Annotated in this window: 102 protein-coding genes and 1 pseudogene; 48 read left to right on the top strand and 55 right to left on the bottom strand. The window is 68.9% G+C overall.

Annotation, left to right across the window (positions count from 1 at the left end; translation table 11 throughout):
• The first annotated feature begins 67 nt into the window (after positions 1-67).
• From LQZ85_RS14960 to LQZ85_RS14930, 7 genes and pseudogenes are all read left to right on the top strand, one after another.
• Positions 68-3,010 carry a Na+/H+ antiporter subunit A gene (locus LQZ85_RS14960; RefSeq protein ID WP_053098310.1) on the top strand — a complete coding sequence of 981 codons (2,943 nt, stop codon included), beginning with the start codon at positions 68-70 and terminating at the stop codon, positions 3,008-3,010.
• Positions 3,010-3,510, top strand: a pseudogene (locus tag LQZ85_RS14955) (Na(+)/H(+) antiporter subunit C); the annotation flags it as partial. The gene LQZ85_RS14960 and the pseudogene LQZ85_RS14955, both read left to right, overlap by 1 nt.
• A gap of 263 nt (positions 3,511-3,773) precedes the next feature.
• The gene (locus LQZ85_RS14950; RefSeq protein ID WP_056275836.1) at positions 3,774-5,327 is read left to right on the top strand and encodes a Na+/H+ antiporter subunit D; all 1,554 of its coding nucleotides are present in this window, start codon (positions 3,774-3,776) and stop codon (positions 5,325-5,327) included.
• The gene (locus tag LQZ85_RS14945; RefSeq protein ID WP_056275839.1) at positions 5,324-5,911 is read left to right on the top strand and encodes a Na+/H+ antiporter subunit E; all 588 of its coding nucleotides are present in this window, start codon (positions 5,324-5,326) and stop codon (positions 5,909-5,911) included. The genes LQZ85_RS14950 and LQZ85_RS14945 overlap by 4 nt, the downstream gene beginning before the upstream one ends.
• Positions 5,908-6,177 carry a monovalent cation/H+ antiporter complex subunit F gene (locus LQZ85_RS14940; protein ID WP_053098313.1) on the top strand — a complete coding sequence of 90 codons (270 nt, stop codon included), beginning with the start codon at positions 5,908-5,910 and terminating at the stop codon, positions 6,175-6,177. The genes LQZ85_RS14945 and LQZ85_RS14940 overlap by 4 nt, the downstream gene beginning before the upstream one ends.
• Positions 6,174-6,563 carry a monovalent cation/H(+) antiporter subunit G gene (mnhG, locus tag LQZ85_RS14935; protein ID WP_053098314.1) on the top strand — a complete coding sequence of 130 codons (390 nt, stop codon included), beginning with the start codon at positions 6,174-6,176 and terminating at the stop codon, positions 6,561-6,563. The genes LQZ85_RS14940 and mnhG overlap by 4 nt, the downstream gene beginning before the upstream one ends.
• A gap of 591 nt (positions 6,564-7,154) precedes the next feature.
• Entirely contained in the window at positions 7,155-7,742 is a 588-nt protein-coding gene (locus tag LQZ85_RS14930; RefSeq protein ID WP_230101111.1) for a hypothetical protein, read from the top strand.
• A gap of 62 nt (positions 7,743-7,804) precedes the next feature.
• On the opposite strand, the gene LQZ85_RS14925 is transcribed toward LQZ85_RS14930, so the two are convergent.
• Complete coding sequence (locus LQZ85_RS14925) at positions 7,805-8,566, bottom strand: alpha/beta hydrolase (RefSeq protein WP_230101110.1); 762 nt, start codon at positions 8,564-8,566, stop codon at positions 7,805-7,807.
• Positions 8,567-8,670: 104 nt separating this feature from the next.
• Between LQZ85_RS14925 and LQZ85_RS14920 the strand changes: the two genes are divergently transcribed.
• A complete protein-coding gene (locus LQZ85_RS14920) occupies positions 8,671-10,032 on the top strand; it encodes an MFS transporter (RefSeq protein WP_230101109.1) in 1,362 nt (453 codons plus the stop codon).
• 20 nt (positions 10,033-10,052) lie between these two features.
• Here LQZ85_RS14920 and LQZ85_RS14915 read toward each other — a convergent pair whose 3' ends face one another.
• From LQZ85_RS14915 to LQZ85_RS14890, 6 genes are all read right to left on the bottom strand, one after another.
• Entirely contained in the window at positions 10,053-12,707 is a 2,655-nt protein-coding gene (locus tag LQZ85_RS14915) for a penicillin acylase family protein (RefSeq protein ID WP_230101108.1), read from the bottom strand.
• A gap of 133 nt (positions 12,708-12,840) precedes the next feature.
• On the bottom strand, positions 12,841-14,718 hold the full coding sequence (locus tag LQZ85_RS14910; RefSeq protein WP_056275845.1) for a YhgE/Pip domain-containing protein: 1,878 nt from the start codon (positions 14,716-14,718) through the stop codon (positions 12,841-12,843).
• Positions 14,715-15,635: a hypothetical protein gene (locus LQZ85_RS14905; RefSeq protein ID WP_230101107.1), complete on the bottom strand. Its 921-nt coding sequence runs from the start codon at positions 15,633-15,635 to the stop codon at positions 14,715-14,717. Before LQZ85_RS14905 ends, LQZ85_RS14910 begins: the two co-directional genes overlap by 4 nt.
• On the bottom strand, positions 15,632-16,255 hold the full coding sequence (locus LQZ85_RS14900; protein WP_053098320.1) for a TetR/AcrR family transcriptional regulator: 624 nt from the start codon (positions 16,253-16,255) through the stop codon (positions 15,632-15,634). The genes LQZ85_RS14905 and LQZ85_RS14900 overlap by 4 nt, the downstream gene beginning before the upstream one ends.
• 233 nt (positions 16,256-16,488) lie before the next feature.
• Positions 16,489-17,922: an argininosuccinate synthase gene (gene argG, locus LQZ85_RS14895; protein ID WP_056275848.1), complete on the bottom strand. Its 1,434-nt coding sequence runs from the start codon at positions 17,920-17,922 to the stop codon at positions 16,489-16,491.
• 50 nt (positions 17,923-17,972) lie between these two features.
• Positions 17,973-18,377, bottom strand: a complete 405-nt coding sequence (locus LQZ85_RS14890; protein WP_053098322.1) for a helix-turn-helix domain-containing protein — start codon at positions 18,375-18,377, stop codon at positions 17,973-17,975.
• A gap of 98 nt (positions 18,378-18,475) precedes the next feature.
• Here LQZ85_RS14890 and LQZ85_RS14885 point away from each other — a divergent pair, with 98 nt between their 5' ends.
• The 3 genes from LQZ85_RS14885 (at position 18,476) to LQZ85_RS14875 (ending at position 21,460) form a co-directional block, all read left to right on the top strand.
• A complete protein-coding gene (locus tag LQZ85_RS14885; protein WP_056275850.1) occupies positions 18,476-19,858 on the top strand; it encodes an MFS transporter in 1,383 nt (460 codons plus the stop codon).
• Positions 19,859-19,871: 13 nt separating this feature from the next.
• Positions 19,872-20,663, top strand: a complete 792-nt coding sequence (locus LQZ85_RS14880; protein WP_230101106.1) for an NAD(P)H-dependent oxidoreductase — start codon at positions 19,872-19,874, stop codon at positions 20,661-20,663.
• An 89-nt stretch (positions 20,664-20,752) separates the two neighbouring features.
• The gene (locus LQZ85_RS14875) at positions 20,753-21,460 is read left to right on the top strand and encodes a hypothetical protein (protein WP_056275856.1); all 708 of its coding nucleotides are present in this window, start codon (positions 20,753-20,755) and stop codon (positions 21,458-21,460) included.
• 28 nt (positions 21,461-21,488) lie between these two features.
• On the opposite strand, the gene LQZ85_RS14870 is transcribed toward LQZ85_RS14875, so the two are convergent.
• The 8 genes from LQZ85_RS14870 to LQZ85_RS14835 all read right to left on the bottom strand — a co-directional run bounded on the left by LQZ85_RS14870 (position 21,489) and on the right by LQZ85_RS14835 (position 28,594).
• Positions 21,489-22,127, bottom strand: coding sequence for a hypothetical protein (locus LQZ85_RS14870; RefSeq protein ID WP_056275859.1), 639 nt, complete (start codon positions 22,125-22,127; stop codon positions 21,489-21,491).
• Between the two features lie 52 nt (positions 22,128-22,179).
• The gene (locus LQZ85_RS14865) at positions 22,180-23,301 is read right to left on the bottom strand and encodes a hypothetical protein (protein WP_056275862.1); all 1,122 of its coding nucleotides are present in this window, start codon (positions 23,299-23,301) and stop codon (positions 22,180-22,182) included.
• Positions 23,295-23,735, bottom strand: a complete 441-nt coding sequence (locus tag LQZ85_RS14860) for a hypothetical protein (protein ID WP_230101105.1) — start codon at positions 23,733-23,735, stop codon at positions 23,295-23,297. Before LQZ85_RS14860 ends, LQZ85_RS14865 begins: the two co-directional genes overlap by 7 nt.
• A gap of 339 nt (positions 23,736-24,074) precedes the next feature.
• Positions 24,075-25,112 (bottom strand): VWA domain-containing protein, encoded by a 1,038-nt coding sequence (locus LQZ85_RS14855; protein ID WP_230101104.1) that lies wholly within the window; start codon positions 25,110-25,112, stop codon positions 24,075-24,077.
• Positions 25,094-26,080: a VWA domain-containing protein gene (locus LQZ85_RS14850; RefSeq protein ID WP_056275870.1), complete on the bottom strand. Its 987-nt coding sequence runs from the start codon at positions 26,078-26,080 to the stop codon at positions 25,094-25,096. Before LQZ85_RS14850 ends, LQZ85_RS14855 begins: the two co-directional genes overlap by 19 nt.
• Positions 26,071-26,562: a hypothetical protein gene (locus tag LQZ85_RS14845; protein WP_053098330.1), complete on the bottom strand. Its 492-nt coding sequence runs from the start codon at positions 26,560-26,562 to the stop codon at positions 26,071-26,073. Before LQZ85_RS14845 ends, LQZ85_RS14850 begins: the two co-directional genes overlap by 10 nt.
• Positions 26,549-27,436 (bottom strand): DUF58 domain-containing protein, encoded by an 888-nt coding sequence (locus LQZ85_RS14840; protein ID WP_053098331.1) that lies wholly within the window; start codon positions 27,434-27,436, stop codon positions 26,549-26,551. The genes LQZ85_RS14845 and LQZ85_RS14840 overlap by 14 nt, the downstream gene beginning before the upstream one ends.
• Positions 27,437-27,442: 6 nt before the next feature.
• Positions 27,443-28,594, bottom strand: a complete 1,152-nt coding sequence (locus LQZ85_RS14835; protein ID WP_230101103.1) for an AAA family ATPase — start codon at positions 28,592-28,594, stop codon at positions 27,443-27,445.
• Positions 28,595-28,688: 94 nt separating this feature from the next.
• Between LQZ85_RS14835 and LQZ85_RS14830 the strand changes: the two genes are divergently transcribed.
• A complete protein-coding gene (locus tag LQZ85_RS14830; protein WP_056275873.1) occupies positions 28,689-29,405 on the top strand; it encodes a hypothetical protein in 717 nt (238 codons plus the stop codon).
• 44 nt (positions 29,406-29,449) lie between these two features.
• On the opposite strand, the gene LQZ85_RS14825 is transcribed toward LQZ85_RS14830, so the two are convergent.
• From LQZ85_RS14825 to LQZ85_RS14815, 3 genes are all read right to left on the bottom strand, one after another.
• Positions 29,450-30,190 (bottom strand): Pr6Pr family membrane protein, encoded by a 741-nt coding sequence (locus LQZ85_RS14825; protein WP_056275876.1) that lies wholly within the window; start codon positions 30,188-30,190, stop codon positions 29,450-29,452.
• A gap of 64 nt (positions 30,191-30,254) precedes the next feature.
• Positions 30,255-31,013, bottom strand: a complete 759-nt coding sequence (locus LQZ85_RS14820; RefSeq protein ID WP_230101102.1) for a DMT family transporter — start codon at positions 31,011-31,013, stop codon at positions 30,255-30,257.
• The gene (locus tag LQZ85_RS14815) at positions 31,004-31,192 is read right to left on the bottom strand and encodes a hypothetical protein (protein WP_230101101.1); all 189 of its coding nucleotides are present in this window, start codon (positions 31,190-31,192) and stop codon (positions 31,004-31,006) included. Before LQZ85_RS14815 ends, LQZ85_RS14820 begins: the two co-directional genes overlap by 10 nt.
• A gap of 210 nt (positions 31,193-31,402) precedes the next feature.
• On the opposite strand from LQZ85_RS14815, the gene LQZ85_RS14810 reads away from it, so the two are divergent.
• The 8 genes from LQZ85_RS14810 to LQZ85_RS14775 all read left to right on the top strand — a co-directional run bounded on the left by LQZ85_RS14810 (position 31,403) and on the right by LQZ85_RS14775 (position 39,349).
• Entirely contained in the window at positions 31,403-32,689 is a 1,287-nt protein-coding gene (locus LQZ85_RS14810; protein ID WP_056275880.1) for an adenylosuccinate synthase, read from the top strand.
• 7 nt (positions 32,690-32,696) lie between these two features.
• Positions 32,697-33,806: a beta-propeller fold lactonase family protein gene (locus LQZ85_RS14805; protein WP_230101100.1), complete on the top strand. Its 1,110-nt coding sequence runs from the start codon at positions 32,697-32,699 to the stop codon at positions 33,804-33,806.
• A 243-nt stretch (positions 33,807-34,049) separates the two neighbouring features.
• Positions 34,050-35,483, top strand: a complete 1,434-nt coding sequence (locus LQZ85_RS14800; RefSeq protein ID WP_230101099.1) for an NAD(P)/FAD-dependent oxidoreductase — start codon at positions 34,050-34,052, stop codon at positions 35,481-35,483.
• 199 nt (positions 35,484-35,682) lie between these two features.
• On the top strand, positions 35,683-35,985 hold the full coding sequence (locus LQZ85_RS14795; protein ID WP_056275888.1) for a DUF427 domain-containing protein: 303 nt from the start codon (positions 35,683-35,685) through the stop codon (positions 35,983-35,985).
• Positions 35,986-36,053: 68 nt separating this feature from the next.
• Positions 36,054-36,941: an ATP-binding cassette domain-containing protein gene (locus tag LQZ85_RS14790; RefSeq protein WP_053098339.1), complete on the top strand. Its 888-nt coding sequence runs from the start codon at positions 36,054-36,056 to the stop codon at positions 36,939-36,941.
• A complete protein-coding gene (locus LQZ85_RS14785) occupies positions 36,938-37,618 on the top strand; it encodes an ABC transporter permease subunit (protein WP_230101098.1) in 681 nt (226 codons plus the stop codon). The genes LQZ85_RS14790 and LQZ85_RS14785 overlap by 4 nt, the downstream gene beginning before the upstream one ends.
• Entirely contained in the window at positions 37,615-38,343 is a 729-nt protein-coding gene (locus tag LQZ85_RS14780) for an ABC transporter permease (RefSeq protein WP_053099329.1), read from the top strand. The genes LQZ85_RS14785 and LQZ85_RS14780 overlap by 4 nt, the downstream gene beginning before the upstream one ends.
• 82 nt (positions 38,344-38,425) lie before the next feature.
• Positions 38,426-39,349, top strand: a complete 924-nt coding sequence (locus LQZ85_RS14775) for an ABC transporter substrate-binding protein (RefSeq protein WP_056275893.1) — start codon at positions 38,426-38,428, stop codon at positions 39,347-39,349.
• Positions 39,350-39,416: 67 nt separating this feature from the next.
• Here the strand turns inward: LQZ85_RS14775 and LQZ85_RS14770 are convergent, their stop codons facing one another.
• Positions 39,417-40,694, bottom strand: a complete 1,278-nt coding sequence (locus tag LQZ85_RS14770) for an AI-2E family transporter (protein ID WP_230101097.1) — start codon at positions 40,692-40,694, stop codon at positions 39,417-39,419.
• Positions 40,695-40,789: 95 nt separating this feature from the next.
• Between LQZ85_RS14770 and LQZ85_RS14765 the strand changes: the two genes are divergently transcribed.
• Together LQZ85_RS14765 and LQZ85_RS14760 are read left to right on the top strand one after the other, a co-directional pair.
• Entirely contained in the window at positions 40,790-41,089 is a 300-nt protein-coding gene (locus tag LQZ85_RS14765) for a chorismate mutase (RefSeq protein WP_053098343.1), read from the top strand.
• Between the two features lie 138 nt (positions 41,090-41,227).
• A complete protein-coding gene (locus tag LQZ85_RS14760) occupies positions 41,228-42,394 on the top strand; it encodes an ROK family protein (RefSeq protein ID WP_230101096.1) in 1,167 nt (388 codons plus the stop codon).
• A gap of 43 nt (positions 42,395-42,437) precedes the next feature.
• Here LQZ85_RS14760 and LQZ85_RS14755 read toward each other — a convergent pair whose 3' ends face one another.
• Positions 42,438-42,914: a hypothetical protein gene (locus tag LQZ85_RS14755; RefSeq protein WP_053098345.1), complete on the bottom strand. Its 477-nt coding sequence runs from the start codon at positions 42,912-42,914 to the stop codon at positions 42,438-42,440.
• 112 nt (positions 42,915-43,026) lie between these two features.
• Between LQZ85_RS14755 and LQZ85_RS14750 the strand changes: the two genes are divergently transcribed.
• A complete protein-coding gene (locus LQZ85_RS14750; RefSeq protein WP_053098346.1) occupies positions 43,027-43,761 on the top strand; it encodes an SDR family NAD(P)-dependent oxidoreductase in 735 nt (244 codons plus the stop codon).
• 96 nt (positions 43,762-43,857) lie between these two features.
• On the opposite strand, the gene LQZ85_RS14745 is transcribed toward LQZ85_RS14750, so the two are convergent.
• The 3 genes from LQZ85_RS14745 to LQZ85_RS14735 are packed head-to-tail and all read right to left on the bottom strand — an operon-like array spanning position 43,858 to position 47,030.
• On the bottom strand, positions 43,858-44,778 hold the full coding sequence (locus tag LQZ85_RS14745) for a carbohydrate ABC transporter permease (RefSeq protein ID WP_171821966.1): 921 nt from the start codon (positions 44,776-44,778) through the stop codon (positions 43,858-43,860).
• A gap of 2 nt (positions 44,779-44,780) precedes the next feature.
• Complete coding sequence (locus LQZ85_RS14740) at positions 44,781-45,755, bottom strand: sugar ABC transporter permease (RefSeq protein WP_053098347.1); 975 nt, start codon at positions 45,753-45,755, stop codon at positions 44,781-44,783.
• A gap of 30 nt (positions 45,756-45,785) precedes the next feature.
• The gene (locus LQZ85_RS14735; RefSeq protein ID WP_230101095.1) at positions 45,786-47,030 is read right to left on the bottom strand and encodes an extracellular solute-binding protein; all 1,245 of its coding nucleotides are present in this window, start codon (positions 47,028-47,030) and stop codon (positions 45,786-45,788) included.
• A gap of 288 nt (positions 47,031-47,318) precedes the next feature.
• On the opposite strand from LQZ85_RS14735, the gene LQZ85_RS14730 reads away from it, so the two are divergent.
• Genes LQZ85_RS14730 through LQZ85_RS14710 form a run of 5 tightly spaced genes read left to right on the top strand, consistent with a single transcriptional unit; the run spans position 47,319 to position 51,826 of the window.
• Positions 47,319-48,215 carry an SIS domain-containing protein gene (locus tag LQZ85_RS14730; protein WP_053098349.1) on the top strand — a complete coding sequence of 299 codons (897 nt, stop codon included), beginning with the start codon at positions 47,319-47,321 and terminating at the stop codon, positions 48,213-48,215.
• A gap of 24 nt (positions 48,216-48,239) precedes the next feature.
• A complete protein-coding gene (locus LQZ85_RS14725; RefSeq protein ID WP_230101094.1) occupies positions 48,240-49,232 on the top strand; it encodes an ROK family protein in 993 nt (330 codons plus the stop codon).
• Positions 49,229-50,170: a 1-phosphofructokinase family hexose kinase gene (locus LQZ85_RS14720; protein ID WP_230101093.1), complete on the top strand. Its 942-nt coding sequence runs from the start codon at positions 49,229-49,231 to the stop codon at positions 50,168-50,170. Before LQZ85_RS14725 ends, LQZ85_RS14720 begins: the two co-directional genes overlap by 4 nt.
• Positions 50,167-51,021, top strand: a complete 855-nt coding sequence (locus tag LQZ85_RS14715) for a class II fructose-bisphosphate aldolase (RefSeq protein ID WP_230101092.1) — start codon at positions 50,167-50,169, stop codon at positions 51,019-51,021. Before LQZ85_RS14720 ends, LQZ85_RS14715 begins: the two co-directional genes overlap by 4 nt.
• A gap of 28 nt (positions 51,022-51,049) precedes the next feature.
• On the top strand, positions 51,050-51,826 hold the full coding sequence (locus tag LQZ85_RS14710) for a DeoR/GlpR family DNA-binding transcription regulator (RefSeq protein WP_056275914.1): 777 nt from the start codon (positions 51,050-51,052) through the stop codon (positions 51,824-51,826).
• Between the two features lie 248 nt (positions 51,827-52,074).
• Here the strand turns inward: LQZ85_RS14710 and LQZ85_RS14705 are convergent, their stop codons facing one another.
• The 4 genes from LQZ85_RS14705 to LQZ85_RS14690 form a co-directional block, all read right to left on the bottom strand.
• Positions 52,075-54,504, bottom strand: a complete 2,430-nt coding sequence (locus LQZ85_RS14705; RefSeq protein WP_230101091.1) for a CHAT domain-containing protein — start codon at positions 54,502-54,504, stop codon at positions 52,075-52,077.
• A gap of 61 nt (positions 54,505-54,565) precedes the next feature.
• On the bottom strand, positions 54,566-56,140 hold the full coding sequence (locus LQZ85_RS14700; RefSeq protein ID WP_230101090.1) for a S8/S53 family peptidase: 1,575 nt from the start codon (positions 56,138-56,140) through the stop codon (positions 54,566-54,568).
• Positions 56,141-56,325: 185 nt separating this feature from the next.
• On the bottom strand, positions 56,326-56,808 hold the full coding sequence (locus tag LQZ85_RS14695; protein ID WP_056275923.1) for a hypothetical protein: 483 nt from the start codon (positions 56,806-56,808) through the stop codon (positions 56,326-56,328).
• The gene (locus tag LQZ85_RS14690) at positions 56,805-57,431 is read right to left on the bottom strand and encodes a sigma-70 family RNA polymerase sigma factor (protein WP_230101089.1); all 627 of its coding nucleotides are present in this window, start codon (positions 57,429-57,431) and stop codon (positions 56,805-56,807) included. The genes LQZ85_RS14695 and LQZ85_RS14690 overlap by 4 nt, the downstream gene beginning before the upstream one ends.
• A gap of 150 nt (positions 57,432-57,581) precedes the next feature.
• Between LQZ85_RS14690 and LQZ85_RS14685 the strand changes: the two genes are divergently transcribed.
• The gene (locus LQZ85_RS14685) at positions 57,582-57,803 is read left to right on the top strand and encodes an SCO4848 family membrane protein (RefSeq protein WP_053098357.1); all 222 of its coding nucleotides are present in this window, start codon (positions 57,582-57,584) and stop codon (positions 57,801-57,803) included.
• A gap of 3 nt (positions 57,804-57,806) precedes the next feature.
• On the opposite strand, the gene LQZ85_RS14680 is transcribed toward LQZ85_RS14685, so the two are convergent.
• The 8 genes from LQZ85_RS14680 to LQZ85_RS14645 all read right to left on the bottom strand — a co-directional run bounded on the left by LQZ85_RS14680 (position 57,807) and on the right by LQZ85_RS14645 (position 64,191).
• The gene (locus LQZ85_RS14680) at positions 57,807-58,265 is read right to left on the bottom strand and encodes a GyrI-like domain-containing protein (protein ID WP_072590461.1); all 459 of its coding nucleotides are present in this window, start codon (positions 58,263-58,265) and stop codon (positions 57,807-57,809) included.
• Positions 58,266-58,358: 93 nt separating this feature from the next.
• Complete coding sequence (locus tag LQZ85_RS14675) at positions 58,359-59,495, bottom strand: aromatic acid exporter family protein (protein ID WP_230101088.1); 1,137 nt, start codon at positions 59,493-59,495, stop codon at positions 58,359-58,361.
• A gap of 158 nt (positions 59,496-59,653) precedes the next feature.
• Positions 59,654-60,340, bottom strand: a complete 687-nt coding sequence (locus LQZ85_RS14670; protein ID WP_053098360.1) for a hypothetical protein — start codon at positions 60,338-60,340, stop codon at positions 59,654-59,656.
• The gene (locus LQZ85_RS14665; RefSeq protein ID WP_056275931.1) at positions 60,340-61,257 is read right to left on the bottom strand and encodes an ABC transporter ATP-binding protein; all 918 of its coding nucleotides are present in this window, start codon (positions 61,255-61,257) and stop codon (positions 60,340-60,342) included. The genes LQZ85_RS14670 and LQZ85_RS14665 overlap by 1 nt, the downstream gene beginning before the upstream one ends.
• A complete protein-coding gene (locus LQZ85_RS14660) occupies positions 61,254-61,652 on the bottom strand; it encodes a GntR family transcriptional regulator (protein ID WP_072590463.1) in 399 nt (132 codons plus the stop codon). The genes LQZ85_RS14665 and LQZ85_RS14660 overlap by 4 nt, the downstream gene beginning before the upstream one ends.
• A 105-nt stretch (positions 61,653-61,757) precedes the next feature.
• Complete coding sequence (locus tag LQZ85_RS14655; protein WP_230101087.1) at positions 61,758-62,558, bottom strand: ABC transporter permease subunit; 801 nt, start codon at positions 62,556-62,558, stop codon at positions 61,758-61,760.
• Positions 62,555-63,538, bottom strand: a complete 984-nt coding sequence (locus tag LQZ85_RS14650) for an ABC transporter ATP-binding protein (protein ID WP_230101086.1) — start codon at positions 63,536-63,538, stop codon at positions 62,555-62,557. Before LQZ85_RS14650 ends, LQZ85_RS14655 begins: the two co-directional genes overlap by 4 nt.
• Positions 63,535-64,191: a TetR/AcrR family transcriptional regulator gene (locus LQZ85_RS14645; RefSeq protein WP_230101085.1), complete on the bottom strand. Its 657-nt coding sequence runs from the start codon at positions 64,189-64,191 to the stop codon at positions 63,535-63,537. The genes LQZ85_RS14650 and LQZ85_RS14645 overlap by 4 nt, the downstream gene beginning before the upstream one ends.
• 61 nt (positions 64,192-64,252) lie before the next feature.
• Here LQZ85_RS14645 and LQZ85_RS14640 point away from each other — a divergent pair, with 61 nt between their 5' ends.
• From LQZ85_RS14640 to LQZ85_RS14615, 6 genes are all read left to right on the top strand, one after another.
• Positions 64,253-65,374 (top strand): methyltransferase, encoded by a 1,122-nt coding sequence (locus LQZ85_RS14640; protein WP_230101084.1) that lies wholly within the window; start codon positions 64,253-64,255, stop codon positions 65,372-65,374.
• Between the two features lie 433 nt (positions 65,375-65,807).
• On the top strand, positions 65,808-67,112 hold the full coding sequence (locus tag LQZ85_RS14635) for a glycine betaine/L-proline ABC transporter ATP-binding protein (RefSeq protein ID WP_056275952.1): 1,305 nt from the start codon (positions 65,808-65,810) through the stop codon (positions 67,110-67,112).
• Positions 67,112-68,140 carry a proline/glycine betaine ABC transporter permease gene (locus LQZ85_RS14630; protein WP_056277616.1) on the top strand — a complete coding sequence of 343 codons (1,029 nt, stop codon included), beginning with the start codon at positions 67,112-67,114 and terminating at the stop codon, positions 68,138-68,140. The genes LQZ85_RS14635 and LQZ85_RS14630 overlap by 1 nt, the downstream gene beginning before the upstream one ends.
• A gap of 76 nt (positions 68,141-68,216) precedes the next feature.
• Positions 68,217-69,134: a glycine betaine ABC transporter substrate-binding protein gene (locus LQZ85_RS14625; protein WP_230101083.1), complete on the top strand. Its 918-nt coding sequence runs from the start codon at positions 68,217-68,219 to the stop codon at positions 69,132-69,134.
• Positions 69,135-69,422: 288 nt separating this feature from the next.
• Positions 69,423-71,723: a GEVED domain-containing protein gene (locus LQZ85_RS14620; RefSeq protein ID WP_230101082.1), complete on the top strand. Its 2,301-nt coding sequence runs from the start codon at positions 69,423-69,425 to the stop codon at positions 71,721-71,723.
• Positions 71,724-71,913: 190 nt separating this feature from the next.
• Positions 71,914-73,386: a lipase maturation factor family protein gene (locus LQZ85_RS14615; protein ID WP_230101081.1), complete on the top strand. Its 1,473-nt coding sequence runs from the start codon at positions 71,914-71,916 to the stop codon at positions 73,384-73,386.
• Between the two features lie 195 nt (positions 73,387-73,581).
• Here the strand turns inward: LQZ85_RS14615 and LQZ85_RS14610 are convergent, their stop codons facing one another.
• The 6 genes from LQZ85_RS14610 to LQZ85_RS14585 all read right to left on the bottom strand — a co-directional run bounded on the left by LQZ85_RS14610 (position 73,582) and on the right by LQZ85_RS14585 (position 78,259).
• Positions 73,582-74,349, bottom strand: coding sequence for an ABC transporter permease (locus tag LQZ85_RS14610; RefSeq protein ID WP_053098370.1), 768 nt, complete (start codon positions 74,347-74,349; stop codon positions 73,582-73,584).
• Entirely contained in the window at positions 74,346-75,131 is a 786-nt protein-coding gene (locus LQZ85_RS14605) for an ATP-binding cassette domain-containing protein (protein WP_230101080.1), read from the bottom strand. Before LQZ85_RS14605 ends, LQZ85_RS14610 begins: the two co-directional genes overlap by 4 nt.
• Positions 75,128-75,499, bottom strand: a complete 372-nt coding sequence (locus LQZ85_RS14600) for a DUF1048 domain-containing protein (RefSeq protein ID WP_053098372.1) — start codon at positions 75,497-75,499, stop codon at positions 75,128-75,130. The genes LQZ85_RS14605 and LQZ85_RS14600 overlap by 4 nt, the downstream gene beginning before the upstream one ends.
• Before the next feature lies 1 nt (position 75,500).
• Positions 75,501-75,860 carry a PadR family transcriptional regulator gene (locus tag LQZ85_RS14595; protein WP_053098373.1) on the bottom strand — a complete coding sequence of 120 codons (360 nt, stop codon included), beginning with the start codon at positions 75,858-75,860 and terminating at the stop codon, positions 75,501-75,503.
• Between the two features lie 206 nt (positions 75,861-76,066).
• Positions 76,067-77,431: a threonine/serine exporter family protein gene (locus LQZ85_RS14590; RefSeq protein ID WP_230101079.1), complete on the bottom strand. Its 1,365-nt coding sequence runs from the start codon at positions 77,429-77,431 to the stop codon at positions 76,067-76,069.
• A 96-nt stretch (positions 77,432-77,527) separates the two neighbouring features.
• Positions 77,528-78,259 (bottom strand): SGNH/GDSL hydrolase family protein, encoded by a 732-nt coding sequence (locus LQZ85_RS14585; protein ID WP_230101078.1) that lies wholly within the window; start codon positions 78,257-78,259, stop codon positions 77,528-77,530.
• 41 nt (positions 78,260-78,300) lie between these two features.
• On the opposite strand from LQZ85_RS14585, the gene LQZ85_RS14580 reads away from it, so the two are divergent.
• Positions 78,301-78,834 carry a hypothetical protein gene (locus LQZ85_RS14580; protein ID WP_053098376.1) on the top strand — a complete coding sequence of 178 codons (534 nt, stop codon included), beginning with the start codon at positions 78,301-78,303 and terminating at the stop codon, positions 78,832-78,834.
• 12 nt (positions 78,835-78,846) lie between these two features.
• Here the strand turns inward: LQZ85_RS14580 and LQZ85_RS14575 are convergent, their stop codons facing one another.
• The 5 genes from LQZ85_RS14575 to LQZ85_RS14555 all read right to left on the bottom strand — a co-directional run bounded on the left by LQZ85_RS14575 (position 78,847) and on the right by LQZ85_RS14555 (position 83,062).
• Complete coding sequence (locus LQZ85_RS14575; protein ID WP_053098377.1) at positions 78,847-79,848, bottom strand: magnesium and cobalt transport protein CorA; 1,002 nt, start codon at positions 79,846-79,848, stop codon at positions 78,847-78,849.
• Between the two features lie 335 nt (positions 79,849-80,183).
• Positions 80,184-81,026: an SDR family NAD(P)-dependent oxidoreductase gene (locus LQZ85_RS14570; RefSeq protein ID WP_056275971.1), complete on the bottom strand. Its 843-nt coding sequence runs from the start codon at positions 81,024-81,026 to the stop codon at positions 80,184-80,186.
• On the bottom strand, positions 81,023-81,748 hold the full coding sequence (locus tag LQZ85_RS14565) for a hypothetical protein (protein WP_056275974.1): 726 nt from the start codon (positions 81,746-81,748) through the stop codon (positions 81,023-81,025). The genes LQZ85_RS14570 and LQZ85_RS14565 overlap by 4 nt, the downstream gene beginning before the upstream one ends.
• Complete coding sequence (locus LQZ85_RS14560) at positions 81,745-82,527, bottom strand: hypothetical protein (protein ID WP_056275977.1); 783 nt, start codon at positions 82,525-82,527, stop codon at positions 81,745-81,747. The genes LQZ85_RS14565 and LQZ85_RS14560 overlap by 4 nt, the downstream gene beginning before the upstream one ends.
• A 184-nt stretch (positions 82,528-82,711) precedes the next feature.
• Entirely contained in the window at positions 82,712-83,062 is a 351-nt protein-coding gene (locus LQZ85_RS14555) for a TraR/DksA C4-type zinc finger protein (protein WP_056275980.1), read from the bottom strand.
• A 74-nt stretch (positions 83,063-83,136) separates the two neighbouring features.
• On the opposite strand from LQZ85_RS14555, the gene LQZ85_RS14550 reads away from it, so the two are divergent.
• From LQZ85_RS14550 to LQZ85_RS14540, 3 genes are read left to right on the top strand one after another with little or no spacing between them, the layout of a single operon-like run.
• Complete coding sequence (locus LQZ85_RS14550; protein ID WP_056275983.1) at positions 83,137-83,412, top strand: ABC transporter permease subunit; 276 nt, start codon at positions 83,137-83,139, stop codon at positions 83,410-83,412.
• A complete protein-coding gene (locus LQZ85_RS14545; protein WP_056275985.1) occupies positions 83,409-84,176 on the top strand; it encodes a tyrosine-protein phosphatase in 768 nt (255 codons plus the stop codon). The genes LQZ85_RS14550 and LQZ85_RS14545 overlap by 4 nt, the downstream gene beginning before the upstream one ends.
• Complete coding sequence (locus LQZ85_RS14540; protein WP_230101077.1) at positions 84,173-84,922, top strand: TetR/AcrR family transcriptional regulator; 750 nt, start codon at positions 84,173-84,175, stop codon at positions 84,920-84,922. Before LQZ85_RS14545 ends, LQZ85_RS14540 begins: the two co-directional genes overlap by 4 nt.
• Positions 84,923-85,338: 416 nt before the next feature.
• Here the strand turns inward: LQZ85_RS14540 and LQZ85_RS14535 are convergent, their stop codons facing one another.
• The gene (locus tag LQZ85_RS14535) at positions 85,339-87,879 is read right to left on the bottom strand and encodes an MMPL family transporter (RefSeq protein WP_230101076.1); all 2,541 of its coding nucleotides are present in this window, start codon (positions 87,877-87,879) and stop codon (positions 85,339-85,341) included.
• 69 nt (positions 87,880-87,948) lie between these two features.
• On the opposite strand from LQZ85_RS14535, the gene LQZ85_RS14530 reads away from it, so the two are divergent.
• On the top strand, positions 87,949-88,521 hold the full coding sequence (locus LQZ85_RS14530; RefSeq protein WP_053098384.1) for a TetR/AcrR family transcriptional regulator: 573 nt from the start codon (positions 87,949-87,951) through the stop codon (positions 88,519-88,521).
• A 21-nt stretch (positions 88,522-88,542) separates the two neighbouring features.
• Here LQZ85_RS14530 and LQZ85_RS14525 read toward each other — a convergent pair whose 3' ends face one another.
• From LQZ85_RS14525 to LQZ85_RS14505, 5 genes are all read right to left on the bottom strand, one after another.
• Positions 88,543-89,253 carry a DUF2786 domain-containing protein gene (locus LQZ85_RS14525; protein ID WP_230101075.1) on the bottom strand — a complete coding sequence of 237 codons (711 nt, stop codon included), beginning with the start codon at positions 89,251-89,253 and terminating at the stop codon, positions 88,543-88,545.
• 243 nt (positions 89,254-89,496) lie between these two features.
• Positions 89,497-89,640: a hypothetical protein gene (locus LQZ85_RS14520; protein ID WP_171821968.1), complete on the bottom strand. Its 144-nt coding sequence runs from the start codon at positions 89,638-89,640 to the stop codon at positions 89,497-89,499.
• Positions 89,637-91,970, bottom strand: a complete 2,334-nt coding sequence (gene purL / locus LQZ85_RS14515; protein ID WP_230101074.1) for a phosphoribosylformylglycinamidine synthase subunit PurL — start codon at positions 91,968-91,970, stop codon at positions 89,637-89,639. The genes LQZ85_RS14520 and purL overlap by 4 nt, the downstream gene beginning before the upstream one ends.
• A gap of 84 nt (positions 91,971-92,054) precedes the next feature.
• Entirely contained in the window at positions 92,055-92,738 is a 684-nt protein-coding gene (locus LQZ85_RS14510) for a helix-turn-helix domain-containing protein (RefSeq protein ID WP_187249056.1), read from the bottom strand.
• Positions 92,735-94,246 carry an APC family permease gene (locus LQZ85_RS14505; protein WP_230101073.1) on the bottom strand — a complete coding sequence of 504 codons (1,512 nt, stop codon included), beginning with the start codon at positions 94,244-94,246 and terminating at the stop codon, positions 92,735-92,737. Before LQZ85_RS14505 ends, LQZ85_RS14510 begins: the two co-directional genes overlap by 4 nt.
• Positions 94,247-94,466: 220 nt before the next feature.
• On the opposite strand from LQZ85_RS14505, the gene LQZ85_RS14500 reads away from it, so the two are divergent.
• From LQZ85_RS14500 to LQZ85_RS14485, 4 genes are read left to right on the top strand one after another with little or no spacing between them, the layout of a single operon-like run.
• Positions 94,467-95,939, top strand: a complete 1,473-nt coding sequence (locus LQZ85_RS14500; protein ID WP_230101072.1) for an APC family permease — start codon at positions 94,467-94,469, stop codon at positions 95,937-95,939.
• Between the two features lie 59 nt (positions 95,940-95,998).
• Entirely contained in the window at positions 95,999-97,138 is a 1,140-nt protein-coding gene (locus tag LQZ85_RS14495; RefSeq protein ID WP_056276002.1) for a tyramine oxidase subunit B, read from the top strand.
• Positions 97,135-98,346, top strand: coding sequence for an N-methyl-L-tryptophan oxidase (solA, locus tag LQZ85_RS14490; protein ID WP_072590479.1), 1,212 nt, complete (start codon positions 97,135-97,137; stop codon positions 98,344-98,346). The genes LQZ85_RS14495 and solA overlap by 4 nt, the downstream gene beginning before the upstream one ends.
• A gap of 32 nt (positions 98,347-98,378) precedes the next feature.
• Complete coding sequence (locus LQZ85_RS14485; protein ID WP_230101071.1) at positions 98,379-98,774, top strand: RidA family protein; 396 nt, start codon at positions 98,379-98,381, stop codon at positions 98,772-98,774.
• 52 nt (positions 98,775-98,826) lie between these two features.
• Here the strand turns inward: LQZ85_RS14485 and LQZ85_RS14480 are convergent, their stop codons facing one another.
• A complete protein-coding gene (locus LQZ85_RS14480; RefSeq protein ID WP_230101070.1) occupies positions 98,827-99,780 on the bottom strand; it encodes a WYL domain-containing protein in 954 nt (317 codons plus the stop codon).
• Positions 99,781-99,879: 99 nt separating this feature from the next.
• Here LQZ85_RS14480 and LQZ85_RS14475 point away from each other — a divergent pair, with 99 nt between their 5' ends.
• Entirely contained in the window at positions 99,880-100,341 is a 462-nt protein-coding gene (locus LQZ85_RS14475) for a VOC family protein (protein ID WP_230101069.1), read from the top strand.
• A 106-nt stretch (positions 100,342-100,447) separates the two neighbouring features.
• Here the strand turns inward: LQZ85_RS14475 and LQZ85_RS17900 are convergent, their stop codons facing one another.
• Positions 100,448-101,962 (bottom strand): serine/threonine-protein kinase, encoded by a 1,515-nt coding sequence (locus LQZ85_RS17900; RefSeq protein WP_290368297.1) that lies wholly within the window; start codon positions 101,960-101,962, stop codon positions 100,448-100,450.
• Positions 101,963-102,179: 217 nt separating this feature from the next.
• Here LQZ85_RS17900 and LQZ85_RS14465 point away from each other — a divergent pair, with 217 nt between their 5' ends.
• The 3 genes from LQZ85_RS14465 to LQZ85_RS14455 all read left to right on the top strand — a co-directional run bounded on the left by LQZ85_RS14465 (position 102,180) and on the right by LQZ85_RS14455 (position 104,527).
• Positions 102,180-102,407 (top strand): DUF2188 domain-containing protein, encoded by a 228-nt coding sequence (locus LQZ85_RS14465; protein ID WP_053098394.1) that lies wholly within the window; start codon positions 102,180-102,182, stop codon positions 102,405-102,407.
• Between the two features lie 6 nt (positions 102,408-102,413).
• Entirely contained in the window at positions 102,414-103,160 is a 747-nt protein-coding gene (locus tag LQZ85_RS14460) for a 3-keto-5-aminohexanoate cleavage protein (RefSeq protein WP_230101068.1), read from the top strand.
• Positions 103,161-103,342: 182 nt separating this feature from the next.
• On the top strand, positions 103,343-104,527 hold the full coding sequence (locus LQZ85_RS14455) for an aminotransferase class I/II-fold pyridoxal phosphate-dependent enzyme (protein WP_230101067.1): 1,185 nt from the start codon (positions 103,343-103,345) through the stop codon (positions 104,525-104,527).
• Between the two features lie 145 nt (positions 104,528-104,672).
• Here LQZ85_RS14455 and LQZ85_RS14450 read toward each other — a convergent pair whose 3' ends face one another.
• Positions 104,673-105,839, bottom strand: a complete 1,167-nt coding sequence (locus LQZ85_RS14450) for an aminotransferase class I/II-fold pyridoxal phosphate-dependent enzyme (protein WP_230101066.1) — start codon at positions 105,837-105,839, stop codon at positions 104,673-104,675.
• Between the last annotated feature and the right edge of the window lie 257 nt (positions 105,840-106,096).

Raw genomic sequence — 106,096 nt, 5'->3', positions numbered from 1 at the left:
CGTGGTCGAGATGCGCCGATGCCCGCCTGCGCCGCCCCCGGCCGACGAGCTTTGAGGAGCCGCGTATATGCTGACGCTCCTCGCCGTGTTCCTCCTCGGGTCGATCCTGATGCCCGTTCTGGTGCGCTGGCTGGGATCCCAGGCATTCGCCATCGCGGCTCTCATTCCCGCCGCGGCATTCATCCACGCCCTCGTCCTCACCCCTCAGGTGCTCGACGGACCGACGCCCTTCGTCTCGGTCGCGTGGATCCCGCAGCTCGGACTGAATCTGTCCATGAACATGGACGTGCTCGGCTGGGTGCTGACGCTCATCGTCACCGGCGTCGGTGCTCTCGTGCTGCTGTACTGCCGCTGGTACTTCCATGACGACTCCGCCGGCATCGGCCAGTTCGCGGGTGTCCTGCTCGGATTCGCGGGTGCGATGTACGGCCTCGTCCTGACCGACGACCTCGTCATGCTCGTGATGTTCTGGGAGGTGACGAGCATCCTCTCGTACCTCCTCATCGGGCACTACCGACGCCGCGCCGCCAGCCGACGAGCAGCACTGCAGGCGCTCCTGGTCACCACTCTCGGCGGGCTCGTGATGTTCGTCGGAGTCGTGCTGCTCGTGGTCGACGCGGGTACCTCGAGCATCCGCGAGATCCTCGAGATCGCACCCACAGGCGCCATCGTCGACGCCGCCGTCGTGATGCTCCTCGTCGGCGCGATCAGCAAGTCCGCGATCTTCCCCTTCCACTTCTGGCTGCCCGGTGCGATGGCGGCGCCCACTCCCGTGAGCGCGTACCTGCACGCCGCGGCGATGGTCAAGGCGGGTATCTACCTGATCGCGCGCTTCGCCCCGATCTTCGCCTTCACCGGTCCGTGGCGGCCGATCATCATCTCGCTGGGCATCCTGACGATGCTGATCGGCGGCATCCAGGCGCTGCGCGAGACCGACCTCAAGCGCATCCTCGCGTTCGGCACCGTCAGCCAGCTGGGCTTCTTCTCGGTCGTGATCGGCTACGGCACCCAGGCGAGCGCGCTGGCCGGTCTCGCACTCGTGATCGCGCACGCGCTGTTCAAGTCGGCGCTGTTCCTGATCGTCGGAGTGATCGACCGTCAGCTGTCGACGCGAGACATCACCGAGCTGAGTGGCGTCGGGCGTCAGGCTCCCGTCATGGCGACAGCGGCATTCATCTCCATCGCATCAATGGCCGGCATCGCACCGACCCTCGGATTCGTGGCGAAGGAGTCGACCCTCACGGCGCTCCTGGACGACGCACTGCACGGCTCGCCCTGGGGCCTCGTCGCGATCATCGGCGTCAGCCTGGGATCCATGCTCACGGCGGCATATGGCATCCGCTTCCTCTGGGGTGCCTTCTGGACCAAGCGCGATGCGGCGGGCGATCGCCTCCCCGACACCGCCTGGCCCGACCCGCCCGTCGGATTCCTCTCGGCGCCGATCATCCTCGCCGGGCTCACGCTCGCCGCCGGGATCGGAGCACCGGCTCTCGACGTCGCGCTCCAGGGATACGCGCTCACAGCCACCCCGGGCCTCGATGCCGAGGGGGTCGCCGCGGAAGGACCCGGGCACCTCGCGCTCTGGCACGGTCTCGAGCCGGCGCTCGGCATCTCGATCCTGTCGATCCTGCTCGGCGCCGCGGTCTTCCTCCTCACGCTGCGCACCGGATGGGACCGCAAGGCGCGACTGATCCGCTTCACTGCCGCAGACGTCTACTACCTGGTCATGCGCGGTATCGACCGACTCTCGGTGCTGAGCACGACGCTCACCCAGCGCGGCTCTCTGCCGGTCTACGTCGGCACCATCTTCGTGGTGTTCGTCGCCGCCGAGATCACGGCGCTCGTCGCCAGTGACATCGATCGCTTCCAGCTCTCGGCCTGGCACACGCCCACGCAGCTCGTGGTCGCGCCGATGATGGCCGCCGCGGGCGTCATGGCCGTGCGCGCGCAGAAGAGATACACGGGCGTCGTCCTCGTGTCGATCACCGGCCTCGGGATGGTCGTGCTGTTCGCGACCAGCGGCGCCCCCGACCTCGCGCTCACGCAGATCCTCGTCGAGACCGTGACGATGGTCACCTTCGCACTGGTGCTGCGTCGCCTGCCCGCGCGGATGGGCGAGCACAACGCCTCTGTCGGGCGCATTCCCCGCGCGCTGCTGGGTGTCGGAGTCGGGCTCACGATGGCGCTGGTCGCGATCGTGGCGACCCAGTCCCGCGTCGCGGATCCGATCTCCGCCGCGTTCCCGAAGCTCGCGTACGAGATCGGTCACGGCAAGAACGTCGTGAACGTCGCCCTGGTCGACCTGCGCGGCTGGGACACGATGGGCGAGCTCTCGGTGCTCGTGCTCGCCGCCACGGGTGTCGCGTCTCTCGTGTTCGTCACGCACCGCGCCGACATGCTCTCCGCGACGAAGACGCTGCCCAAGGCGCGCCGCCGTCGCACGCTCAGCCGCCCGCTCGTCGAGACGACCGAGGGCGTGCGCTTCCAGACCGACGAGAACGAGAGCAGCCCCCGCGCCTGGCTCGTCGGCGGCCCGAAGATGAAGCCCGAGAACAGGTCGATCCTGCTCGAGGTGATCGTCCGCATCCTCTTCCACACGATCATCGTCGTGTCGATCTTCCTGCTCTTCTCCGGCCACAACCTCCCAGGCGGAGGCTTCGCCGGAGGCCTCGTCGCGGGCATGGCCCTCGTCATGCGCTACGTCGCCGGCGGACGCTGGGAGCTGGGCGCTGCCGCACCCACGGATGCCGGGCGACTGCTCGGTGCCGGTCTGATCCTCGCCGTCGGCACGGCGGTCGTGCCGCTGTTCTTCGGCTTGGCGCCGCTCACCAGCAACTTCTGGGAGTGGGAGGTCCCCGGCATCGGCCACATGGAGTTCGTCACCTCGACCATCTTCGATGTCGGTGTGTACCTGGTCGTGATCGGCCTCGTGCTCGACGTGCTGCGCAGCCTCGGTGCCGAGGTCGACCGTCAGGCGCAGGAGTTCCGCGAGCGAGGGGTGACCCTCTGATGGATGTCTCCCTCACCCTGATCGTGATCATGGCCGTGCTCTTCGCCTGCGGCGTCTACGCGATGCTCGAGCGCAGTCTCACCCGCGTGCTGATCGGCTTCCTGCTGCTCGGCAACGCGACGAACCTGCTGCTCCTCATCGTCATGGGAGTGCCCGGCAACGCGCCCTTCTTCGGAACCGAGGGCGAGCTCAGCGACCCGCTGCCCCAGGCGCTCACCCTGACCGCCATCGTCATCACGTTCGCCGTCTCGGCATTCCTCCTCGCCCTCATCTACCGCTCGTGGCAGCTGGGTCAGGCCGACACCGTCGAGGACGACGAGGCCGACATCGCTCTCCGTGAGCGCACCGATGCCGACGAAGACCTCATGGACGACGAGGCCGACGCGGCGGACGACGAGGCGACCACGGACTTCGTCGGCGTGCAGACGTCGCCGATCACCGTGCTGCACATGCGCGACCACGCCGCGATCAACGACGACGCTCCGACCGACCGGCCCACCCCGCCTCGAGCCGTGTCCGCGGCGTCCGATCAGGATCCCGATGCGGATGCCGGTCCAGGCGCGGCCGTCCTCGACGGGGAGTCGGCACCGCCCGACGACGACCCCGAAGACTCGACGCACTCGTCGGCTTTCCGGACGGATGCCGACACGCACGCGTCGGACGCCCACGAGACCGATGCGGCGGACGCCGCTCGAGATACGGCGGCTGACACGGCATCCGATGACAGCGCACCCGAGCACACCGACGATGGGGAGGACCGCCGATGAGCGCCCTCGTCCCCCTGCTCGTCGCCCTGCCGCTGCTCGGCGCCGCCGTGACCCTGATCTTCGGCCGCAATCCGCGCCTCCAGGCCTTCGTCACGGTGGCCACGCTCGCGATCGTCTCGGTCATCGCGGCCGTGCTGCTGGTCGTCGTCGATGCGGGCGAGCCGCTCGCGGTCTCGGTCGGCGGGTGGCCGGTGCCGTTCGGCATCGTGCTCTACGTCGACAGGCTCGCGGCGCTCCTCGTGCTCATCTCGAGCATCGTGCTGCTCGCGGTCCTGCTCTTCTCGATCGGTCAGGGTGCCGCGGACGGCACCGACGAGACCCCGATCTCGATCTTCAACCCGTCGTACCTGATCCTCGCGGCCGGCATCTTCAACGCCTTCATCGCGGGCGACCTCTTCAACCTGTACGTCGGATTCGAGATCCTGCTCGTGGCGTCGTACGTGCTGATAACGCTCGGGAGCACCGAGTCCCGCATCCGCACGGGTGCCGTCTACATCGTCGTCTCGTTGGTCTCGTCGATCCTGTTCCTCGCTTCGATCGCGATGATCTACGGTGCCCTCGGCACCGTGAACATGGCCCAGATCGCCGAGCGCATGACCGAGCTCCCGCAGGAGACGCAGCTCGTGCTGCACCTCATGCTGGTGATCGCCTTCGGCATCAAGGCCGCGATCTTCCCGGTGTCGTTCTGGCTGCCCGACTCGTACCCGACGGCACCGGCGCCCGTCACTGCGGTGTTCGCGGGATTGCTGACCAAGGTCGGCGTCTACGCGCTGATCCGCACCGAGACGCAGCTGTTCGCCGAGAACAGCATCGACACGGTGCTGCTGATCATCGCGTTGGCGACCATGATCGTGGGCGTGCTCGGCGCTGTCGCACAGGCCGAGCTCAAACGAATCCTGTCGTTCACGCTGGTGAGCCACGTCGGCTACATGATCTTCGGCCTCGCGATAGCGACCCCCGCGGCGATCGGCGCGACGGTCTACTACATCGTCCACCACATCATCGTGCAGACGACGCTGTTCCTCGCGGTCGGTCTCATCGAGCGCAGGGCGGGGAGCACGTCCATCCTGCGCGTGAAGGGACTGCTCAAGGTCGCGCCCGTGATCGCGGTGCTCTACTTCATCCCCGCGATCAACCTCGGCGGACTGCCGCCGTTCTCCGGCTTCATCGGCAAGTTCGCGCTGTTCGAAGCGGCAGCATCCGTGGGGACGCCGCTGATGCTCGTGCTGATCTTCGGCGGCATCGTCACCTCGCTGCTCACGCTCTACGCGCTGATGCGAGCATGGAACCTCGCGTTCTGGCGCGAGGAGGACGACTCGACCGAGACCGAGGGGCGCATCTCGTACCTCGGCAACGCCCCGGCCGCGGATGAGCAGCAGGAGCGCCGCCGCATCCCCCGGATCATGACCATCGCGACCGCCGGGATGGTCGGGGTGACGATCGCGCTCACCGTGTTCGCGGGCCCGCTGTATGCCCTGTGCGACCGCATCGGTGCGGCGCTGCTCGACCCCGTCACCCTCGTGCAGCTGGAAGACGAGGTGGAAGGATGAGCCCCACCGAGACCGGCCGCCACTTCTGGCGGGACATCCGCGTGCAGCTGCCGTTCCTGGCATGGCTCGTCGTGCTCTGGATGCTGCTGTGGGGGCAGTTCACGGTGCTGGCGTTCGTCTCGGGCCTGGTCATCGCGGTGTTCGTCACCCGTGTCTTCCGGCTGCCCACCGTCGAGCTCTCCGGACGCATCAACATCTGGTTCGCCGCGTTGCTCATCGTGCAGTTCCTCTTCGCCGTGCTCCGCGGCGCCGTCGCGGTCACCGTGCAGGTGTTCGACTTCCGGCATCAGCCCGGCGCCGCGATCATCGCCGTTCCTCTGCGCTACGCCGACGACCTGATGATGACGCACGTGTCCGTGGTGTCGTCGCTGGTTCCCGGGTCGCTCGTCGTCGAGGCCGATCGCGACCGGCAGGTGCTGTATCTGCACGTGATCGGGGTGCGCAGCATGGCCGATGTCGAGAAGCAGCGCGAAGGCGTGCTGCGCTGGGAGCGACGGGTCGTGCGTGCGCTCGGAGCCCCGGCGCAGTACCGTGCCCTCAAGGCCGACGAACGTGCGGCGCGCGCCGGCGGAGGTGCCCGATGAATGTGCTGATGCTCGCGATCATGGTCGTCTTCGGCGTCGCCGCCATCCTGACGATCATCCGCATCGTGCGGGGGCCCTCGATCCTCGACCGGGCGGTGGCCTCCGACGTGCTGCTCACCGAGGTCATGTGCGTGCTCGGCGCCGAGATGGCCATCAACGGCCACACCCGCAACATCCCGGTGATGCTGATCATCGCCGCGGTCGGCGTCTTCGGCTCGATCTCGGTCGCCCGGTTCGTGGCCAGAAGGGACAACACGACACCATGAACGTGTTCGGTCTCGCCATTCCCGACGTGGTCATCGACGTCGCCGTGCTCGTGCTGATCCTGCTCGGCGCGATCCTCTGCCTGTCGGCGGCGGTCGGGCTGCTGCGATTCCGCGACGTGCCGTCGCGGCTGCACGCCGCGACCAAACCGCAGGTGCTCGGCCTCATCCTCATCTGCCTCGCGATCGCACTGTCTCAGCGCACGGTAGGGGGAATCCTGTTCGGGCTCGCGCTCGTCGCCCCGGTCGTGCTCATGCAGTTCGCCACCGCGCCGCTGTCCGCGCACATCGTCGGGCGGCAGGCATATCGCAACGGCACCACCGACGAGCGCAGCCTGGTCGTCGACGAGCTCGCCGAGTCGAAGCAGACCCCGCCGGCCGCCGGCTGATCGCACGCCCGCAGCTGCGCTGAGACGGACGCCACGCACGTCTTACGCCGGTGCGGGGCCGCTTGCGGGTCACAATTCAGCATGAGCCTGTGCCGGTGGGGCCAAAGGGGCTTCAGGGCTGCTCGATACGAGATCCATGCTGAGTAGTGAACGACACCGGTCATTGCTTCTTCTCCTACACGGAACCCTGTTCCGTGCAAGTCATCCACTGTTGCTTGGACGACGCACATCGACACCGTCCCTTGTCTGCACACTTCTGCGATGGGGAATAAGCAGAAGACGGTCGTTCAGCGCGCGAGAGACACCTATTCGCGCTCGGTCTTCAGTCGATCGGATCTGGTGCACCGAGGGCTCACGGGGCGTCTCATCGCCGAGTCAGTGGCCCGAGGAGAACTCCAGCACGTGCGCCGCGATCGATATGCGCTGCCGTCGACGCACCGGGACATCGTCGAGGCTGTCCGCATCGGCGGGCGGGTCTCATGCTTGTCTCTCCTCGCCCTTCTTGGTGTCTTCGTGTTCCGTTGCCGAGAGCTCCATGTGCTCGTGACTCGGGGTTCGTCTCGTCTACGTGTGGCGAGGGACGGAAAGGTCGTGCTCCATTGGAAGGCGCTGACCAGCGTTCGCGAGAGCCTTCATGCGGCTCCGTTGATCGATGCCGTCGCGCACTCCGTGCTCTGCCAGGCTCCGCGCGAGGCGCTTGCCACCTTGGACAGTGTGCTTCATCACGGACTCCTGACCCGCGACGATCTGGTCACGATGTTCGCTGCTCTACCCGCCCGATTCCGCCCGCTGCTCGCACTGGTCGACCCGTCGGCGGGCTCGGGCTCAGAGACATTCATGCGGTTGCTGCTCCGGACGATGGGGGTCGCCTATGAGACCCAGGTGTACCTCGAAGGCGTCGGGTACGTCGACTTCGTGGTGGACGGTTGGTTGATCATCGAGTGCGACAGCAAGGAGTTCCACGAGGGGTGGGAGAAGCAGATGCAGGATCGCGAGCGCGATATCGCCGCGGCCCGACTCGGCTTCGTGACCGTCCGGCCCCTTGCGAAAGACATTTTCGGTGACCAGGCGTCTGTGAGGCAGGCTCTCGAGCAGGTCATCGCTGCACTCGGACCGAGGTTCGTAGACGCACGTCGTTCACAATTCAGCAGGAATCGCCGCGGAGCGGCGGTCAAGTAGCGGAATCACGGGGCTCACATGCGTTCATGCTGAGTTGTGAACGGAAAAGTGCGGAGCACGGGTCAGAGGCCGTCGGCGAAGCTCTGGATCAGGCGCGCGGCCGGCTCGGAGTCGCTGATCAACGTGCCGTGGCCGTGATCCGGGATGACCTGCAGATCGGCACCCGGGATCTCGTCGATGATCTCCTGGCACCAGGTCATCGGAGCGAGCGGGTCGTCTTCCCCGCGCAGCACCAGCACAGGCTGATCGATGCGCGCGAACGCCTTCTCCGGCTCGTGCACGATGGTCGCCCGGATCTTGCGGATGAGGTGGGGGCCGCCGCGCAGATATTCGCGGGCACCGCGCCAGATCACGAGCGGGCGCTCGCCGACCAGGTCCGTGAGGAGATAGCTCGCCTGCGCTGCGACATTCCGTGCGGCCTTGTTGACGGTCGGACCGGCGAGCACGACGCCCTCGACGAGGGAGGGATGCCGGGCGGCGAGCTCCGCGGCGATCTGACTGCCCATCGAGTGCCCGATGACGACGACGGGGCCCTCGTCGGCATGACGGAGGTACGCGGCGACGAGGTCGGCGTGACGCTGCATGGTGAAGGTGCGAGCGGGCTCGGGTGCTTCGCCGAAACCGGGCAGGTCGACTGCGATCACCCGGCCTTTCAGTCGCTGCACGACGTCGAGGTAGACGCTGCGTCCCATGCCGATGCCGTGCAGCAGGAGGAAGGTGTGCGGTCCGTCGCCGAAGGTCTCCGCGATCAGCGTCGCGCCCGCGTGCTCGAACTCGAGCAGCGTGACGGGGGTGCCCTTCGGGGCGAGATAGCTGGAGACCACACCTCAACGCTAACCGAGTGGGACCCCTGCGACGAACCGGGATCCACGCATGCCGTATGCCGGTGTGCGACGAGGGGCGAGCCTGCGTCGTGCGAGGATGAAGGGTGTCTTCGCCGAACCCCGATCCCGATCAGATCGAGTCGGAGGGCGAGACATCAGGCTCGCCCAAGGGTGTCATCGCGCGCATCGCCGGCGGGCTGAGCGATCCGGTGCTGCGCGCGCTCGTCGCCGCGACGGCCGTCTCACGCATCGGCCGCGGCGTCTTCCTCGCGGTCACCGTGCTGTTCTTCACGCAGATCATCGGCCTCTCGCCCGCGCACGCCGCGGTGGTGCTCGCCGTGTCGAGCGGATGCGGGGTGGTCGGGTCGCTCCTCGGCGGCTGGCTCGCCGATCGGTGGAGCGCCCGACGCCTCGCCTTCGGCTTCGAGATGGCAGGTGGCGTACTGCTCGCCGCATACGCGTTCGTCGGAGACTTCGTGTCGGCGATCGTCCTCGCCAGCCTCTCGGGCTTCTTCGACTCGCTGGGGTATTCCGCTCGTTCCGCGATCATCGCCCGGGGCTTCGCGCCGGACCGGCGGGTGCACGCGCGTGCGGTGCTGCGCACGGTCACGAACCTCGCGATCGCGGCAGGCTCCGCATTCGGCGCGATCGCTCTGGCTCTCGGCACACCCGAGGCCTACCGCGTCGTCATCGCGTGCGCGGGCGCCGTCTGCGCGCTCGGCTCGCTCTCCCTCCTGCGGCTGACATCGGCCGTCGACGCGCCGCCGCGCAACCGAGCCGCGGCTCAGCTGACGGAAACGGGATCCATCGACACGCACGCCACGGCCGCGGCATCCGCCGAGCGCAGGGACTGGAACCGCCGCTCACCGTGGCGGGACCCGAGGTACCTGCTGCTGAGCGCGCTCTCGGCGATCTTCGGCATGCAGTTCGGAGTCGCGGAACTCGGGGTGCCGCTGTGGATCAGCGAGTACACGAACGCCCCGGATGCCACGTTCGCAGTGCTCCTGATCGTCAACACCGCGCTGGTCGTGCTGTTCCAGGTGCGTGCCTCCCGTGGCACGCACGACCTGCGGATCGCCGGCAGGGTGACGATGATCGCCGGCTGGCTGATGGTCTCCGCCTGCCTGATCTACGCGCTCGCCGCGGGGCTTCCGGCATGGGCGGCGATCGTCATCCTCATCGTCGGCATGATCGCGCACACGTTCGCCGAGATCCTGTCGCAGGCCGGAGCCTGGGGTCTCAGCTTCGAGCTCGCCGATCCTGTCCGAGCCGGCGCCTATCAGGGCGTGTTCGGCATGGGATTCTCGCTCGGAGCCCTGGCGTCGCCGATCGTCGTGAACGCCACCGCGATCACCTTCGGCTTCGTGGGCTGGGTGATCCTCGCCGCGATCTTCCTCGCCGCAGCGATCGGCATCTGGCTCATCGCACGCCGCGCCGCAGCATCCGCCACGCCTGCTTCCGACTGAGCCCGCAGAGCCGCCCCGGGCTAACCGGCCGGCGCCAGCACCAGAGTGTGACGCGTCGCCGCATCGACCGCCCCGTCGGTGAACGCCCACGGCCGCTGAATCCCCGCCGCCCAGTCGGACGTCTGATCGACGTAGTGCTCGTCGAACGCGTGTCCGGATGCGCCGGTGAGGTGGATCCAGGTCGAGGCGTCGAGATCGGAGAGGTCGACGACCATCCGCATCGACGGCACGGTGGTCGTGGCGTACGACGTGCCGAGCTCCCAGCCGGTGGCGTTGACCACGGACGCGCCGCCGCTGACGGCGTAGGGGCCGCGGTTGAAGAGGGCTTCGATCGGGGCGATGCCGGAGGACCCGAGGGTGTCGCTCGTGAGGGTGATCGCGTGCAGGTCGCCCCACCTCCATGCGGTGACGACGTCGCCCTGAACCGCCGAGAGCTCGTCGTACGCCTCCTCGGCCGACAGGGCGAGCATCTCGTCCATGCCCGCGACATCGATGCTCGGGTTGGTCCAGAGCGGGTCGGATGGGTCGTCGAGAAGGTCCGCGACGACGGTGAAGAGTCGACCCTGGCCGTCGATCGGCAGGGGCTGGTCGCGTTCGGCGAACAGGTTCTGCACGAGGTTCGACCAGAGGACGTTCGCGTAGGCGGCCGCGGCCGAACCCGCGTCGTTCTGTGCGTCCCACGAGCGCAGCAGCGCCACGGCATCTGCAGTCCCCGCACCCGTCACCTCCACATCCTCGATCTCCGTTGCCAGTCGCTTGCCGATCCACATCTCGCTGTCCATCTGGATCTCCCGCATGTCCTGGGCGGTGAGCGGTGCGGCGGCGGCGCGTCGCTCGATCAGGTGCGCGATGCGATCGGCCCGATAGCCGTAGTCCCAGTCCCGTGAGAGGAAGTAGGGGTAGTCGTCGGTGACGATCGCGTTGTTCGCGGTCACGATGTACCCGGATGCCGGGTTGTATGACACCGGCAGTTCGTCGAACGGGATGAATCCGGTCCAGTCGTAGCTGCTGTCCCAGCCGGGCTGCGGCATCCATCCGTCGCCGGCCCCGCGCACGGGGAGGCGTCCGGGGGTCTGATAGCCGATGTTGCCTTCGACGTCCGCATAGATGAGGTTCTGTGCCGGCACATCGAACAGCGCGGCCGCCGCGCGGAACTCCTCGAAGTCCTGGGCGGTCGACAGAGCGAAGATCGCGGTCGCGGCCGTGCCGGGGTCGAGCGCCGTCCAGCGCAGGCTGACCGCGTACTCGGCTCCCTCCGGCGCGGTGCCGGTGGGCGCCGGACCTGTCGCGCCGCCGGCAGCGAGGCCCGGCTCAGGGTCGTCGGCGATCGCGGTGAAGTCGTCGGTGAGACCCGAGATGATCGGTCCGTGCACGGTCGACCGGATCGTGAGCTCGATGTCGTCGCCCCCGGCCACCGCGATCGTCTCGGTGGTCTCGTCGATCGGCACCAGCGCGCCGTCGCGCCAGTACTGGTCGCCCTCGATCCGCTCGACGTAGAGGTCGGTGACGTCGGTGGTCAGGTTGGTGAAGCCCCAGGCGACCTGCTGGTTGTGGCCGATCACGATGCCGGGGAGACCCGAGAACGAGAAACCGCCCATGTCGAACGGGCAGTCGTCGGTGACCTCGCTGCACCGGAGCTGCACCTGATACCAGACCGAGGGGAGTGATGCGCCCAGGTGCGGGTCGTTGGCGAGCAGCGGCATGCCGGTGTCGGTGAGGTCCCCGGACACGACCCACGAGTTCGATCCGATCCCCTCGCCGACATCGCCGACGAGCAGGCTTGCCGCCTCGATCACGTCCGACGCCTCCTGCCACTGGATCGTCGTCGCCGCCTGCTGCATCTCGCCGTCGTTCCCATCGGTCGTGAGCGCGGCGGGCTCGGCACCGGCCTCGGTGATCGGGGCGGTCGAGATCTCGGGGACGATGACGGGGTGATCCTCGAACGGATACGGCGGGTACAGCTCGTCGAGCGTCGTGGTGATCCCGGCGGCGTCGGAGGTCTCCGCCAGCTGGGCGGCCAGGAGCGAGCGCTCGACCTCGTCTTCGACGTTGCCGCGGAGATCCCAGGCCATCGCCTTGAGCCACGCCACCGAATCGGCGGCTTCCCAGGGCTCCGGCGCGTACTCCGGGTTCTGTATTCCGAGAACGGCATATTCGAGCGAGAGCTCGGCGCCCGAGCGGGAGGAGAGGTAGGCGTTGACGCCGTCGGCGTAGGCCTCGTAGTAGTCGCGGGTGACGTCGTCCATCGCCTCGACCTCGGCCTCGGCGACCTTGCGCCAGCCGAGCGTGCGGAGGAAGGCATCGGTCCCGGCCTGCGATTCGCCGAACATCTCGGCCACGCGTCCCGCCGTGACGTGCCGGCGGAAGTCCATCTCGAAGAAACGGTCCTGCGCGTGCACGAAGCCCTGGGCGTAGAAGAGATCGTGCGATGAGTCGGCGGTGATGGTCGGGATGCCGCTGGCGTCGCGCTGCACCGTGACCTCGGCCTGCAGCCCGTCGAGCGACAGGGTGCCGTCGGTCTGCGGGAACGAGCGCTGGATGGTCCAGGTCACGAAGAAGGCACCGGCGACGGCGACCACCACGATCGCAGCGACGACGAGGAACACGATGCGGCCGATGCGAGCACCCAGGGAAGGGCGCGACGGGTCGACGATCTCGGTCGAATGGGTTGTCATCTTCGAGAACTCTTTCGGGTGGCATGGCGGAACTCAGTCCCAGAGAGTCCCAGAGCGCGTCTCAACAGACGCTTCCGGAATACTACCCATAAAGCATTCGCGGGCGGGGGTGTTCTCGCCCCCGCCCGCGGCGTCAGCCGATCAGGCTCGGCTGCAGGTCGCGCAGCGTGCGCCGGTGCGTCATGCGCGTCACTCCGATGGCGGCGAGCAGCAGCGCGCCGACCAGCCAGATGCCCAGCACCACCAGATCCCAGCCCGCCCGGCCGAGGTTGCCGCCGTACATCAGTTGCCGCATGGCGTCGACGACGTAGCCGAGCGGCAGCACGTGGTGGAGTGCGGCCAGCGGGGCGGGGAGGGTCTGCCAGGGGAACGTGCCGCCCGCGGTGACGAGCTGCAGAACCATGAGCACGAGTCCCAGGAACTGCCCCACGGAACCGAGCCAGACGTTGAGGGCGAGGATGATCGCCGCGAAGGTCGCCGACGCGAAGATCATCACGCCCAAGGTGCCGACGGGGTTGTTGAACGTGAAGCCCAGGGTGATCGCCAGGATGCCCATGAGCCCCAGCATCTGCACCGCGCCGAGCATCGCCGGGGTGAGCCACCCGGCGAGCGTCACTCGGATCGGAGAGTGCAGCGCCGTGACCGCGCGGCGGGAGATCGGCTTCACGATGAGGAACAGGGCGTAGATGCCGATCCAGGCCGACAGTGCGGCGAAGAACGGTGCGAGACCGGCGCCGTAGTCCTCGGCGGAGGCGACCTTGTCGCTCGAGACCTTGACCGGGTCGGCGATCGTGTCGGCCTGCAGCGTGCGGAGCTCCGGCGTCGAGACGGGGATCTGCTGCACACCGTCCGAGAGCCCGTCGCGCAACTCGGCCGTGCCTGACGCGAGGGTGCCGAGCCCATCGCGCAGTTGGGCCGCGCCGTCGTTCGCGGCCGCCGCGCCGGTGGCGACGGTCTGCGCGCCGCTGGCCAGGGTCTGCGCGCCGCCGGCGAGCTGCGAGGCGCCGGATGCCACCGAGTCCGCTCCTGCGGCGAGCTGGTCGACCTTGTCGACCGCGTTCTGCACGGTCGAGTTGCCCTCCTGGAGTCGTGTCGCGAGGGGATCGAGTGTCGTGAGGACCCGATCGATCTGCTCCGGCGTCAGGCCCTGATCCGTGAGCACGGTGGCGATGTCCTCGCGCGCCTGGGGCAGAGCATCCGTCGCCTGCTGCACAGCCGATCCGGCCCGGTCCGCGACGTCGGCCAGCTGCCGGTTGCCGTCACTGACCTGCTGAGCCCCCGACGCCAGCGTCGCCGCACCACCGGCGAGCTCGGACGCGCCGCCCGCGAGCTGCGACGTGCCCGCGGCGAGCTGAGAGGTTCCGTCTGCGAGCGTCGCACTGCCGGTGGCGGCGGTGTCGGCGCCGTCGGCGAGCTGGGTCGCTCCGTCGACCGCGGTCACGAGGTTGTCGCGCACCTCGCTGAGGCCGGTGAGCAGGCGCTCTGCGGCCTCGCTGCCCACCATCTCGGCGACCGAGCTGCGGATCTTCTCCACCGCCTGCGTGCCCATCGACGACGCGAGGTAGTTGTTCGCGTCGTTGGTCTCGAGCTCGATGCGCGCCTGGTGGGGGTCGTCACCCGCGGCCGAGGTCAAGGCCGACGAGAAGTCGGCGGGGATCGTGACGGTGAAGTCGACCGTTCCCTCCCGCAATGCGTCGGCGGCCTCGTCGGCCGACATCCGCTGCCAGTCGAAGGCGTTGCCGTCGATGAGGTTGTCGGCGACGTCCTCGCCGTAGTTCACGGTCTCGCCGGTGGCGGCATCCGTTCCCGTGGTGGGCTCGGGGGCTCCACTGTCATCGACGACCAGCGCGACCGGGACCTCCGGGAACTTCGCGTACGGGTCCTGGTTGGCCCAGAGGTACAGGCCGCCGTAGAGGATGGGCACGCAGACCAGTGCGATCAGGGCGATCACGCCCATCCTGCTCGCGGTGAGGCGCCGCAGCTCGGCGGCGATCATGGCGGGAACCTTCATCGCTCGCCTCCGTTCTCTGTCGTGTTCGGCTCGGGTTCTGCGGCTGGGTCTTCGTCGTCGGCCGGGGGAGAGCCGAGAGCATCCGCGTGCTCGGCGTCGGCATGCGGTGTCGCGGGGCGCTCGTCCGGGTCTTCCGCCTCGGGCTCTGGCTCAGGATCCGGTTCGGGCGCCGGCTCTGGCTCAGGGTCGGGCTCGGGATCCGGTTCGGGCGCTGGCTCGGGCTCGGGCTCGGCCTCGGAGTCTGGCTCGGGCTCGGGATCAGAGCCGCCGGGCAGGTCGAGGACGAGCGGCTCGACCGGTCCGGACGCGTTGATCGCCTCGAGTTCGTGCATGCGCTCGAGGGCGACCGCAGCGGATCCGCCGATGACGACGAGCATCGCGTACCCGCGGTCGGCGAACTCCGACGCGATCCGCCACCAGCCGTCCGGGCTGCCGCCGTGACGGTCGGGCGAGACGAGCACGATTCCTTCGGTGCCCGTGCGGAGGATCGCGAGTTCGCAGAGGATGCGCACCCGTGCGGCGGGATCGACGTTGCCGATCGCCACGCCGGCGAGCTCTCCGAAGCCGAGTTGATTCAGCCAGCGCCGTGCGTGCAGAGGGGTGGCGCCGACGCCGGCGAACATGAGCTCTTCGCCGACGACGCCCGCGAGGGGGATGTCGGCGTGGGGATCGCTCACGTCGGGGGCGTCGACGAGCGCGATCGTGCGGCGCAGCGCGCGGTTGTCCGCGTCGCCGTCGATCGTCACGCGCCCGGTGTCCGGCCGCATCCGACCGCTGGCGATGAGGCCCAGCACCGTCGGGCGCTGCTCGGTCTCGGCGAGTGCGAAGCGCACCGCTCCGCTGTGGAACTCGAGGCTCGTCGTCGGCAGCGCCTGACCACCGCGTCCCTTGCTCACGTCGTGCAGGGTGACCCTCATGCGCTGACCTCCTGTGATTCGACGATGTCCGGGTGCGCGCTCAACAGTTCGTCGGCCTCGCGCCACGAGAGTCCGGCGATGCTGAGCAGAGTGCGAACAGCGAGATCGGCTGCCCCGGTGCTCGATGCGTCGGTGCGCGAGACGACCGTGCGGGCGACCTCTTCGATGAGGCGGGCGAGGGTCGGGGCAGAGAGGTCTGTGCGGAAGCTGCCGTCTTCCTGCCCGCGACGCGCGAGGGCGGCGACGGTGCGGCGCAGCGGGGCCAGGGCGTCTGCGGTGTGCTGCACGTGGGCTTCGTCGAGGGCGAGCGCGGCTGCGACCTGAACGTGCGCGGCCTCCTGCCAGAGTCGTGCGGCGAGGCGGGCCAGCGCGATGCGTGAGTCGGCGTCGGTGACGGATTCGGCGATCGCGTTGAAGCGCTGCGCTCCGACCGAGATCAGCTCGCGGATCAGAGCCTCTCGGTCGTCGAAGTGGCCGTAGAGGGTGCGGCGCGACAGGCCGGCGCTGCGGGCGATGACGTCGATGGACGCCCGCGGGTCGGTGGCGAGGGTCGCGCGGGCCGCATCGAGGATTCCGGCGCGGTTCTCGACGGAGTCGCGGCGGGGAGCACGGGTTGTCATGCCCCTATTCTACGTATTGTGCACAGCCGTGTGCAAGATAACTCGGGGGACTCACAGGGTCTGAACGGTGGGCCGTTCACAACTCAGCACGGATGGGCGCTTAAAGCCGCAATCAGCACCATGCGGACCCGAATCCCGGCGCTCATGCTGAATCGTGAACGGCGAGCGGCGGGCACAGACAGAAAAGGGGGCGGATGCCGCAGCATCCGCCCCCTTCTGCAGAACCCTTGACGTCAGTCGGTGCCGGAGTCGAAGGCAGCGCCCTCGGATGCGGTGTCGACCGCGTCGGCGAAGTTCTCGTCGACCTCTTCGACGGAACCCGTGATCTCGCCGGACTCGCCGGCGGTGACGCGACCGACGAGCTCGCCCGTCGCGCCGCCCACGAGGCCGAGGCCTGCGTACTGCTCGAGGCGTGCGCGCGAGTCGGCGATGTCGAGGTTGCGCATCGTGAGCTGGCCGATGCGGTCGACCGGGCCGAAGGCGGCGTCGCCGACGCGCTCCATCGAGAGCTTCTCGGGGCCGTACGACAGGTTCGGCGAGGTGGTGTCGAGGATCGTCCAGTCGTCACCGCGGCGCAGGCGGATCGTCACGGTGCCCGAGATCGTGAGGCCGACCCAGCGCTGGATGGACTCGCGCAGCATGAGCGACTGCGGCTCGAGCCAGCGGCCCTCGTACATCAGTCGACCGAGGCGGCGACCCTGCTCGTGGTAGGTCGCGAGGGTGTCCTCGTTCAGGATGCCGTTGACGAGGCGCTCGTAGGCGATGAAGAGCAGCGCCATGGCCGGGGCCTCGTAGATGCCGCGCGACTTCGCCTCGATGATGCGGTTCTCGATCTGGTCGCTCATGCCGAGGCCGTGGCGTCCGCCGATCGTGTTGGCCTCCTGCACCAGGGCCACCGGGTCGGTGTACTCGACGCCGTTGAGTGCGACGGGGCGGCCGGCCTCGAACGTGACGGAGACGTCCTCGGTCTCGATCGCGACCGAGGGGTCCCAGAACTTCACGCCCATGATGGGGTCGACGGTCTCGAGCGAGACGTCGAGATGCTCGAGCGTCTTCGCCTCATGCGTGGCGCCCCAGATGTTGGCGTCGGTCGAGTACGCCTTCTCGACCGAGTCGCGGTAGGGGAAGTCGTGGGCGACGAGCCACTCGCTCATCTCCTTGCGGCCGCCGAGCTCGGTGACGAAGTCGGCATCCAGCCACGGCTTGTACACGCGCAGACGCGGGTTGGCGAGCAGGCCGTAGCGGTAGAACCGCTCGATGTCGTTGCCCTTGTAGGTCGAGCCGTCGCCCCAGATGTCGACGCCGTCCTCCTTCATGGCGCGCACCAGCAGCGTGCCGGTGACGGCGCGGCCGAGGGGAGTGGTGTTGAAGTAGGTGCGGCCGCCGGAGCGGATGTGGAAGGCGCCGCAGGCGAGCGCCACCAGGCCCTCTTCGACCAGCGCGGTCTTGCAGTCGACCAGGCGCGAGGCCTCGGCGCCGTACTCGAGGGCACGGCCGGGGATCGACTCGATGTCGTCTTCGTCGTACTGACCGAGATCACCGGTGTACGTGTAGGGGACGGCGCCCTTGTCGCGCATCCACGCGACGGCGACGGAGGTGTCGAGTCCTCCGGAGAAGGCGATGCCGACGCGCTCGCCGACGGGAAGTGACTGGAGGACCTTGGACATGCTTCCCAGTCTATCGGCGGCGTGTCGGCTGTTTCGGACGGCGTCGGCCGTCAGCGGGCGACGACGGCGTCGAGCGCCTCGGGCTCGGAGTCGAGCCGCGCAAGCTCGCGTCGCTGATGCGCGGCGTAGCCGGCACCCCAGCTCGTGAGCGCCTCGACGAGCGGCATCGATCCGCGCCCGAGGTCGCTGAGGCGGTATTCGACTTTGGGAGGCACCTGCCGGTAGACCGTGCGGAGGATCAGGCCGTCATCCTCCAGCTCGCGCAGCTGACGGGTGAGCACGCGGGCTGTGGGCTCGTCGAGAAGCCGGCTGAGTTCGCCGAAACGCAGCACCTCATGCTCATCGAGGAGGCTGAGGATGCTGGGCTTCCAGGCCCCGCCGAGGACGGCGATCGAGATCTCCGCGTCGCACGCGTCGCCCCACTCCCGGACGATCCGCTCGGTCTTCTCCCTCATCGGCTCCGCCTCCTGGTCGTCATGGTATCCATTCGGTCACTATCTACCCGGAATGACAGTACTTGTCTGAAGTGTACTCAGACCGGGAGACTGATGCGGTGACCTTCCCGATTCCCACGGCATCCGCTCGACCGCGCACGACCCTGCATCCGTGGCTCGCCATGATCCCGCTGCTTCTCGGCATCCTGATCGGGGCTCTCGCGATCAGCAGCATGTCGACCGCGCTGCCCGCGATCCGCGGCGATCTCGTCCTGTCCGACAGTGGAGCGCTGTGGCTCGTCGACGTGTACGCGCTGTCGCTGGCGGCGACCCTGATCATCGCGGCCAGGATCGGAGACGCGTTCGGTCGCAAGCGGATCGTGCTCGCGGGTCTCGCCGGCTTCGCGGTGCTCAACCTCGTCGGCGGATTCGCTCAGGACGGGATGCTGCTCATCGTCGTCCGGGCGCTCCTCGGCGTCGCCGAGGCGTTCGTCGTGGCGGGCGTCGTCGCGACGATCGGGGCGCACTATCACGCACGGCAGCGCGTGCTCGCCTACGGGCTGTGGACCGCGACGTTCGGTGCCGGCAGCGCGCTCGGACCCGTGCTCGGCGGGCTGGTGACCGAGGGGCCGGGGTGGCGCTGGCTGCTGCTCGGAAGCGTGCCGCTCGCCGTCGTCGCCGGGGTGCTCGCGATCTGGCTCGTGCCGGATTCGCGCAGCTCCCGTCGCCCGTCGTGGGACATCCTCAGCATCGTGTCGTCGATCGTCGCGCTCGGGTCTCTCGTCTTCGCCCTGCACGAGGTGCTCGCCGCTCCCCTCGCCGCCGGCATCGCGGGTGTCATCGCCGTCGTGACGCTCGTCTTCTTCATCCGCCGCCAGCGTGCCCTCGCCCAGCCTCTCATCGACATGCGGCTGTTCGGCGTGCCCGGCTTCAGCCCTGCGATCGTGCGCATCGTGGCGAGCAGCGGGGTGTCGACGGCATCCGTGCTCCTGGTGAGCCTCCACCTGCAGGATGCGCGGGGCTTCAGCGCGGCCGAAGCCGGTATCGCGATCCTCCCGCAGGCGGTGGCGATCGCCCTCGGCGGGGTGCTCGCACCCCTGTTCCTGCGGTGGTTGACCTCGCCGACGCTCACCGTGCTCGCCCTGGTGGTGCAGGGGGCGGGACTCGCGTGGCTGTCGACGGGCGTCGAGCTGGTCGTGATCCCTCTGGTGCTCGTCGGCGCGGGGTTCGGAGTCGCGGCGACGCTCGCCGCCACCACGCTCTTCGACGTCACGACGGAGGACGACGCCGGTCAGGTGGGGGCGATCCAGGAGGTCGGGTTCGCCCTCGGCGGCGGTCTCGGCATCGCGGTGCTCGGCACGATCGCGTCGATCGTCGGCTCTCGCGGCTTCCTCGTCGCCCTGCTGGTCGCGACCGTCGGGGTCGTCGCCGCCGCGCTCCTGCCGCTGTGGAGACGCTCGCCGGTGAGCGCTGCCGAGAACCCGGCCATCGATGCCCGCTGAAGGAAGGACACCCGTGTCAGCATCGCGCCCGACCGTCCACTGGATCTATGCCCACCCCCGATCGAGCTCGTTCAACGCGCGACTGTTCCGAGATGGGGTCGACGCCCTCGCGCGCGACCACGATGTCGAGATCACCGACCTGTACTCTCAGGGCTTCGATCCGGTTCTCGCAGCGCCGGATCTGGGCGAGCCCCGAGGGCGTGAGGGCAGCGTCGTCGACCTGATGGGCGAGGCGTACGCCACGGGCCAGCTGCCGCCGGACGTCACCGAGGAGCAGCGCAAGCTCGCGGCCGCCGACCTCGTCGTGCTCCAGTTCCCGCTGTGGTGGTACGGACCGCCGGCGATCCTCAAAGGCTGGCTCGACCGGGTGCTCACCAACGGCTTCGCCTACGGCCCCGCGGATGCCGAGACCGGTCTGCCGCTGCGATACGGAGAGGGCCCGCTCGCCGGGCGCCGAGCTCTCGTGATCGTGACGGCAGGGGAGGACGAGCGCTCGATCGGAGAACGGGGCATCAGCGGGGATCTGGACTCGCTGCTGTTCCCGCTGACCCACGGCACCCTCTGGTACACGGGCATCGAGCCGCTCGACCTGCACGTCGTCCACGACGCTGACGGGTTGGACGCGGAGCGCGTCGATCTCGAGAGCGCACGGCTGATCGAGAGGCTCTCCGGAGTGGCGTTCGAATCTCCGAGCCGCCCGTACCGTCGGCTGCGCGATGGCGACTACCACGGCACCCGGGCGCTGCGATCGGACCTGCTTCCCGGGCGCACCGACCTCGGCATCCATCGCGTCGCGGTCGACTGAGGCGACGCGGCCCGACGCGCGCGGGCGTAGCTCTCCGCTTCTGCACGATCGGCCCCGACGGTGGCAGAGTGTCCGTGAAGGAGGACGGCATGGGTGGAGCGATCCTGTGGGGCGTCGTCGCGGCGTCGCCCCTCATCATCGGCGCTGTTCTCGCTCTCCTGCGCACCTGGCCGCCGCGCTGGCTGGGCATCGTGCTCGGCTTCGGAGCCGGTGCCCTGATGGCCTCCATCGCCTTCGAGCTGTGGGAGGAGGGGCTGGACCTCGCAGGCCCCATCCCTCTCATCGTCGGCGTGGTCGCTGGCGCGCTCGCGTACTTCATCGCCGACCGGATCCTCGATGCGCGAGCCGCGAAGTCCCAGGAACGGGGAGCGGGCGTCCCGCTCGCGCTCGGAGCACTGCTCGACGGCATCCCCGAGCAGCTCGTGCTGGGAATCGGACTGGCCTCCGGAGAACCGGTGAGCATCGCGCTCGTCGTGGCGATCGTGGTCTCGAACCTGCCCGAGTCGATCGGCTCGGCCGCCGACCTGCTGAAGGGCGGCATGGCGAAGTCGCGCGTGCTGCTGCTGTGGGCCGGCATCTCGGTCATCTGCGCGCTGGCGACCGTCGCCGGATTCGCGGTGGCGAGCAGCACCGGCGACGACTTCCGGGCCGGCGCGAGCGGCTTCGCGGCAGGCGCGCTGCTCGTGATGCTCGTCGACTCGATGGTGCCCGACGCGCAGCAGAAGGCCAAGCAGGTGACCGGGCTCGCGACCGTGCTGGGCTTCGCGCTCGCCGCGGGGCTCTCGCTCGCGAGCTAGCATCACCGCGATGAGCCCGCCCGATAGGTCAGCCCTCGCGGACGACCCGGATGCTCACCCAACGGAACGCGGCGAGATCCGTGTCGCTGAGGTCCGTCGGGTCGCCGAGCTCGGAGCGAAACGTCACCGTCGTCCCGGTCCCGGTCCCCGCGCCGGCGCCGGGTGAGACTTCTGCCGGATCGGCCAGGATGCGCAGGTCCGTCGACGGGACTCCGTGGTGGTATTCCTGCACCCACCGCCCGTCAGCCCGCCGGTTCTCGTGGGCGAGGACAGAGCTGAGTGCCGAGACTGTCGACATTCCGCGGCGCGGCAGACCATCCGGCAGAAGCGGTGCCGAGGCAGATTCGAAGAAGCGGACATCCCGGGTGGCCATGACGGGCTTCCGCACGATGTCACCCCCGCCGTCGGTCCGCGTGTCGGTGCCGCGGCCATCGTCGGCGACCGACACCGAGCCGTCGCGAGAGATGCTCACGACGACATGGCCGATTCGCCCGAGCCCAGCGGCCTCGTCGTCCGCGTACGCGAGGACTTCGAGGATCTGATGGCGGCGTCCGCCGGGTTCGTACATGGCTCGTTCGTCGCGGATGCCGTGCAGGTGATCGACGTCGACATCTCGCGCCCAGTCATGCGTCGTGATGGTCCACGTGGCGCGATCCTCCGACTTCATCACCGCACTCTACCGATCCGCGGCCGGTCGGGGATGGCAGACTCGCCAGGGCTCAGAACCCGGGGTACTCCTGCAGCTTCTGCTCGAACTCGGCTCGGTCTGCATCGCTGAGCACGGCGCTCGCGATGACCACCATCTGCAGCCCCTCGAGGGGTTCGCCGGTGCGGGCGTTCTGCGCCTCGCGCGTCGTCAGGAAGTCGCCCGACGGGTCGTTCGAGAGATCGAAGATGTTCGCGTAGAACCTCATCGGATCGGGGTAGTTCTCGGTGTAGTACTCCCACGTGTGCTGCTCGCGCGGGTCTTCGCTGCCGTAGAGCTTCGCGATCATCGACGGGTCGATCCCCGAGTACTCCCCGTTGAACGAGTACAGCGAGGGCAGACCGTGCTCGGCGACGACCGAGTCGATCGTCGACATGACCTCGAGCTTGAGGCTGTAGTCCTGGATCGGCTCGGTGGTGGCCCAGCCGGCGGAGGTGTACTCGATGAGCATCGATTCGCCGCCGTAGCCGTTGCGCTCCGGACGCAGATCCTCGTCGCCGACCTGCACCCAGTCGTATCCGTACTCGGCGGTGATGCGCTCGCGGATGTCGGCGAACAGGCTGTCCGCCTCGGCCTTCACCTCTTCGAGCGACTGCTGGGTGAGAGCGTCCTGCGGGTCGGTGCCCTTGATGCCCGGGTAGGCCTCTTCGTGCTTCTGCTCGTCGGTCTTCATGCCGTCGTAGCTGCCCGAGGCCGACGTCTGCAGTGCACCGATGCCGCCCACGGTGGCGACGTTGAAGATCAGCGTGACAGCGAGGGCTACGGCGGCCAGCGTGCGTCCTCGGGCGGTGAACAGCGCGCCGATCACGACGGCGACGACGACGAGCTGCAGCGTCAGCATCGTCACGCCGTAGACCGCGTCGGTCGCTCCGATCGCGAGCATGATGAGGAGGATCAGGGCGAACAGGATGCCGGCGATCAGTGCGATCCAGCCGAGTGCGTTCGCCGGCTTCTTCTCCGCGGAGGCGACGTCGGCTGCGGTCGCCGTGCCCGACATCGCCGGAGCGCCGGGATGCTGCACGACCGGCCCGGCCTGGCGGCGGGCGTTGCGATAGCCACCGGGCGGCGGCACGGGCGGCGCACCCTCCGTGCCGGCGACGTAGCGGGCCCGCTGCTTCTCGTGATCCATCACCATGGCTTGTCCGTTCCCGAGCCTCCGCCATCGTCGCCCTGCTGCTGATCGCGCTCCTGCGTGCCCTGCTCGAGCTTGTCCTCGAGCTCTTCGAGCTTCTCGTCGGAGGGCTGCGGCTCCTGCTCCTGCTCCTCCTCCGGCGGCGGCTGCTCGTTTTGCTGCTTCTGCTTGAGGCGGTCCTCGAGGTCTTCCCTGCTCTGCTGCATGTCTCGGTCGGGGTCGGACGACTGCTCCTGCGCCTCGTCGCTGTTGCACTCCTCGGGCATCTCGGTCGTGATGGTGAGCGCCTCGCCGTAGAACTCCGCGGCCCCCGCCGTCGCCCTCGGCGCGGGCGGCGTCGCCCATGCGCTCGAGGACGAGAGCGAGGTTGATGCGCACCGTGCACACCTCGAGGCCGGTCGCGAGGTCGAGTGATTCCTCGAGCTTCGCCCGAGCATCCGGCAGCTTCTCGGCGCCCGCCAGCGCGGTGCCGACGTTGAACGGCGCCTTGAAGGGCTCGAACCAGTTGAGGAACTCCTGCCCGCGGGCCGACGCCTCTGATCCGGCATAGTCATCGGCCACGTACGCGGTGATCGACTGGTGCGCGAATGCGTACATGCTGAGGATCTTGCCGACGAACAGCAGTGCGGCCAGCGTCAGCGGAAGCGTGCCGATCGCGATCCACCGGCGGATGCGGCGACGGCGACGATTCGATGCCAGCAGCGCGGCGGCGGCCGACGCCCTCAGGTCCTCAGGGCTGTCGGACGGCGTCCCGCCGGCGCGTGCAGACAGATCCGTCATGCGGCACCTCCGTCGGTCGTCCGGCGTCGCGGCGATGTCGACGGCGCTCGCAGCAGACGCAGTCGGGCCACGAGCATGCTCGCCCTCGTGAGCTCCACGCCGAGCAGCGCCACGATCACGAGGGCGGCGACCCAGTAGAGCTCGGTCACGTTGCCCACGGTGCCGGACTCCGCGTAGGTGGTGGTGGTCGAGGGCGCCTCGGGCAGGGTGAGTGCGGCATCCGCGGTGCGGTGCTGGTACTCGACTCCGAGATCCGAGGCGATCGCCTCGAGGTTCCCCTCGTCGATCACCGACAGCGCGTTCGCACCCTCGTACTCGATGTATTCGCTCGACGAACCGTCCACGCCGCCCGTGGTGAGCTTCATCGGTCCGCCCTCCGCGGTGCCGTACCCGAGCACGGCGCCGGCGTCGGTGAGCTCGGCGCTCCCGTCGAACGGCTCGGGGGCCGACGAGACCGTCTGCTCGCCGTCTCCGAAGTAGAACACCATGCGCGAGCGATCGGGCGACGACTCGGCCGCGTTCGACAGGGTGTCCGAGAGCAGCTGGTTCGCGATGCCGATGGAGCTGCCGCGCGACTGGCTCGTCACCTCGGGGCGCAGCACCTCGAGCGACGAGACGAGCGCGGTGGTGTCGGTGGTGAGCGGCATGCGGAGATCGGCCGTGGCGTCGAACGTGATCAGCGCGAACCGCGCACCGGGGTACTCGTCGACGATCGCCTGCACGTCGGCGCGGACGCCGTCGAGGCGAGGCTTGTCGCCGTCCCAGTCCTCGGCGACGATGCTCGCGGTGGTGTCGACGACGAGCACGATGTCGGTGTCGGTCGCGAGGGTCTCGGTGGCACCGCCGGGGATCCCCGGGCGCAGGAGCATGACGAAGCAGGCGAGCAGCATGACGAGCCGCATGGCCCAGAGCGCCCGTCCGCGGCCGGTCGCCCTGATCAGCGCCATCACGGCGAGGGCGGCCACCGGCGCGCAGAGCAGAGCGAGGAGGAAGACGTTCAGCACGGGCTGGAAGATCACAGTCTCACCCTCCACAGCACGACGATGAACGAGAGCATCGAGATCATCAGCACGACGATCCAGAGGTTCGGCGCGTCTGTCCAGACGACCTGCGCCTGACCCTTCAGCGCGGACGCCTCCTGCTCCTGCACCTGCGTGACGATGTCGCTCACGGTGGTGGTGTCCCGCAGGCCGTACGCCTGTCCGCCCGTGGCCTCGGCGGCCTTCGTGAGCTCGGCGCTGACGTCGGCGTCCTTGCCCTGCACCGGGTTGAGTGCGAAGACGCGCACGCCGTTCGATGCGGCATACGCGGCGGCCTCGTCGAGCGTCACGATCGAGGCGCCGTTGACCTCGTTGTCGGTCGCGAAGATGATCGAGCGCGACCGCTCGTCGTCGGGGTGGTCGAACGCCATCGCGCATGCCGCGAGGCCGTCGCCGATCAGCGAGGCACCGTTGCCGTTGAGCGTGCCCACCCAGTGCTCGGGGACCGATTCGGTGAACTCGAAGCTCTCGCGGATGCTCTGTAGGTGGCTGCGGATGAACTCGTAGTCATCGGTCAGGGGGAAGATCTGCACGGGCGAGCTGTTGAAGATCGTGAGGCCGATGCGTTCGCCCTCGAAGTCCTCGAGCAGCTCCTCGAAGACCGTGAGCACCTCGACGTCGACCTCGCTCATCGACCCCGAGACGTCGAGGCAGAGCATGATGTCGCGGCTCGTATTGACGGGCTGGATGGTCTGCGACGCCATCGGCCGGGCCGAGACGACCCCGGCCGCGAGGGTCGCGATCACGCCGATGAGCAGGATGCTCGACAGTGCGAGCACGCGGCGGTTCAACGCCTGGCGGAAAGTCGGCAGCGCGCGCAGGCGCTCGGCTCGGGCGACGCGGGCGCGCTCGTGGGCCTCGGTCTTCACACCGCTGCGCAGCCCGATGACGATTCCGAGCGCTATCGCGATGACCACGACGGCCACGGCGACGAGGATGAGCCACCCGTTCGCTAGTGCCATGTGCGCACCACCGTTCGGGCCGCCTCGGCGCCGGCGATCGGGTCGATCGCGGGACCGGGCCGGAAGATGCTGGGGTAGTAGTGGCGACCCATGGCGTCGACGAGCGCGGGATGGACCCCTCGAGAGACGAGGTCGTCGAGCGCGAGCACCGGTGCCTCGAGTCCGCTGTACTCGTTCACGAAGGTGCGCACGACGCGGCTGAGCTCGAGGTTCGCGTTGCGGGCGGACAGGGTGCGGGCGCGGTAGTCGTCTTCGATGCGCTGGATCCGGTCGAAGTACTCGACCCGCAGCTGCGACAGCACGTCGGTGGTGAGCAGGGTCGGTCCCTGGGCGTCGCGCGACAGCGTGAGGTCACGTCGCGGCCTGGTGAGCGCCACGACCACCCATGCTGCCGCGATCAGCAGCAGGAGGATGCCGAATGCGACCAGGATCCAGCCCCAGCCGTATTGGAAAGGCGGGTACAGCTCATCAGAGTCGGGCATTCGACCTCCGATTCAGCAGCTGGAGCAGCTGCGAGACGGCGTCGTCCTGACCCGCCAGCACGCTGTGGCTGATCTCCATGCGCTTGAGCAGCTCAGCAAGACGCGCCGCGTCGGCCTCGGTCTGCGCGGCGAGCTCGCGGATGATGTCGGGGTCGCCCTGCACGAAGTCCGGCACCTCCCACATGCTGTCGACATCGCTGCGGATGGTGGCCGTCGCGTGGTCGAGCACCGGATCGGCGTCGCTCACGGTCAGCCACAGGACGTCGTGCTGCACGCGCAGTCGGCGCAGCATCCGTTCGGTCTCCGTCGTGACCGGAGCCTCGTCGGTGATGACGACGACGATCATGCGGCGAGAGATCGTGCGCGTGACGTACGACAGCAGCGCGTCGCGGTCGCTCGCTGCCCTGCTCGTGTCGATCGACCGGTCGATCGTGCGCAGCGCGTGTTCCAGTGCGCCCTCGCTGCGGCCCGGCGCGCGGCGGCGGATGCGGTCGGAGTCGCCGTAGACCAGTGAGAAGTCGTCGCCGTGCCGCAGCGCCAGCACGCCGAGCACGCCGGTGGCGAGGATCGCGAGGTCCTTCTTCGACTTCTCGTCGTGCGCGAGCGCGCCCATCGAGCGGCCGGTGTCGACCACGAAGAGGACCGTGTGCATCCGCATCGCACGGTGCCGCTTGACCAGAGGAGTGCCCAGTCGAGCCGTCGCGCGCCAGTCGATGTCGCGCACCTGATCGCCGTACTCGTACTTGCGCAGGTCCTCGAAGTCGAGGCTGCGGCCGTGCAGCAGCGACGCGTAGGCGCCGTCGAGCGCGTGCAGCGACTTGCGCGACGAGTGGATGAAGAGCTTGCTCTTCACCTGGGCGATCAGGCTGGCCATGGCGGGTCAGGGCGTGGGGACGGACGCGAAGATCTGGTCGATGATCTCCTCGCTGCGGATGCCCTCGGCGTCGGCCTCGAACGTCAGCAGCACGCGGTGACGCAGCACGAGGTGGCGCAGCGAGCGGATGTCCTCGGGGATCACGTGGCTGCGGCCGTTGAGCAGCGCCAGCGCCCGCGACGCCTGGAGGAACGCGATGCTCGCACGCGGGCTCGCGCCGTACTTGATGAAGCGCGCGCGCTCCTCGCCGATGTACGGGGCGGGGTTCCGCGTGACGTAGGCGATCGAGACGATGTAGTTGCGGATCGCGGGGTCGACGTAGATGCGGCTCGCGACGTCCTGCAGCATGTGCACGTCGTCGAGGCTGATGGCGCTCGAGACGTGACGGTCGGGATCGAGCACTCCCGAGTCGATGCGGCCGAGGATCTCGAACTCCTCGGCGGGACTCGGGTACTCGACGATCTCCTTGAGCAGGAAGCGGTCCATCTGCGCCTCGGGCAGCTCGTAGGTGCCCTCCTGCTCGATCGGGTTCTGCGTCGCGATCACCAGGAACGGCTTGGGCAGGTGGTGGACCTCGCCGCCGATCGTGGTCTGGTGCTCTTGCATGGCCTCGAGCATGGCGCTCTGGGTCTTGGCGCTCGAGCGGTTGATCTCGTCGAGCAGCACGAAGTTCGCGTGCACCGGTCCGAGCACGGTGCGGAACGACCCGGTCGCCGCGTCGTAGATCTGGTTGCCCGTGATGTCGCTGGGCAGCAGGTCGGGGGTGCACTGGATGCGCTTGAACTGCGCCCTCACGGTGTCGGCGAGGGTGCTGGCCGCGGTGGTCTTCGCCAGACCCGGAACGCTCTCGAGCAGGATGTGCCCGCCCGCGATCAGCGAGATCAGCAGGCTCATGCGCAGACGCTCCTGGCCGACCATCTTGGCCGAGTATGCGTCGGACACGGTCTTCAGCACGGCGCTCGCGCGCTGGAGCTCGGCGTCCGTCGGCGCTTCGGACTTCCTGCTCGCCGACGGGGAGGCCGCGGGGGCCGCGGGGGCCGACGATTCGGCGCGGGTCGCGGGAGCGGGAGGAGCCGGCGCGGCGGCCTGGGCGGAGGGCGCAGGCGGAGGCGGCGGCGTCGAACCTGCGGAGGGGCCGGGCGCGTAGGGCTCGTTCATCGGTGTGTCTCCTCGTTCCCACGGGGGACGCGTCGACGACCCCCCGTCGACCAGCGTAACCGCATCGGCCGGCGCGGCTCCGGCCCCGGCGCGGATGGCGCGGCGGCGGGGCACGCAGGGGGACGGCATCCTTGACTCGACATCATGGGATCTGATCCGGCTCGACGCGTATATCGGCGGAGCGACGGACGCGTGCTTAGCTGAGAACTCGATCGGGGGGATCCTCCTCCCCGGATCGAAGCTCGTGCCCGCGATGACGCTGGTCGCGGCGCTCGCCGCGGCGTCGACCTTCGCGGTCGTGGCGGCGACCGTCAGCGGTGTGTGGCGCATCGTCTGGGCACTGTTCGCGGTGCTGCTGCTCGGTCCTGTCGTCAGTCACCTGATCTCACTGCGGCAGCCTCGGCGACTGTTCCTGCATCCCCGCGGACTCGGATCCGCGACCTTCCACCTGGATGCCGAAGTGCACTGGGACGACATCCAGAGCATCGACCTCGGCGTCGGCATGAACAACTCGATGGTTCTGAAGGTGGGTGTTCGTCCTGACGCCCAGAGCTATCGGGAACGGTGGCGTCATCCTTTCTCACGCAGGCGCGGTGCGATCGACATCGACCCGGCAGCGCTGGGGCTGGATGGGACACTGCTCTGGCTCGCCCTTCGTCTCTATGTACTCGAACCATCGACGCGGGAGGAGCTTCGCGGTGACCGTGTTCCGACTCGCCTCCTCGATCCGCGCGAGGCCCTGGCCACGACTCCTCAGCACGTGAGCGATCCGGTGCTCGCGACGTTCAGGCCCGAGGGCGGAACCCGATAGCCGCAGCGTGAGCCGCTCCGCCTCGGGGTAGGCTTCTCGCCGCATCATCCTCGGGCGCGCGGGGACTCCTCGACGTGCGTCGTGTCGGCGACGTCCTGAGGGGCGCCGCGCTTGCGGCCCACCCAGATGACCACGCAGGCCACGCCGATGATGGCGATGGCGATGCCGACGATGTAGCCGGCGACCCCGAGATAGCCGCCCGGCACGATGTGGGGGTTGAGGAACGGGTACGGATACCACCAGGCCTCGCCGGTGGCGGGGGCGACGATGAGATTCGCCCGGATCATCGTGTAGACGACCCACACGATGGGGAAGATCGTCGCTATCGCCACGGTACGCCAGCGCAGCGCGCGCCGCCGCGGAGCGAACAGCAGGTCGACCAGCAGGAACAACGGGAAGACGACGTGCAGCACCTCGTTCGACCAGGGGACCGTGACGCCCTGGGGCAATTCGACGCCGCGGAGCAGGGTGTTGTAGACGATGCCCGTGACGATCATGTACGTGCTGACGCAGACGAGGAGGACAGCGAGCCAGCCGGGCTCCCGCTCCTCGTCGTGACGGTGGCGCAGCGCCCAGACCGCGGCGACGATCAGCACGATGGCCGCGAGCAGGTTCGACAGGATCGTGAAGAAGCTGAGGAAGTTCGCCGCGACCGTCGGCAGGTGCTGGCCCCACTCGGTGGTGGCCGCGAGAGCGTTCTCGACGCTGCGTGCGAGCTGGGCGATGATCGCCGCGAGTCCGAGCGCTGCTGCTGCCAGTCGGGCGTAGGGCCACCAGGTCGTCATTTCGCCTCCGCGCACACTTTATCGGTCAGTATGCCGGTTGACGCTAGACCTCGATGCCGTCACGTCACGCGGCGCGACGCCCCCACTTCATCCGTGTCACGAGCACCCCGAGCAGGCACAGTGCACCGCCGACGAACATGAGCGGGGTCGGCACCTCACCGAGGATCGTCCACGACATGAGGATCGCGATCGCGGGCACGACATAGGTCGTCGCCGACGTCTGGCCGGCCGTGCTGCGCTGCAGGACGTACGCCCAGGTGGTGAACGCGACCGCCGTCGGGAAGATGCCGAGATACACCACCCACAGCGTCGAGCCGAGCGGGGCCGTCTGCAGTGCTCCGACCAGGCTGCCTGCCCACGGGAGCAGCGCGACCGTGCCGGCCACCGCGCCGAGGAACGTCAGCGTGGTCGCGTCGGACCCCGCGCTGAGCAGATGCTTCTGCAGCAGAGTGCATCCCGCGTACATCACGGCCGCGAGCAGCGCGAGCAGCAGCCCGGTGATGTCGGGACCCTCGCTCGTCGACGAGTTCATGCCGATCAGGACGACACCGAGGAAGGCGATCGGCGCGCCGATGATCAGCGGCTTCGGAAAGCCCTCACGCAGGAAGAGCCCGCTGAAGACCACCACCATGAGCGGCGCGAGGTTGACCACCATCGCGGCCGTGCCGGCATCGAGCGTGCGCTCGGCGGCATTGAGGGCCAGGTTGTAGACGCAGAACCACCCGACGCCCCAGACCGCGACGAGCCACCAGTGCCTCCGGTCGGGAAGACGGATGCCGTGGCGCACCGCGACGATCGCGAGCACGGCGCTTCCTACAGCCATGCGCAGCAGCGCCAGCGCGCCCGGGTCGAAGTGCGGACCGGCGCCCCGCGGATGCCGATGAACGCCGAGGCCCACAGCACCACCGTCACCAGTGCGGCGACAAGCACGAGCGGACCCTGTGTGCGGGGCTTCGCGGGGTTCAGGCTGTCGTCGCGACGCACGCGACCGGTCTTCGGCATCCTTCGATCCTGGCACCGGCCACCGACATCGGCGATGCGCCCGAGCGACAGCATCCGCTCGTTTTCCGCCACGGGTTGCTGCAGTCCGTTCGAGAGCGTCCGCCGCCCACAGCCCTGAGGGTCGGCGAACGACCTTCGATAGGATGGAGCCGCCCGAAGAGGGCCAGCTCATCAGCCGGTGCAAACCCGGCGAAAGCAAGGGGGATACCCATGCCAGGAATCGTTATCGTCGGCGTCCAGTGGGGCGATGAGGGCAAGGGCAAGGCCACCGACCTGCTCGGCGAGCGCACCGACTGGGTCGTCAAGTTCAACGGCGGCAACAACGCGGGCCACACCGTCGTGGTCGGCAATGAGAAGTACGCACTGCACCTGCTGCCGTCCGGCATCCTGTCGCCGGGCGTCACGCCGGTGATCGGCAACGGCGTCGTGATCGACCTCGAGGTGCTCTTCAGCGAGCTCGAGGCGCTCGGCGGCCGCGGCATCGACGTCTCCCGTCTGAAGGTGAGCGCCAACGCGCACATCATCACCCAGTACCACCGCACTCTCGACAAGGTCACCGAGCGCTTCCTCGGCAAGCGCATGATCGGCACGACCGGCCGTGGCATCGGCCCCGCCTACGCCGACAAGATCAACCGCGTCGGCATCCGCGTGCAGGACCTCTTCGACGAGAACATCCTGCGCCAGAAGGTCGAAGGCGCTCTCGATCAGAAGAACCACCTGCTGGTGAAGATCTTCAACCGTCGCGCGATCACCGCCGACGAGGTCGTCGAAGACCTGCTCTCGTACGCCGAGCGCCTGCGGCCGATGGTCGCCGACACGGGATACCTGCTCGACGAGGCCCTGCGCCGCGATGAGGTGGTCGTGTTCGAGGGCGGTCAGGCCACCATGCTCGACGTCGACCACGGCACCTACCCGTTCGTCACGTCGTCGTCGGCCACGGCGGGCGGCGCGTCCACCGGATCGGGCGTCGGCCCCGGAGCGCTCGACCGCATCGTCGGCATCGTGAAGGCCTACACGACCCGTGTCGGCTCCGGTCCGTTCCCCACCGAGCTGTTCGACGAGCAGGGCGAGTGGCTGCGGTCGCGCGGCTTCGAGTTCGGCACCACCACGGGCCGTCCGCGCCGGGTCGGCTGGTACGACGCCCCGATCACCCGCTACGCGACGCGTGTGAACGGCATCACCGATCTCGTCCTCACCAAGCTCGACATCCTCACCGGACTCGAGCAGATCCCCGTCTGCGTCGCATACGACGTCGACGGTCGGCGCTTCGACGAGGTGCCGGTCAACCAGACCGACTTCCACCACGCGACGCCGATCCTCGAGTACTTCCCGGGGTGGAGCGAGGACATCTCGACGGCACGCACGTTCGACGACCTGCCGAAGAACGCGCAGGACTACGTCATCGCGCTCGAGGGCATGAGCAACACGCGCATCTCCGTCATCGGCGTCGGCCCCGAGCGCGACCAGGTCATCGTGCGTCACGACCTGCTCGACTGAGGCTGACATGACCCGGTTCTGGCTCGGCGGGTACGGACCCGCGATGGACGGCTCGGCCGACGGCATCGGCCTTCTCGCGGGCGACGAGAGCGCGCCCACCGCACTCGAGTATCGGGGAGCGGTCACGCAGACCCCCTCCCCGTCGTGGTTGGCGCAGCATCCGTCGCTCGACGTCGTCTACGCGGCGCTCGAAGGGGATGCCGGAGTGCAGGCGTTCGCGCGCAGCGGCGACTCGACGCTGAAGCCGCTCGGTGAGCCGGTCGCCGCGGGCGACGGCGTCTGCCACGTGGCGGTCTCGTCGAGCGGATCGTTCCTCGTCGCGAGCTCCTACGGCGACGGCCGGGTCGTCCGCATCGGCATCGACGCGCAGGGCCGCCTGGTGCCGGATGCCGTGAACAAGGCAGCCGAGCTGCGTGCCGCTCTCCTCGGCGAGCCGCTCGAGGCGGCGCCTCCGGCGGGCGTCGCGGCCGCGGCATCCGATCCGTATCCCGGCGAGCTCACCGCGTCGGGCGAGGAGCGCGCATCGCACGCGCACTCGGCAGCCTTCCTCGCCGACGGTCGCATCGCGACCACCGATCTCGGCTTCGACCTGGTGCGGATCTGGCGACCCACCGGGGGTGGCCTGGTGCTCGATCACGAGGTCGTGCTGCCCGTCGGCACCGGCCCCCGGCATATGGTCGTGCACCCCAGCGGCCACCTGCACGTGGTGACCGAGTACTCGTGCGAGGTGTTCACTCTCGGTGCCGGGCGCGACGGCACGTGGGCTGTCGTGTCGTCGGTGCTCGCGAGCCCGATCGCCGAGATCGGCGTGGACTTCCCCGCCGAACTCGCCCGCAGCCGTGACGCGCAGTTCCTCTACACGGCCCTGCGCGGCAGCAACACGATCGCCGCGCTCCGCGTGCGCGGGGGAGGCGAGGCTCTCGAGTCGATCGCCCTCGCCGACTCGGGCGTGGACTGGCCCCGTCATCACGTCGTGCACGAGGGCAAGCTGCTGGTCGCGGGGCAGCGCTCCGACACCGTCGCGCTGATCGACCTCGACGAGCGCACGGGCGCGCCGCTCGGCATCCGCCACCTCGCGCAGGCCCCGGCGCCGACGCACATCCTGCCGGTTCGCTGACGCGCGGGTCGCGCCTCGGGGAGCTTGACCTGGCGTTCGCACTCAGGCTGTGAACCGGGGCGGCGCCATAACTCCGGACGAACGGCCCGATGCGGGGCTGCACGGCCGGTGCGCGTCGCTGTTCGCCGGCCTTCCGGAGTTGTGGAGCAGGCCGGCAACGCGCCCGACGGCGCGTCGCGGAACAACCACCCCGTGACTCGACGTTGGACTTGAGCAAGACTGGGCGACGGAGAGGTGCACCCCATGACTGCTGAGAAGACCGACGACTACGACCTGATCGTGCTGGGCGGCGGGCCGGTGGGCGAGAACGTCGCCGACCGCGCCGTGCAGAACGGACTGACCGCGATCATCGTCGAGAGCGAGCTGGTCGGCGGTGAGTGCTCGTACTGGGCATGCATGCCGTCGAAGGCGCTGCTGCGTCCGGCCCAAGCGTTGCGAGCCGCGCAGAAGGTCAAGGGCTCGGCCGAGGCGGTGACGGGGTCGCTCGACGTGCGCGCGGTGTTCGACCGCCGCGACTCGTTCACGAGCAACTGGTCGGATGACGGGCAGGCGAAGTGGCTCGACTCCGCCGGCATCGACCTCGCCCGCGGGCACGGTCGTCTGACGGGTGAGCGCGAGGTGACGGTGACGGATGCCGACGGCGGCACCCGCGTGCTCCGGGCCCGCCACGCCGTCGCGATCAGCACCGGATCGGATGCCGTGATCCCGCCCATCGAGGGCCTGCGCGACTCGTCCCCCTGGACCAGCCGCGAGGCGACCAGCGCAGAGGAGCTGCCCGAGTCGCTGGCCGTGATCGGCGGCGGGGTCGTGGCGGTCGAGATGGCCACGGCTTATGCGGCCCTCGGTTCGACGGTGACGATCATCGCCCGCAGCGGTCTGCTGGGTTCGATGGAGCCGTTCGCCGGCGAGCGCGTCGCGGCCGGGCTGAAGGAGCTCGGTGTCGACGTCCGCACCGACACCGGCACGACCAGCGTGACGCGAGGCGACGAGGGAGTCGAGATCCTGCTCGACGACGGGTCGACGGTCACGGCTGCCGAAGTCCTCGTGGCGACCGGCCGGTCTCCTCGCAGCGGCGACATCGGCCTCGACGTCGCGGGTCTCGAGCCCGGTCGCTGGATCACGGTCGACGACACGCTGCGTGTTCCCGGATCCGACTGGCTCTATGCGGTCGGCGATGTGAACGGTCGTGTGCTGCTCACGCACCAGGGCAAGTATCAGGCGCGAGCAGCGGGCGACGTGATCGCGGCGCGCGCCAAGGGCGAGGACGTCGACGATGCGGCCTGGGGTCGTCACGTCGCCACCGCGGACAGCGCGGGCGCCCCTCAGGTGACCTTCTCGTTCCCCGAGGTCGCCTCGGTCGGGCACACCGAGGCCGACGCCCGCAAGTCCGGAACCGACGTGGCCGTCGTGGATTACGACCTGGGTTCTGTCGCCGGCGCGAGTCTCTACGAGGACGGCTTCGAGGGGCAGGCCCGCCTCGTGATCGACAAGGAGCGCGACGTGATCATCGGAGCGACCTTCGTCGGCCCCGAGGTCGCCGAGCTCGTGCAGACAGCCACGGTCGCGATCGTCGGCGAGGTGCCGATCGCCCGCCTGTGGCACGCCGTTCCGGCGTACCCGACGATCAGCGAGATCTGGCTGCGGCTGCTCGAGTCCTATGGGAGGGACTCGGCCTGAGCGCATCGGACGGATGCCGACGACGGACGCCGCGCGGCCCATCCGTTTCGGCATCCGCTCCGAACAACCGACGAGAGACTGGCGCGATCGGCGCGCCCGGAGCAGGATTGTTTCCCACATTGACGACCTCCGGCACAACCCCCGGCCGAATGTCGCACACCTCTTATACGCTCGAACACACATCCGAGGAGGCAGGACCATGAAGGCTGTACTCGCAGGAACCGTCATCGCCGAAGCCGACGAGAGCGATCTCGCGCGCATCGAGGGAAACTGGTATTTCCCGCCGGCATCCATCACGGAGGGCGTGCTCGTCGAGAGCCCCACTCCGTACACCTGCCCGTGGAAGGGCGCCGCCCAGTACTTCTCCGTCCAGGCCGGTGGCGAGCTGCACACCGACTACGCCTGGTCGTATCCGACGCCGTATCCGAGCGCCTTCGACCGTGTGGGCAAGGACTTCTCGGGCTTCGTCGCCTTCGACCCGCGGGTCGAGGTCTCTGCATGACCTCTGTATGCCGCAGTCGAGGTGCTGATGCGCGCCTCGTCGATCGATCGACCGGAGAGTAGTAAATCGTGATCGAGTTCCGCAACGTCACCAAGCAGTTCCCCGATGGCACGACCGCCGTGAAGGACTTCAGCCTGGTGCTGCCGTCCCGCAAGACGACGGTGTTCGTCGGATCCTCAGGATGCGGCAAGACGACTCTGCTGCGCATGATCAATCGCATGGTCGAGCCGACCTCGGGCGAGGTCGAGATCGACGGCGAGAGCGTGCTCGGCGGCGACCCCGTCGCCCTGCGCCGCCGCATCGGCTACGTCATGCAGAACTCCGGCCTGATGCCGCACTTCACGGTGATCGACAACGTCGCCACCGTGCTGCGTCTGACCGGCGTGAAGAAGGGGCCGGCGCACGAGCGCGCGCGTGAGCTGCTCAAGACGGTCGGACTCGACCAGTCACTCGCCGACCGGTATCCCAGTCAGCTCTCGGGCGGTCAGCAGCAGCGCGTGGGCGTGGCCCGTGGTCTTGCGGCGGATCCGAACATCCTGCTGATGGACGAGCCCTTCGGCGCCGTCGACCCGATCGTGCGCGCCGACCTGCAGCAGGAGACGCTGCGGTTGCAGCACGAACTCGACAAGACCGTCGTGTTCGTCACCCACGACATCGACGAAGCCTTCCTGCTCGGCGATCAGGTCGTGATCCTCGACAAGGGCGCGCGCATCGTGCAGGTGGGCAGCCCGAGCGAGATCATCGAGAACCCGGCAGACGACTTCGTCGCCTCGTTCATCGGAGCCGACCGTGGGCGTCGGGCCCTGCACCTCAAAGAGACCCCGCACGGCACCGTCGTGGTCGACTCCGAGGGGCGCACGCAGGGCGCGATCGTCGCGGCGGCCGAGACGTCCGACGGTCCCCTGGCGGGGCCGGATGCCGCCGCTCTCGGCGCTGTGCAGGGCGAGGGCGCGTGAACTGGGTCACCGACAACCTCGGGTTGATCCTCGATCTGACTCTGGTGCATCTGCGTCAGAGCATCATCCCGATCGTGCTCGGTTTCGTGCTGTCGCTCCCGCTCGGCTGGGTCGCGTGGCGTTTCCGCCTGGTGCGCGGCCCGATCATCGTGCTCACCGGTCTGCTCTACACGATCCCGTCGCTCGCGCTGCTCATCCTGCTGCCCTCGGTCGCCGGGTATTCGGCCCGGAGCGAGTCGAATCTCGTCATCGCGCTCACGATCTATGCGATCGCGATCCTGGTGCGCGCGGTCTCCGACGGTCTCGATTCGGTCGATGACGATGTGCGCCAGGCGGCGACGGCGACGGGCTTCGCCGCCTTCCGCAGATTCTGGGCGGTGGAGTTCCCGCTCGCCGGTCCGGTGATCCTCGCCGGACTCCGCGTGACGGCCGTCAGCACCATCTCGCTCGCCACGGTCGGCATCCTGATCGGCGTGACCAACCTCGGCTACCTGTTCACGAACGGCCTCGACCGGCGCATCATCGCCGAGGTGTTCGCGGGCGTCGTCGCCGTGGTCATCATCGCCCTCGTGATCGATCTGATCCTGCTGCTGATCGGTCGCGCGCTGATGCCGTGGACGCGCGCCGCCTCGAAGAAGGTCGCGCCTCGGCCGATCGCGCTGGGAGCCCCGGCATGAATCTCTTCGCCGAGGCCTTCGCCTGGATGCTCGCTCCCGAGCAGTGGACGGGAAACTACGCGCTGCCCAAGCTGCTGGCCGAGCATCTCGCCCTGACGGTGATCTCGGTGCTGATCGCCGCGGTGATCGCGGTGCCGATCGGCTGGCTGATCGGCCACACGGGCAAGGGGCGCGAGGTCGCGGTCGCGATCTCCGGCGCGGCGCGAGCGATTCCCGCGTTCGGCCTGATGATCCTGCTCGTCCTCCTGCTCGGCGTGCTGCGTGTGCCGCAGGCGGCCATCATCACCTTCGTTCTGCTCGCGATCCCCTCGCTGCTCGCCGGCGCGTATACGGGGCTCGAGGCGATCGATCGCCGCGTGATCGATTCGGCCAAGGCGATGGGCATGACCGGCTGGCAGATCTTCTGGAAGGTCGAGGTGCCGCTCGGACTGCCTCTGCTCGTCGGCGGCCTCCGCTCAGCCCTCCTTCAGGTCATCGCGACCGTCACGATCGCCGCCTACGTGAATCTCGGCGGCCTCGGCTGGCCGATCATCCAGGGCATTCCCCTGCAGAAGTTCGATCAGGTCCTGGCCGGGGCGATCCTCGTGGCCACGCTGGCGCTGCTCGTCGACCTGATCCTCGCCGCAGCCCAGCACGCCGCGGTGCCGGCGGGGCTCCGTGCCGGCCGTCCCACCCGTCGCCGGTCGCGCGACCTCGCTCCCGCCGCGGCTCCGGCCACGGCCTGATCGCGCACCGGCTCCTCCGTCCCTACCGCGCAGTTCCACACAGCAGCAGTCCCCCACAGCAGTTCCAGAAAAGAGGAAGTCCATGTTCACAGCACGAGGCAAGCGCTCTGTCTTCGCCGTCGGTCTTGTCGCCGCGGCTGCACTCGCCCTGTCCGCCTGCTCGTCGAGCAATCCGCTCGACGAGCCGTCCGACTCCGGTGAGAGCTCGGGCAGCGGCGACACGATCGTCGTCGGCTCGCAGGCGTACTACTCCAACGAGATCATCGCCGAGATCTACGCCCAGGCGCTCGAGGCCGCCGGCTTCGACGTCGAGAAGCAGCTCAGCATCGGCCAGCGTGACGCGTACATGCCGGATGTCGAGTCGGGCGACATCGACGTCTTCCCCGAGTACACGGGCAGCCTGCTGGAGTACATCTCGGATGACGAGGTCGACGTCACGAGCCCTGACGACGTCTACGCGGCGCTGCAGGAGGCCCTTCCCGAGAGCCTGACCGCTCTCGACTTCGCCGAGGCGACCGATCAGGACTCCTACACGGTGCTGAAGAGCTTCGCCGAGGAGAACGACCTGAAGACGATCGGCGACCTCTCGAAGGTGACCTCCGAGGTCACGATCGGTGCGGCTCCGGAGTTCGAGCAGCGTCCGTACAGCCCGGCCAAGGCCAAAGAGGTCTACGGCGTCGACCTGACGTTCTCGGCCACCGGCCCGACCACGCTCGAGTCGCTGCTCGCCGGGCAGATCCAGGTCGCCGACATCTACACCGCCGACCCGGCTTTCGAGACCGAGGAGATCGTCGCTCTCGAAGACCCCGAGAACCTGATCATCTCGTCGAACGTCGTGCCGATCGTCTCGAGCGACATCGCCGACGACGTCTCCGATGTCCTCAACGCCATCAGCGCCAAGCTGACCGGCGAGGAGCTCGTCGCCCTCAACGTGCTCAGCACGGTCGAGGAGCAGTCCTCCGCGGACATCGCGAAGAAGTGGCTCGCTGACAACGACCTCGTCTGATCCGAGTCGTCCTCACAGAAGTGCCCGGCCCTTCAGGGGGCCGGGCACTTCTGCGTCCAGGGACTGCCTAGACCCTGGCGTCCTGCCGGGGTATCAGCACCTGTTTGATCACGATGAGGATGGATGCCGCGACCGGCACCGCCACGAGAGCGCCGAGCAGGCCGAGCAGCGTGCCGCCGGCGAGGGCGCCGATCACGACGAGGGCACCCGGAACGGCGACGGCCTTGTTCATGACGCGAGGGGTGATGACGTAGGCCTCGATCTGCATGTACACGACGTAGATGAGAGCGAAGACGAGTGCCGCGATCGGGTCGCTGAACAGCGCGATGCCGGTGCCGATGATCCAGAAGATCACAGAGCCCACGAGCGGGATCAGGGTGATGCAGAAGGCGACCGTCGCCATCAGCGGTGGGAACGGCAGCCCGAGGAACACGTACAGCAGGAACGTGAGCACGGCGTTGCAGAACGCGAGCACGACCATTCCCATCACGTAGGCGCCCACGGAATCGGTGATCTGCTCGGTGATGTCGCTTGCGCGCGCGCGGTCACGTGCGGGAGCGAGGCGGAGCATCCCCGACTTGATCGACGGCAGCGTCGCGACGAAGTAGAGCGTGAGCACGAGCACCACGATGATGCCCGAGATGGCGTTGGCGATCGAGGCGCCGACCTGCAGCGCTCCTCCGCCGATCGCGGCGATGTTTCCCGGGTCGGTGAGGAACCTCTGCACATCGGCGACGAGGTCCTGGAACTGGTCGCCGAACTGGGCGTCGAGCGTCGCGTAGATGTCGCTGCGGGTGAACTCCTGGATCATCCCCGGCACCGACCGCACGAAGCTCGCGACCTGGTCGATCACGACCGGCAGCACCATCCACACGACGAGACCTGCCACGATCACGAGCCCGAGGATCGCGACGACCACCGAGATGGCGCGAGACAGCCCGCGCCGCTCGAGGAAGCGCACGGTGGGGTCGAGGCCCAGGGCGGCGAACAGTGCCAGGGCGATGTAGATGAGCACGGTCGACAGGTTCGCGACGGCCAGACCGAGCACGATGGCGGCGAGGCCGCCGATCGTCACCAGGAATCCGAACACGAAAGGCCGGTCGATGCGCGTCCAGAACGAGCGGCTCGGAGTCATCGGCTCGACGACCCCGTGATGAACTGCCGGCGACGTCTTCGGGGTGTGGGGGGAGATCGCCGGAACGGCGGTGTCTCCTGCGGGGGAGCTCGCGGACCCCGGGGTGTCGGCGGATGCTTCGGTGATCGACGCTGCGACGTCGGGTGCCGAGGGAGGTTCGGATGCGGCAGCAGACGCGCTCTTCGACGGGTCCTGCTCTTCTCGGCTCATGTGCTCACGATAGCGGCCGAGCGCGGGTCCATCCGGGAGGCATCCCCCCTTCAGGGTGGGGTCGTTCTGCCGCGTGTTTCCGTAGAGTAGGGGGCATGACCGCCGCCGAAGACCCCCGAGCTGAACTCCTCCGACTGCGTTCGAGCATCGACAATATCGACGCCGCACTCATCTTCATGCTCGCCGAGCGCTTCCGCGCCACGCAGCAGGTCGGTCAGCTCAAAGCCGAGCACGAGATGCCGGCATCCGATCCGGGTCGCGAGGAGCAGCAGGTCGCGCGGCTCAAGGCACTCGCCGAGCAGGCGCATCTCGATCCGGAGTTCGCCGAGAAGTGGTTCAACTTCGTCGTGGCCGAAGTGATCCGCCATCACACCGAAGCCGCCGAAGGACGATGATCCGGCCTTCCGAGCGAGTGACAGTGTGTGCAGCACTCACTCGCCCGGGGACCGAACTAAGTTTATTGAATAAACTATGACCGAGGGTACGCAGAACCACCAGGTCTGTCAACTGATTCCTGCACCGGGACCGGCACCATGCTGAACGGCGATGACGCACTCGACACCCAGGCCTCGGTCCGCCGCGCGAACCTGCGCCGGGCGCTGCAGCTGGTCTTCCGCAACCCGGGCTCCGAGACCCGGGCGGGGATCGCCCGAGCCACCGGCCTGACTGCGGCGACGGCCTCGTCGCTGGTCGCCGAGCTCATCGAGCTGCGGCTGGTCGTCGACGGCGAGCAGGCCGCCAGCACGGGCGGCAAACGCGCGACCACGCTGAGCATCGAGGCCGAGCATCACGTCATCCTGGTGCTCGTGATCCGACCGACCGATGCGCGCATCGCTCTGGTCGCGCTCGACGGCACCGAGGTCGAGACGCGGCGAGTCGCGTTCTCCGATGAATCACGGGTGCGAATGCTCGACGCTGCGCTGACGGAGATCGCCGCCGAATACGCCGGACGGCTGCTCGTCGCGGGCGTGCAGCTTCCCGGAACGACAGACGGCCGCCGCGTGTTCGAGAGCGTGCAGCTCGGATGGACCGACGTGCCCCTCGCCGAGCGTTTCGAGCGCCTGCTCTCGGTTCCCGTCCTTCTCGTGAACGACGTCGATGCCGAGGCGATCGCCGAAGCGGCCCGAGAGGATGAGTCGTCCGGATACCGGCTGTTCATCCACATCGGCACCGGGATCGGTGCGGCGGTGACTCTCGACGGCGAACTCGCACCGGGCCCACGAGACCGCGCGGGCGAGATCGGTCACGTCCAGGTGCAGTTCGGCGAGGATGCGCGCGCGTGTCGCTGCGGACGCCAGGGATGCCTGGAATCGGCGTCGTCGATGACGGCGATGCTGGGCGACGACTTCGATGACGCCATGGATGACGAGGCGATCACCGCGCTGGCCGCGTCTGCCGATGAGGAGAAGCTGGCTGAGGGCGCACGCGCACTCGCGCGCACCATCAAGCTCATCGCCGCAGTGCTCGACGCGGCAGAGGTCGTGATCGGGGGGCCGGCGCGCGCGCTCGGAGACCCGTTCCTCGGCCTCGTGCAGGCGGAGATCGACTACACGGCGACGGGCACCGCGAACGTTCCGGTGCGTTTCGCGGATGCCGACGCGTCGATCTCGACGGGGGTCGCACAGGTGGCGCTGTCGAGCGCGCTCGGGGTCCGCTGGAGTCCCGCGCAGCTGCGCGCGGCATCCGTTCCGGCATCCTGATTCGCGGATCGGCAACGACGCATCGGAGGGTGCGGGATCCCGCTCAGCGCGAGGCGATCCCGACGAGAGCGGCGACGAGCCCGGCGATCACCAGGACGACGATCGCGAGGATGTGCACCACCTTGCCCACGACGAGCATCGGCAGGTCGGGTCCGTCGTACGACGCGGGATTGAAGAGCGTGCCGCGTGCGCGGAAGCTCCAGCGCATGCCGAACCCGATGCGCCGCAGCGCGTGCGACGGTGCGGCGAACGTCTGCCCGCGCTCTTCGCGTGATGCCTTCCACGCAGCCTGCACGGCATACCAGGCGATGACGAAGAACGGCATCGCGAGAGACACGGCCCAGGCGATGAGCGCGACGCCGATCACGGTGCCCATCCCGGGGTCGAGCTCACGGATGAAGAACAGCCCGAGAGCCGCGAGTCCGACGGCCACGGGCACCAGCACCACGCCCCACCCCCACCCGGGGTGAGCGTCTTCCGTCGGCCGCCTCTCGACGCGCCCCGCATCCTGCCAGGTCATGTGATCCCCCCGTCTCACCGCGCCGGATGGCGGAGTCGACCGTGCCAGAGTACCGGGAGCGGTCGGTTCCTGTCGGTGGAGAGGATGCTGAGCATCGCGAGAGGATGGGGTCATGACACGCATCCTCGTCACGGGCTCCACGGACGGTCTCGGCCGCGCGACGGCCGCCGCACTTCTCGACCAGGGCCATCGGGTGATCGTCCACGCGCGCAGCGCGGATCGAGCAGCCGCCGTCTCATCGCTGACGGATCGCGGTGCCGATCTCGTCATCGCCGACCTCACGGATCGCCGCGCCGTCAGGGATGTCGCCGACGAGCTGAACGGGGGAGCGGAGGTCGACGCGGTCATCCACAACGCCGGTGTCATCTCGGGGTCCGGCATCCTGCCCGTCAACGTGGTCAGTCCCTACCTGCTCACCGCGCTGCTGCGCACGCCCACACGTCACGTCTACCTCAGCAGCGGGATGCATCGCGGCGGCTCGACCGATCTCACGGAGCTCGACTGGGACGGCTCGCGGACGACGGCCAGCTACTCCGACAGCAAGCTGTTCGTCACGGCTCTGTCGGCGGCGGTCGCCCGACGGTGGGCGCCTCGCGTCGCGGCCGACTCGGTCGATCCTGGATGGGTGCCGACGAAGATGGGCGGTGCTGGCGCCCCCGACGACTTCGATCTCGGGCATGAGACGCAGGAGCGCCTCGCGACCGAGCCGCGTCTCGACGTCACCGGCGGATACTGGCACCACGGCGAGCGGCGCACACCCCACCCGGCCGTCGACGACACATCCTTCCAGGAGCGGCTCCTCGCGGCCCTCGCTGACGCGACCGGGGTCGAGCTGCCTGCGCGGTAGGCGTCAGAGTCGAGGTTCCCGTCGCAGTTCGTGCCGCTCGCGGGTGCGCCCGGCGGCACGAACTGCGAACCGGACGCCCCGCGACGGGCCCGAGGTCTACTTGACGCTGCCGGCGGTCAGGCCGCCGACGAGGCGCTTCTCGATGAGCATGAACAGGATGACGACGGGCAGGATCGCGACGATCGAGACGCCGAACACGTACTGCCAGCTCGTCTCGTACTGACCGACGAACTTGGTCAATGCGACCGAGAGCGGCTGGTTCTTGTCGGTCGAGAGGATGACGAGCGATGCGGCGAACTCGTTCCAGCAGGCGACGAACGTGAAGACGATGGCCGTCACGATGCCCGGCCAGACGAGCGGCAGGTTGATCTTGAACAGCACGGTGAAGCGCCCCGCGCCGTCGATCTGGGCGGCCTCGTCGATCTCCTTCGGGATGCCCGCGAAGAACGAGTGCATGATCCACACCGCGAACGACAGGTTGAACGCGGCGTTGATGAAGATCATCGCCGCCCACGTGTCGCTGAGTCCGAGCACCGTGAACTGGCGGAACAGGCCAGAGGTGAGCACGGCCGGCTGCAGCATCTGCGTCACGATCACCAGGAACAGGAAGACCATGCGCCCGGGGAACTTGAAGCGGGCGGTGTAGTAGGCCGCGGGCAGCGAGACCAGCAGCACGAGCAGCGTCGCGAACACGGCGATGATGATCGTCGAGATGAGGTTGTAGGGCAGCGGCGTCTCGGGGGTCGACCACATCGAGATGTAGTTCTCCCAGTGCCACTCGATCGGCAGGTACGTCGGGTCGACCGAGCGGATCTGCGACTTCGTCTTCACGGAGCCGAAGAACATGATCAGGTACGGCAGCACGAAGATCGCGAGCACCAGGATGCCGGCGGCCATGCGCAGGATGACGCGGGGCAGCGTGACCTGGTCCTCGGTGTAGCGGCGCTTGCGTCCGGGGATGCGAGGGGCGGCGTCATCGCCCGCGGTGGTGACGAGGGCGGTCTCGGTCAGGGTCATGATCAGACCTCCTTCATGGGCTTGACGGCCTTGACGTAGATCGCGACGATCACGATCACGATGAGGAAGGCGACGACCGACAGTGCGCTCGCGACGTCGACCTTCTTCTGCAGCTCGATGTACTTGAAGATCATCGTCATGATCGTGTCGGCGCCGTATCCGGGGATCGACCCGGTCATCACCTTGAGGATCGGCAGCGAGTTGAAGACGTTGATGATGTTGATGAGGATCGCGACGGCCAGGGCGCTGCGCAGCTGGGGAACGACGACCGTCCAGTAGGTGCGGGTCGCGCCGGCGCCGTCCATCTTCGCGGCTTCGAGGGTGTCGGCCGGAACCGTCTGGAGGCCCGCGAGGATCGTGTAGGTCGTGAACGGCAGCGAGACGAAGATCGCGATCACGATCGACCAGGCGAAGGCGGTGGCCGGGTTCTTGGTCCAGCCGTAGCCGACCGCGTCGTCTGCGAGCCCGATGTCGTAGAGGAACTTGTTGAAGACGCCGAAGTACGGCTCGAGGCTGTAGTAGAAGACCATCGTCGTCATCACGACGGATGCCGCCCACGGCACGATCACGGCCATGCGGACGATCTGGCGACCGGGGAAGGCCTTGTTGAGGATCTGCGCGAGCCCGAGCGAGATCATCACGGTGAAGGTCACCACCGCGACGACCCAGATGATCGTGCGGAACATGATCGGCCAGAACTCGGCGAACGTGAACACGGTCACGAAGTTGTCGAAGCCGACCGAGCCCTTGTCGAGGCCCGAGAGCGAGATGTCACGGGTGGAGTTGAAGAACATCACCCCGGCGGGGAACAGGACCACGCCGATGATGAGGAGCAGGGCGGGCGCGATCCAGGGCAGCGCCTGGAGCAGGTCCTTCCCTCCCGGCTTGCCGCGGGCGGCGCCCGATCGGCGGCCCGGGGTGCGGGGGCGGCCGGTGGCCGCCCCCGCGAGGTTCGAGGATTCTTTCGTCTGGCTCATGGGATACCCGAACCTCTCCGTCTGCGGGGCTCAGCCCGCGTCGACCTGTGCCTGGATCTCGGCCAGGACGTCCTGGGCCGGCTTCGACTGCAGCTGGCCGAACAGCGACTTGAAGGCGCCGTCGGTGGCCGACCACTTCTCGTTCGTCGACGGGTAGAACTGCGCGTCGGGCAGGACCTCGAGGAACGGCGCGAGCGCCTCCTCACCGGCGAGCTGCTCGGCACCGGACTTGGTGACGGGCAGGAAGCCCTCTGCCTGCACCCACGGCACGTACACGTCTGCCGAGTAGTAGTAGTCGAAGAAGGCGGTGATCGCCTCCTGCTTGTCGCCGTCGTTCTGGAAGGCCATCAGCTGGTCCATGACGCCGAGGGTGAAGGGCGAGCCGTCCTTCGTCGGGATCGGGACGATCGAGTAGTCGAGCTCGGGGTTGCCCTCTTCGATCTGGCCGACCGTCGGCGGCAGGCCGACCTGCATGCCGATCTTGCCCTGGATGAAGATGTCCATCAGGGGCGAGCGCTGCGTCGAGCCGGGGTCGGCCTGCGTCGCACCGGCGTCGATCATCTTCTTGATCTGCTCGGCACCTTCGAGGTTCTCGGGGGTGTCGATCGTGATCTCGGACGCGTCGCCGAACGATCCGCCGCCGCCCCACAGCCACACGGCCGCTTCGGCCTGAGCCTCTTCGGAGCCGAGGGGCATGCCGTAGCCGGCCACGCCGCCACCGAGTGCCGACACCTTGGTCGCAGCGCCGAGCAGCTCGTCCCAGGTCGTCGGAGCCTCGACGCCGGCCTGCTCGAGCAGCGCGTTGTTGACGAACAGCGCACGGGCCGATGCGATCAGCGGCAGGGCGTAGGCCGTGCCGTCGACCTCGGCGTTCGCGAGGAACGCGTCCTGGAAGTCGGAGTAGGTCTCCTCCGAGACGACGTCTTCGACCGGGTAGAGCAGTTCGTCGCCGACGAATCCGGCGAACGGACCGCCGTTGTAGATGTCGGGAGCCTCGCCGGCCTGGATCTTGGTGGAGACGACCTTCTCGAGGTTGTCCCATGACTGCACCTCGAGGTCGACCGTGATGTCAGGGTTCTCCTTCTCGAAACCCTCGATCACGTCTTCCCACAGGCCCTTGGTGGCGTCGGAGTAGCTGGGGACCAGAAGGTTGAGCGTCGTCTCGCCCTCGGCGTCTCCGCCGCCTCCTGTCGAGCCGCCGAACCCGCACGAAGCGAGCGTGAGCGTGGCGGTGGCCGCAAGAGCGACAGCACCGAATCGCAGTGACTTCTTCATGTGTATTGCATTCCTCACTGTGTAGGTGGTGCACAGTCGCAAGCACAGCACGCGACGATGCGTGTGATCGCCTCCCCCGGTGGCGGGACGATCGGTTCAAGCCGGGTCGGCTCGAGGAACCCTCCATGGACCGGATCTCCGGAGGGGCGGTGGAACTTGTTCGATTATTTGTCAGGAGAATAAACAAATCAAGAGGAACCTTGCAACGATTCCTAATGTCGACATACTATGATCGAATAAGCCGCTAAACAATCACAAACTTGCAACATCTGGTCCGGAGGGCCCGACATGACCGAACTTCTGCCCGGCGCACACATGCGCGAAGAACTGAATTCGCAGCCTGAGACCTGGGCCCGCGCGGCGGATCTCCGCGACGCGCAGGCGCTGCTCCCGGCATCCGGAGCCCGCATCGCCGTCGTCGGCTGCGGAACCTCGTGGTTCATGGCGCAGTCCTACGCGTTCCTCCGCGAGACCGCGGGCCAGGGCGAGACCGATGCGTTCGCCGCATCCGAGTCGTTCGTCGACCGCGGCTACGACGCGGTCGTCGCACTGACGCGTTCGGGCACGACGACCGAGGTGCTCGAGCTGGTCGAGCGCATCAAGGGCCGCGTTCCCACGATCGGCGTGATCGGCGACGAGACATCGCCGCTCGTCTCGCTCGTCGACGACGCCGTGCTGCTGCCCTTCGCCGATGAGAAGTCGGTGGTGCAGACCCGCTTCGCGACCACGGCCCTGGCACTCTTCCGTGCCTCGCTGGGTGAGGACCTCACCGCGGCGATCGCGGATGCGGCCGCCGTGCTCACGGCGGACTACGACGACGAGCTCCGCGACGCCGAGCAGTACTCGTTCCTCGGCCGTGGGTGGACGGTCGGCCTCGCGCACGAGGCCGCGCTGAAGATGCGCGAGTCGTCGCAGTCGTGGACCGAGTCGTACCCGTCGATGGAGTACCGCCACGGTCCGATCGCGATCGCCGCCCCCGGCCGCGTCACCTGGCAGTTCGGAGAGGCGCCCGAAGGCCTGGCCGCGCAGGTCGAGGCCACCGGAGCCCGCTTCGTGCAGCATCCGGTCGACCCGCTCGCCGACCTCGTGCGCCTGCACCGCGTCGCCCTCGACAGGGCCGTCGCCCGCGGGCTCGACCCCGACCAGCCGCGCAACCTCACGCGATCCGTCATCCTGGATGCATGACCCGACCCATCAGCGGAGCGATCGATGACCAGCACTGAGGATGCCGCGAGCATCGCCGACGTCGTGAGCGACGCGTCGGGCGAGCGGCTCGCCGCCGCGCGCCCGCTCGGTCACGGCGCGCCGGTGCTGGCGTTCGACGTGGGCGGCACCGACATCAAGTCGGCGCTGTTCGATGCCGACGGCACGGCTCTCGGCCTCCGCCGCACGCCGACCCCCGTCGCCGAGGGGGACCGCACGGAGGTGCTGATCGAGCGCCTGGGCGTGCTCGCCGCCGAACTTCGGGCCGACCACCCCGATGTCGTGCCGCAGGCGGCAGGACTCGTGGTGCCGGGGATCGTCGACGCGGAGGCCGGCCTCGGCGTCTTCGCGAGCAATCTCGGCTGGCGGAACTCGCCGCTGCGCGACCTCGCGTCGGAGAAGCTCGGTCTGCCCGTCGCGTTCGATCACGACGTGCGGGCGGCGAGCTGGGCCGAGCACCGCCTCGGCGGCGCCCGCGCCTACTCGAACTCCGTCGTGCTGGTCATCGGCACGGGCATCGCGGGTGCCCTGTTGGTGGGCGGCGAGCCGTACACCGCCGGCGGTTACGCGGGCGAGATCGGCCACTCGCCGATCGCCGACGGACCGGTGTGCGCGTGCGGTGCGCGCGGGTGCCTCGAGGTCGTCGCGTCTGCCGGCGCCATCGCTCGCCGCTATCGCGAGGCGACCGGAATCAGCCCTGACGGCGCGAAGGACGTGATCGCCCGCGCGGCGGCCGGCGACCGCGTCGCCTCCGAGATCTGGAACTCGGCGCTCGACGCCCTCGCCCTGTCCCTCGCGCAGCTCACCGCCGTCATCGCCCCCGAGGCGATCGTGATCGGTGGTGGACTCTCCCGCGCCGGGGGAGCGCTCTTCGACGAGCTGCGGGCACGACTGGCGGAGCGTCTGAGCTTCCATCGCCTTCCTGAGCTCGTGCCGGCGGAGCTGTCGGGCAATGCCGGCATCCTGGGCGCGGCGCTGCGCGCGAGGGAGCTGGCATGATCCTCACCGTCACCCCGAACCCCGCGCTCGACCTCACCTGGCACGTCGAGCGACTGACCCTCGGCGAGACCCACCGAGCGGATGCCGGTGCGGTGCGTGCCGGCGGCAAAGGCCTGAACGTCGCCCGGGTCGCCCACGCGCAGGGCGCCTCGGTGCTCGCCGTGTCGACGGCAGGCGGTCGCAGCGGTGTCGAGCTCGCCGCAGAGCTCGGGGCCAGCGGCGTGCCCCATCGCCTGGTCCCCGTGGTCGGAGCGACACGGCAGAGCATCGCGCTGGTCGACGAGACCCTCGGCGACACGACGATCGTGAACGAGCGGGGCGTGAACCCCTCCGACCCCGAGTGGGCTGCGATGCTGGGCGAGGTCGTCGATGCGCTTCCCGGCGCGCGCGTGCTCGTGATCTCGGGCAGCCTGCCGCCCGGTGCTCCTGAGACGCTGCTTCCGCTGCTGATCGGCACGGCGCGGGACGCCGGTGTGCCCGTGATCGTCGACACCTCGGGTCCTGCTCTGCTGCACGCGGCGGATGCCGGAGCATCCGTCCTCAAGCCCAACGCGGCCGAGCTCGTCGAGGCGACCGGCATCACCGACCCGGTCGGCGGTGCCCGCTCGCTGATCGATCGCGGCGTCGACCTCGTGCTGCTGTCACTCGGCGCCGAGGGCATGCTCGCCGTCACGGCCTCTGACGTGCTGCATGCGCGCCTCGATGCCCCGCTGGCCGGCAACCCGACCGGTGCGGGCGACGCGGGAGTGGCCGCGTGCGCGGTGCTCTATGCCGACGGCGTCCGTGATCCCGAGACCGTTCTGCGACGCGCCACCGCGTGGTCGGCCGCCGCTGTGCTCATGCCGCTCGCCGGCGAGATCTCCGACGACTGGGCGGCGCTCGAGGAGCGCCTCGTCGTCACCCCCTACGATTCCCCCGTTCGAGAGGACCCTCTGTGACCCTGGTCTCCGCCCGAGAGCTCGTGACGGATGCCGCAGCCCGCGGCACCGGCATCGGCGCCTTCAACGTGATCCACCTCGAGACCGCCGAGGGGCTCGTGCGTGCCTCTGCCGACGCCGGACTGCCGGTGATCCTGCAGATCTCGCAGAACTGCGCCGACTACCACGGCGGCCTCGAGCCGATCGCTCTGGCGACGCTCGCCGTCGCGCGGCGCGCGCAGACCCCGGTCGCGGTGCACCTGGATCACGCCGAGCGCCCCGAGCTCGTCGACGAGGCCATCGCGCTGGGCTTCGGCTCGGTCATGTTCGACGGCGGTGCGCTGCCGTACGACGAGAACGTGGCGCTGACCGCTGCCGTCGCCGAGCGGGCGCACGCGGCAGGCGTCTACGTCGAGGGCGAGCTGGGCGAGGTCGGCGGCAAGGACGGCGCCCACGCCCCCGGTGTGCGCACCGACCCCGACGAGGCCCGCGCGTTCGTCGCAGCGACCGGCGTCGACGCGCTCGCCGTCGCCGTGGGGTCGTCGCACGCCATGACGGACCGCACGGCATCCCTCGACCTCGCTCTCATCGCACGCCTGCGCGAAGCCCTCCCCGTTCCCCTGGTGCTGCACGGATCATCGGGAGTCTCGGACGCCGTGATCGCCGACGCCGTGCGCGCGGGCATGACGAAGATCAACGTCTCGACGCACCTGAACGGGTTCTTCACCCGCGCGATCCGCGCGACCCTCGACACCGATGAGGGGCTCGTCGACTCGCGCAAGTACCTCACCCCTGCGCGCGATGCGCTCGCCGGGGAGGCGGCGCGGATGCTGCGCCTGTTCGCCCTCGAGTCCACCGAGGTGGCGGGGTGAGTCACGCGATGCCGGGCAGGATGGTGACATGAAGCGCGCCGCCCGACTGAACGCGATCCTCGACCTGCTGGCCGCGGACGGCGAGGTGAACGTCGACGAACTCGTCGAGCGCTTCGGAGCCTCGGCCGCCACCACGCGCCGTGATCTCGACTCGCTCGCCGAGCAGCGTCTGCTCACGCGCACCCACGGCGGGGCGGTCGCCCACTCGGTCGCCTACGAGCTGCCGATCCGCTACAAGAGCCACCAGCGCTCGCAGCAGAAGGAGAGCATCGCCCAGGCCGCCGCCGCCCTCGTGGCGCCGGGCATGGTCGTCGGGCTCTCGGGCGGAACCACGACCACCGCCATCGCCGCAGCGCTCGCCGCTCGGGACGATCTCGCCGCAGGCCCGGGCATCACGGTCGTCACCAACGCCGTGAACATCGCCGCCCAGCTCGCCACCAGACCCGACATCAAGGTCGTCGTGACCGGCGGGGTGATCCACTCGCGCAGCTACGAGCTGGTGGGTCCGTTCGTCGAGCAGCTGCTGCGCGGAGTGCGACTCGACATCGCCTTCATCGGGGTCAACGGGATGGATGCCGCGGCCGGCGCCACCACGCAGGACGAACGCGAAGCCGCGGTGAACCGCATGATGGCCGAGCGCGCCCGCCGAGCCGTGGTCGTCACCGACAGCAGCAAGATCGGCACCGTGGCGTTCGCGGCCGTCGGCGGCCCGGAGCTGTTCCCCGTTCTCCTGACCGACGACGGTTCCGACGACGCCTCGCTTGCCGCGTTCCGCGACGCGGGGTACGAGGTCATGACGGCCTGACCTGCCGATCAGTCCTTGACTCTCACAAGCAACACGGTGCGGGACTCCTGGTGGGGATGCCGCGACCCCTCTCGCGACATCCCCGGAGTAGATGGTGTCCTGTCGTCCCCTCACACTCCCCAGTGCACGAGGGTTTCCCCAGTTCGACTGCGCCTCCCTCGCGCTTCGTTTCCGAAGCCCTTCGCTGGCACCTTCTGGAGATAAGGAGCGGGTCACCGATGTTCTGATACATCGACTGGAGAAAAGTTTCAGAGTCCGCTTCCGTGGCACTGGAAAGGCGCGCTGAGGCCTGTGGATTCGGATGCCGCGGCCAGCGCGTCCGCGGGGCTGGCACCGGTGGCCAGCTCGGAGTGCACGGCCCCGAGCAGCTCGCAGGCGACGTCGTCGGCGACCACGACAGGGGCGGCGATGACGCAGCCGGTGCCGGCGTGCAGCCAGACGCGCGTCATGCCCAGCGCCTCCTCGCCCCAGCGCACCGACGAGCGGCCGAGTTCGCACGCCGAGAGCACGACGGTCTCGGGCGGGCGCAAGATCAGGTCGACGTCGTACCCGAACAGGGTGCCGTCGACGAGTTCGAACCCTGAGAACAGCGGGTTGTCGACCGCATGACGACCGTGGGCGGCGATGTGCAGCACGTCGACCTGCTCGGCGAGCTCGGTGACGGCACTGACCCGCGCGCTGTCGCCGGTCAGCATCCTGGCGCCTGCCCACGCTGCGGCGGCCCGGCGCACCTCCTCTTCGGCGCGCGCGACGCGGGGGCCGGTCGCGAAACCTGCCCGGGAGGCCTGTGGCGGGCGGCGATCGGAGCCGCCGAGCAGGCGAGACACCGACGTCGCGATGGTGAACGGAGTTCCGCGCATTCCCGGGAGCATCGCCCACGGGATGCCGCCCAGGATGCCGGGCACCGTCAGGGCCAGACGTGCCGCTCCTCCCGACGCCGCGCGCGCCGGTGCCAGGAGGGCCTCGTCGAGTCGTCGCAGTCTGTCGTCGAGCGAACGCGCCACGACGTGCGCCATCGGCCCGCCGTGGGTCAGAGCCGCCACGTCGAGGTCGGCGCGGAGTCCGTCGAGCGCGGCCTCGATGCGCGGCAGCGCCAGCTCGACGATCGACGAGCCGGATGTCGTCACGACGACGCACAGCAGCTCCTCGCGCGTGAAGACGTAGGCGAGGATCGCTGTGTCATCGTCGAGTCGCGCTCGGGTCTCGGAGAGACCCAGGCGTTCGTGGCTCTCGCCGACGCCGGTCGACGACCACTGGCGGTCACGTACTCGATCCCGCAGCTCGCGCACCCGGGCGTCGGTCGTCCAGTCCGACCCCGCGAGGTCGGCGCGCAGCATCCGCAGCTCGGCGAGGTCGGCCGACAGTTCGGCATCGTGCGGCGGGCGCACCGGTGCGACCTGCTGGCTGAGATGCCTGGCACGCTCGGACCACTCGAACAGCACCTCGGGATCGCGCGATCGCGCGGCCGCGGCGAGACCGGCGAACATCAGCTCGGTGCCGTGCATGGCCACCGACGCCTGCAGGTCGAGCGCTCCGAACGACTGCTGCCACGTGGTGAGCAGGTCGAGGCCCTCGGCCGCGGCCCGGCGAGCATCGGCATCCCTGCCCCGTGCGGCGGCACGCACCGCACGCACCTCGTGCGCGCGCAGACGCAGCGGCGTCGGGGCGTCAGGGGTGAGTCGGGGCAGGCGACCTCCGTCGGCCAGCCGAGCGGTAAGTGACACCGCAGCCGCTTCGGTGCGGAATCCTCCCCGGGTGAGCGCGTCCACCGTGCGAGAGAAGTCCTCTGCGGCCGGCGGCTTGTGAGGTCGAGTTCGCAGTTGCGCCTCCAGCCGCACCGCGTCGGCGCGGGCGGCCCAGCTCTCGCTTCCCAGGCCGGCGAAGCGACGGGATGCGGTCGCCGCGGCACGCTCGGCCGACGAGGCGTCGTGCCGCAGCAGCGATCGGGCGAGATGGAACTCGGCCTCACCTCGCGCCTGCCGCATCCGCTGTGCGCCGAATCGCACCGCGACCGTGCCGAGCAGTTCTTCGGCCTCGGTCGTGAGGCCGGCATCGCGCAGCACCTCGGCCCGATCGAGGTCGCTGATCGCGGCGGCGAGGTCGCTGGTCGCGGCGAGGATCGGACGCGATCGGGTCATCAGCCCGAGTGCGGTGACGAGGTCGCCGCCGAGCAGCGCGGCGTAGCCGAGATTGTGGCGCGCTTCGGCCAGCGGCTCCTCGGCCCCGTGGGCCTCATAGGCCGCGATGGCCCGCTGCAGATCGGCCGTGCAGGCGTCGAGCCGGTGCCTCTGCATACTGACGATCGATCGGCTCATCAGGCAGTTGGCGCTCTCGATCGAGCCCTCGTCGAGGCCGTCTATCGCCCTGGTGAGGAACAGGTCGGCGTCGTCGAGCCGTCCGCCGTGCATGAGCAACGTGCCGAGTTGGCCGTTCGCGAGGGCGACTGTCTCGTCGCTGAGGCCCGGCCGTGACAGCGCTTCGCGCGACAGTCGCTCGGCTTCCACCGGCTGGCCGGTCTGGGCGAGCACGTAGGCCATGGTCCCGTCGATGCGGGCACGCAGATCGGCGTCGTCCGTGCGCGCCGATGCGGCGGTCAGCGCACGCCGCGCCTGGGCGAACCGTCGGGAGTTGGCTGCGTCGACGCCGCGCTGATGCAGCTCGAGAGCAGACAGGGGCATTGCACCAGAATGCCGGTATGTCTGGCCTCAGGGAAGGTGTGCTGTGATCCGACGCGCGCGGCTACCCTCCCGTCACGGGTGAAGGCAGGGTTTTGAGCACGGCGGAGACGGCCTTGGCCGCAGCATCCGCCGTGACGCCCTGTGCCGGCACGGAGCCCCACTGTGCCGCGATGCGCCCCGCGACATACGGAGCCGCGAACGACGTGCCGCTCCAGATCGAGAAGCCTCCGCGGTAGTCGTCCGGGTCGATCGTCTCGCGCCGCAGTCCGTCGACGTCCGCTCTGGTCGTCGCCTGCTCGCCTCCGACGAAGGCCGGTGACGTGCTCACGACGGCGGCGCCGGGGGCGTAGACCTGCACCCAGGGGCCGACGTTCGAGAACAGCGCGACCGACCGGCCCGACGGATTGAGAGCCCCGACCGACACATGCGGCGCAGCGTGATCACGGGGGATGCCGTTGTCGGCACCGGGCCACGGCCACAGCGATGCCGGGAACGACGGCCGGTCGATCGCGTCGTTGCCCGCCGAGCACACCACCACGCATCCCAGCTCTCGCGCCGCGGTGAGCAGCGCGTCGAGGGTCCGGCTGAACTGACCGTCGACCGGGGTCTCGTGGTAGTACCCGAGCGACAGGTTGAGCACGTCGATCGGATGCCCGGTCGACGGGTCCTCGCGGTGTCGCCGCAGCAGCTCGACGACCTGCGCGACGGTCGTCAGAAAGGTGCTCTCGTCGATCACGCCCAGTGCGCCGGCCATGCGGATCGACAGGATGTCGGCATCCGGCGCCATCTGACGGATGATGCCCGCGATGAACGTGCCGTGCCCGGCGACGGCGTCGATCTCGCCGTCGAGCTGCCCGTAGAGATCCGGATAGACCTCAGGGTCTGCGTCGTCGGTGAGTCCGATCGGCACGCCGTCGATCTCGATGTGGCGGGTGACGATGTCGTCCGGCAGCCAGTCGTGCACACCGCATCCCGTGTCGAGCACCGCCACCACCGGACGTCGGCCGCGCTTCGGGGCCGCCGTGCGCCGGGGAGCCGGTCCGAGCCAGGTCACCGGCTGGCGCGCGCCGCGCCCCGGCTCGAGGTAGTCGTCGCTGCCTCCGGCCCCTCCGCCCGCGCCGCGCACCGGGTTGGTGCGGCTGAACGGGTTGGTGCGGCTGAAGGGATTCGTTCGGCTGAACGGGTTGAGTCCGACGGGGTCGATCGACAGCACATGCTCGAGGCTGGTTCGCGGCATCGACGTGCCGGAGCTGCGCCGCGCGCGCTGCAGCACGCGCCAGGCGTCCGGCGGCACCGGGGACTCGCCGCGGGTCGGCTCGTCGGGAGTGGTCAGGCGAGCGCGCAGGAACCCCGGCACGCCGGGGACCAGCGGATCAGCCGCGCGCAGAGCATCCGGCGAATCGATCTCGAGCATCCAGCCGAACGAGCCGGCAGCATCGCGCAGCTCGCGGATCTCCTCGTCGTACTCCTCCTGACCATTCTCCTGATCCTGCGTGATCAGCAGCCGCTCCTGCAGATATGCGGTGGGGAACGCCCTGACGCCCTCGACGGGTTCGACCGACGGGTCCAGCGCCGTCCCCCGTCTGATCGATCCCTCCGCCCGGTCCTGCCAGCTCCACCCCTTGGGCTGCTCCATCGTCGATCCTCTCCTCGCGGGCGGACCCGCGTCCTCTGCGGGATGAGCCCGCGTCCTGTGCGGGGGACCCCGCGGTGTGTGCGGGTCGGCCCGCTTCCGGTGAGTGAGGTCCTGCGTGGTGCGGGAGTCGCCCAGCGGTGGTGTGCACGGGTCGCCCCGTCATGCGCGGGTCGCCCCGCGGTCGATCACAACTCGAACTGCGGGGTCGACAGGGTGCGCTCCTGGTCGCCGACCGTGGTGCTCAGGCGCACGCGGGTCAACCCGTCGGGCACGTCGTCGAACAGGAAGCGGCCGGTGTCGTTCGCGGTCGTCGTGCGGATGCTCTCGCCCTGAGCCAGTTCGATCGCACCCGAGATCGAGTCGACCCAGCCGTCGACCCGGTGCGCACCGCTCGCCGTGCGCGTGACGTGCAGCAGGATGCTGGTCGTGCCGTCGCTGAACTGCAGGGTGAGCGCGTCGGCGTCGCCGCGAACGGCTCCGAGCGGTTCCTCGATGAGGGTGAGCAGCGCGTACTCCTCCGACAGCCCCTCGGCTGCCACGGCCGCGATCATGCGGTCGATGAGGGCGGCCGGCATCGGGTCGACGTCACGCCAGAGCGAACGCAGCTGCGCGAACAGCTCGGCATCCTCATGGTTGTCGCCGCCGTTGGCGCGATCGTTCTCGCTCATGAGCTGCCCTCCGTTCGTGGTGTCGGTGCGTCGAGCAGCTCGCGCAGCTTCGCGAGGCAGCGCTGGCGGGTGGGGCCGATGCTGCCGACCGGCATCGCGAGATCGGCGGCGAGGCGGGCGTAGTCCGGTCGCTCCTCGAAGGCGATCACTCGCAGCAGTCGCTGGCATCGGTCGGCGAGGAGGCGAACCGCTGCCCACAGCCGTCGCTTCTCGTCGCCGACGGTGGCGTGGTGCTCGGCCGACTGCTGCGTGGGAAGCAGTGCGTCGAGAGCATCCGACTCGGTCGTGTCGACCCTGTTCTGGGCCTTCCCGGCCCGCCAGGCCTCGCGGCGAGCGGTGGTCGTCAGCCAGGCCGACACCGCTTTCGGATCACTGATCGAGCGGTGCCCGCGAACCAGCTGCAGCCACGTCGTCTGGACGACGTCTTCGGCCAGTGTGCGGTCGAGTCCGTAGGCGCGCACGACATGCCAGAGCACAGGCGTCATCAGCCGCACGAGGTCGTCCATCGCGCGGCTCTCGCCGTCCCGCCATGCGTCGAAGAACTCGGCGGCACGCCTCCAGCGTGCTGCTCCGTCGTCCGGTGCAGGATCGAGGGCGGCGCCGTCGGGTGCGCCGTCGATCATGAGTCCCATTGTGATCACACCGGTAAGGAGCACGGCAAGAGGCTCCTGATACATGGACTCGGTATGTTTTTTCGGGGTTCTGGCGGGATTCCGTCCCGGGGAGACGGATGCCGGGTGTCCGGCGACCCGTGCCGCGGGCGTTAGCGTGGAGTGGTGATCGCTCTCGCCGTCGTGCTCTTCCTCAACGCCGCCTTCAACGTGCTGGTGTGGCCCCGTTTCTACAAGCGCGTCGCGACCGACCCGCGGGCACGGGATGCCGACGGCAAGGCGACGGCGTTCCTCAAGGTGCACGCCGTGCTGATCGCGATCGCCCTGGTGCTCGCGCTCGTCTCGGTGATCGTCGGCATCGCGGCGCTCGCCGGAGCGCTCTGACGATCAGCTGCGGGCGACCGGCTGCTGGAGCTCGGTGATCCAGTCGGCCTGATCTTCGGACTCCGACTGCAGATAGACCTCACGGCAGGCACCCTGCGCCGTCGCGCCCTGCGCGGCGATCGCCTGGTTCAGCGCATGCCAGCTGTCATCGATCGTCGCCATGGTGCCGAGGTGCGTGGCGGTGAACGCATCGTCGACGGCGGGAAGCTCGACGATGACGAGGCCGTCGATCGCCGGCCCGTCATAGGTGAAGCCGACCGTGATGCGCACGCCGTGCTTGTTCATGTCGTACTCCGCGATCGGGAGCCCCGGCTCTCCGCCCGACGCGACGATCGCATCGGCCACCTGATCGAACAGCGGACCCACCACCCCCGCGACCTCGGGCTGTGAGGCGACGCTCTGGGTCAGCGCCGCGAGGCGGACGTAGGGAAGGGGCTTCTCGGTGATCTGCTCGGCGGACATCGTCGTCTCCTCAGGTCGTGGGTGCGTGCCGCCGATCCTACGCAGGGGCACGGACATCGGCTACCGTCGGATCCGGTCGCTCGCCGGATCCGACTATCCCGCCTCGTCGTCCGACTCGTCCTCGTCCTCGTCCTCGTCGCGGTGGCCGCTGAGGATCAGGATGCGCCGCAGGTGCATGGCCGCGAGCACTCCCGGCCCCATCGAGCGGCGGGCGTCGATGGTCCGGTCGTCGACGGTCTCGAGCAGCAGCCTCACGGCGCGCGCGGCCTCACCCCTGACCCGGTGATCCTCGGGCGACAGGGGATCCTCTTGGGCGATCACCTCGGCGACGGCATGGCACGCGTTCGACAGCGGTTCGGGCAGCGCCGCGTCGAGCATCAGAGCTCCTGGGCGATCCCAGATGGTGTCGGCGATCTCGTCCGAGATGTCGCGGATCAGATGCGCGATCCTGTCGAGCCGGGCGAGCTCGGCGTGGATGTGTCGCGTCTCCCCCCGTCGTCCCAGCGCCCGTGGGTTGCCTCGCCGGCTGTCGTCGGCCTCCGACAGGGCCGTGCGCAGCTCCGCCGTCGTGTCGGCGAGCGAGGCCGCATCATCGGCCCACTGCTGGTGCTCGGGCGGCCACGACTCCGAGACCGCCGACCCGATGTCGTGCAGGTGCTCGCTCAGCTGGGTGCGGAAGGCGTCGACCTTGGCCGCGGCGGCGAGGGTCAGCGGCGCCGGCGCGATCACCAGGTTCACGAGGAGTCCGACGACGACGCCGACCGCCGTCTGCACCAGGTACCCGATCGAGTAGTCGTCAGCATTCTGGCCGCCGATGATCAGCACGAAGAGCGCGGCCATGGGCACGTACTCGCGGCCGACGCCGAACCACCCCGTTCCCGAGACCAGCACGCCGATGCCGACCACGGCCGGGATGGTCCACCACGTCGGGCCGACGGTGAGCACGACGATCGCTGCCAGTCCGATGCCGGTGGCGAGTCCGAGCAGGGTCTGCAACCCCGACCGCACCGACCCCATCAGCGTGGGATACATGCTCACAAGGGCGCCGAGCGGCGCGTAGTACGGGTACTCGTCGGTGACGCCGGGCATGTGCGGGGCGATCAGCCACGCGAGTCCGACAGCCAGAGCGGTCTTGGCCACGAGCAGCAGCCGGGCCGGGTCGACCGCCTCGCGCAGTGAGCGCACGATGCCGGGACGGCGCGCGCGCATTCGTGTCCTGATGTTCGTCACGGCATCCTCTCGTCATCCTCCCCGAAGGGTGACGCTAGCCGCTCGGCATCCGTTCACGCATGTGCTTGCGTCCGGCGGCGAGGGCGAGTAGCGGTCGCGACGCGTCGACGCCGGCCGCCCCTCTTCCGAGCGACCGGCGTCGAGTGATCAGCGGGTGATCAGGGGATGGCCCGGCGGAACGCGAGGAACGAGATGCCCGCCAGCACCGCGGTCACGACGAGGCCCCACAGTGCGAGACCGAGAGCTCCGGCGTCGAGGATGCCCCGCCACACCTCGTCCCACAGCTCGAGCCTCGTCGCGAGGAACGCGAGACCCACGAGCACGAGACCGAGCCCGACGCCCGCGATCGTGAGCACGGTGGGTCCCCAGCTCTTGTAGATCGTCGCCCCGGTGAAGCCGACGACGAACAGGAACAGGGCGAGCGTGAAGTAGACGGTGAATGCTCCGAGCGGACCCGCCTCCCACAGCCACGGCAGGTAGAACACGTAGCCGTTCACGCCGTAGCCGTTCGTCAGCGTCTCGATTCCGCCGCCGATCAGGAAGACGACGCCCATGAGCGCACTGCCGAGGATCGCGGTGAGCAGCGTGCCGAAGAAGAAATCGCGCCGCGTGATGCTCATCGCCTGCGAGAACGGGAAGGTGAGTGTCATGGCCGAGAGGCCGATCGCGAAGAAGTACCAGAGCGGAGCCTGGCCGCCACCGCCGTACTTGGGGGTGTCGACGGGGATCATCGCGTAGATCAGCACCGAGATCACGACCGCCGAGCCGAGGATGATCAGCGGCACCCAGATGAACGTCTGACGGTTGATGAGCTGCAGACGGATGACGTTGAGTGTGCGTCGCATCAGCGCACCTCCTCTTTCGCGACGGAGGCCCTGGTGGCTGCGCCCGCCTCGGCCTTCTGGGTGAGACGGACGATCAGCTGCTGCAGCGACACCGGAGCCAGATCGAGACCGGATGCCGTGAGCTCGGCGCGCTCGGCGGCCGACAGCGCCCCGAGCACGGTGACGGATGCCACTCGGCCGAGCGCCTCGCGGTGCAGGACCTCACGGTCTGCCGCCCACGCGTCGACCTTGACCGCATCGCCGACCACGGTGACGGCGCGGTCGCGCACGGCATCCGTGTCTTCGTTGAGGAGGATCTTGCCGTTGTCGATCACGATGACCTTCTCGATGAGGTTCGAGACCTCGTCGATCAGGTGCGACGAGAGGACGATCGTGCGCGGGTGCTCGGCGTAGTCCTCGAGCAGGCGGTCGTAGAAGATCTGCCTGGCGACCGCGTCGAGCCCCAGGTACGGCTCGTCGAAGAAGGTGAGCTCGGCGCGCGACGCCAGGCCGATGATGACCCCGACGGCCGAGAGCTGTCCGCGGGAGAGCTTCTTGATGGTCTGCTTCATCGGCAGCTGGAACTGCTCGATGAGCTCGTCGGCCAGCTCCTGGTTCCAGTTGCGGAAGAACAGGCTCGCCGCCTTGAACGCGTGACGCGGGTAGGCGTCATCCGGATACTTCTGGCTCTCGCGCACGAAGCAGATCCGGTTGAGGACGTGCGTGTTCTCGTAGGGGTGCTCGCCGAAGACGCGCACGGTGCCGGACGACTCGAAGTTCTGCGCGGTCAGGATCGACATGAGCGTGGTCTTGCCCGCGCCGTTGCGGCCGAGCAGTCCGTAGATCGCGCCGCCCTCGAGGCTGAGCGACACGTCGTCGAGCGCGTTCTTCTCCTTGTAGTGCTTGGTGAGGTTCTGGACCTCGATGACGGCGGTCATGCGGTGGTCTTCCCTTCTGTCTGGTCGTTCTGCTGTGTCTGGGTCGCGCGCTCGTGCAGCAGCGCGACGAGGTCGTCGGAGCCGAGGCCCAGTGTGCGGGCCTCCGCGATGAGCGGTTCGATGTAGCGGTCGGCGAATGCGGCACGGCGCTCGCCGAGCAGCAGATCCTTCGCCCCGGCGGCGACGAACATGCCGATGCCGCGGCGCTTGTAGAGCACTCCCTTGTCGGTGAGCATGGCGACTCCCTTCGCTGCCGTCGCGGGGTTGATCCGGTAGAAGCCGGCGAGCTCGTTCGTCGAGGGCGCCTGCGATTCCTCCTCGAGAGAGCCGTCGAGGATCGAGTCCTCGATCTGCTCGGCGATCTGGAGGAAGAGCGGCTTGCCTTCTTCGATCACGAGTCCTCCGCTGGTTAATGGGTTAGTTACTCGACTAGGTAACCACTGAACCGCGGGTGTGTCAACAGTTGTTTCAGGCAGGCAGGCAGGTGCGGTGAGGAGCGCTCAGCCGCGCAGGTCCCGAGCGCGCAGCGCGACTGCCGAAGCTGCGGCGAAGACCACGGCCAGGCCCCAGGTGAGCGCGAGTCCACCGGCATCCACGCCCTCGGCGAGGGGTGGCTGACGGTACACCCAGGCGTAGGGCGAGAGCGCGTTCAACCATTCGAGGTCATCGGACTGCTTCGCGAGGGCCTGCAGGACGTAGCCGACCACGGCAATTCCCGCGCCGGCGCCGGTCGCCCAGATGCGGCGACCCGTCGCTGCTCCTACGAGCAGAGCGGCGGATGCCGTGAGGAACGAGAGTCCGGTGAGCGCGGCGCTCGCTCCGACGATGCGCCAGCCGTCGAGGCCGAGTTCGGCCGAGTCGTTCAACGCCCAGACGACGAGCCCCGAGAAGACGCCGAGCCACAGCAGTCGCACGAGCACGGCGAAGGCCGACTCCAGCGCATACCGGCCGCGGCCGATGCCGTGCGCGAGGTCGAGTTCGGCCCGTCCGCTCTCCTCCGCGCCGGCGATGGCCGCCGACCCCCACGTCACTGCTGCGATCGTCAGCAGAAGGAAGCCGATCAGGCCGAAGAACGTGCTCTGCGCGTATCCTGCGCCGGTCGCGATCTGGTCGTACCCGAGGGTGTCGACGAGTTCCTTCGGCAGCGACGAGATCATGGCCTCGAGCTGGCCGTCTCCGGCGAGGCTCGGGTACAGCGGCAGATAGAGGAACAGCACCGCGGCGAGGCCGGCGGTCCATCCGAGCAGGCTTCGCCAGGACTCGCGCAGGCTGCGTCGGAACACGGGCAGGATGCCGTTCATCGCTGCTCCTCCCTGTCGCGCCGCGATCGTCGGGTCGCGGGTCGGGCGGACGCCGGAGTGACAGAGGATCCGTAGAGCCGCAGCACGGACTCCTCGAGGTCCGGTTCCTCGACGGTGAGGTCGCGCACCTCGAACGGCGCGAGCGCCTTGATGAACGGGTCGATCGCGCCGTCGACCGTGCCGGACAGCTGCAGGATGCCGTCGGCATCGTGCGCATCGATGCCGGTGAGCCCCGGTACCCGGTCGAAGCCGGCGCGCGCGGCCGCGGCATCCGTCGTCGCGAGCTCGACGCGCACCCGGCGAATCGAGCCCAGTCGCAGCGAGGCGACGTCGCCGTCGGCGACGACCCGTCCGTTCGCGAGGACGGCGACTTCGTCGGCGGTCTGCTGGATCTCGCTGAGCACATGCGAGCTCAGCAGCACGGTCTGCCCGGCATCCTTCGCCTCGCGGACCATCTGCAGGAACTCGCGCTGCACGAGGGGATCGAGGCCGCTGGTGGGCTCATCGAGGATCAGCAGCTCCGGACGATGCATGAACGCCTGGATCAGCCCCACCTTCTGCTTGTTGCCCTTCGACAGGGTGCGCACCGGACGTGACAGATCGACGCCGAGACGTTCGCCGAGGTCGCGTGCCGTGCGCAGGGTCGCGGCGGAGTCCCGTGAACCCGAGACCTGGGCATAGAACGCCAGCATCCGGTGTCCGCTCGTGCGCCCCTCGAGGTGCAGCTCGCCCGGCACGTAGCCGATGCGCCGCCGCAGAGCGGCACCGCCGTGACGCGGGTCCTCGCCGAGGATGCGCACTGTGCCGGAGGACGGACGGATGATGTCGACCAGTGTGCGGAGCGTGGTGGTCTTGCCCGCGCCGTTCGGTCCGATGAGCCCGAACACGGTTCCCGGACGTACTCGGAGGTCGAGCTCGTGCAGCGCGACGCGGCTGCCGAAGCGCTTGTGCAGACGTTCGATCTCGATGGTGTCGGTCATGATGCGTCTCCTTCCGGGGTGGGACCCTCTGTTCCGAGGGCTTCGCGCGCACCGTCGAGCAGCGCGGTCGTCGAATAGATGCCGTGGGTGAGCAGCTCGAGTGTGGGCAGCGTCGTGCGTCGCAGCCCGGCCGGGCTCAGTTGATCAGTGCCCAGGGCCCGGGCGATCTGAGCGCGCATCACGACCGGCGCCAGGCCGATCAGGGTGAGGGTCAGCGTCGTCATCTCGGGGTCGCTCATCGGCTCGAGCATCCCCGCCTCGCGCTGCTCGGCGAGCACATCGCGCGTCCTCGCGAGGAAGCTGTCGAACAGCCGATCCGCTGCCGGAGAGCCGTCGATCAGCATCCGGGCGAGGTAGTCGATATAGGGCCCGTACCGGCCGAGGTCGTTCAGCGCGGTGCGGATGCGGTCGCCGGTCGGGGCCGTGATGAGGTCGTGCTCCTCATCGGTGAAGACGCCGACGACATAGTCGTCGCACTCCGTGCGCAGGGCGTTCTTGTCGCCGAAGTGATGCACGATCAGCGCGGGGCTGACTCCGGCCTCCGTGGCGATCGCGCGAAGGCTGGTGCCATCGAAGCCGTTGCGCGCGAAGGCGGCGATGGCAGTGTCGCGGATGCGGGCACGAGCGGTGAGATCGTCGGAAGCTGAACGCATGTACAGCACACTAAACAGATGTTCAGCCGCGGTCAAGAGGGGTCGCTCGTACTCTGGAGGAGTGGACTTCCCCTACAGCCGCCTGCGCCGCTGGCCCGACGTCGAGGCCGACAATCTGCAGGCGCACGACGCGACCGACCTGCTGCTCGTCGAGCGCGCTCTGGCGCCGGACTTCTCCGGTTTCTCGGGGCGCGAGATCGCGGTGATCGGCGACGAATACGGGGCGATCACGCTCGCGCTCACGGCCGCCGGACTCGACGGCATCCGCGTGCATCAGGACCTCGCGACCGGGCGACGCGCGCTCGCCCGCAACGCCGAGGAGCTCGGGCTGACGGGATTCTCCACTCACGAGCTCGACTCCACTCTGCTCGACGGCGCGCGGCTCGTGCTGCTGCAGCTGCCCAAGGCGCTCGCCGAGCTCGAGGAGATCGCGGATGCCGTAGCGCGTTGGGCCGCCCCGGATGTGGTGCTCGTCGCCGGCGGGCGCGTGAAGCACATGACCATCACGCAGAACGAAGTGCTCGCGCGGAGCTTCGAGACGGTGCAGGCGCAGCGCGCCGAGCGGAAGTCGCGGCTGGTGGTCGCGTCCGAGCCGCGGCCGGCCCCCGCTGAGCCGCCGTTCCCGGTCACGGAGCGGCATGACGGGCTCGTGCTCGTCGCGCACGGCGGCGCGTTCGCGGGGGCGAAACTCGACATCGGCACGCGGGTTCTGCTCCAGGTGCTCGGTCTCGATGAACAGCCGAGCCCGGCTCCGATCGTCGTCGACCTGGGCTGCGGAACCGGCGCGCTCGCCGCCTCCTACGCCCTCGCGCACCCGGAATCCCGCGTGATCGCCACCGACCGATCTGCGGCGGCCGTCGCCTCGGCCCGCGCCACGATGGTCGCGAACGGCGTCGACGATCGAGTCGCCGTCATGCACGACGACGCCGGCTCGGAGATCGCCGACGCGACCGCCGACGTCGTGCTGCTCAATCCGCCCTTCCACCTCGGCAGCAGCGTGCACACCGGGGCAGCGACCCGACTGTTCGAGGCCGCCGCCCGCATCCTCCGCCCGGGCGGAGAGCTCTTCGCGGTCTTCAACTCGTCGCTCGGGTACCGCGCCGAACTGACTCGGCTCGTCGGGGCGACCGAGCAGCTCGCGCGCACCCCGAAGTTCACGGTCACGCGCAGCATCCGGCGCTGATCCGTCGCCGACTGGGCGTCGTTCGGTCACACTCACTTCCCGCGGCCGAATGCTCGGGATCGGGCCGACGCAGGCGCGAACGGCCGACCGAGATCGCCGACCAGAACCGCGCCGCGACCGCGTCCGAAACCCGCGCAATCCCCCGGTCAGCCGACGAAACTGAACGGCACTAGGGATCGTGGATTTGCCCCTGACCGGCCATTTCGTTACGTTGGTTGGTGGGCCTGACGGCCCGAAGACCAGTCCGCGACCACGTCCTTCTTTCGAATGTGCTGTGCTGCGAAGAGGCGTGGACGTACGGTCGATGCTCTATCGCGGTGGATCCGAAATCCGCCGTCCGCGCCGCCACAGCTCCAACTCGAAACGGCCGGGAGGATCACCCGGGCGTAACCGAAGCAGGCTCAGCCACCCGAAGGCGAGCCGCAGGGGAAACGTGTCCGAAATCGCTCTTGAAGCGCGCAATCTGTACAAGGTGTTCGGGAAGAATCCGAGCAGTGCCGTCCGTCGACTCAAGGCCGGTGAGAGCAGATCCGCCGTCGGCGACGCAGGAACCGCCGCCGTCATCGACGCCAGTTTCACCGTGAACCGCGGCGAGATCTTCGTGATCATGGGGCTCTCCGGTTCCGGCAAGTCCACCATCATCCGCATGCTCAACGGCCTGCACGATGTGACCGACGGATCCGTCATCGTGAACGGCGACCCGATCACGGGCATCCCGTCGTCACGACTCCGCGAGATCCGCCGCGACCGCGTCTCGATGGTGTTCCAGCACTTCGCCCTGCTGCCGCACCGCACGGTCGCCGCGAACGTCGCCTATCCGCTCGAGCTCAAGGGCGTCGGCAAGGACGAGCGACTGAAGAAGGCCGAGGAGATCCTCACCCTGGTGGGTCTCGAAGGCCAGGCCGACAAGTTCCCGTCCGAGCTCTCGGGCGGCATGCAGCAGCGCGTCGGCATCGCCCGTGCGCTCGCCGCCGACTCCGACATCCTGCTCATGGACGAGGCGTTCAGCGCCCTCGACCCGCTGATCCGTCGCGAGATGCAGGAGCAGCTCCTCGAACTGCAGGAGAAGCTGCAGAAGACGATCGTCTTCATCACCCACGACCTCAATGAGGCCATGTTCCTCGGCGACCGCATCGCTGTCATGCGCGACGGTCGCATCGTGCAGATCGGCACGCCCGAGGACATCCTCACGGACCCCGCCAACGACTACGTCGAGCAGTTCGTGCAGGACGTCGACCGCGCTCGCGTGCTCACCGCCGCGAACGTCATGGAGCGCCCGCGCCCGGTCGTCGCCGAGACCGCCGGCCCCCGCACGGCGCTTCGCCAGATGCGCGACGCGTTCATGTCGGCCACCTACGTGACCGGTCGCGACCGCAAGCTTCTGGGAATCGTCACCGACCGCGATGCCGTCAAGCTCGTGCGCCAGGGGGTGTCGACCCTCGACTCCATCATCAAGCCGGCGCCGCAGAGCGTCAGCAAGGACGAGGTGCTGATGAACCTGTTCATCCCCTCCGTCGAATCGCCGCTGCCTCTGGCCGTGGTGGATGCCGAGGGGCGCCTCGTCGGCGTGATCCCACGCATCACCCTGCTCGCCGCCCTGGGCCCCGGCCCCGGTGCCACGGGCGAGCTCACCCTGCCGCTTCTTCCGATGCCGCAGGCCGAGATCGATGCCGTGCTCGATGACGGATGGACGGCCGAGCCGCTGCCGGTCGCGACGACGACGGAGGAGGTGCGCTGATGGATGGTTTCCGCATTCCTCTCGGCAGCTGGGTCGCAACGGGAGTCGACTGGATCAAGACGAACCTCGACGGTCTGCTCGACGTTATCTCGTTCGTGGTCAGCTTCCTGGTCGACGGCCTCACCCGCGCCCTGCTGAGCCCGCATTTCGTGGTCATCATCCTGATCGCGGCGTTCATCGCGTGGCTCGTGCGCTCGTGGCAGCTCGCGATCGGGACGATCGTCTCGTTCGGTCTGATCGTGGCCATGGGCCTCTGGGTCCCCGCGATGCAGACCCTCGCCCTCGTGCTCGTCGCCGCGGTGATCGCCGTGCTGATCGCGGTGCCGCTGGGCATCTGGTCGGCCCGCAACGCCACCGTGCGCGCGGTGCTCAAGCCCGTGCTCGACTTCATGCAGACGATGCCGGCGTTCGTCTACCTGATCCCGGCGATCGTGTTCTTCAGCATCGGCGTCGTGCCCGGTCTCGTCGCCACCGTCATCTTCGCGCTGCCTCCGGGTGTGCGACTGACCGAGCTCGGCATCCGCGGAGTCGACTCCGAGACCGTCGAGGCCGGTCAGGCATTCGGCGCCAAGCCGGGTCAGATCCTGCGCGGCATCCAGCTCCCGCTCGCGATGCCGACGATCCTCGCCGGCGTCAACCAGGTCATCATGCTCGCGCTGTCGATGGCGGTCATCGCCGGTATGGCGGGCGCCGACGGCCTCGGGAAGATCGTCGTCGAGGCGATCTCGACCATCAACATCGCCAAGGGCGTCGAGGCCGGTCTGGGCGTCGTGCTCATCGCCGTCTTCCTCGACCGCGTCACCGCGGCCCTCGGCGACCTGGGCAGCAACCGCTCGTCGCTGCTCGGGATGCTGGCGCGTCGCCGCACGCAGAAGCGTCTCGATGCCGCATCCGCCGAGGCGGACACGACGGCGACGGCATCCGCTCCCGCATCGGCCGACGCGGCCGACGCGCTGGATGCCGACGCCGAGGCCGAGCGACTGAAGGCCTCCCCGCGCCGCGCCCCTGTCGGCGGCGGCGTGCACTGACTCATCCCTCCGCACAAGAGAACACGCAGTACACAGCAACACAGCACCTTATATATACGGAACGAGAGACATACACATGAAGAAGAAGATCCTGACCATCGCGGCGATCGGCGCCGCAGCGACACTGACCCTCGCCGGCTGCAGCGGTGACGGCATGGGCGGAACCGGCGGAGACACCGGCGGCAGCGAGTCCGGTTCGGGCGACAAGGGCACGATCACCCTCGGGTTCCTGCCCTCGTGGACCGACGGACTCAGCACCGCATACCTGCTGCAGGACCAGCTCGAGAAGATCGGCTACACGGTCGAGATGAAGACGCTGACCGAGGCGGGTCCGCTGTACACCGGCCTGGCGCAGGGCGATGTCGACATGTACCCGTCGGCCTGGCCCGAGCTGACCCACGCCGAGTACATGGAGACGTACGGCGACGACATCGAGGACCTCGGCGCGTACTACGACAACGCGAAGCTGACCCTCGCGGTTCCGGAGTACTCCGACCTGAACTCGATCGAGGACCTCGCGGGCAAGGGCGCAGAGCTCGACGGCAAGATCTACGGCATCGAGCCGGGTGCCGGCCTCACCGCGCAGACCCAGAAGATGATGCCGGCGTACGGTCTGGACGGCGAGTACGAGCTCGTCACCTCGTCGACCGCGGCGATGCTCACCGAGCTGAAGTCGGCGACCGACAAGCAGGAGGACATCGTCGTGACGCTGTGGCGTCCGTTCTGGGCCAACGACGCCTTCCCCGTGAAGGACCTCGAAGACCCCAAGGGTGCGATGGGCGAGTCCGAGGCCCTGCACTTCCTCGGCACGAAGGGCTTCGCGGAGGAGTTCCCCGAGGCCGCCGAGCTGATCGAGCAGATCAAGCTCGACGACGAGCAGTACGGTTCGCTCGAGGACATGGTCGTGAACGAGTACGGCGAGGGCAAGGAAGCGGATGCCATCGACGCGTGGCTCGAGGAGAACGGCGACCAGTTCGACTGGGTCGTCAGCTGACCTGACTCACGGGAACGAGTCCGTCCGCACGCGGGTGGACTCCCCTCCGATGGGCGGAGGATCTGTCACGGATCCTCCGCCCATCGCTGTGTCTGGGCGGGTGTATTGATGTACCGAAACAGCGGCCATGCACCCCCGTCACGATGTCGCGAGCCCCACGTCTTGTGAGTGCCGTCGAAAGATCGACGACACCCCAGACATGCTTCGCCGGGGCTGATTGCCATGCGCATCGGTCCGTTGCTCGGATCCCGGAACTCCTGCGAGATGTCCCTGTGATTCGAGGACCTCATGACAGCACCCGCACCGGCATCCGCACGCGTACCCCGAGGGCGCCGTCGCCTCCGAACGATCCTCGGAGTCGCGTTGATGGGCGCGATCCTGCTCGCCGGCGGGCTGCCGATGACGCAGCAGCCGGCAGAGGCCATCGAGGAAGCGCTGAGCACGACGCGCACCGCGACGAGCGCGACCATGAACTACCGCGGCGGAGTCACGGCCACACTGACGGTGAACCCGGCGACCACGAAGTCGGGCTCGGCCGGCGTGCAGTTCCTGGCGACCACGCCGCACAACGGATACGGCGCGACCAACGCGATGTTCGCGCCCGGCCTGGACGTCGCGACCACGCCGACGGTAGGACTCGAGGCGGGCGCCGGCATGTGCGACGGCCTGGACTTCTCCGGCTACTGCGCGAACAAGAACGGCACCCTCACGGTGGCATTCAGCCGCGCGGTCACGGATCCGATCATCGACATCTCCGGTCTCGGCGGCTACGCCCAGTGCGTGGAGGAGCGCAATACAGCCGACACGTTCTGCGAGATCATCACCGGCAACGGATTCACGATGAAGACGGATGCCGATGGTGACCGCACAGCCGCGGGCTGGATCGCCATGCAGATGGACATCGTGACACCCGGAGTGACCTTCGCTCCGATCGCCGGCGCGCAGAACCTCAGCGTCACCCCCACCACGCTCACCGCTGCGACGAAGACGAGCAGCTCGCGGTGCAACACCATGCTCCCCACTGCGGCCGAGCTGGCTGGGCGGACGATGACCAGCACCGCGCTCGCCGGCTGCGGCTCCGTCGTGCTGAAGGGCACCTTCCAGACGGTCACCATGAATCTCGGCACGCACATCCAGCGGGCGCCGGCGGCGGGTGGCTGGGCGAACGGGTACAACACCTACGACCCGGGCAAGAGCCTCGGCGACCTGATCCGACTCTCGATCCGGCTGCACGAGGACATGGGCGACGCGCCGAGCAGCTACGACGCCGCTCAGGCCGCGGTGCACGTCCAGGGTCCGCTGCGCCTCGGTGCGGGCATCACGTCGGATGCCGACGCGACGGCCAAGCCGACGCTCTCGCCGAACGCCGGTGCAGGAGCCTCGCTCGACACGGATGACGCGATCGCCGACGGCATCCGGGCTCCGCGCGCGATCCGCGGCACCGCGTACTCGTTGCCGATCCCGCTGTCGGGCACCACGTCGCCCGGCACGGTCGCCGGATGGATCGACTTCAACAAGAACGGCATCTTCGATGCGACCGAGCGGGTGCAGGCCGCCTTCCTCGCCGGTGCGACCTCGGTGAACCTCGCGTGGACGGTGCCGGGCACGGCTGTCGTGGGTGACACGTACCTGCGTCTGCGCACGTCGTTCACCGCTGCGGAAGTGGCTGACCCGCGAGGCATCTCGCAGTCCGGTGAGGTCGAGGACTACATCCTCACCCTCGCCGCGGCGGCACCCGCGATCGAGGTCGTCAAGCTCGTGAACGGCGACGACGCGAACACCGCGCCGGGAGTCGCCGTCGACGCCGGATCGGCGATGACGTTCGAGTTCCGGGTCACGAACACGGGCAATGTCGTGCTGACCGCCGTGCAGCTCGCGGATGACGTCATCGCGGCCGCCTCGATCCTTCCCGTCGGCGCGTGGGACGGCACGCTCGATCCGGGAGAGTCGGTCGTGTTCACCGCGACCTACCCCGCCCCGACCACGGGCGGCGTGCTGCACAAGAACACGGCGACCGCCTCAGGGCAGCCGGCGTCGGGCGGGGCTCGGGTCACGGACACCGATCCGGCCCACGCGACCACGCGTGAGGTGCTGGCCTCGCTCATCGTCGAGAAGCTCGGCGAAGACGTCAACGGCGACTGGGTGCGGATGGACGGGTCGGGCTTCCGGCTGCTCGCCGACGCCGCGGGGGTTCCCGGTGCGCCGGTGACTCCCGGGCTGATCGCCGGGGCCGAGGTCGGGCTGTTCACCGCCGCGGGCCTGCGCCCTGGCACGTACTGGCTCGAAGAGACGACGGCTCCGGAAGGGTTCTCACTCCTCGCCGAGCCGGTGAAGATCATCGTGTCAGCGGCCGGTGTGCTGTCGATCGCCGACGGGCAGTCGAGTCCGCAGGTCACCCTCGCCGGCAGCACGGTGTCGGTGCGGGACGTGCCTGTGTTCGAGCTGCCGGCCGCGGGCGGAACGGGGACGCACGGCTTCACGCTCACCGGAGGTCTGCTGATCGCGCTCGCGATCGCGGGCGTGGTCGCGCTGGAGATCCGTCGCGCACGGCGTGGGCGTCGCGAGGAAGTGCTCGACGCCGTCAGCTGACCCGGGTCGAGTCGTCGGCGATCGGGAGGAGATCTGCGGTCGGGAGGGGGGTCCCCGGTGGATCCTCCTCCCGATCGCCGTTCTCCTCCCGATCGCTGGTCGTCTCCCGACACGGCGACTCCCGACACGGCGCCACCCGGCACGCGCAACCCCCTCTTCGACCTGTCGCACCCGGGGTTAGCCTGTGGCCGTGGACGGGTTCGCGGCAGTCGACTTCGGGTTCGCCCGCGAGGTCCTGCAACGGGGCGTCGCGGCGCTCTATCTCGTCGCGTTCATCTCGACTCTGAACCAGTTCCGACCGCTGCTCGGCGAGCACGGGCTGCTGCCGGCACCGGCGCTGCTCGACTGGATCGGGCAGAAGGAGTCACGGCGGCGGATGCTGCATCCGACCCTCTTCCTCCGCATCCGGTACTCCGACCGCAGGCTCGGACTGCTGTGCGGGGCAGGGATCGTCGTGTCCGCGGCGCTGGTCGTCGGCATCCCGCAGTGGGGTCCGCCGTGGGTGCCGATGCTGTGCTTCCTCGCGCTGTGGCTCGGATACATGTCGGTGGTCAGCATCGGTCAGACCTTCTACTCGTTCGGCTGGGAGATGCTGCTGCTCGAGGCGGGGTTCCTGGCCGCCTTCCTCGGTTCGAACGATCAGCCGCCGCCGACCGTCGTGATCGTGCTGTTCTGGTGGCTGCTGTTCCGCGTCGAGTTCGGTGCCGGCATGATCAAGATCCGCGGCGGGCGGGAGTGGCGTGATCTCACGGCGCTGATGTACCACCACGAGACGCAGCCCATGCCGGGGCCGCTCAGCAGGCAGGCCCACCTGCTGCCACGGTGGTTCCATCGCGCCGAGGTCGTCGGCAACCACGTCGCCCAGCTCGTCGTGCCCTTCTTCGTGTTCGCTCCGCTGCTGTCGGTCTGGATTCCCGGGCCCGTGCCCCAGATCGTCGGGGCGGTGGCCGCGACGATCATGATCGCGACCCAGGTGTGGCTCGTCGCGACAGGCAACTTCGCCTGGCTGAACTGGGTGACGATCGTGATCGCCTTCTCGGCGATCGGACTGCCGGGGGTGGGCGCGGCGCCGCGCGACGATGCGATGGACGACACGCTGTGGCCCGGCATCCCGCTGTACTGGTTCGTGCTCACGGCGGCCGTGGGCGTGCTCGTCGTGGCGCTGAGCGGGCCCGCCCTGCGCAACCTGTTCGCGCGGCGGCAGCTGATGAACGCGAGCTTCAACCGGTGGCAGATCGGCAACGCCTACGGAGCGTTCGGCACGGTCACGAAGCAGCGGGTCGAGATCGTCGTCGAGGGATCGGTCGACGACGACGGTCTGCTGTGGCGCGAGTACGAGTTCAAGGGAAAGCCGGGCGACGTGCGACGCATCCCGGGGCAGTTCGCGCCGTACCATCTGCGCCTCGACTGGCTGATGTGGTTCCTGCCGCTCGGCCGTTCGCTCGACGACTGGTTCACGGTCTTCCTGCTGCGACTGCTCGAGGCCGATGCTCCGACGCTCGCTCTGCTGCGGTCCGACCCGTTCGACGGTGAGCCGCCGCGGTGGGTGCGCGCCGTGTCATACCGCTACCGCTTCGCGACGCGGGCCGAACGGCGCGACGGCGCCGGGGTGTGGGTGCGCACGCGCCAGTCCGTCGTGCTCGGTCCCCTCGGGCTGCGGTAGGCATCCGGCATCCGGCATCCGGCGCCCGGCATCCCCCACCATCGTTCCGGAGGAGATCTGCGATCGGGAGGGCATATTGCCGAGACTCATCCTCCGAATCGCAGATCTCCTCCCGCATGAAGGCATGCCGAGCGCGGCGAAACGCCCCGGCCGGGCGCGGGGCCCGGACGGAGCGTTCCGTCTCACTGCAGACGTTCAACTGACCTTCTTGCGGTACGAGATGATCGCGAACACGTAGGCGACGACCAGGATGCCGACGCACCAGGCGAGAGCGACCCAGATGTCGGTGCCGACCGGCTGCTCGGCGAACAGCGCCTGGATGGTGTCGACGATCGAGGTGACCGGCTGGTTCTCGGCGAACCACTGCACCGGACCCGGCATCGTGTCGGTCGGCACGAAGGCCGAGCTGATGAACGGCAGGAAGATCAGCGGATACGAGAACGCGCTCGCCCCGTCGACCGTCTTGGCGTTGAGCCCCGCGATGATCGCGAGCCACGTGAGCGCCAGGGTGAACAGCATCAGGATGCCGATGACGGCGAGCCAGGCCCAGACGCTCGCCCCGGTGCGGAATCCCATCACGAACCCGACCGCGAAGATGATCGCGAGGGTGATGGCGTTCGCGGTGAGTGATGTGAGCACGTGCGCCCACAGCACGCTCGATCGGGCGATCGGCATGGAGTGGAAGCGCTCGAAGATGCCGCTCTGCATGTCGGTGAAGAGCCGGAACGCCGTGTAGGCGATGCCGGACGCGATCGCGATCAGCAGGATGCCCGGAAGCAGGTAGTTCACGTAGTTGTCGACTCCGGTGCTCGTCTGCAGAGCCCCGCCGAAGACGTAGACGAACAGCAGCATCAGGGCGATCGGGGTGACCGCCGTCGTGATGATCGTGTCGGGGCTGCGGAAGATGTGCCGCATCGAGCGGCCGGTGAGTGTCGCCGTATCGGCGGCGAAGTGCGTGCTCATGCTGCGTTCTCCTTTCCGGTGGTCGAACCCGACTTCGGTCCGATGAGAGTGAGGAAGATCTCCTCGAGGGTGGGCTGCTTCTCGACGTACTCGACCTTCGCCGCGGGCAGCAGCCGCTTGAGGTCGGCGAGGGTGCCGTTGGCGATGATCCGACCCTCGTGCAGGATCGCGATGCGGTCGGCCAGCTGCTCGGCCTCGTCGAGGTACTGCGTGGTGAGCAGCACGGTGGTGCCGGTGTTCGCGAGCTTCTTCACGACGTCCCACACCTCGATGCGGGCCTCGGGGTCGAGACCGGTGGTCGGCTCGTCGAGGTAGATCACCTCGGGATTCCCGACGAGGCTCATCGCGATGTCGAGTCGGCGGCGCATACCGCCGGAGTAGGTGCCGACCTTGCGGCCCCCGGCATCCGTCAGCCGGAACGTCGCGAGCAGTTCGTCGGCCACCGTTCCGGGGTCGGGCAGGTGGCGCAGCTGGGCGACGAGCACGAGGTTCTCGCGTCCGGTGAGGATCTCGTCCACTGCGGCGAATTGCCCGGTGAGGCTGATGCGCTGACGCACGCCGAGCGGGTCGGCGGCCACGTCGATCCCCTGCACGGCGGCTGCACCGGCATCCGACTTCAGCAGGGTCGAGAGGATGCGGACCATCGTCGTCTTGCCGGCGCCGTTCGAGCCGAGGAGGGCGAAGATCGTCCCCTTCTCGACCTCGAAGTCGACGCCTCGCAGCACGTGGAGGTCCTTGTAGGACTTCTCGATGCCGCGAACGGCGATCGCTGGTGCGTTCATGATCGTGACTCCTTCTTCTTCGCGTCGTCGACCGCCGTGACGAGGCGGGCGCGCTCCTTGTCGATCCAGTGGGTTCCGCCGTACGCCTCGGCGTAGGTCTCGGCGAACGAGACGGGGTCGTCGCCGACGATGTCGTCGATCGGGGTGCCGTCTATGGCGGCGCGCTCCCACAGATCGGCGAGGTCGAGGAAGATCTGCACGAGGATGTCGCCGTCGGTGATGCCCCCGTAGTACATCGTGTAGCGGTGCTGGGCGTTGGCGACCGTGCGATACGGCTCGGGGAGGGCGTCGATGCGCTTCTTCGCATCGCGGTACTGCTTCTTCTGCTCGAGCGATCCGGTGAGCGCTTCGATCCACTTGGCGGCCATGTCAGTTCTCCTTGTTGTTCGTGTTCGTGCTGTTCGTGCTGTTCGTGTTCAGCTGTTCGATGTGCTCGGAGAGGAAGCTCCACGTCTTCCAGAACTCCTCGAGCTCCTGCGTGCCTGCGGCGTTCAGGGAGTACACCTTGCGGGGCGGTCCCTTCTCGCTCGGGACCTTCTCGACGTCGACGAGCTTCTTCTGCTCGACGCGCACCAGCAGTGCGTAGATCGTGCCCTCGGCGATGTCGGTGAATCCGTGATCGCGCACGCGGCTGGTGATCTCGTAGCCGTAAGCCGGCTGCTCGGCGAGGAGTGCCAGGACGATGCCCTCGAGTGTGCCCTTGAGCATCTCGGTCATCTGCTTGCCCATGAGAGCCTCCTTTCGTTGGTTCGGTACTCAGTGTTGCTGGGTACCGGTACAAAGTAACACTGAGTACCGGTACTTAGCAACACCGAATACTGAACTTTCTCGGAAGCCTCCTGGTGGCCGCGTTGACGGTCGCGCTTCGTGCTGCGCGGGCTGCTGCCGCCCGGGTGGCTGAGCGATCCGCGGCCGGGCTCAGTCGCGAGCGCGGCTCAGTCGCGAGCGCGCCGCCAGGGCAGCAGCCGGTCGAGCAACCGCCGCGGCGCCTCGGACACCACCGTGGGCGGAGCGACGGCGAACTGCACGATCTCCTCGGCCCCGTGGTGCACCACCCGATACAGCGCGGTGCCGATGAGCACTCCGAGCGCGATCGACATGATCGACAGCAGCGCCGCCATGAAGTCGGCGAGGCCGCTGTCGGTGGCGACTGCCTCGGTGAGTCCGACGAGTCCCGCAGCGCCGGGTACGAGCAGCCAGAACGCGGGAAGGAACGTGATCTGCGCCGGGACGCCGCGGCGCAGCGAGGCGATCCAGAACACCACGAGTGCCATCGCCACGGCCCCGACGAATCCGCCGAGGGTCGCGCCGAGCAGCGCGGTGCCGACCCACTGTCCGATGTACGCGACGACGAGCGCCAGCAGCACCCACCCGAACGTCGAGGTGGGGGCCGAGAAGTGCAGATAGTTGCCGAGCGCGAACACCAGGATGCCGATCAGCGCGACCCACCACGGCAGGAAGGATGCCGCTTCGAGCGGCTCGTAGGAGCGCGATTCGACACCCACGACGGTGCCTGCCGCCAGGATGCCGAATGCCAGCAGGGCGAGCTGCACGAAGCCGTAGATCAGACGCGAGGCGCCCGAGATCATCTGCCCCGCCGCGAGCTCGACGGTCGCGGTCGTCAGCACGCCTCCGGGCAGGAAGGTGACCAACGGGGCGATGAGCAGCCGGATCGGATCGCCGATCTCGATGACCTCGGCGAGCAGGAACACCGCGGCGGCGCACACGAACGCCGCGGCGATCGGCATCACGAGCTGCAGGGTGGGCGAGCGCACGAGCTTGAGCAGCCCGATGCCCGCACCCAGGACGAAGGCGACGATCGCGCCCTGCCAGGTGGGGGCGAGCAGCAGCGCCAAGCCGGTCGTCAGCACGGCATGCCCGAACGTGCGGGTGACCCAGCCCAGCCGTGGACGCATCGCCCCGATCTCGTTCAGGCGACGGATGCCGTCGAGCGGCGACACCGAGGCGGTGCGCGCCTGCGCGATCAACTCGTACAGGGCCGCGATCTGGTCGAAGCGGAACGAGGCGTTGGTCGCCGACCGGATCGCGACTCGCGATTCCTCGTCGTCGCCGTCGTCGATCGATCGGTGGAAGAGGGGCAGATGATGCGGTGCGCAGCGGTCCGAGTCGTACGTCGCGTAGAAGCTCACGATGTATGCCGCGTCATCGCCCGTCGCCGTGCCGACGAACAGCACTCGAGGTCTCTCCTTGCGGGTGAGCCCGAGGATGTAGTCGTGCGTCGGATCGTTCCGACGCTCCATCATGGCCTTGCCTGCGCCCGTCGCCACCACATGAGACACGTCGCCACCCCCGCTGTCGTCTGCGAATGCGCTCAGCGTATTGGGGTTCGGGGCGCCGCGGGGGGTGATCTCACCCGGGCGGGGCGACCGCCGCGATCAGCCGTTCAGGCGCGCCATCGCGACCTGCGCCTCGAGCAGCGGCAGGGTGCGATCGGCCTCGGGCTGCGGGCAGATGTCGAGGGCGTTCGCGAGTTCGAGAGCCAGCGCGGCGTGACCGGCGGCGTTCGGATGGAACGGGTCGCCCATCAGCCCCCACGGAACTCCGCCGTTGCCCAGCTCGGTGAAGCGCGCGTGCTGGTCGACGAGGATCACGTCCTCGGATGCCGCGACGGTGCGCACGGCATCCGCGAACTCGGCGATCCGGGCGCGTTCGGGCGCGTTCGCCGTGTCGATGGTCGGCGGGGTCTGCAGCACGGGGATGGCCCCCAGCGCCCTGACCCGCGCGACGAACTCGCGCAGTGAGCTGGCGTAGTCGTCGGCTCCGATGACGACACGGGGCCCGCCGTCGGAGGCATCGTTCGTGCCGATCATCAGCGTCACGAGATCGGGTCGCCATGACGCGACGCGGCGGTCCCAGTCGTCGAGGATGTCGATGATCCGGTTGCCGCTGATCGCGGTGTTGATCACGATGTCGCGCACACGCCCGAGCTCGCCGCGGATCAGCTCGTGCAGATGTTCGGAGTAGCTGCGCCCGCCCTGCGTGTGCAGCAGGCCGTGCGTGATGGAGTCTCCGGTGATGACCCAGTTCAGCGGCTCGGCTCCCGCGAGGGAAGCCGCGATGCGGCGGAGGTCGGATGCGGCGGAGGCAGCGGAGTCAGCATTCGGCACGCCCTAGAGCCTAGCGGCGGCGAGAGTGGAAGACTGGTGCCATGTCCTCCCCACTGCTCGACACTCTCCTCGCCCGCATCGTCGACAGCGGACTGCTCGATGATCCGGTCGCCGAGAACGGTCTCGTCTACGGGCGGGCCACCATCGATGCCGCCGGCGCGGTCGTCACCGTCAACGTCGACCCCGAGCTGGAGGACGACGAGGAGACCCTCGACGACGACGCGCTGATCGCGGCGATCACCCGCATCCTGTCGGTGTCCGAGACCCGGTGGCGGGCGGTGATCGACGAGGTCGCCGACGACATCGACGAGGCCGTCGACGACGAGCCGGTGATCGAGCAGGTCGACCTGCGCGACGACCTCGAAGCCACCTCGGTGGTGGTGTTCGCCGATGCCGTGCTGATCGCCTTCGATGCGCCGAAGCAGTTCCCGGACTCGCGGATCCTGGTGCAGCTCGACGACGACCTCGAAGTCGCGAACATCGAGGTGCGCGACCGGGATGCCGCTGACGTCGAGGTCCTGGAGTTCGACGATCTCGACGAGCTGCTCGACAGGCTCAGCGGCGACGACCGCTGAGCCCGCCGCGGGTCACAGCCACTTCTTGTACTTGAACACCCCGTAGAGGGCGACCGCGAAGGCGGCCATCGCGCCGATCGCCATCGGATAACCGTGCGCCCAGTGCAGCTCGGGCATGACGTCGAAGTTCATGCCGTAGACCGTGCCGACGAGGGTGGGCGCGAAGATGATCGCCGCCCACGACGAGATCTTCTTGATCTCGTCGTTCTGGGCGAGGCTCGCATCCGACTGCCGGCGTGCGACGAGAGCCGACTGCACCGTGAGGGCGTTCTCGAGGATCGCGCGGAACGAGTCGACCCGCTCATTCACGCGGATGACGTGGTCGAGCACGTCGCGGAGTGAGCGCTGCAGCTCTTCATCGATGCGGTACTTCTCGGATCCGCGGCGCAACCATTCCAGCATCCCGGCGAGGGGGTGCACCGCGCGCTGGAAGTTGATGACCTCGCGCGAGAGCTCGTAGATGCGCCGCGAGAGGGCGTCGTCGTCGCTGTCGCCGAAGAGCTGGTCCTCGATCTCGTCGATGTCGTTCAGCAGGCCCGTGACGATGGGCTCATAGCCGTCGACGACCTCGTCGAGGATCGCGTAGAACACGGCCTCGGGGCCCATCGCGAGCAGGTCGGGGTGCGCCTCCATGCGACGACGCACGCCCACGAGGTCGGGCGACTCGGCGTGTCGGATGGTCACCACGAAGTCGGGGCCGACGAACAGGTGCAGCTCGCCGAACTCGATCGACTCCTGCTCGTCGCGATAACGGGCGGGGCGCAGCACGGCGAAGAGCGTGTCACCGTAGCGCTCGACCTTCGACCGCTGGTGACCCGAGAGGGCATCCTCGACGGCGAGCGGATGCAGGTCGAACTCGCGCGCGACCGAGGCGACCTCCTGAGGGCTCGGGCGGTAGAGGCCGATCCAGGCGATGCCGCCGTGGGCATCGAGCGACCGGTAGGTCTCGTCGAGGTTCTTCGGGGTCTCCACGCGACGTCCGTGGACGTACACGCCGTTGTCGATGAGGGCCATGGCTGGCTCCGTTCTCGCAGGCGCACGCCGGGTCAGAGGGGGCGTGCGCAGTATTCGTCAGGGGGCGGAAGACGCCGCCGACGGCTGCGGAGCAGGACGTGCAGGTGCGGAGCCGGAGCTCAACGCACGGATGCCGTCAGACGCGACGCAACGAAGGCGGCGTCGCAACTATCACCGGACATCGCCATCACCGCCTCTCGCGCTCTGAAGGGGTCATGTGACCCGGTGTGCCAGCATACTCCTGCCTGCTGGGGGTCGATCCACCCGTCCGGCTGCGTCCGCTCGTGGTTCCGGTCGCAACACAGCGGGGCGAACGGCCGGCGATCAGGATGCGGTCAGGCGGCGTCGATCCCGACGAGTTCGGCGCTCTTCTGCCACAGGGCCTCGGCCAGTGCGGCATCCTCGATCATCGGGTTCACCCGCCGGGTCAGAACGCGCTCGTCGTAATACTCGCCCGAGATCCAGGTGTCATCCGGGGTGCCTTCGACGAACCAGCTGAGCGTGCTGCCGCCCTTCTCGCTGCTGATGAGCAGCAGTCGCTTGAGCGGGGTGCGGTAGACGAACCGCATGAGCGTGTTCGAGTCCGAGGCGAAGTTGGTCTGCACGGTGCCGGGGTGGAAGGCGACCGAGCTGAGTCCCTCGCCGTGGAACTTCGTGTGCAGGCTCTTCGTGAACAGCACGTTCGCGAGCTTCGCATCGCCGTAGGCGCGGTTCGCGCTGAAGTCCTTGCGGTTGTCGAGGTCGTCGATGTCGAGCTTGGCGAACAGCCGGTGCGCGACGCTCGAGGTGTTGATGATCGCCGCGCGACCGGTGCGCAGCTGCGGCAGCAGCAGGTTCGTCAGCAGGAACGGCGCCAGGTGATTGACCTGCAGCGTCTTCTCGAAGCCGTCGACCGTCGGGGTCTGATCGCCGAAGATGCCGCCGGCGTTGTTCGCGAGCACGTCGATGCCGCCGTCGCCCACGGCATCCGCGATCTTCGTCGCGAGTTCGCGCACGTCGTCGAGTCGCGCGAAGTCGGCGGTGAACCACTCGGCCCCGGTGTCCGCGGCGACAGCGCGTGTCTTCTCGACCGATCGTCCGACGAGGATGAGTCGGTGGCCGGATGCCGCGAGCTGGCGTGCCGATGCCGCACCGATCCCGTCGGATGCGCCGGTGAGGACCACCGTCTTCGGGGTCACGACGTCGGCTCCGCCGCGCCGCGGCTGCGCCCGACGTACACGGTGTTGGACGACGTCCCACCGGTGACCGCGTTCGCGAAGTCGACCACGTGGGCGACGGCGTCGTCGAACACGGCACGCATCTCGTCCATGAAGGCATCGTCGGGCGGATCATCCGACCACAGTGCGAAGACGCCACCGGAGGCGAGGTGCCGGTCGAGGGCGTGCAGGCCGGCCGCGGTATAGAGGTCGGCGTGCGTGGGGTCGAGCTGGTGGCGCGGCGAGTGGTCGACATCGAGCAGGATCGCAGAGTAGCCGCGGTGACCCTCCGGGGGCGCTGCGCGGACCACGGCGAAGAAGTCGTCCTCGACCAGGCTCGTGCGCGGGTCGTCGACGAGTTCCGCCGACACGGGCAGCAGCTTCCGTCGGTGCCATCCGATCACCGCGCCGAGCCGGTCGACCACGGTGAGCGACGCCACACGGTCGTCACGCAGCGCCGCGACCGCCGTGTATCCGAGCCCCAGGCCGCCGACCAGCACGGAGAGGTCGTCGCCGGCGACAGCGGCCAGGCCGAGATTCGAGAGCTCCTCCTCCGCCACCGTGAACAGGCTCGACATCAGGTATTCGTCGCCGAGCTTGACCTCGTAGATCTCCTGGCCGACAGCGGGTTCGGTGCGGCGACGCAGCGTCAGCTCGCCGATGGGGGTCTCCTGCCAGTCGAGCTCTTCGAATCTCGTGATCATCGGGGATTCTCGCCATCGTCGTTCGTGTTCGCGCGCGGGGCTGACGGATGTGCGGGGAGCTCGCGCGCGACCTGCTTCTCGAGCACCTGCACGGCCTCGTCGCTGAGCAGGATCAGGCCCTCGAGCTCGTCGCGCACTCGTCGGTAGGCGACGTTGCGCTCGGCCTGGGTGGCCGACTCGTCGACGGCGACCTTGAGCAGCTGCTGCGCGCGGTCGAGGCGCTTGCGCTCGGGTTCGGTGAAGGTCGAGTCGCGCAGCCGCCGGGCATCCTTCTCGGCGATCTCGAATGCGACGGCGTACGCGCCGACGGCGTCGAGGTACTCCGACACCTGCTGCTCCGTCACGGCTGCGTCAGCGGAGAGCGGGCGCAGCGCATCCGCCGTCCTCTTGGCCCGCAGGAACGCCGCGACCAGAGGCTGGCGTCCGTCGCTCATGGCGGGGAAGGCGATGAGCTTCGCGACGTCGAGCTCGTAGTCGAGCCACCGCGCGGTGATCTCGTCGTGCTCGGAGAAGAGCCGCTCGAGCAGGGTGTTCGGTGCGACGGAAGCACGAGTGTCGACGAACGCCGGTCCCGCCTGCCTCGCCCTTCCGGTGCGGGCTTCGAGCTGAGCCGTCTTGATCTCGGCCTTCAGTCGCAGGGTCTCGATGCGACGTTCGTGGCGACGCTTCGAGTTGCGCTCCCACGCCTTCGCGGCGCCGCCGGCCATGCCCATGATGGGGAAGACGAGCCACCAGTAGTGCCCCGCGAAGTTCCAGAAGCCCTGGATGAACTCGTCCATGATGCCCTCAGCCTACTTCTCGGGCTGTGCGGCGTGGGCGGCCGGGGTTGCGTGCGCGTGTGCTCCACAACTCCGGAGATCCGGACTGGCAGGCGACCACGTTCGTTCGCAAGCGCCGAGAAGACGGGCGGCCCTCGCGGGGGTGCACAGGATCTCCGGAGTTATGGAGCCCCCGGGGCGCCGATCAGAGGCCGAGCTTCTCCGCGCAGGCGACGCAGTGCGTGGCGAACGGGCGCACCTCGAGTCGCGCCTCGGGAATCGGCCTGCCGCAGTGCGCGCAGACGCCGTAGGTGCCGGCATCCAGTCGTGCGATCGCGTCGTCGACCTGCTGGAGTTCGGATGCCGCCGCATCGGCGAGCCCGGTCAGCCGTGACCACTCGGACGAGAGCGTGACGCCCTCGGGGTCGTGCTCGTCGTCGTCGTTCGAGCCTTCGCGATCGTGCATCAGCTCGGCGAGGGTCGCCGCCGTCGATGCGACGCGCGCCGTCGCCTCGGCGTGCAGCATCTCGAGGCGTGAGCGGGCATCCGACGTCATCCGCACACTCTAGGCGGCACCTCCGACACCAGCCGTTCATTCAGCGTTCCGTTTCGAGTACGGCGGTCTCGTAATTGCCTGTCACCTTCGCGAGTTGGAATACCCATGTTCTCGGAATTCGGCCGCAGAGCGCACCGCTGCTCACGTCCTGCACGCTGCTGCTGTTCGAGGGCAACGTGCGCGGCGCGACCATCCTCGGCCTCGTCGGCGCCGGTGGCATCGGCCTCGAGCTGACCACCGCCATGCGCATGTACGACTACGGCCACCTCAGCGCCATCATCATCTGCATCATCGTGCTCGTCACGGCGATCGACCAGGGCAGCGCCCTCATCCGAAGGAGAATCACATGACCATCGCCGACATCGACCTGGTGCTCAGCGCCCCCGTGAACCTGCGCGACCTCGGCGGCATCCCGATCGAGGGGGGAGTACTGCGGGAGGGTCTCGCGATCCGCACGGATGACCTCGCCTACGTCACGACCGAGATCGCGTCGCAGCTCGTAGCCGCAGGGCTCACGGCGATCATCGACCTGCGCTCGCCGCTCGAGGTCTCGGTCACGGGGCGGGGTCCGCTCGCCGACTACCCGGTCGCGTACCACCACCTGCCGCTGATCGCGGATGTCGGGGAGTCGATGAACCGCGACGCTCCCGAGCTCAGCCACGACGCCATGGGCCGGATGTACCTGCGCATGGTCGAGGTCGCCGCTCCCCAGCTCGTCACCGCGCTGAACGTGATCGCCCACACACCGGGAACCGCGGCGTTCCACTGCGCGGCCGGGCGCGACCGCACCGGAGTCGTGGCGGCGATGCTGCTGCTCGCCCTCGGCGCGGCTGATGATGACATCGTCGCCGACTACGCCCTCACCGGCGGCAACATGGTCGCGATCATGCAGCGCACCGCACCCGTGATGGGCGCGATGTGGAAGGCGCTCGGCTTCGACGCGGATGCCGCCGGTGCGACGTCGTCGCTGCTGGAGGGTTCGATGGAGGTGTCGATGCGCACCCTGCTCGACACCCTCCGCACGCAACACGGCGATGCACTCGCTCCGCTGCGAGCGGCGGGACTGTCGGATGCGACTGTCGCGCGGCTCCGTGAGCGGGCGCTCGCCGCGTGACGACCGTGGAGCTGGAGGCTCGCGTCGCGAGCGCGGGTGACGCTGTCGGTGCCGCTCCGGTCGCCGTCGGAACTGCGGGCTCGACGTCTGCGGGCGCGAAGTCTGTGGGCTCGAAGTCTGCGGGCGCGTCGGATGCCGGGGCTGCGGTCCGCCGCCGCCCCGGCCGTCCGCGCGATGAGGACATGGACGGGCAGATCGTCGCCGCGACGCTCGAGATCATCGATGCGGGCGAGGACGTCACCGTCAGCCGCGTCGTCGCGCGGAGCGGAGTCAGTCGCGCTGCCCTGTATCGGCGGTGGCCGTCGCTCACGACGCTGATCGCGGCGGCGCTCGACGTCGGACGCACCATTCCGCCCGAATACCCGGACCATGTCGACCTGCGCGAGGCGCTGTTCGACGGGTTCGGTCTCGGTGACACCGGTGTGGCGCTGTCTGTCGCGGCATCCGGCTATGCGGAGGAACGATTCCGGCAGCGCATCCGACTCGTCATGTCGGATCGCGCACTGCAGAAGGCGTACTGGCAGTCGCACGTGTCGCGGCGACGAGTGCCGCTCCTGAACGCGTTGCGCGCGGGAATCTCCCGTGGCGAGCTGCGGGCCGACCTCGACGTCGAGGCGTGCTTCGATGCGATAGCCGGCACCGCGTGCTACCAGATCGTCGTGCGCGGCGACCGGATGGACGACCCTGCGGTGGCCGCTCGCCTGCGGGCTGCGGTCGAGGCGATCTGGCGCGGGATGGTCGCCTGACCCACGCGTCCCGGGGACCCACCCGGGCATCCGGGTGAGGTGATGCAGACGGCGGGCTGGGTCACGAATGGCGGCTGAATCGCCCTCAGGGGATCTCACGTACCGAAGGAGATCTCACGCATCGAAGGAGCATTCCTCGGATGGGCTCCTTCGTTGTGCGAGATCTCCTTCGCAGGGACGCCGAGCGGCAGTCACTGCCGCGACGTCAGCGGAAGGAGATCTCACGCGCCGAAGGGATCTCACGCACCGAAGGAGATCTCACATACCGAAGGGATCTCACATACCGAAGGGATCTCACATACCGAAGGAGATCTCACGCACAGAAGGAGCATTCCTCGGATGGACTCCTTCGTTGTGCGAGATCTCCTTCGCAGGGACGCCGAGCGGCAGTACGAGCGACAGTCACCGCCGCGACGTCAGCGCGCCTCAGGCGTCTCCGAGCTCGCCACGACCTGCACCGTGTCGGTCCTGACTCCCGGGTGCTCGCGCTCGAGCGCTGCACCCTCCATGTCGACGTTCGGAAGGATGCGATCGAGCCACCGCGGCAGCCACCAGGCCGACCGGCCGAGCAGGTGCATGAGCGCCGGCATGAGCAGCATCCGGACGACGAAGGCGTCGAGCAGCACACCGAACGCCAGGCCGAAGCCGATCGAGCGGATGATGGTCGACTCCGAGAAGATGAACCCGCCGAAGACCGACACCATGATGAGCGCCGCGGCGACGACGACCGAACGTCCGGCCCGGAAGCCCTGGGCGACGGCATCCCGTGCCGAGGCTCCGTGCACGTACGCCTCGCGCATCCCCGAGGCGAGGAAGAGCTGGTAGTCCATCGCCAACCCGAACAGGATGCCGACGAGGATCACGGGCAGGAAGCTGAGGATGGGCCCCGGGCTGTCCAGGCCGATGAGGTCGGCGCCCCAGCCCCACTGGAACACGGCGACGATCAGGCCGTAGGTCGCGAACAGCGAGAGCACGAAGCCACCGGTGGCGATGATCGGCACGAGCAGCGAGCGGAACACGACGATCATGATGAGCAGCGAGAGCCCGACCACGACCACGAGGTAGAGCGGCAGGACGGCGGCCAGCGCCTCGGAGATGTCGATGTTGGTCGCGGCCTGCCCGGCGACGCCGAGGGTGATGCCGCCGTCGAGCTGCGGCAGGGCGCGGATGTCCTGCACGAGCTTCTCGGTCGATGCGCTGTTCGGGCCTTCGGCGGGGAGCACCTGGAACGCGAGCAGGGTGTTGTCGTCGGAGTTCGCGATCGGGGCGACACCCACGACGTCGTCCTGGTCGGCGATCTTCTGGGCGATCTCGACCTGCGTGGCGAGCAGGTCGTCGTCGCTCACCGCGTCGTCGAGGGTGGCTGTGACGAGCAGCGGACCGTTCGCCCCTTCGCCGAACTGCTCGTCGACGATGTGGAAGGCGCGGTAGCTGGTCGAATCCGATGGTTCGCTCGCGCCGTCGGGCAGTCCGAGGCGCATCGACATCGACGGGATCGCGACGATCAGCAGTGCGATCACGCTGACGAGCACGGTGACGATCGCGCGGAGCGTGGACATCCGCTTCACGGGCTTGCCCGCGGCGTGCGGCTGGCCGATCGTGGAGCGAGCCTTGCCGCTGAGCAGTCGTGTTCCGACGAGACCGAGGATCGCGGGGGCGAGGGTGATGGCGACGAGCACGGCGACGCCGACGCAGACCGCGCCGACCGTGCCCATGAGTCCGAGGAACGGAACGCCGGTGACGTTGAGGGCCAGCAGCGCGACGATCACCGTGGTGCCGGCGAACACCACGGCCGTTCCCGAGGTGCCGGTGGCGAGGCCGATGGATTCGCGAACCGGAACACCATTGAGCAGCTGCTTGCGGTGCCGGTTCACGATGAAGAGCGAGTAGTCGATGCCGACGGCGAGACCGAGCATGACGCCGAGCACGGGGGTGACGGATGCCATGTCGACGACGCCCGAGAAGGCGAGAGATGCGGTCACGCCGACGCCCACGCCGACGACGGCCGTCACGATCGGCAGTGCTGCACCGATGAGTGTGCCGAGCATGACGATCAGCACGACGGCGGCGAATGCGAGTCCGATCGCTTCGCCGACGCCGAAGATCTCGGGCACGCCCTGCGCGATGTCGGTGCCGAAGTCGACCTCGACGCCCTTGATCGGCGAGGACTCGAAGTGCTCGATCGTGCCCTGCTTGACCTCTTCGGAGAGTTCGAGACGGGGGTCTTCGAACGAGACGTTGACGATGGCCGTCGAGCCATCCTCCGAGACGACGCCGATGCCGTTCGTGAGGTCGAGGAGCGTGGAACCGAGGTCGACCTTCTCGGCGTTCGCATCGAGTTCGGCGCGCGAGTCGTCGATGGTCTTCTGCTGCGCATCGAGCTGGGCTGCCTGCGCGTTCAGAGCCTCGATCTGCGCATCCAGTGCTGCGAGCTGCTGGGCCGGAGCGCCGCCCGCTTCTGCCTGCGACCGAGCCGTGGTCAGCTGGTCGAGACCGGCCTCGAGCTGCGTGCGACCCTCGTCGAGCTGCGTCTGACCGGCGTCGAGCTGCGCCCGGCCACCCTCGATCTGGTCCTTGCCGTCGGCGAGACCCTGCGCCTGCACGGCCTGCTGCTGCTGCGCGTCGAACGGGTCGATCACGGATGCCACGCCGTCGAGGTCTTCGGCGCTCTTCGCGAGCGCGGAGATCTCCTGCTTCTGCTGCTCCGTGAAAGCCGAGCCGTCGGTCGTCTGATAGACCACCGTGCCCGTGCCCCCGGCGGTGTCGGGCAGCTTCTCGGCGAGCTGGTCGGTCACAGCGCCGGAGGCGGTGCCCGGGATGTCGAAGCTGTTGCTCAGCGTGCCGCCGAGCGTGAGGAACGCGCCGACACCCAGGCCGAGGATGATGACCCACGAGACAATCACCGTCCACGCCTTGCGTGCAGCGAACGAACCCAGGCGGAACAGCAGTGAAGCCAAAACGATCTCCTTCAGACGGATAGATCATACGGGGCGTCTCGTCTAGTGTTCTGTGGTTATCCTGAACGTGTGGTGAACGAGCATCGGAGCGGACCCGTGCGCAGCACGGCTGCCCGCGAAGCGATCCTCGACGCCACCGCACGCCTCTTCCATAACCAGGGGTACGACCGTCTCACGATCGAGGGGATCGCGAAAGAGGCCGGCGTCGGCAAGCAGACCATCTATCGGTGGTGGCCGTCGCGCGGAGCCCTCATCGGCGAATGCCTCGTCGAGGGCCGCCTGATCCCCGTCGACTTCGTGGTTCCCGACACGGGAGACCTCGCCGACGATGTCGAGACCTGGCTGCGCAGCGTGCTGTCCATCCTCGAAGCGCCGGAGGGAGGGGCACTTCTCCGCTCGCTCGTGGCGGCTGCCACCGAGGACGCCGGAGTCGGCGCGCACCTCGGTGAGAGCCTCGGCGTCGAGAAGTACCTCGCCGAGCGCATCCGCGGCGGCATCCGCGACGGGCAGCTCGCCCCGGACGCACCGGTCGAGCAGCTGGGACGGGCGATCCTCGGGGCGATCATCGTCGAGTCCCTCGTTCGAGACGAGCACGACACCGACGCGATCGTTCGGCTGACGCGCTTCCTCTTCTCGCGATAGCGGCAGCGGGCGCGTGCGTGGTCATCGCGCCGAGACCGCTCTGCCGCCGCCGGTCTGAGCCTCCAGGCCCGAACGGTGGCCGTGCGCGAAGGAGCCGGGATCCGCGCCGCGGCGTCGCCGGGCGTGCGTCGTCGCCATCTCGTCGACCGCCTCGTCCACTCGGCTCCGGCGCGAGGTGAGAACGAGCTCGGTCCCCGAGCCGCTCTCTTCGACCGCAGCGCGGCGACTCTGCTCGATCCGGTTCATGGCACCCGCGGCGAACCCCCGGAGGAAGCCGCTGCGCGCTCGACGTCTCACCCCTTCGCGATGGCCGGCATACAGATCGCGATGCGCGATCCACCACGCGCGCATCGCGACCGTGGCCTGCACCTGCAGACTGGCGGTCAGCGTCTGCACCTGCGTCACATCCGACGAGTGCCCGACCAGCAGCAGGCCGGCGATCGGCGGGTACTCCGCCAGGATCGGGCGCACCGCACCCAGCCCGTAGGCCACGCCGATGCCTATCTCACGAAGGTCCTTCGCGTAGACGCCGCGGAACAGCATCCTCTCGGTGACGATCTGCTCGCGCGTCTGCCCCAGGAGCCCCCGTCTTTCGTCGATCTGCGCCTGCTCGATCCCGTACTTCACGATCAGGCGCTCGGCGTGCTCGGTCAGAGCCTCGGCCTCTTCGGGCGTCGTGCTCTCGGCCTTGGCGAGCAGTTTGGCGATCAGGTCGAGCTTGGCTTCGGTCATGGCATCCCCCAATGGATCTGTGATGCCTCGGATCCTTCGCGGGGGTACCTACATTGCGAGGCCGAGTTCCGGGGACTGTGAAGAAACCCGGATGACGGATGCCGGTGCAGAAGTGGATGCCGCGAGGCCGGCCGGGCGCAGGTTCGGACCCGGTCGCCGACACGCAGCCACAGCGCCGGGGTCGCCGGAGTGCCGCCGGGCACCCTGAACCAGCGTCGGAAAGAGACCCGAGAAGAACCCGATTCAGCCCAGGATCAGCGTGATGACTGTCGCGCCGCCGCCACCCAGGATGAGGGCGATGATGACGGTCCAGGCGACGATGCGCATGCGGCGATTGCGCTTCTCGCCGAGATCGCCGTAGTCCTCGCTCAGACCGTCGCCGCTCATGCGCTGACCGGCTCGGTGACCGTGGGGCCGAAGGCGGCGGGCAGGGTGGCCTGCGAACGCTCGCGGATCTCGGCGATCGGCACGGTGAAGACGTCCTGCACCTCGAGCTTGTCGCCCTCGGAGTCGGTCACGCCGATGCGCATCACCGGGTAGTCGCGGCCTTCGCAGAGTCCGCGGAACTTGACGTCGTCTTCACGCGGAACTGTCACGATGACGCGGCCCGTCGACTCCGAGAAGAGGGCGGATGCCGCATCCACACCGTCGCGCTCGATGATCTCGTTCAGCCAGACGCGTGCGCCGACGCCGAAGCGCGAGACGCCCTCGGCGAGGGCCTGCGCGAGGCCACCCTCCGACACGTCGTGCGCCGACGAGATCAGCCACTCGTCACGGGCGGCTCCGAGCAGACCCGCGAGGCGCTTCTCGCCCGCGAGGTCGACCTTCGGGGGCAGTCCGCCGAGGTGCTGGTGCACGGTCTCGGCCCACGCCGAACCCGAGAGCTCGGTCGAGGTCGTGCCGAGCAGGTAGATGTTCTGACCCTCGTCCTGCCATCCCGAGGGGATGCGGCGCGAGACGTCGTCGATGATGCCGAGCACGCCGACGAGCGGGGTCGGGTGGATCGGCACGTCGCCGGTCTGGTTGTAGAACGAGACGTTGCCGCCGGTGACCGGGGTGCCGAGTTCGTAGCATCCGTCGGCGAGACCGTCGACGGTCTGCCCGAACTGCCACATGACCTCGGGGTTCTCGGGAGAGCCGAAGTTCAGGCAGTCGGTGATCGCGGTGGGAACGGCACCCGTGACGGCGACGTTGCGGTACGCCTCGGCGAGTGCGAGCTGCGCACCGGCGTACGGGTCGAGCTGGCAGTAGCGTCCGTTGGCGTCGGTCGAGATCGCGAAGCCGAGTCCCGACTCCTCGTCGACGCGGATCATGCCGGCGTCATCGGGGAACGACAGGGCCGTGTTGCCGAGCACGTAGTAGTCGTACTGGTTGGTGATCCAGCGGGTGTCGGCGAGGTTCGGCGAGGCGACCAGGTCGAGGAACTGCTCGCGAAGCACCTCGGGGTCGTTCGACCGCGGAAGGTTCTCAGCGGCATCCGCCTGCAGTGCGTCGATCCACGTGGGGTACGCGACCGGGCGGTCGTAGACCGGGCCGTCGACCGCGACGGTCGAGGGGTCGACGTCGACGATGCGCTCGCCCTGCCAGTCGATGATGAGGCGGCCGTCGCCGGTGACCTCACCGAGGACCGACGTCTCGACGTCCCACTTCTCAACGACGGCGAGGAACGCGTCGAGCTTCTCGGGAGCGACGATCGCCATCATGCGCTCCTGCGACTCCGACATGAGGATCTCCTCGGCCGTGAGCGACGGGTCGCGCAGCAGCACGTTGTCGAGCGAGACCTTCATGCCGCTGTTGCCGTTGGCCGCGAGCTCGCTGGTCGCGCACGAGATGCCGGCTGCGCCGAGGTCCTGGATGGCCTCGACCAGCTCGTCACGGTAGAGCTCGAGGCAGCACTCGATGAGCACCTTCTCGGCGAACGGGTCGCCCACCTGCACCGCGGGGCGCTTGGTGGGTCCGGTGCTGTCGAACGAGTCGGATGCCAGGATGCTGGCACCGCCGATGCCGTCGCCACCCGTGCGGGCGCCGAACAGCACGACCTTGTTGCCGACGCCGGTCGCGTTGGCGAGCTTGAGGTCCTCGTGGCGGAGCACGCCGACCGCGAGCGCGTTGACGAGCGGGTTGGCCTGGTAGACGGAGTCGAAGACCGTCTCGCCCCCGATGTTCGGCAGACCCAGGCAGTTGCCGTAGAAGCTGATGCCGCTGGTGACGCCGTGCACGACGCGAGCGGTGTCGGGGTGGTCGATCGCGCCGAAGCGCAGGGCGTCCATGACCGCGACCGGACGTGCGCCCATCGAGATGATGTCGCGGACGATGCCGCCGACGCCGGTCGCGGCGCCCTGGAACGGCTCGATGAAGCTGGGGTGGTTGTGGCTCTCGGCCTTGAAGGTGACGGCCCAGCCCTCGCCGACGTCGATGACGCCCGCGTTCTGGCCCATGCCCACCATGAGGCGTTCCTTCATCTCGTCGGAGACCTTCTGACCGAAGCGGCGCAGGTAGTTCTTCGACGACTTGTACGAGCAGTGCTCCGACCACATGACCGAGTACATCGCCAGCTCGCCGGAGGTCGGGCGGCGGCCCAGGATCTCCTTGATGCGGGCGTACTCGTCGTCCTTGAGGCCCAGCGCTGCGTACGGCTGCTCCTTCTCCGGAGTCGCGGTGGCGTTCTCGACGGAGTCGGGGACGTGCTTGTGGGCAGGTGCAGGGGCGGTGGTCACGCGCACTCCTAGATGAGGGGCCGGCGGGGCATGGCCAGTCTACCGGGGGATGCCGTGGCCATCGCCCCGGGCGGACAGCGGGGTCTACGTCAGGAGCGGCCCGAGCTCCCGTGCGGCCGCGATGAGGGAGAGCGCGATCGAGTCGGAGCTGTCGATCTGCCGGCGCGGGCCCGAGTAGGAGAGCGCTCCGGCGAGCGTGCCGGAGGCATCGGTGATCGGCGCGACGAGGCAGCCACGCTGACCGTCGCGGGCGCGGATCACCCCCTGCGAGCGGAGTTCGGAGACCAGGTCGCCGGCGGCGGTCTCCCCGCGCACGACCAGGGGCAGCAGGCCGAGGGCGTAGCGGGTGGGCTCCTGCTGCAGGCCCTGCCGATTCGAGAGGGGGAAGTCGGGGTCCTCATCGGCGACGACGACCCGGTCGTCACGATAGAGCACGAGGTGGATGCCGCCCCTCGCGCTCGCCCTGGTGCGCTCGAGCACGTCCCGTGCGGCGCGCGGGATGCGCTCAACGCCGATGCTGCCGGCCAGCAGCGCCACCTTCGTGCCCAGGGCGAATCCGGTGAGATCCGGCGTCCGGACGAGGTACTCGTCCTGCACCAGCAGGTTGAGCAGGCGATAGGTGGTCGCACGCGGCATCCCGAGCCGGTCGGCCAGCTGCCGCGCTGTGACGCCGGCACCCATCGCAGCGACGGCCTCCAGCATCGACAGCGCGCTGTGGATGGCGGCGGGCTGTCGGGCCGTGATCGATACCGCGTCGCCAGCCGTCATCCGTCGGCGTCCCCCGGTTCGCCCCGGTGTGCGCTGCCGCCGCCGGTGCGGGCCACGCCGCCGAGAACGTGGGCGGCGACCGGCTCGTCGTAGCGCCCGACCTCGCCGAGAGGCGAGCGCCGTCGCCACCGGATCAGTACCGCGGCGATCAGGGCGAAGCCGAGGGCGAACCAGACCCCGGGGTTTCCCGCGGCCGCCTCCGCGACGAGATAGACCGTCAGGCATGCCGCAAGCGCCGCCGCCGCGCTGACGGCGGCGATGATGGAACCGACGGTGACCTCCCCGATACGGCGCAGGAACAGGGGAGCGGCGATGCAGACCAGCACGTAGGCGACGATGTAGCCCGCTGCCGAGATCAGCAGGACGGCCTTCATCGCGTCCCACGGTGACACGCCGGCCGCGACGATCACGAGCGGTGCGAGGACGATCGGCGGGACCGCGACGACGACCGCGCCGATCGGGGTGCGGTGGCGCCCGTGCGTGCGGCCGAGTCGGGCGGGGAGGACACCGTCGCGGGCGAGCGCGAACACGATACGGGTGAGGGCGGTCGTCGAGGCGATCGCGCAGGCCAGACCCGAGGTGGCGATGCCGACGTCCGCCACGGCGGCCCATGCGGAGAGGCCGAAACGCGACGCGAGATCGTCGAGGAGCGCGACCGATGCCGTCCCCCCGATCGCGGCGGCTCCTGCGATCTGCGTGTAGGCGGCGATGAGGTAGAACACTCCGGCGACGCCGACGCTCCACACGATGGCGCGAGGGATGTTCTTCAGCGGCGAGCGGGCCTCGACGCCGAGCGTCGCGGAGCTCTCGAACCCCACGAACGCGGTGATCGCGAGAACGGCACCGCCGGCGACGCCGGCCACGGAGATGCCGTCGGCCGAGAAGATCGCCGCCGGTTGGAGCGGCCCGATGTGCACGAGGAGCACGATCATCAGCGAGAGGATCAGCGCGACGGAGATGAGTTCGACGACGAGCGCGACCCGGGATGAGAGGCGGATGCCGCGCACGAGGACGATCGCGAGCACCGCCGCTTCGACGACGAGAGCGCCCAGGGCGATCGGCGTCGCGGCGAGCTGAGGCCACAGTCGGGTCACGAGCATGGTCGCATAATGGGCGCCGCCCAGAAGAGCGAAGATCGAGATGAAGGCATACCCGACGAGGATCGCTGCACCGGTCGCGAGTCCGCCCGCCGCGCCGAGTCCGCGCGCCGCGTAGGTGTACAGGGAGCCGCTGGCGGCGAACCGACGAGTGAACTGGTTGATCGTCCGAGCGACCAGGAACGTGATGATCATGGCGAGGGCCATCACGAGCACGGTGGCGCCGCCCGCCAGGTCCGCCACCAGCAGCACCGCCATCGCCGAGGCGGCGGCTGGGGCGACGGCCGCGACCGATTGCGCGAGGATGTCGGCGAAACCCACGGTGTGTCTGTCCAGTCCGTGCAACGGCGAGCGGGCGGCGAACGAGCGCACGGTCTGCGGGCGCTCGATCGCCTCTTCCAGTGCAGACATGGGGCCTCCGCCTGTCTCGTGATGGGAGGAGGCTACGAGCGGCCTGTTGCCGGAGCGCGTCTGCGATGTTTCACGCAGATGTCACCCGAATGAGACGGCCGGAGTTCCGGCGTCCCGTTCGCGGCGAACGCAGACGTCACTCCGGCGAGACGGGTGGGAAATCCTGCCGCGGCAGGGTGGGGGAACCGCTCCACTCCGCTTCTCTCAGAAGGGTTTGCACATGGTCCAGATTCAACCCAGCGCCACCGAGACCTCCCCGAAGAAGGTCCTGTCGGGATCGCTCGGTGCTACCGCGATCGTCTTCATGGTGGTCGCCGCCGCCTCGCCCCTGACTGTCATCGGCGGGTCCGCCCCACTCGGCATCCTGCTCGGCAACGGGGCGGGCTTCCCGGCGCTGTATGCGATCAGCGCCGTCGTTCTCGTGCTCTTCGCCGTCGGCGTCTCCGCGATGGCCAAGCACGTCCCCAACCCCGGGGCGTTCTTCACCTACGTCGGATATGGCCTCGGACGCTCGACCGGTCTCGCGTCCGCCTGGATCGCGATGCTCACGTATACGACGATCCAGGTGTCCGTGTACGGGTACATGGGCTACGTGCTGAGCTTCACTTTCGAGGGGTTCGGCATCACGCTCCCGTGGTGGCTGTACTCGATCGCCGTCGTCGCGCTCGTCGGGTTCCTCGGCTATCGCCACATCGATCTGTCCAGCAAAGTGCTCGGCGTCCTGCTCTGCGCCGAGGTCGGAATCGTCCTCCTTCTCGTAGCGGCGGTCGTGATCTCCGGCGGCCCTGAAGGTCTGAGCCTGGCTCCGTTCGAGCCGAAGAACGTCGCGAGCGGTTCCCCCGGCGTCGGCCTCATGATGGCGATCGCCGCCTTCATCGGGTTCGAGGCGACCGCCGTCTTCCGCAGCGAGGCGCGCGATCCCGACCGCACGATCCCCCGCGCCACCTATATGGCCGTGATCGGCGTCGGCGTGTTCTACACGCTCGCCTCATGGGGCCTCGTCATGGCGTGGGGTCCCTCGAACATCCTGGAGGAGGCCGCGGCCGACCCGGGAACGCTCATCCTCCGCACGATGTCGGCGTACCTCGGCGCCACCGGCGAGATCATCACGAACATCCTCCTCATCACCGCGATGTTCGCCTGCGTGCTGTCGTTCCACAACGTCGTCGCCCGTTACCAGTACTCCATGTCAGGCGCCGGCGTGCTGCCCGACCGGGTGGGCGCCGTGCACCCCCGGCACATGTCTCCGCACGTGTCCTCGCTCGTGCAGAGCATCACCGCGATCGTCCTCGTCGCGCTGTTCGCCGTTCTGCAGCTCGACCCGGTGCTGCAGGTGTTCACCTGGTTCGCCGGGGTCGCGACCGTGGCGATCGCCCTCCTGATGGCGGTCACCTCGATCGCAGTCATCGTCTACTTCGCGAGGACACGCAAGGACCGGAGGATCTGGAACACCGTGATCGCCCCCGTACTCGGTTTCATCGGCCTGGTGCTCTCCGTGGTCATGATCGTCGTCTACTTCCCGATCATGGTCGGCGATGCGGATGCCACAGGCGCGCCCGTGTTCGGCGCGGTCAGCTGGAGTCTGCTCGGGCTGGTGATCGTCTTCCCCCTCATCGGGTACGTCCAGGCCGCGTGGATCAGAGCCCGCCGGCCCGCGGCATACGTCAAGCTCACCGACGCCATCGCCGGCTGAGGCGCACCATGAGCGCGACCGACACACTCTCCCCCACCCCCTCGACGAGAAGGACCGACATGCCCCTGCCCCACGTGGATTTCCTCTACCTCTCCGAAGCCGACATGATCGCGGCCGGAGTGACCGATATGCACCAGTGCGTCGACACCATGGAGGAGATGTTCGCACTGTTCGCCGCCGGCGACTACCGCATGACCGGTGAGAGCAACGACTCGCACGGCGCGATGATGACGTTCCCTGAGGCGTCGCCGTTCCCGAACATGCCGGTGCCCACTGAGGACCGACGGTTCATGGCGATGCCGGCGTACCTCGGCGGAGACTTCCAGACGACTGGCGTCAAGTGGTACGGATCCAACATCGCCAACCGCGAGAAGGGTCTGCCGCGGTCGATCCTCATGTTCACGCTCAACGACACCGACACCGGGGCGCCACTCGCGTTCATGTCGGCGAACCTGCTGTCGGCATACCGGACCGGCGCCGTGCCGGGGGTCGGTGCGCGGCACTTCGCCCGCAAGGACTCGCGCGTCGCGGGGATCGCCGGGCCCGGCGTCATGGCACGTACGGTGCTCCTGGCCTTCATGGATGCGTGCCCGCTGATCGACACGCTGAAGATCAAGGGGCGAGGGGCGGAGAGCCTCGCGCGCTTCCAGGAGTGGGTGCGCGAGGAGTTCCCGACGATCACCACGATCGAAGTCGTCGACTCGATCGAAGACGTCGTCCGGGGCAGCGACCTGGTGAGCTTCTGCACCACGGGCACCGGTGCCGGCGGCTCGGAGAGCTACCCCACGATCCAGCGGGAGTGGATCACGCCGGGGGCGTTCTTCGCGATGCCGTCCCTGTGCAACACCGACGACTCGCTGCTGGACAGCGACATCACGAAGGTCGTCGATGCGTACGGGTTGTACGAGACCTGGTACGAGGAGTTCCCGAAGCCGTCGTTCGAGTACATTCCGATGGTCGGGCAGAAGTGGATGGATCTCGTGAAGGCCGGGGAGCTCTCACGTGACGAGCTCGTCGACATCGGCGATGTCGTCTCCGGAAAGCGGCCCGGTCGGCAGAGCGACGACGAGATCGTCATCATGTCGGTCGGCGGGATGCCGGTGGAGGACGTCGCGTGGGGGACGAAGGTGTATCGCAACGCCCTTGAGCGCGGCATCGGCCAGAAGCTGAACCTGTGGACCGAGCCGGCTCTCGCATGAGTGCGGCAGAGGTGATCCGGACCGTCGACGTCGCGGTGGTGGGTGCAGGCTCCATGGGATCGATGGCGCTGTGGCACCTCGCGAGATCGACGGGGATGTCCGTGCTGGGCATCGAGCAGTACGGACCGGCGCACGGCCACGCGGCATTCGCCGGCGAGTCGCGTCTGTTCCGTGCGGCGAACAAGGAGGGCGCGCTCTACACGGCCGCTGCTCTCGAGGCCAGGGCGCTGTGGACCGAGCTGGAGCGTGAGACCGGCCGCCAGCTGCTGCTGAAGACCGGCGTCCTCGCGATCGCGCCGGAGGGACATCCATTCCTCGAGTCCACGCAGCGGTCGATCGTGGAGGGCGATCTGCCGCACCGGTTCCTCGACGCCGCAGAGCTCCGCCGGGAGTATCCGCAGTTCACCGTCGAGGACGGCGACATCGGGATCATGGACCTGCTGGGCGGCGGCTTGCGCTCGGAGCTGGCGGTGGCGACCGCGCAGCGGGCCGCGATCAGGCGCGGGGCGGAGATCCTGTACAACACTCCGGTGCTCGGCATCGATGAGCACGAGAGCGGTGTCGTGATCTCGACATCCGAGGGGATCGTCCACGCGCAGAAGGTGATCGTGACGACCGGTGCGTGGACGACGAGGATCGTGCCGGAGGTGCGCGATCTGGTGAGCGCCATCGCCATACCGCTCACGTGGTTCATGCCGGAGGACATCAGCCAGTTCACCCCGGATCGCTTCCCATGCTGGATGCGGGACCTGGACGGCGACCATGCCTTCGGGGTCCCCACACTCGACGGCTACTCGGTCAAGATCGCCCCCACGACCCGCATCGACACGATCGAGGACCCCGACACAGATCCCCGCGATCTGTCGCGTGAGCAACTGCGGAGATGCACGGCGATCGCCACCCGGATGTTCCCCGGCATCCTGCCCGAGGTGGTCCGGTCGTCCATCCACCCGGAGTCGGCGACGGCCGATCATGTCCCGATCCTCGACGTCTCCGAGTCGGGCCGGACCATCATCGGAGCCGGATTCTCCGGCAACGGCTTCAAGTTCTCGCCCGCCTACGGGCGAGTGTTGGCGCAACTCGCCGAGAGCGGGTCGAGCGCGCTGCAGCACCCCCTGTTCACGCTCGGTCACCACCGGCGCCGTGCTCAGGCGCGCGCCGACGATCTTGTCCTCGCAGACGACTATCCGGTCCTCCAGGGCCACTGACACGAAAGACGGAACCGTTGATAATCACCAGCGTGAAGAGCGGCAGCAAGTTCGAGACCCTCGCAAGCTATTCGCGGGCCGTCGCGATCGGCGACTGGATCTTCGTCTCGAACACCGCCGGCATCGATTACGAGACCAGGACCCTGCCGGACACGGCGGCAGAGCAGCTGCGTCTCGCGATCGCCACCGTCGCGCGGGCGCTCGCCGCCGTGGATTCATCGCTCTCCGATGTCGTCCGGATCCAGGTCTTCGTTCCGGATGCGTCCGATCAGGACGAGACGATCGAAGTGCTCGGCGAGGCGTTCCGCGGCATCGACCCGGCACTCACCATGACGCGCAGCCCGCTCGCGGGCGAGTACAAGGCCGAGATCGAGGTGACCGCGCACCGCGGGGCGGGGGCGGCGAGGCGCACGCAGATCGATCTGTGAGCACTCGGCGACTCGGGGCGCGGGGTCTCGGATACGGTCAGGCCTGACCGGGTCAGCGGGCCTCGCCCGCGCCGGACAGGCGTCGCGAGAGGGCGGTCGCGGCGTCCGCCAGCGCGGGCGGTGCGACGACGCGGAACGGCGCGTCGAAGCGGGCGATCGACGCGAGGATGCCGACCCACGACCACGATCCGACGGTCACGCGGCACGAGCTGTCGTCGATCGGCTCGACGGTGCCGTCGCGGCCGACCCAGTGCGCGACCTCGCGGGCGGGCAGATCGAGCACGAGCTCTCCGATGCACGGCCAGCGGTCTGCGGCATCCGATCCCTTCGCCCGAGCTGCGAGGTAGGTCTGGGCGTCGGCGGCGGGCAGCTCGCGTGGCGTGAAAGCGGGGCCGGTCGGGATGCGCGGTGTCATCCGGTCGAGTCGGAAGGTGCGCCAGTCATCGGCCTCGAGGTCCCACGCGAGCAGGTACCAGCGGCCCTCCCGGGCGACAACTGCGTGTGGCTCGGTGCGCCGCGCCGGGCGGTCATGGTTCTCTCCGTAATCGAAGCGCAGCACGTGGTGGTCTCGCACCGCACCGCTGACGGCTTCGAGCACCGCCGGATCCACGCGCGTCTCGTTCTCGACCCCGGCGAAGCGGATGCCGTCGACCCGGTGCCGTAGGCGCGACGGCATCACCTGGCGCACGGTGGCCAGCGCACGAGCCGCGCCCTCGTCGATGTCGATCCCTGTGGCCGGCACGCTCTGCAGCGCGACGGCGATCGCGACGGCCTGCTCGTCGTCGAAGAGCAGCGGCGGCAGCTCGGAACCGGCGGCGAGGCGGTATCCGCCATCCGGTCCTTTGATCGCGCTGATGCGGTAGCCGAGCTCGCGCAGTCGGTCGACGTCTCGTCGCACCGTGCGGGGTGTGACGTCGAGGCGGTCGGCGAGCACCTGCCCCGGCCAATCGCGAGCCGTCTGCAGCAGGGACAGCAGGGCGAGCATGCGAGAGGAGCTGCCGGACATGACTCCATTGTGCTCCGAGTAGAGGACCGAAACTGACCTCTTCTGCTGTGAGTGTTGGTCTCGTCGGCATCCGCCGCCACACAGATCCGAGGAGATCCCATGACCATCGCGACCACCACCCACCTGAACTTCCGCGGCACCGCGCGCCAGGCGCTCGACTTCTACCAGTCCGTCTTCGGCGGCGAGGTCACGCGGGCGACCTACGCGGACTTCGGCATGCCGGCGGGAGTTCCCGGCGCCGACAAGATCGTGTTCGGCCAGGTCGAGAACGCCGACGGCTTCCGGCTGATGGCATACGACATCCCCGGCGCCGACGACGCTGACGCCACCGCGGGAACCACCTCGAGGCAGAACGGGACGACCGTCACCGACCGCACGTTCTTCCAGTCGCTGCGCGCCGATTCGCTCGACGAGCTCACCGGATACTGGGACGCCCTCGCCGACGGCGCCTCGATCGTCGAACCGCTGGCCGCATCGGCGTGGTCACCCGGATTCGGCATGCTGACCGACCGATTCGGCGTCACCTGGGTGCTCGACGTGCGCGCCGCCTACGCGGGCTGAGGCGGTCGCCGTTCATGACTCAGGAAGATTCGCGCTCGATCGGGCCGGAACCAGCGGTCTCGGCTCGATCGGCCGCGTTCTTCCGGAGTTGCGGACCGCGACGCGCCTAGCCCTTGTCCGGCTTGCCCTTGTCGCCCTTGCCGGAGTTCCCGTTGTTCCCGGAGTTCCCGGAGTTCCCGGAGTTCCCGGAGTTCCCAGAGTTGCCGGAGTTGCCGGAGTTGTCGGAGTTGCCGGAGTTCTCCGAGTTCCCCGGGTCCACGGGCTCCGTGACCACCTCGACGGGCGCTGCGGGGGTGTCGATGGGGGAGGTCTCCGCCGGGGTCGACGCGGTGCGGGCGACGACGCCTGACGCGGTGCGTCCCAACTCGGATGCCGGTGGCGCGCTGAACGCCGCGATGCCGGTGACGATCGCACCGGCGGCAAGAAGCCCCGCGGCGCCGGCGATCACGCGGGTGCGGGTGCGTGTGCCGGGGCGGGTGCGGTCGCGGGTCCGCAAGCGGGGTGCGGGATCCGTGACCTCGGTCGCAGGGATCACAGCGGTCGCTCCGGTCGGCGCGGAACCAGCGTCGAGGGCCGACGACTCCGCGTCGACGCTCGCGGATGAGGCGGCGGATGCGGGACGCGCCGGCTGAATTCCCGTGCCCGCGTCTGGCGCGGCGGCGACGGCATCCGATTCCGCGCCCGTCACCCCCGGAGTCGCGTCGACCGCCGGCTCCGTGCCGGCCGATGCGACGATGGCCGCAGCCGCCGCGGCGACGGCGGTGCCGTTGCTGTTCGCGGCGTAGTCGCGCAGCAGAGCCCGGGCGGCGCGCGCCACCTCGACGGCGGTCGGGCGTTCCTCCGGCTCGAGGCGTGTCATGCGGCTGAGGAGGTCGCGCCACTCGTCCGGAACCGTGTCGGAGATGGTCGGCGGGTTGAGCAGGCGAGCGACCGCCGCCGCGCGCCCGGAAGCGAGGGAGGGGTAGCCGGGGTATCCGCTGAGCGCCTCGAGAGCGACGAGTCCGAGCGAGAAGATGTCGACCGGGGTTCCGGGGTCGGCGTCGCGCAGCTGCTCCGGCGCCATATAGGTGAGTGTGCCGAGCACGATCCCCGGCGTCGTGAGGCGGGTGTCCTCGATGGAGCAGGCGATGCCGAAATCCGCAAGTTTCGCCGCGACCGGGCGGCCGGACCGGGCGTGCGCGAGCAGCACGTTCGACGGTTTGATGTCGCGATGCACGATGCCAGCCGCGTGCACGGCGGTGAGTCCCTCGGCGAGATCGCGGACGATGCGGGCCACGTCGCGCGGCGTCATCGGGCTTTCGGCCATGCGCGCGCCGAGGGTGGGCCCGTCGACGAACTCCATCACCAGGTACTGCGGACGACCGGGCACGAGCTGCGCGTCGTACAGCGTCACGAGCGACGGGTGGCTCAGCGAGGCGAGCAGCGCCTTCTCGGTATGCGCGCGCTCGATCGAGGCGACCGGACCATCGCTCTCGTGGATCATCTTGATCGCGACGATGCGTCCGAGGTGGGTGTCCTCGGCGCGGTACACCGTCGCCATGCCGCCTCGTCCGACGCGGTCGTGCAGTACGTACCGTCCGTCGAGCAGTGCCGCCGTCGGCGACATCACTTCCAGCGTCATCACTTGCTCCTTGCAGATGCACCCGGGTCATGCATCGTTCGACATAACCACGGCTGACGGGAGTGTGTCATCGGGGTTGACGTATGGACGAAGAAGTGGATGCGGTCGATGATTCGCGTGCTCTCGCGCCGGGCGAGCGCGAGCGCGGAGGCTGTCAAGGCCCTCCTCGAGCGTCGGCGGCCTCGGGTAGAAATGAGTCAGATCGAAAGGATGTGGCATGGCCGCAGGTGACATCGAGACGTTCCAGCGAGACGGGATCTGGTTCAACCGCATCGAGGGCGAATCCCGCACTCTGGGGTCCAGCTTCGAGACCGAGGCCGAGGCGGTTCGAGTCGGTCGGGGTGCCGCGACGGCACGTCAGGTCAAGCACACCGTGCGTGTCGAAGAGGGGCCTTCGGGCACGGGCAACCTCTACGACTGGCACCCGCGCGATCTCATGAACTGAGGGCCGGTGACCGGCAACGACAGACACGGGCGGATGCTGTTGCAGGCGTGCCTCAACGGTGCGCGACCCGCGGCGCAGCATCCTGCCCTCACCGCCGATACGACCCTCGCCGGCGCCGACGCCGCGCGTGCCGTCGCGGCGGGTGCCCGCGAGATCCACGTGCACCCGAAGGATGCCGCGGGCGACGACAGCTTGCGTGCCGCGGATGTCGACCGGTGGGTGAGAGCACTGCGCTCGGCGTGCCCTGGTGTGCAGATCGGGGTGACGACCGGTGCATGGATCGAGCCCGATGTCGGGGAGCGCCTCGCGGCGATCCGCGAATGGAGCGTCCTGCCCGACTTCGCTTCGGTGAACTGGCACGAAGCCGGTGCTGACGAGGTCGCGGCGCTGCTCGTGAGCCGCGGCATCAGCGTGGAGGTGGGCATCTGGGATGCCACCGGACTCGACGCCTGGCAACGCTCGCCCGTTCACGACGACACGCTGCGGGTGCTGGTCGAGCTGCCTGACGAGGCGGCGGATGTCGTGCGGCGGCACGCCGAGGGGCTCATCGCGCACGTGCGCCTCGACGACCCGGACATTCCGATCCTGCTGCACGGCGAGCAGCGGTCCGCCTGGCCGGCGTTCACCCTGGCGGTCGAGCTGGGCCTCGATTCGCGCATCGGCCTCGAAGACACCCTGCAGCTGCCCGATGGACGGACGGCACCCGACAACGCGGCCCTGGTGCGAGCGGCTGTGGCCTTCATCAACGCCTGAGTCGGGGTCCGGAGCCGGCTCGCCCTGCAGCCTCATCGTCACCCGCCGTCATGCGACTCGCGACCGATCCGCCGCTTCCTTAGGGTGGAAGCTCCCGCTGAGAAGGAGTACGCGTGTCCGAGATCCAGACCCGCCGCGCCGGTGCCGTTCGATGTCGGCTCGCGGGCTGAGGAACGCCTGCCATGACCGACCACCGCGCGCCCACTGACCCGCATCCGTTCGACTCCCGCACGAGGTTCGACCTCGACCGGCCCGAAAGCCGCAAGTGGAGCCTGCACCCCGGCCACATCGGGGCATGGGTGGCGGAGATGGACTTCGGCGTCGCGCCGGTGATCGCCGACGCCATGCATCGAGCGATCGACGAGGAGAACCTCGGATACCTGTCGCCGCCGCTCGCCGCCCGACTCGGCGACGCGACGTCCGAGTGGATGCGCAGCGAATACGGCTGGGCCGTCGATCCGGAACGCGTGCATCCGGTCTCCGACGTGATGGCGGCCCTGAGGGTTGCGGTCGAGGAGTATGCCCCCGCCGGATCGCCCGTGATCGTGCCGACTCCCGCATATATGCCGTTCCTGACATATCTGCCGACCGTCGGGCATCCGGTGATCGAGATCCCCGGCGTCGACATCGACGGACGCTGGCACCACGACCTGCAGCGCATCGACGAGGCGTTCGCCGCCGGTGCCCGTACGCTCGTGCTCTGCAACCCGCACAACCCCACCGGCACGGTCGTGGACCGCTCCGAGCTCGAGGCGCTCGCCGAGATCGTCGAACGCCACGGCGGACGGGTGTTCGCGGATGAGATCCACGCGCCGCTGCGCTTCGACGGGAGACCGTTCATCCCCTATGCGTCGGTGTCCGAGGCGACCGCCGCCCACACGGTCACCGGCACCAGCGCGTCGAAGGCGTGGAACATCCCCGGCCTCAAGACCGCGCAACTGATCACCTCGAACGACGCCGACCAGCAGCTGTACCGCCGCTTCGGGTTCTCGGTGCAGCACGGTGCAGCGACGCTCGGTGTCGTGGCGTCGACGGCGGCATATCGGGAGGGCAAGCCGTGGCTCGACGGCGTGCTCGGGTATCTCTCGGAGTCGCGCCGCCTTGTCGGCGACCTCATCACGGAGCACCTGCCCGGCGCGGTGTATCGCGAGCCCGAGGCGACCTACATCGGATGGATCGACACGACGGCGCTCGAGATCCCCGGCCCGCCGGCCGCGTACTTCCGCGAGGAGGCCGGCGTCGTGCTGACCGAGGGCGCGCTGCTCGGACGGGGATACGAGAACTTCGTGCGGATCGTGTTCGCGACACCTCGGCCGATCCTGCGCGAGGCCTTCGCGGCGATGGGGGATGCCGTTCGCGCTCGGTGACGCGTCGTTCGTCGCCTCGTGACGGCGGGTGCGGGGTCAGTTCCGCATCTCCTGGCGGGTGCGTGGTCAAAAACGCACCGGAAACGCTGAGTTCCGATGCGTTATTGACCCCGCACGCGCCGGGGGCCGGCGGGCCGAAGGCGGCTCAACCTCGGTCGCGCAGCGCCGAGGCGATCCGTTCGACCGCCTCGACCAGCACCGGACGGGGCATCGCGAAGACGAATCGCGTGTACCCGATCGCGGCCACACCGCATGCGGCGCCATCCGTCATCGCGACTCCGGCGTGCTCGCGGAACCACTCGCCGAGATCGCCCGTCAGCCCGGTCTCGCGGAAGTCGAGCAGGGCGATGTAGCTGCCCTCCGGCACGACCATCCGCACGCCGGGGAGCTTCTCGTCGACGAGCTGCGCCAGCGTCCGCCGGTTGCCGTCGAGGTAGTCGACCACGTCGTCGAGCCATTCGCGCCCGCCGGTGTAGGCGGCGATGTTCGCGATGACGCCGAGCGTCGATGTGCCGTGACCGGCCCAGAATCCCAGGCTCTCCCAGAGCTCGGCGTCGGCGTCGTTCGAGAGGATGATCTGCGCGCACTTGAGGCCCGCGAGGTTCCACGCCTTCGAGGCGGAGGTCGCGGTGAGGGTGTGGGCTGCGGCGGCATCCGACACCGAGGCGTAGGGGATGTGACGGGCCGGAGCGTAGACGACGGGTGCGTGGATCTCGTCGGCGAACACGCGTCCGCCGGCATCCGTCACGACCGACGCGATGGCGAGCAGCTCGTCGCGGGTCGCGACGGTGCCGAGCGGGTTGTGCGGGTTGCAGAGCACCAGCATCTCGCCGCCGTCGCGGAAGGCCTGGGCGACGGCATCCAGGTCCATGACCCAGCGTCCGTCGACCTCGATGCTCGGCACCTCGATGACCCGACGGTCGTGCATCGGCGGCACCAGCAGGAACGGCATGTATGCAGGAGTCGGCACGATCACGGCCGAACCCGGACTGGTGAAGTGCTCGATCGCCAGCTCGAACGCGGCGATCACATCGGGCACGTGGTGCACGCGCTCGGCGGGGATCTCCCACCCGTACGAGTCGGAGTACCAGCGCGCCGTGGCCGCCGAGAGGTCCTTCGCGAGCTTGTCGGGCAGGTACCCGGTCACGCCGAGGTCGAGGGCATCCTTCACCGCGCCGGTGATCGCGGGGGCGAGGCCGAAGTCCATCTCGGCGACGAACGCGCCGATCGTGTCGGGGAAGGCCGTCCATTTGACGCTGCCCGCAGCGCGCAGGTCGTCTTGCGTGATCTGGTCGAACGCGGGGGAAGCCATGTCTCAATCCTTCCACCCGTCGGCGACACCGGGCTCGCGCGGAGCTCCGGATGCCGGGAGCGGGCACTGTTTCGGGTGCACAACTGACCCCGCATGGAGTCGAGCCGCGTGCGGGGTCACTTCGGCATCCGAAACCGCCGTTTCGGGTGCACAACTGGCCCCGCATGGAGTCGAGCCGCGTGCGGGGTCACTTCGGCATCCGAAATCGCCGTTTCGGGTGCACAACTGACCCCGCACGACCCCGCACGACCCCGCGC

Origin of the sequence: Microbacterium sp. Bi98 (assembly GCF_918698045.1) — a bacterium.
In the GTDB taxonomy this organism is placed as follows: domain Bacteria; phylum Actinomycetota; class Actinomycetes; order Actinomycetales; family Microbacteriaceae; genus Microbacterium.
This window is presented reverse-complemented; position numbering and strand designations above follow the sequence as displayed.

Coding starts and splice junctions, on each gene's coding strand:
- LQZ85_RS14820 (WP_230101102.1), bottom strand. CDS start 31,013: ATGGCTGTAGGAAGCGCCGTGCTCGCGATCGTCGCGGTGCGCCACGGC.
- LQZ85_RS14770 (WP_230101097.1), bottom strand. CDS start 40,694: ATGAGCCGAGAAGAGCAGGACCCGTCGAAGAGCGCGTCTGCTGCCGCA.
- LQZ85_RS14810 (WP_056275880.1), top strand. CDS start 31,403: ATGCCAGGAATCGTTATCGTCGGCGTCCAGTGGGGCGATGAGGGCAAG.
- LQZ85_RS14950 (WP_056275836.1), top strand. CDS start 3,774: ATGAGCGCCCTCGTCCCCCTGCTCGTCGCCCTGCCGCTGCTCGGCGCC.
- LQZ85_RS14655 (WP_230101087.1), bottom strand. CDS start 62,558: ATGAACGGCATCCTGCCCGTGTTCCGACGCAGCCTGCGCGAGTCCTGG.
- LQZ85_RS14835 (WP_230101103.1), bottom strand. CDS start 28,594: ATGAACGAGCCCTACGCGCCCGGCCCCTCCGCAGGTTCGACGCCGCCG.
- LQZ85_RS14905 (WP_230101107.1), bottom strand. CDS start 15,635: ATGAGGGTCACCCTGCACGACGTGAGCAAGGGACGCGGTGGTCAGGCG.
- LQZ85_RS14750 (WP_053098346.1), top strand. CDS start 43,027: ATGACACGCATCCTCGTCACGGGCTCCACGGACGGTCTCGGCCGCGCG.
- LQZ85_RS14500 (WP_230101072.1), top strand. CDS start 94,467: ATGGTCCAGATTCAACCCAGCGCCACCGAGACCTCCCCGAAGAAGGTC.
- LQZ85_RS14560 (WP_056275977.1), bottom strand. CDS start 82,527: ATGGACGAGTTCATCCAGGGCTTCTGGAACTTCGCGGGGCACTACTGG.
- LQZ85_RS14575 (WP_053098377.1), bottom strand. CDS start 79,848: ATGGCCCTCATCGACAACGGCGTGTACGTCCACGGACGTCGCGTGGAG.
- LQZ85_RS14450 (WP_230101066.1), bottom strand. CDS start 105,839: ATGGCTTCCCCCGCGTTCGACCAGATCACGCAAGACGACCTGCGCGCT.
- LQZ85_RS14815 (WP_230101101.1), bottom strand. CDS start 31,192: ATGCCGAAGACCGGTCGCGTGCGTCGCGACGACAGCCTGAACCCCGCG.
- LQZ85_RS14795 (WP_056275888.1), top strand. CDS start 35,683: ATGAAGGCTGTACTCGCAGGAACCGTCATCGCCGAAGCCGACGAGAGC.
- LQZ85_RS14555 (WP_056275980.1), bottom strand. CDS start 83,062: ATGACGTCGGATGCCCGCTCACGCCTCGAGATGCTGCACGCCGAGGCG.
- LQZ85_RS14890 (WP_053098322.1), bottom strand. CDS start 18,377: ATGAGGGAGAAGACCGAGCGGATCGTCCGGGAGTGGGGCGACGCGTGC.
- LQZ85_RS14710 (WP_056275914.1), top strand. CDS start 51,050: ATGAAGCGCGCCGCCCGACTGAACGCGATCCTCGACCTGCTGGCCGCG.
- LQZ85_RS14755 (WP_053098345.1), bottom strand. CDS start 42,914: ATGACCTGGCAGGATGCGGGGCGCGTCGAGAGGCGGCCGACGGAAGAC.
- mnhG (WP_053098314.1), top strand. CDS start 6,174: ATGAACGTGTTCGGTCTCGCCATTCCCGACGTGGTCATCGACGTCGCC.
- LQZ85_RS14705 (WP_230101091.1), bottom strand. CDS start 54,504: ATGCCCCTGTCTGCTCTCGAGCTGCATCAGCGCGGCGTCGACGCAGCC.
- LQZ85_RS14960 (WP_053098310.1), top strand. CDS start 68: ATGCTGACGCTCCTCGCCGTGTTCCTCCTCGGGTCGATCCTGATGCCC.
- LQZ85_RS14565 (WP_056275974.1), bottom strand. CDS start 81,748: ATGATCACGAGATTCGAAGAGCTCGACTGGCAGGAGACCCCCATCGGC.
- LQZ85_RS14860 (WP_230101105.1), bottom strand. CDS start 23,735: ATGCTCGGGCGAAGCTCGAGGAATCACTCGACCTCGCGACCGGCCTCG.
- LQZ85_RS14800 (WP_230101099.1), top strand. CDS start 34,050: ATGACTGCTGAGAAGACCGACGACTACGACCTGATCGTGCTGGGCGGC.
- LQZ85_RS14650 (WP_230101086.1), bottom strand. CDS start 63,538: ATGACCGACACCATCGAGATCGAACGTCTGCACAAGCGCTTCGGCAGC.
- LQZ85_RS14695 (WP_056275923.1), bottom strand. CDS start 56,808: ATGAGCGAGAACGATCGCGCCAACGGCGGCGACAACCATGAGGATGCC.
- LQZ85_RS14690 (WP_230101089.1), bottom strand. CDS start 57,431: ATGATCGACGGCGCACCCGACGGCGCCGCCCTCGATCCTGCACCGGAC.
- LQZ85_RS14580 (WP_053098376.1), top strand. CDS start 78,301: ATGTCCTCCCCACTGCTCGACACTCTCCTCGCCCGCATCGTCGACAGC.
- LQZ85_RS14505 (WP_230101073.1), bottom strand. CDS start 94,246: ATGTCTGCACTGGAAGAGGCGATCGAGCGCCCGCAGACCGTGCGCTCG.
- LQZ85_RS14495 (WP_056276002.1), top strand. CDS start 95,999: ATGCCCCTGCCCCACGTGGATTTCCTCTACCTCTCCGAAGCCGACATG.
- LQZ85_RS14455 (WP_230101067.1), top strand. CDS start 103,343: ATGACCGACCACCGCGCGCCCACTGACCCGCATCCGTTCGACTCCCGC.
- LQZ85_RS14745 (WP_171821966.1), bottom strand. CDS start 44,778: ATGACCCTGACCGAGACCGCCCTCGTCACCACCGCGGGCGATGACGCC.
- LQZ85_RS14760 (WP_230101096.1), top strand. CDS start 41,228: ATGCTGAACGGCGATGACGCACTCGACACCCAGGCCTCGGTCCGCCGC.
- LQZ85_RS14645 (WP_230101085.1), bottom strand. CDS start 64,191: ATGCGTTCAGCTTCCGACGATCTCACCGCTCGTGCCCGCATCCGCGAC.
- LQZ85_RS14845 (WP_053098330.1), bottom strand. CDS start 26,562: ATGCCCGACTCTGATGAGCTGTACCCGCCTTTCCAATACGGCTGGGGC.
- LQZ85_RS14465 (WP_053098394.1), top strand. CDS start 102,180: ATGGCCGCAGGTGACATCGAGACGTTCCAGCGAGACGGGATCTGGTTC.
- LQZ85_RS14665 (WP_056275931.1), bottom strand. CDS start 61,257: ATGACCGCCGTCATCGAGGTCCAGAACCTCACCAAGCACTACAAGGAG.
- LQZ85_RS14510 (WP_187249056.1), bottom strand. CDS start 92,738: ATGACGGCTGGCGACGCGGTATCGATCACGGCCCGACAGCCCGCCGCC.
- LQZ85_RS14865 (WP_056275862.1), bottom strand. CDS start 23,301: ATGGTGATGGATCACGAGAAGCAGCGGGCCCGCTACGTCGCCGGCACG.
- LQZ85_RS14525 (WP_230101075.1), bottom strand. CDS start 89,253: ATGACCGAAGCCAAGCTCGACCTGATCGCCAAACTGCTCGCCAAGGCC.
- LQZ85_RS14595 (WP_053098373.1), bottom strand. CDS start 75,860: ATGGGCAAGCAGATGACCGAGATGCTCAAGGGCACACTCGAGGGCATC.
- LQZ85_RS14780 (WP_053099329.1), top strand. CDS start 37,615: ATGAATCTCTTCGCCGAGGCCTTCGCCTGGATGCTCGCTCCCGAGCAG.
- LQZ85_RS14725 (WP_230101094.1), top strand. CDS start 48,240: ATGACCAGCACTGAGGATGCCGCGAGCATCGCCGACGTCGTGAGCGAC.
- LQZ85_RS14630 (WP_056277616.1), top strand. CDS start 67,112: ATGGATGGTTTCCGCATTCCTCTCGGCAGCTGGGTCGCAACGGGAGTC.
- LQZ85_RS14605 (WP_230101080.1), bottom strand. CDS start 75,131: ATGAACGCACCAGCGATCGCCGTTCGCGGCATCGAGAAGTCCTACAAG.
- LQZ85_RS14610 (WP_053098370.1), bottom strand. CDS start 74,349: ATGAGCACGCACTTCGCCGCCGATACGGCGACACTCACCGGCCGCTCG.
- LQZ85_RS14775 (WP_056275893.1), top strand. CDS start 38,426: ATGTTCACAGCACGAGGCAAGCGCTCTGTCTTCGCCGTCGGTCTTGTC.
- LQZ85_RS14875 (WP_056275856.1), top strand. CDS start 20,753: ATGGGTGGAGCGATCCTGTGGGGCGTCGTCGCGGCGTCGCCCCTCATC.
- LQZ85_RS14520 (WP_171821968.1), bottom strand. CDS start 89,640: ATGAGCGGCGACGGTCTGAGCGAGGACTACGGCGATCTCGGCGAGAAG.
- LQZ85_RS14900 (WP_053098320.1), bottom strand. CDS start 16,255: ATGACAACCCGTGCTCCCCGCCGCGACTCCGTCGAGAACCGCGCCGGA.
- LQZ85_RS14730 (WP_053098349.1), top strand. CDS start 47,319: ATGACCGAACTTCTGCCCGGCGCACACATGCGCGAAGAACTGAATTCG.
- LQZ85_RS14545 (WP_056275985.1), top strand. CDS start 83,409: ATGACCATCGCCGACATCGACCTGGTGCTCAGCGCCCCCGTGAACCTG.
- LQZ85_RS14625 (WP_230101083.1), top strand. CDS start 68,217: ATGAAGAAGAAGATCCTGACCATCGCGGCGATCGGCGCCGCAGCGACA.
- LQZ85_RS14600 (WP_053098372.1), bottom strand. CDS start 75,499: ATGGCCGCCAAGTGGATCGAAGCGCTCACCGGATCGCTCGAGCAGAAG.
- LQZ85_RS14475 (WP_230101069.1), top strand. CDS start 99,880: ATGACCATCGCGACCACCACCCACCTGAACTTCCGCGGCACCGCGCGC.
- LQZ85_RS17900 (WP_290368297.1), bottom strand. CDS start 101,962: ATGACGCTGGAAGTGATGTCGCCGACGGCGGCACTGCTCGACGGACGG.
- LQZ85_RS14915 (WP_230101108.1), bottom strand. CDS start 12,707: ATGACAACCCATTCGACCGAGATCGTCGACCCGTCGCGCCCTTCCCTG.
- LQZ85_RS14735 (WP_230101095.1), bottom strand. CDS start 47,030: ATGAAGAAGTCACTGCGATTCGGTGCTGTCGCTCTTGCGGCCACCGCC.
- LQZ85_RS14740 (WP_053098347.1), bottom strand. CDS start 45,755: ATGAGCCAGACGAAAGAATCCTCGAACCTCGCGGGGGCGGCCACCGGC.
- LQZ85_RS14805 (WP_230101100.1), top strand. CDS start 32,697: ATGACCCGGTTCTGGCTCGGCGGGTACGGACCCGCGATGGACGGCTCG.
- argG (WP_056275848.1), bottom strand. CDS start 17,922: ATGTCCAAGGTCCTCCAGTCACTTCCCGTCGGCGAGCGCGTCGGCATC.
- LQZ85_RS14850 (WP_056275870.1), bottom strand. CDS start 26,080: ATGGCACTAGCGAACGGGTGGCTCATCCTCGTCGCCGTGGCCGTCGTG.
- LQZ85_RS14720 (WP_230101093.1), top strand. CDS start 49,229: ATGATCCTCACCGTCACCCCGAACCCCGCGCTCGACCTCACCTGGCAC.
- LQZ85_RS14830 (WP_056275873.1), top strand. CDS start 28,689: ATGGCGCGGCGGCGGGGCACGCAGGGGGACGGCATCCTTGACTCGACA.
- LQZ85_RS14870 (WP_056275859.1), bottom strand. CDS start 22,127: ATGAAGTCGGAGGATCGCGCCACGTGGACCATCACGACGCATGACTGG.
- LQZ85_RS14825 (WP_056275876.1), bottom strand. CDS start 30,190: ATGACGACCTGGTGGCCCTACGCCCGACTGGCAGCAGCAGCGCTCGGA.
- LQZ85_RS14700 (WP_230101090.1), bottom strand. CDS start 56,140: ATGGAGCAGCCCAAGGGGTGGAGCTGGCAGGACCGGGCGGAGGGATCG.
- LQZ85_RS14840 (WP_053098331.1), bottom strand. CDS start 27,436: ATGGCCAGCCTGATCGCCCAGGTGAAGAGCAAGCTCTTCATCCACTCG.
- LQZ85_RS14620 (WP_230101082.1), top strand. CDS start 69,423: ATGACAGCACCCGCACCGGCATCCGCACGCGTACCCCGAGGGCGCCGT.
- solA (WP_072590479.1), top strand. CDS start 97,135: ATGAGTGCGGCAGAGGTGATCCGGACCGTCGACGTCGCGGTGGTGGGT.
- LQZ85_RS14910 (WP_056275845.1), bottom strand. CDS start 14,718: ATGAAGGTTCCCGCCATGATCGCCGCCGAGCTGCGGCGCCTCACCGCG.
- LQZ85_RS14480 (WP_230101070.1), bottom strand. CDS start 99,780: ATGTCCGGCAGCTCCTCTCGCATGCTCGCCCTGCTGTCCCTGCTGCAG.
- LQZ85_RS14940 (WP_053098313.1), top strand. CDS start 5,908: ATGAATGTGCTGATGCTCGCGATCATGGTCGTCTTCGGCGTCGCCGCC.
- LQZ85_RS14945 (WP_056275839.1), top strand. CDS start 5,324: ATGAGCCCCACCGAGACCGGCCGCCACTTCTGGCGGGACATCCGCGTG.
- LQZ85_RS14765 (WP_053098343.1), top strand. CDS start 40,790: ATGACCGCCGCCGAAGACCCCCGAGCTGAACTCCTCCGACTGCGTTCG.
- LQZ85_RS14670 (WP_053098360.1), bottom strand. CDS start 60,340: ATGCGACGCACACTCAACGTCATCCGTCTGCAGCTCATCAACCGTCAG.
- LQZ85_RS14680 (WP_072590461.1), bottom strand. CDS start 58,265: ATGTCCGCCGAGCAGATCACCGAGAAGCCCCTTCCCTACGTCCGCCTC.